This window comes from Amnibacterium flavum (genome assembly GCF_003097495.1).
Classification (GTDB): Bacteria; Actinomycetota; Actinomycetes; order Actinomycetales; family Microbacteriaceae; genus Naasia; species Naasia flava.
The window spans coordinates 848961-964303 of the sequence record NZ_QEOP01000001.1; the positions used below are offsets into that span (position 1 = coordinate 848961).

Genomic DNA, 115343 nt, shown 5'->3' on the forward strand with positions numbered 1-115343 from the left:
GCGCGGGAGCGTGGCACGACGTGGCAGGCCATCGGTGAGGCCCTCGGCGTGACCCGTCAGGCAGCGTTCCAGCGCTATGGCAAACCGATCGACCCGCGAACAGGAGCAATCATGAATACAACACCTCTCGCCGGTGCGGCCGAACTCGCCCGCTCGGTCATCGAAGATCTCGCAGCAGGTCGGTGGGAGCTCGTGACAGAACGCTTCGACCCGACGATGCGCGCCGGTCTGTCCGAGGACGCGTTGGCCGCAGCGTGGGCCCAGATCGTCGGTACCTCGGGTGCGTTCGAGGCGCAGGGCGAGGCGGATGTCGCGCGTGCCGGCGATATCACCGTGACGAACACCCCCCTCTCGATGGAGGCGGGCGATTACATGGCGCGCATCGCGTTCCGTGACGACCACACGATCGCCGGGCTGCACATCCTGCTCCCGCAGGCCTCATGAGCGCCTCCACGTCGTCGGTGCCGCAGGTGTCCGACCGAGCGCCTCGGATCGGTCGACGCGACCTCCTGTCGATCGCCGCCTTCGTCGGCATCTCCTTCGCTCTCGCTTGGCTGGTCGCCCTGCCCCTGTGGCTGGGTGACGGGCTCGCCAGTCCGGTGTTCCCGGTCGTCGCCGTCGCCATGATGGCTACGCCCGCGGCTGCGGCCCTCATCGTGGTGTTCTTCATCGACAAGCCGAGGCGCAAGGCGCGCGCACTCGGTCTGTGGCCGCTGAAGCCGGTGCGCCGATTCATCGAATTTTCCGCGCTCGGCATCTTCGTCCCCATTGTTCTCGTACTCATCGCTCTACCTGTCGGGGCGGTGCTGGGCGTGTATCCGGCTGACTTCGCAGGCTTCTCGGGATTCGAGCAGCTGGTCACCGAGCAGGTGCGGGCCGCGGGAGTCGGAGCCCTGCCTCTGACCGTGGGTGCTCTCGTGGCGATCCAGCTGGTCACGCTCCCCGCGGCCGCTTTCATCAACCTCATCCCGGCGCTCGGCGAGGAACTCGGATGGCGGGGGTGGCTCCTGCCGAAGCTCATGCCGCTCGGGGCGGTACCCGCGATCGTGATCTCGGGTGTCATCTGGGGCCTCTGGCACTCGCCGCTCATCCTCCTCGGCTACAACTATCCCGACGCACCGGGCTGGCTCGGCGTCGCGGCGATGGTCGGGGTCTGCATCACCTTCGGCGGGTTCTTCGGGTGGCTGCGGCTCCGATCCGACTCCGTGTGGCCTGCCGCTCTCGCTCACGCCTCTTTCAACGGCGCAGCCGGCGCATACCTGCTGTTCTCGATGGCCGGGGAGCGGATCGACACCACGCAGGCGACGGTGCTGGGCTGGAGCGGATGGATCGTGCCGCTCGTCCTGGTGATCGTGCTCGTCGCCACCGGCCGGTTCCGTCGGCCGATCGTCGCGAGCGACGTTCCGACGACCGCGACCAGCCGAGCTCGCGCGGATTCTCGAGCGCCTCGACCTGCCCCTCCGTCGCGGCGGCTGAGTCGTCGGTTCCGACCTTCACGTCATCGGAGCGCGACAGAGCGGTGCTCGCAACCCAGACGATCGTCAGCAGATTGAACGCGCAACCGACCTCGTCGACACGTGTCGTCGCTACACTCGCCACGACACGTGTCCTATCACCGTGGCGGCGGCAGCTCATCGAGCGGCCCCGATCACCAGGCGGGGGCGACCCAGACCGGGGCGCTTTCTCCAGCGTCCCGCCGACCTGCGGAGGACGCAGTATGACCGCCGATCTCACGAAAACAAGCAGCGCCAGCTCTATCGTCGACAAGTCGGCAGCCGGGGTCGACGCCCGGCAGTACCACATCGGCGTCGCGCCCGGCGAAGTGTCGAGTGTCGCGCTGCTGCCGGGCGACCCGTTCCGGGTGCCGATGATCGCCGAGTTCCTCACCGACGTCGTCGAGGTCGCACACCAGCGCGAGCACCTCACGATGACAGGCACCTACAAGGGTCGCCGCATCACCGCGACGTCCACCGGGATGGGCTGCCCCTCGACCGCCATTGCGGTCGAGGAACTCGCGCGCGTCGGCGTGACCTCGTTCATCCGCGTCGGCAGCTCGGCGGGACTGCAGCCGGGGATCAAACCGGGAGACCTGCTCGTCAGCGAGGGAACTCTGCGCAACGACGGCACGACCGCCGCCTACGCCCACCATGGATTCCCCGCGGTGCCCGACCTCGAGATCGCGCTCACCCTGCGCCGGATCGCCGAGGAACGGACCGCCGGAACCGGCACCTCCGTCTTCTCGGGCATCAACGCCAGCGACGACGCCTTCTACGCCGAGACCCCGGCCTGGATCGCCGAACTGAACGCGCTCGGCATCCTCAACGTCGAGATGGAGAGCTCGGCTCTCTACGTCGTCGCCCGGCTCCGCGGCCTGCGGGCGGGGATGATCTGCGCCACCTCGAGCAACCTCGTCGACGGCGCGAGCCTCTACGACGGGACGAAGGACGCGCTGAAGGACGGGTGGATGCGCAGCATCGAGGTCGCGCTCGACACCGCGGTGGCACTCGAGCTCTAAGAGCCTCCGCGCCTCAGCTCCGCGGCGACCGGCCCGGCGATGCCGCGTCGCCGAAGCTCGCCCTTTCCTCATCGACCGCGGCGGACCAGCCCTGCGCGGCGCCCTCGGTGTCGAATCCTCCCCGCGCGAGCCGGAACCCGACGTCCGGATGCTGCGATCGCGGAGCGCCGCCGCGTCGAGTCGACGCGCGCACGTTCCGGGCATCGTCGGCGAACCCGCCTCCACGGAACACCCGATGGCCGTCGTCGCGGGCGGCATCGAGAAGATCCCAGCACCACTCCGACACGTTGCCGAGGGTGTCGAACAGGCCGTTCAGGTTGGGCAGCTTGCCGCCGACGTTCTGCGGCGCCGTCACTCCGTCGAGGCTCGTCCACGCCACCTCGGCGATCGGGCCGTACTGCGGGGTCTTCGAGCCGGCGCGGCAGGCGAACTCCCACTCGGCCTCGGTGGGCAGACGGTAGCCGTCGGCGTCGACATGCCAGGTGACGTCCTCGCCGTCGAACGTGTAGGCCGGGTCGAGACCCTCCCACTCGCTCGCCGCATTGCAGAAGCGGATGGCCTGCAGCCAGCTCACGTCGGCGGCAGGGCGTCGGGGATGCATCCCGCCGTCGCCGAGCAGCTCGCCGACCTGCTCCTGGGTCACCGGGAAGACGCCGATCTCGAACGGTTCGAGGTCGACGCTCCACCGGACCTTGCGGCGGGCGTCGTGCAGCTCGACCGAGCCGCCCGCGATCCGGGCCATCTCGATGTCATCCACCTCGGCAGTGTGTCACAGAGCGCACCGGGGGAGCGCTCGCGTGCCCGTAACACCCGCGACACAACCCTGGTGTTCACTGGGTCGACCGGGAGAGGAGGCGACATGGATCTCGGCACCATCCAGAGCTATCGACGAGCGACGACGCGCGCCGACCTCGTGCTCGCGCCCGGAGAGAAATTCGTCGCGGGCGGCACCTGGCTCTACTCCGAACCACAGCCGCGGCTCACGGGTCTGGTCGACATCACCTCGCTCGACATCCCGACGCTCGAGGTGACGGGCGCCGGCGATCTCGTCATCGGCGTCCCGTGCACCATCGCCGAGCTGCTCGCGCTCCCGGCGCGGACGGAATGGCGGGCACAGCCGCTGTTCTTCGACTGCGCGAGCGCCCTGCTGGCCTCGTTCAAGATCTGGAACACCGCCACCGTGCTGGGCAACATCTGCCAGTCCTTCTCCGCGGCCGGCATGGTCTCGCTGTGCGCCGCGCTCGACGCGATGGCCCTGGTCTGGCGTCCCGACGGGACCGACTACTCGCTCCCGGTCGCGGACCTCATGACCGGAAACGGCACCAACGCACTGGCGGCCGGCGAGCTGCTCGCCCAGGTCACCATCCCCGCACGATCGCTTCGTGCCACGACCGCCTACCGGAAGATCGCACTCGCCGAGCTCGGCAGATCGGGTGCCGTGCTCACCGGCCGCGTCGACGAGGACGGCTCCGCGGTGTTCGCGATCACCGCCGCGACGCTCACCCCGACCGTCCTGCGGTACGACCGGCTGCCGCGCGAAGGCGCGCTCCGCTCCGACGTGCTCACCGCCACCGGCTACTACACCGATCCCCTCGGAACCGCGGACTGGCGTCGCGGAGTGAGCGCCGTCCTCCTCGAGGAGATCCGTCAGCAGCTCGAGGCGGCCGCATGAGATTCGAGGTCAACGGCGAGACGGTCGAGGCCGAGCCCCGTCCCGGCCAAGTCCTCCGCACCCTGCTGCGCGAGAGCGCGCATTTCGAGGTCAAGAAGGGCTGCGACGCCGGCGACTGCGGCGCCTGCAGCGTCATCGTCGACGGCGACCCCGTCCACTCCTGCATCTACCCCGCGCAGCGCATCGAGGGACGCGCGGTCACGACTGTTGCAGGCCTCGGTGACGCCGAGCACCTGCACCCGATGCAGGAGGCGTTCACCGAGAACTTCGGCTTCCAATGCGGCTTCTGCACGGCGGGCATGATCGTCACGGCGTCGACCCTCGACGAGGACGACCTCGACGACCTGCCGCGCAAGATGAAGGGCAACCTGTGCCGCTGCACGGGGTACCGATCGATTGAGCAGTCGATCCGAGCCGGTGTCGCTGCGAGGCAGGGGGCGACCAACCTCGGCTCGACAGGCCTCGACGACCGGCCTGCGTGCGGGCACGATCACGGTGACGCGCAGCGAACGGACACGGTCGGCCACTCCGCCCAGCCGCCCGCAGCCCGCAGGGTCGTGTCGGGAACCGAGCCGTTCACGTTCGACACCGACCTGACCGGCGCACTGCACCTGCGGGTGCTCGGCAGCCCCCACCCTCACGCACGCATCCTCTCCATCGACACAAGCGAGGCGGAGCGGGTCGAGGGAGTCGAGCTGATCCTCACCCACCGCGACGTGCCCGACGCCATCTACTCGACCGCACGGCACGAGCACCGCACCGACGATCCCGACGACACCCGCATGCTCGACACCGTCGTCCGCTTCCGCGGGCAGCGGGTGGCCGCCGTCGTCGCGGCGAGCGTCGACGCGGCCGAGCGGGCCTGCTCGCTGATCCGCGTCGAGTACGAGGTGCTCCCCGCCGTCTTCGATCCCGAAGAGGCGAGGACCCCAGGAGCGCCGCTCCTGCACCCGGATCGCACCCCCGAGGACCGTGTCGACCACGCCGATCGCAACGTCGTCGCGGCGCTGCATTCCGGATTCGGCGACGTCGACACCGCGCTCGCCACCGCTGACGTCACGGTGAGCGGCGAATGGCGCACCCAGCGCGTCGTGCACGCTCAGCTCGAGACCCACGGCTCGATCGCCTGGCTCGACGAGGCCGGACGCCTCGTCGTCCGCACGAGCTCGCAGGTCCCGTTCCTCGTCCGCGACGAGCTGTGCCGCATCTTCGGGCTCGACCGCGAGGCGGTCCGGGTGCTCACCGCACGCGTCGGAGGCGGCTTCGGCGGCAAGCAGGAGATGTTCACCGAGGACCTCGTCGCCCTCGCGGTGCTCCGGACCGGGCGCCGCGTCGCATGGGAGATGAGCCGCAACGACGAGTTCGTGCGCACCAGCGTGCGCCACCCGATGCGTATCGGCGTCACGCTCGGCGCTCGGTCCGACGGTGTTCTCACCGCGATGAGGATCGAAGGACTGAGCGACACCGGCGCCTACGGGAACCACTCCCGAGGTGTGATGTTCCACGGCATGGCCGAGTCGATCAGCCTCTACCGCTCGCCGGCCAAGCGCATCGACGCCGAGGTCGTCTACACGAACAACGTGCCCTCCGGCGCCTTCCGCGGCTACGGTCTCGGTCAGGTCATCTTCGCGGTCGAATCGGCGATGGACGAACTCGCGCTCAAGCTGGGGATCGACCCCTTCGACCTCCGCCGCATCAATGCGATCACCGAGGGCGAGCCCGTTCTCGCCGGCCACGGCGAAGCGGAGGCCGATCTGGTGTGGGGGAGCTACGGGCTCGACCAGTGCCTCGATCTCGCGCAGTCCGCGCTCGAACGCGGGCGCGGCGAGATTCCCGATCTCGGTCCGCGATGGCGGATCGGCGAGGGCATGGCGGCCGCGATGATCGCGACCATGGCTCCGCACGGCCACATCGCGCGGGTCACGGTCGCGCTGCGGCCGAGCGGCGACTACGAGCTGGGCGTCGGCACCACCGAGTTCGGCAACGGCACCACCACGGTCCACCAGCAGATCGCGACGACCGTTCTCGGAACCGATGCCGACCGCATCACGATCCGGCAGTCCGACACCGACGCCGCCGACTACGACACCGGCGCCTTCGCCTCAGCGGGGATCACCGTCGCGGGCAAGGCGCTCTACGGGGCCGCGATGGCGTTGCGCGCCGCGATGCTCGACATCGCCTCGACGCTCACCGGTTTCCCTGCCCGCGACGCCGTGCTCGAGCGCGACGGGGTCCGTCTCGGCGGACGCCTGATCGCCTTCCCCGAGCTCATCGCCGCGGCGCCCGCCGACCGTCGATCGGGCGACGGCCTGCTCGCACGGGGGAGCGAGTTCGGCGACGTCCGCTCCCTCGCGTTCAACGTCCAGGCCTTCCGCGTCGCCGTCGACGTCGAGACCGGTAAGGTCCGGATCCTGCAGTCGGTGCAGGCCGCCGACGCGGGCACGGTGATGAACCCCGAGCAGTGCCGCGGTCAGGTCGAGGGCGGCGTCGCGCAGGCGATCGGCGGTGCGCTCTACGAAGAGGTCATGCTCGAGGACGGGGTGATCCTCAACCCGGTGTTCCGCACCTACCGCGTGCCGCAGATGGCCGACATCCCGACAACCGAGGTCTACTTCGCCGCGACCAGCGACGATCTCGGACCGTTCGGCGCCAAGTCGATGAGCGAGTCGCCCTACAACCCGGTCGCCGGGGCGCTCGGCAACGCGATCCGACGTGCGATCGGCGAGCGGCCCTACGAGACCCCGTTCTCCCGCGACCGGATCTGGCGGATCGCCGCCTCCCGGTGATGACCGTCGACGCGCCGCGTGTCAGTCGATGCCGGCCGCGCGGCGGGCGTTCACGTCGCGGGTCTGCCTCTTGAGCGTGAAGAGGTCGTAGATCGACCCGATGCCGAAGAGACCCCAGGTGATCAGCCAGATCACCCCCCGCAGGGGACGCCCCAGGTAGAAGTGCTGCAGACCGGCGACGAGGACGAGAGTGAGTGCGAGGAGGACGTAGGCGATGCCGGAGTCCTTCGGGGGGAGCGGTCCTGAGGTGCGCATGGCCTTCCTTCCGGGCGATCGGGAGCGCCTCGACGGGAGCCGCTCGCGCCCTGAGCCTAACCAGCCGGAGGTCTGAGTTAACCTCAAGGCCATACGATGCGGGGGTGTCTACTGAATTCGATCCCGATGAGGTCGTGCGCCAGGTCGTGGAACGTCTGAGCGCCAAGTTCCCCGACGTCGAACCCGCCACCGTCCAGTCCATCGTGCGGTCCGAGGTCGATGTCCTCGCCGACCGCCCCGTCCACGACTACGTCTCCGTCCTCGCGGAGCGCGCGGCGAAGAGGCAGCTGAAGTCCCTCTGAGCCCGACCGGTCCGAGACGAGACCGGCCCCGCCCAGGTGCGGACGGGGCCGGATCGGCGTCAGGACGTCAGAGCTCCACTCCGTGGGCCGCAGCGTAGTCGCGCACCGATGAGACGTAGGCCTCGCGACGACCGGCGGGCAGCCAGGACGCCTCGAACGAGTTGATCGCCAGCTGTGCGAGATCGGCCGCCCCGAGCCCTGCCTGCTCGGCGAGGGCGACGTAGTTGTCGGCCACGTAGGCGCCGAAGTAGGCGGGGTCATCCGAGTTGATCATCACCCGGACGCCGCGGTGCATCAGGTCGACGATCTCATCCGATTTCATCTGCTCGGTCACGAACGAGTTCGACACCGGGCAGGTCGTGAGGCCGAGGCCCTTCGCCTTGACCAGCTCGACGAGGGCGTCGTTCTCGACGATGTTGGTGCCGTGGTCGATGCGATCGACGCCGATCTCCTCGATCACCTGACGGATGTTCTCGATCGAGCCGACCTGGTCGATGTCGCAGTGCATGGTGAGGAAGAAGCCTTCGGCCTTGGCACGAGCGAAAACGGCGGCGAACTTCGACGGCGGGTTGTCGCGCTCGTCGGAGTCGAGACCGACGCCGACGATCCACTGCTTGTAGGGGAGCGCCTCCATGAGCGTGGCCATCGCGTATTCGGCCGAGAAGTCGCGCAGGAAGCAGAGGATCAGCTCGGCCGAGATGCCGAGCTCGTCCTGGGCTCGCACCGCCGCCCGTCGGTAGCCCGAGATGAGGGTCTCGAACGGCACGCCGCGGCTCGTGTGCGCCTGCGGATCGAAGAACATCTCGACGTGCACGACGCCCTGCTCCGCCGCGCGCTGCAGATAGGCCCAGGCGAGATCGTGGAAGTCGTCGGCGGTGACGAGCACCCGCATGGCCGGGTAGTAGACCTGTAGGAAGCTCGTGAGGTCGGTGAAGTTGTAGGTCGCCTTGACCTCCTCGACCGTCTTCTCGGGAAGGTCGATGCCGTTGCGGGCGGCGAGCTCGAACTTGAGCTCGGGTTCGAGGGTGCCCTCGAGATGCAGGTGCAGTTCGGCCTTGGGCAGACCGAACGCGAAGGCGGTGAGATCGGGGGTGGTGTCAGTCATCCCCGCAGGATAGCGAGGGCAGATTTCGCCCTCGTTTCCCCGTCGCCGACGCGGTCGGCCCGGTCAGGATCCGCGGCCCGCCATGCCCATGCGGGCCAGCACGACCGCCTCGATGATCTGCACGAGCTGGTACAGCACGAGCGAGACCACGGTGACGACGACCACGGCCGCCCACAGGTCGGGGAACTTCGCCTGGGTCGCGTAGGTGACGGCCGCGCGACCGATGCCGTCGCCCGTTGAGAGGACCTCGGCGAGCAGCGCGCCCGTGATCGCACCCGGGACGGAGACGCGGATCGCCGCGAACAGCGACGGGAGCGCACCGGGCAGCGCCACCTTGCGGACCGCGGTCATGGTGCCGCCGCCGTACACGGCGACGACATCGAGCATCTGCGGCGACGCGTTCTTCAGGCCGAACGCGATCGTGACGAGCGCGGGGAAGAGAACGACGATCCCACCGATGACGGCGACCGATGCGTCGGAGCCGAAACCGAAGGCGAGGATGATGACGGGGGCGATCGCGACCAGCGGTACGGAGCGCAAGAGGGTCGCCACGGGCATCAGGGCCGACTCGATCGTCCGCGAGAGCCGGAACAGGATGGCTCCGATGATCGCCGCGATCAGGCCGGCGACGAAGCCGATGGCCGAATGACGGAGAGTGACCAGCAGGTTGGCCCAGAGCTCCGCGCGGTTCGCCGCGGCGTCCTCCTCGATGAAGAGGAAGTTGACGACGTCGAGCGGGCCTTTGGCGACGTAGGGCGAGATGCCGGTCAGGTAGACGACACCGAGCCAGATGAGCAGCACGATGACGAGGGTCGAGAGCCCGACGAGCGAGCTGCGACCGATCGCCCGACCGATCCCGCGGGCCGTGGAATTGGAGGGTCGGGTCTTGGCCAGCTGTTCGCCGACACCGGGGAGGGTCCCGGCGGGGAGTCCGCCGCTCATACGCCGGCCTTCGTTCCCGCGGACCAGGGCGCGATGACGCGGCCGATCAGACCGACGATCGCGAAGCCGATGATCGCGACGATCGCGCAGAGGAGGAACAGTCCCCACACGCGAGGCGAGTTGAGCGACACCTGTGCGGCCACCAGGATCGGACCGACCCCGCGCTCGATCTTGCCGAAGTACTCGCCGAGGATGGCGCCGAGGAATGCGGCGGGGACGGCGATCTGCAAGGCGTTGAGGATGCTGGGCAGCGCGGCGATCAGACGCACCTTGCGCAGCTGGGTCAGGCGGGAGCCGCCGTAGACGGCGACGACGTCGAGCGCGGCCTTGTCGGCCGCCTTGAGCCCGAGCAGGGCGCCGACGATGGTCGTGAACATCACCGACAGCGCAGCGAAGAAGACGGCCGTGGCCGACGGGTCGCCCGCGGTCTTGGCGCCGCCCAGGATCACGATCGCGAGCGGGCCGATCGCGACGATCGGCACGCAGTAGGTGATCACGGCGAACTGGTTGATGACCCCGTCGAGGAAGGGGAAGATCAGCACGAGCGCCGCGAGGATGAGGGCGATCAGGTTGCCCCAGAAGTAGCCGATGCCCGCTTCGGCGATCGTCACCGAGAAGTTCGGCCAGTAGAAGCCGATGCCGTCGGTGACGAGCGTCTCGAGGACCGCGGGCGGTGACGGCACGGGCGCATAGGTCCCCGTCGTCGGCACGATGATCGACGCGAGCCACCACACGGCGATGATCGCGACGGCGCCGATCAGGCTCGAGGCCCAGCCGGGCATCCGGAACGCTCTCATACGCTCTGCTCAGTCGACGCCGGAGCAGCCGGCGACACGATCCCGGTCGGAGCGGTCGACGGCGCGTCGGTCGCGGCGCCCCCGGTGCCGAAGAGCAGCTCGGAGGCGTGGTCGACGTAGGCGTGGAACTCGGGTGTGCGCATCATCTCGGGCGTGCGCGGGCGCGGCAGGTCGATCTCCATGACCTCTTTGATGCGCCCGGGACGCGGTGACATCACGGCGACCTGGTCGGAGAGGAAGATCGCCTCGGAGATGCCGTGCGTGACGAGGAGGGTCGTCGCCGGCTTCTCGGTCCAGATGCGCAGCAGCTCGAGGTTGAGTCGCTGACGGGTCATGTCGTCGAGCGCGCCGAACGGCTCGTCGAGCAGCAGCACCGATGGCTTCATCACCAGGGAGCGTGCGATGGAGACACGCTGTCGCATGCCGCCGGAAAGCTGTGCGGGCTTCGCCTTCTCGAATCCGCGGAGACCGACGAGGTCGATGAGCTCGTCGACGTACGCCTTGTCGACGGGCTTGCCCGCGATCTCGAAGGGCAGCCGGATGTTCGAGTAGACGGAACGCCACGGGAGGAGGGCGTGGTCCTGGAAGGCGATGCCGAGCTCGTTGTTCTTGCGGAGCTCTTTGGGGCTCTTTCCGTCGACACGGGTGGTGCCCGACGACGGATCCTCGAGGCCCGCGAGGATGCGGAGGATCGTGGACTTGCCGCACCCCGACGGACCGAGAAGGGCAAGGAAGCTGCCCTGGTCGGTGTGGAGGTTGGCGTCCTGGAGCGCGACGACGGACTTAGCGCCGACGCGGAACTCCTTGTGAAGGCCGCTGATGTGCAGGCCGGTGCCCGAGGCCTGCTGGCCTCGGGCACCGGTCACGGAAGTATCCGTCACTTGTGGATCAGTCCTCAGCCCGCGTAGTCGATCAGGTCGGGGTTCTCCTCGTAGACCTCGTCGAGCAGCGACAGGTCGAAGAGGTCCTCGGCCGAGACGTCGATGCCGGCGGCGGCGAGCGACTTGATCGTGCTCGCCTGCAGGTCGTCGCTGATCACGAAGAGGCCGTTCGCCTCGGTGTCGGCCGAGACCGCGAGCTTCGCCTGCGCCTCTGCGCCGGCCGTCGAGGTCTCGATGTTGAGGCCGAGGTCGGCGCCGTAGGTGTTGACGGCGAGGTCCGCTGCGGCGGCCGGGTCGGCGATCGCGTCGGTCCAGCCCTTGATCTCGGCGACGAGGAACGCCTTGAGCTTCTCGCGGTCCTCAGCGATCATCTGGTCGGTGACCGTGACGGTCTCGGCGACGAACGGCAGGCCGTTGTCGGCGAAGTTGAGGAGGGTCACCGGGTTGCCGCCGGCGGGGACCGTGATGGCCTCGTTGGTCTGGTACGCGACGAAGCCGTCGACGTCGCCGTTGACGAGCACCGACGGGTCGTACTCGACGGGGACGACGGTGAGCGACGAGGGGTCGATGTCGTTGACGGTGAGGAAGGCCTCGAACAGCGACGTGTTCGATGCCTGGACGCCGATCTTCTTGCCGACCATCTCCTCGGGGGTCGTGATGTTCGCGCCGTCCTTGAGGGACAGGATCGTGAACGGGTTCGCCTGGAAGGTGGCGCCGATGATCTTGAGCGGTGCGTCCTCGTTCGCGATGACCGTTCCGACCGAGACGGAGTCCGAGAGGGCGACGTCGGCGCTGCCCGAGAGCAGCTCGGCGGTGCCGGTCGACGGGCCGGGGGTCATGTTGACGGCGCTGAATCCGGCGTCGGTGTAGTAGCCCTTGGAGTCGGCGAAGAACTCGCCCGCGAACTCCTCGTTCTTGATCCAGGAGAGCTGCAGGTTCAGCTCGCCGAAGTCGGCGTCGGCTCCGTCGTCGCCCGAGCCGGAGCCCGAGTCGCTCGTGCCTCCGGAGCAGGCGGCCAGGGTCAGCGCCACGGCTGCGGCAGCGACCGCGAGTGCGGTCTTGCGCGCCGTCTTGGGGGTGAATCGTGCCATTGGTGTGATCGTCTCCACTCGTTGGGTGTGGGGCGGCGGAACGCTTCTTCCGATGGCGGGCCGTCGGTGCTGTGGGCGACGCCGCCGAGGTACAGCAGTCCGACATTAGGGTGACGAGATTTCGCGAAGGGTCACCCATGTTTCCCGGATGTAAAAACTCCTGTGAGGAATCGATGCATCGCGATACCGTTCCGAGACACCCCTCCGCCACGCTACCCAACGCGGCTCGGACGACCCACCCGAAAGGTTCCTCGTGGACCCCTGCATCCTTCCCTCGACGGGTTTCGACCCGTCCCTCCTCCTCGGTCTCACCGCGGTCGCCATCCTCGGCGGCGGCCTGAGCGTGTGGGCCGCCCGTCGCCGATCGAAGCGGAGCGGGGTCGCACTCGCCGTTCCCTTCCTCGTCCTCCTCCTGCTCGCGGGCAGTCAGGTCACGCCTCCCGCCGCGAGTGCCGCGGTGGCGTGCCCGCCCGCCCCGGCCGGAGCGCCGGCGACCGGGGGAGGGACGACTGCTCCCGTGACCTTCGAGCCCGGGTCCGCCGGAATCGGCGATCCGTACTATCCGCTCGACGGCAACGGCGGGTACGACGTGCAGAACTACGATCTCGACCTGGCGTACGACCCGGCGACCGATGTGCTCGCGGGCACGGCGACCATCGACCTCGTCGCCACGCAGAACCTGTCGGCCTTCAACCTCGACTTCGACACCCGCGATGCCGCGGGGGCCGACAGCATCGTGATCGGCGACGTCCGAGTCGACGGTGCGAGCACCGCCTTCTCCCTCGCCTCGACGCAGATCAGCCTCGTGACGGCTCAGCCCGTCGGCGACGGCAGCCCCGATGCCGTCGCCGAACCCCCGCGCACCGAGCTCACGGTCATGCCGGCCACCGGGATCCTCTCGGGCACCGAGCTCTCCGTCGAGGTCGACTACGCGGGCGTTCCGATCACCATCGACGACGCCTTCGGTCTGGGCGGGGTCCTGCACACACCCGACGGCATGGTCCCGGTCGGTCAGCCGCGTGCTGCGGCGGTCTGGTTCCCCTCGAACGACCACCCCGCCGACAAGGCCACCCTCACGATGTCGATGACGGTTCCGATCGGACTCGACGTGATCGGCAACGGAGTGCTGGCCTCAACGGTCGACAACGGCCCGACGTCCACCTGGACCTACGTGATGGACCGCCCGATGGCGACCTACCTGGCCACGGCCGTGGTCGGCGACTACGACGTGCAGACCACCACGGTCGACGGCGTGACCTATCGCGACGCGGTGGCGCAGAGCCTGTACAGCCAGGGGACCCTCGGCGCGGACGCGCGAACCGCGCTCGATCTGAACCCCGACGTGATCGCCTACCTCTCCTCGATCTACGGGCCCTACCCGTTCACCGAATCCGGTGGGATCGCGGTGGATCTGCCCGACCTGGGCTACGCCCTCGAGAACCAGACGCGTCCGATCTACGGCTTCATCGACGAGCCGACGGTCGTCCACGAGCTCGCCCACCAGTGGTACGGCGACGACGTGGCGATCGAACGGTGGTCGGACATCTGGCTCAACGAGGCGTTCGCCACCTACTCGGAGTGGCTCTGGTCCGAGGACCACGGCGGCGACACCGCGCAGCAGATCTTCGACGACACCTACTCGCTCGATGCGTCGGATCCGTTCTGGTCGGTCGAGGTCGCCGATCCGGGAGCGCCGCGGTTGTTCGACAATGCCACCTACTACCGAGGCGCGATGACGCTGCACGCTCTGCGCCTCGAGGTTGGCGACCCGGTCTTCTTCGGCATCCTGCGCGGCTGGGCCGCTGACAACGCGGGTGGGAACGTCTCGACCGCGCAGTTCGAGGCGTACGCCTCGGCAGCTGCGGGAACGGATCTGAGCGGGTTCTTCGACACCTGGATCCACTCGAGCGTCAAGCCGTGAGCCGAGGCGCTCCGCCCCGCGACGGGCGGAGCGCCTCAGCGGGCGGTCACAGCGTCAGTCGCCATTCGATGGCTTCCATCCAGGAGCCGGCCGGATACTCGATCTCGACGAGGCCGACCCGGCGGAAGCCGGACTTGCGACAGACCGCGTTCGACGCCGCGTTCTCCGAACCCGGGAACGCGAGAAGAGTCGAGTGGAGTCCGCTCGCCCTCACCACGGGGATGATCATGGCGACTGCCGCGGTGGCGATCCCGCGCCCCTGGTGGGATTCGAGCACGCTCCAGCCGGTTTCCCACACCTGCTCGCCGTGCCAGATCGCGGGCCAGAAGCCGACGCTGCCGACCGATCCGCCTTCCGCATCGACGATCGCGAACATCGAGCCGATGCCGGACTCGACGAGGGTCAGATAGCGCTCGAGCCGTTCGAGGACCTTGGCCCGGCTCTCGGGGCCGCCGAGGTGCTCGGTCATGGCGGGACTGTTGATCCGCTCGAGGAGCGGGAGATCCGAGCGCTGCCATGCCCGGAGGGTGATGTCGGGTCCGGCGGTCGAGGCCATGCGTGCAGGGTAGACGGCGTCGCCGACACCCGGCCGGGAGGGACGCGGTTGCCGAGGGGGCGAGGTATCGCGTACTGTGGGCGATGAAGCCGAAGACCGCCGGTTGTCGTCGTGCGCAGAAGTTCTCTTCTGAGCATGTCGCCTAAGGCTCGCGTGAGCGAGGACCTGCGCAGGTGTATGAAGTTCGTGAAGTGTCCCGATCAGTCGGGTTGCATCCTGAAGCTCCGTGCGTCTGCGCCGGAGCTTTCCTTGTTTCCGCGTGGCGAATCGCTCGCGGAGCCCTCCGTATGCGGGGGCGGTGGTCTTCTCCAACCAACAATCAAGGAGTCCCATGGCGACGAAGGAAGCATCGGTTGCCGAGCTCTCGGACAAGTTCCAGAACTCGAACGCCGCCCTGCTGACCGAGTACCGCGGGCTCACCGTTGCTCAGCTCAAGCAGCTGCGCACATCGATCGGTGAGCACGCGACGTACGCCGTGGTGAAGAACACGCTGACCAAGATCGCGGCGAACAACGCCGGCATCTCGTCGTTCGACGACGAGCTCGCCGGTCCGTCCGCGATCGCATTCGTGCACGGTGACACTGTCGCCGTCGCGAAGGCGCTGCGTGATTTCGCCAAGGCGAATCCTCTCCTGGTCGTGAAGAGCGGTTACTTCGACGGTGCGCCGATCTCGGCGTCCGACATCGGCAAGCTTGCCGACCTCGAACCCCGCGAGGTGCTGCTGGCCAAGGCCGCCGGCGCCATGAAGGCCACGCTCACGCGTGCCGTCTACACGATCAACGCGCCGCTGTCGAAGGCCGTTCGCACGGTCGACGCTCTGCGCGAGAAGCAGGAGTCCGCAGCCTGAGAGTCAGGCCCGCGGTGGATAAGTACCTACAACACAAGGAGATAAACGATGGCAAAGCTGTCGACTGACGAGCTGCTCGAGGCGTTCAAGGAGCTTTCCCTGATCGAGCTCAGCGAGTTCGTGAAGAAGTTCGAAGAGGCCTTCGACGTGACCGCTGCCGCGCCCGTCGCGGTTGCCGGTGCCGCTGGCCCCGCCGCCCCCGCTGAGGAGGTCGAGGAGAAGACCGAGTTCGACGTCATCCTCGAAGCTGCCGGCGACAAGAAGATCCAGGTCATCAAGGAGGTGCGCGCCCTCACCAGCCTCGGCCTCGGTGAGGCGAAGGCGGTCGTCGATGGTGCTCCCGGTGCCGTCCTCGAGGGCGTCAACAAGGAGACCGCTGACAAGGCGAAGGCTCAGCTCGAAGCAGCTGGCGCCACCGTCACCGTCAAGTAATTCCTCGTAGCCTCGCTACACGAGAGAGCGCCGTCCCACCTTCGGGTGGGGCGGCGCTTTCTTTTTTCGATGCCTCTCGGTTGCGCCACCCCGACCCCCGCGCCGGCATCGGGATGCGGCGGCTCTGTTCCAGGGGAGACCTCCTGATTCCGACCGTTGTCCTTATGCCAAAGCACCGAGTTTCGATACGGATGCATCAATTCGGTCTGCGCCCTTGTGCCCCCGGATGGGGTCGCATAGCTTTGTCCTCGCAAATGCGGACCGCTGCTGTCAATTGGGTGACAGACGGTGTCCCCCTCATGGGGGACTGTTCGTGATCTGCTCGCCCCCACATACTTCGAGACGGATCTCTCTCTGATCCGTTCGATTTACCCCTGCACCGCACCCCCCCCACCCCCACCCCCTCGTCGTGACTCTCCTCGTCACGCGATGTCGCACAAAGGCCACAATGCTGCCCAGCGTCCCCCCGCGCTCGCCCCTGCCCGCAACGAGCGAGAGCCGTCGACCCCGTTGGCACATGACCGTGCTGGCTGCGGCGACCGCCGCCGTCCTCGCCGTCGGTGCTCTCGCCGCGTCTCCCGTGATGGCGGCGACCGATACCTCAGCTCCCAGCACTCCGGGCAGCCTCTCCGCCTCGTACTACGGCGGCGTCGGCGCGGTCATCACCTGGGGCAAGGTCTCGGCATCCGACCTCGCCGAGTACCGCGTCTACCGGTCGACCTCGAAGACCGTCACCGCCTCCGCGGGTAACCTGGTCGCGAGCACGACCGCTCTGAAGGTCACCGATTCGACGGTGACGGGCGGGGCGACGGTGTACTACGCCGTGACCGCACGCGACAAGACCGGCAACGAGTCGAAGGTCTCGAGCGTCAAGACGATCACCGCCAAGGACACGACCAAGCCCGATTCGCCGTCCAGCGTCAAGGCGACGGCATCCGCGAACGGGATCGCGCTCGACTGGGCCGACAATGACGAGCCCGACCTCCGCGGCTACGTCGTGTCACGCTCCGCCTCGTCGAGCGGCACCTATACGCAGCTGACCGGTTCGCCGATCACGACCTCGGCCTTCACCGACACCCAGGCTCCGGCGGCGACCAAGTCGTACTACCGGATCACCGCCGTCGACCTCACCGGCAACACCTCGTCGGCCTCGTCGACCTCGGCCACCCGCCCAGCCGGCACGCCGACGACTCCGACCACCCCCACCGCCCCCGCGGCACCCGCGGGTCTCACCGCCACCATCGACAGCAACACCGCGGTCGTCCTCAAGTGGAGTGCGAGCACCGGCGCCACCAGCTACGTGGTCTCGCGCGGAACCTCGGCCGCCGGGCCCTTCACCCGCATCAACGGGTCGACCCTCACCGCGACCACCTACACCGACGCGACGGCACCCGTCGGCGCCACGTCCTACTACTCGGTCACCGCCGTCAACGCCGCGGGCACCTCGGCGGGCGCCACCGCTTCGGCTGCAGTCCCGGCCGACACGACGCCGCCCAAGGCGCCGACCAGCCCCAAGGCCACCGTGCTCGCCAGTGGCGGCATCACCGCCACCTGGAAGGCGAGCACCGAATCCGACGTCGCCGGGTACATCGTCTACAAGCGCAACTCCGATGAGGAGTACGTGCAGTTCCTGCCCACGGCCGGTGCCGCCACGTTCACGGCCACGACGTTCACCGACCTCGGCGTCACCGAGGGCAAGGTCGCGTACTACCGCATCCGTGCCATCGACCGCGCCGGCAACATCTCCAAGAACTACGTCGCGCTGACCGCCAACAACCCGAATGTGGCGCCCGCCGCCCCCACAGGGTTCACCGTCAAGCAGAACGCGACCGCCGGTCTCGACCTGGCCTGGTCGACCCCGAAGGACACCGACGTCGAGGGCTACACGATCTCGCGCAGCACCGCGAGCTCGGGCACCTACGTGCAGCTCACGAGCATCACCGCCACCGCAGCGGGAACACCGCCGCACTTCACCGACACCAGCGCCCCCAAGGGCGTGACCGTCTACTACCGCGTGACCGCCGTCGACCTCGTCGGCAACGTCTCCAAGACCTCGAGCACCGTCTCGGGCACCTCGCTCACCACGCCGGTTCCGATCGCGGTGGACGAGACCGTCATCACCGTCGGCGCCGACAAGCAGTTCGCCACGATCACCGCGGCTCTCGCCACGGTGCCGAAGAACTCGCTCAAGCGCTACCGCCTCGACATCGACCCCGGAACCTACAACGAGGCGTTCGAGATCGAGTCGTCCAACATCACCCTGAACGGCCTCGGCGGCGACTCCTCCAAGGTCGTCATCAACGCCGCGCAGGCCTCGGGCAGCTCCGACCCCGACGAGCCCGAGAGCACTCTCGGCACCGCCGGCAGCGCCGTCGTGTTCGTCACGGGCCAGGACGTCACCCTCCGTGGTCTCACCGTGGTCAACTCGTTCGACGAGAAGGCCAACCCGCAGATCACGAGCGCCCAGGCCGTCGCTCTCCGGGTCGAAGGCGACCGCTTCGTCGCCGACACCGTGCGGCTCCTCGGCAACCAGGACACGCTCCTCGCCGACACCCCGAAGCCCACGACGCGCATCCGCCAGTACTACGTCAACAGCTACATCGAGGGCGACGTCGACTACCTGTTCGGCGCCGGAACCGCCGTCTTCGATCGCGTGACCTTCAAGTCGCTCGACCGCGCCAAGAGCAACAACGGCTACCTCACCGCAGCCAGCACCGACAAGGGCAGCAAGTACGGCTTCCTCATCACCGACAGCAAGATCGTCAGCGATGCGGCAGCCGGCACGGTCAACCTCGGTCGTCCGTGGCACCCGAGCGCCGATCCCGACGCTCTCGGCTCGGTCGTGATCAAGAACACGTGGCTGCCGGCCGCCATCGACACGGCCGCTCCCTGGGATGACATGGCCTCGACCAACAGCTCGGGCGTCAAGGTCAACTTCAGCTGGACCACCGCTCGCTTCTCCGAGTTCGGCAACACCGGCCCCGGTGCCACCGTCAACGCCAACCGCCCCCAGCTGAGCGCGAAGGACGCCGCCAACGCGACGCCCGAGAAGTACCTCGCCGGCAAGGACGGCTGGAACCCCGTGGCCCCCACGGTCTCCGTCGCTCCCGCGGTTCCCTCCGGTGTGACCGCGACGGCCGACTCCCGCGTCGTCCACCTCACCTGGAACGACGACATCTCGGCGAGCACCACCGGCTGGACCGTCTACCGCTCCACCGCCGGCGGAGTCGCTCAGAAGATCGCCTCGGTGAGCTCGCCCACCTACAGCGACACCACCGTCGAGAACGGCGTGAGCTACAGCTACAGCATCACCGCCGACTCCCGCTCCGGCGTCTCGTCGGCTGCGAGCACCCCGGTCGACATCCTCGTCGCCGCGGCCCCGCTCGTCGTCGACATCACCGTCGATCCCGCGGCCACCGCCAACGGCACCTCGGTGTTCACCACGCTCGCCTCGGCGCTCGCCGCAGCTCCCGCAGGAACCGCCACCAACCCGACGGTCATCCAGCTCGCTGCCGGTCGCTACGCCGAGTACGACGTGGTCGACAAGCCGTACACGATCCTCGTCGGCGCCACCGGTGTCGCTCAGGACGTGGTGATCACGGGCAACCGCGCCGCAGGCACCCCGACCGGCACGACCACCGACGGTGTCGCCGACACCTACGGCACCTCGGGATCCGCGACCCTCGTGATCACGGGCAACAACGTGCAGCTCCGCGCACTGACCGTCGAGAACTCCTACGTCGAGGGCACCTACGCCAACGGCCAGGCAGTCGCTCTCCGCACGACCGGCGACAAGCTGGTCCTCGAGAACACGCGTCTCCTCGGCAACCAGGACACCTTCTACGCGAACACCCCGAACACGGCGACCGGCTCCCGCGTCTACGTGCACGGCAGCTACATCGAGGGTGACGTCGACTTCGTCTTCGGACGCGCGACCGTCGTCATCGACGACAGCACGCTGAAGGCGCTCGACCACGGCACCTCGCCCAACGGCGCACTCACCGCGGCGAGCACGGACAAGAGCCAGAAGTACGGCTTCCTCATCACGGGCAGCCGTGTGATCGGCACTGCGCCCGACAACTCGCAGAACCTCGGCCGCCCCTGGCAGCCCGGGCAGAAGCAGGACGACGGCACGTCGATCGCCGATGCGAACGCCATCGCCCAGGTCGTCGTCCGCGACAGCTGGCTCGGCCCGGTCGTCAGCACCTCGACGCCGTGGACCGACATGACCAACAGCGGCACCGTCACCAAGTGGCAGAGCGCCCGCTTCTTCGAGTACGGCAACACCGGACCCGGAGCAGCCACGGGAGACAACCACCCGCAGCTGACGGCGGCTCAGGCCGACGACTACACCGCTGAGGACTACCTCGCCGGTGCCGACGGCTGGAACCCGGTGGTCGAGCCGGCAGCCGACCTCGCCCCCGCGGCAGTCACGGGTCTCACCGCGACCGCCAACGAGAAGCAGGTCGGACTCAGCTGGAACGACGGCCCCGAGAGCGACACAGTCACCTACCGCGTGTATCGCTCCATCGGGTCCGACGCCGTCGTAGCCGATGCCGCTCATCTCGTCGCCGAGGTCGCCAAGCCGACCTACCTCGACAAGGGCCTCGTCAACGGCACGGTTCACCACTACCTCGTGGTGGCAGTCGACCGCGCCGGCAACGCCTCGGCGCCGTCGATCACCGTCGACGCGACGCCGAACGTCGCGCCGCTCGTCGCCGACCTCACCGTCGCGCAGGACGGCAGCGGCGACTACACCTCGGTGCAGGCAGCGCTCACGGCCATCCAGCCGGGAACCGCGGCCAAGCCCAAGGTGATCATGGTCGCCCCGGGCACCTACCACGAGGTCGTCATCTCCACGAAGGCCAACGTCATCCTCGCCGGCACCACGGGCAACGCCCGCGACGTCGTCATCGAGTTCGACAACGCCAACGGCACGACCAAGTCGGGCACCACCTGCCCGGCCGTCACCGCCGCCACCTGCGGAACCGCGGGCAGCGCCACCGTCACCCTCTCGGGCGGCGGAGTGCAGGTGCGCGATCTCACGATCGCCAACACCTTCGACAAGGCGGCTCACCCCGAGATCGGCAACTTCAACACCCAGGCCGTCGCGCTCCGCGCCACCGGCGACCGTCAGGTGTACACGAACGTCCGTCTGCTCGGAGTCCAGGACACCCTGAACGCCGACGCGAGCGGAAACATCTCCGCCAATGGTTCGGGCTACCCGCGCCAGTACTACGTGAACAGCTACATCGAGGGCAACGTCGACTTCGTCTTCGGACGAGCCACCGCCGTCTTCGACCGCGTCACGTTCTTCGCCAGCAACCACGCCGGAGGCACGATCTTCGCCCCCAGCACTGCCAGCAAGAGCAACGGCTACCTGGTCGTCGACAGCCGCATCGCGAGTGACAACGACCCGGGCACCTTCGCCCTGGGCCGTCCGTGGCGCTCGTGGAGTGACGGGGCGTACCCCGACAACTCGCGCGGCGAGACGATCATCCGCAACACCTGGATCGCCGAGGGTATCTCGACGGGCCAGCCGTGGACGGACTTCGCGCCCAACGTCTGGACCGACGGCCGCTTCTTCGAGTACGGCAACACCGGGCCCGGGGCCACGGTGAACGCCAACCGCCCGCAGCTCAGCGCTGCTGACGCGGCGAACCGCACCGCGGTGTCCTACCTCGCGGGCTCCGATGGCTGGAACCCCGTGCTGGATGCCTCCGCCGATGTCCGTCCCGCGGCCCCCGCCGCACTGGACGCGGCTGTCGGCTCGGGTCAGGCCGTACTGACCTGGGACGAGAACACCGAGGCCGACGTCACGAGCTACCGCGTCTACCGCGATGGCGCCCCGATCGGGACGACCAGCAAGGCCGGCTACACCGACACGGGTCTCACCAACGACGTGGCCTACAGCTACGCGGTGACGGCGATCGACGCTCAGGGCACCGAGAGCGCCCTGTCGGCGCAGGTCTCGGTCACCCCGCGGCTCAAGATCGACGCCACGGTCGGCGACGGCGGATACGCCAGCCTCCAGGCTGCGGTGAACGCAGCCACCGGAAGCGGCGAGTGGGTCATCAAGGTCCTGCCCGGCACCTACACCGGCAACACCACGATCACGCGCAACAACGTGACGATCATCGGTGGCGGCGCCGCGAACAGCGATGTCGTGCTCACGAGCGGAACCACGACCCCCACCCTGTCGATCACCGGATCGTCGGTGACCGTCCGCGGACTCTCGGTGGTCAACACCTCCACCGCGAGCAACAGCCCGGCCGTGTCGATGACCGGCGACAAGGTGCTGCTGCGCGGCGTCGCCCTCACCGGCACCGACCGCACGGTCTGGGCCGATGTGCCCACCGCCGGTGCGACATCACGCCAGATGATCGAAGCCTCGACCATCTCCGGCGCGAACAACGTCGTGCTCGGTCGAGCCACGCTGGTGATCCACGACACGGCCATCACGGCGACCCGCACCTCGGGCCTGCTGCTGGTGCCGAGCACCGTGGCGAACGGCGGCAAGGGCTTCCTCGTGACGAACTCGACCATCACACCCGCAGCGGGCGTCTCCGACGTGCGACTCGGCGGTCCGTACACGCAGGGGACCACCACCGCTGCCAACTCTCCGCAGGCGATCATCCGCGACACCGTGCTGGCCTCCGGCATCAAGTCCAACCCCTGGATGGACTTCAACGGCGCCAAGTGGACGGATGCCCGCTTCGGCGAGTACGCCAACACGGGTGCCGGTGCCGCGGTCAACGCGAACCGTCCGCAGCTGTCGCCCGCCGAATCGGTGGATGCGACGGTGTCGAGCTGGCTGGGTGCCGCGACCTGGTACCCCGCGGTCGTCGACCCGGCCACCCCGGCCGACGTCACGGCGCCTGCCGCCCCCGCCGGAATCACCGCGACAGCGGGCGACGCCTCGGCGACGCTCACCTGGACCGCCTCTGCTGATGCGGACCTCGCGGGCTACCGCGTGTACCGCTCGGTCGGCACCTCGGTGACGCCCGGAGTCGCGACTCTGGTCGCCACGCTCGGCGCGGTGAGCTCGTTCACCGACACGGGGCTCACGAACAACACCACGTACTCCTACGCGGTGAAGTCGTTCGACCAGGTCGGCAACGCCTCGGCTGCGGCCACCGCATCGGTCAAGCCCGCTGACACCGCGCCGCCCGCCACCCCGACCGGTCTCACGGCCACCGGCGGCGACAGCAAGGTGCTGCTGGCCTGGACCGCGAACACCGAGGGCGACCTCGCCGGCTACAACGTGTACCGCGACGGCAACAAGCTGAACAGCGCGCTGCTGACCACTCCGGCATACACGGAGTCGGGTCTCGACAACGGCACCGCGTACAGCTACTCGGTCAAGGCGGTGGACACCACCGGCCTGGAGTCGGCAGCGGCGACCGCGACGGCGACCCCCAAGGTCGGCGACGCGGCTCCTCCCGCAACCCCGACCGGAGTCGGCACGGTGCTCGGCAAGAACGCCGTGACGGTGAACTGGTCGGCAGTGGGAGACGGCGATCTGGCCGGCTACGACGTGGTCCGCGACGGAACCGTCGTCGGCTCGGTCGCAGCGGGAACCACCAGTTACACGGACACGGCCGTCGTGATCGGCACCGCGTACTCGTACACGGTGGTCGCGAAGGACACCGCATCGAACGCCTCGGCTGCCTCGGCGGCTGCCACCGCAATCCCGATCAAGGTGGACCTCGTGGTCGCCGCCGACGGAAGCGGCGACGCGACAACGGTGGCTGCCGGCATCGGGCTGCTCGCTGACAACGCCGACTACGTGGCTCAGGGCTACCGCACGATCCTGGTCAAGCCGGGCACCTACACGGGTCTCGTCTCGAGCGGCAACCGCTACGGAGTCAAGGTCGTCGGCGCCACGTCGAACCCGGCCGACACCGTGATCACCGGCCCCGCCGGTGCGGTCGCGACCGTGACCGTGTCGGGCAAGGAGTGGACGTTCAAGAACGTGACCATCGCCAGCACGGGAGCAGCAGCCGGTGGTCAGGCCACCGCCGTGCAGATCAAGGCCGGCGACAAGCAGGTGCTCGACAACGTGCGCCTGCTGGGTGACAAGCAGACTCTGCTCGTCTCCACCGCCAACGTGACCACGTTCAGCCGGGTCTACGTGACCGGCTCGTACATCGAGGGCGGCGCCGACCTGATCCTGGGCCGCGCGATCACGGTGATCGACCGCAGCACCATCCACGTGCTCAACCGGCCGGGTGCCGCTCTGACCGACTCGTCGATCGACGCGTCGTCGCAGTACGGCTTCCTCATCACCGACAGCTCGATCGTCACCGATGGCAACCCCGGATCGATCTTCCTCGGACGGCCGTATTCGACCCAGGGCAAGGCGCAGGTCGTCGTCCGCAACACCGACCTCGGAGCGGCGATCAACACGCCGCAGCCGTGGAAGGACTGGGACGCCGTCACCCTGTGGACCGCCGGACGCTTCAACGAGTACCAGAACACCGGTGCCGGAGCGGCGATCGTCGATCCCGCCAAGCGCCCTCAGCTGAGCGATGCTGACGCGGCGAACTACACCGCGGCGAAGTACCTCGCGGGCACCGACGGCTGGAACCCCACCGGCCGCTGATCTGCGGAGAACACGAGAGCGGGGCCCGATGGAAATGTCGGGCCCCGCTCTCGTCGCATCACCGACCGGCTCGCAGTTCTGAGCGCATCCGGGTCGCCCCGAGGCAGCCGTCAGCTCGAGGCGACGATGTGCACATCCGCGCGCATCGACGAGTCCACGCCCGTCTGGGTCTCGAGGAGGTCGAACACGCGCTGGTGACCCTCGTCGAGCCTGGGGTCGGAGTAGTGCCGATCGAACGACGCTTGGTCTCGGTAGAACTCGAACGCCCACATGACATCGGGATTCTCGGCGTCACGACTCAGTGACCAGTCCGTCGGACCGTCAGGGTCACCCGAGTAATGCATGTCGGTGACCAGGTCGAAGAGCTCCTCGCCCTTACCTGCCTTTGCCTGGAAGCGCAGTACGACGCCAGGTTGATTGCTATTCATGATGTCTCCTTCGAAGATTGGAATGCCGTTCCACTAGAAGTTTGGAACGCGATTCCAGTCGTGTCAAGATGAAGCCATGGAACCCAACGCATCGCAGCGCCGAGGACGTCGTCCGGACGCGCTCTCCGCGAGCACGATCGTGGGCGCGGCGATCGGAATTCTGGACGTCGGAGGAGAATCCGCGCTGACGTTCCGCTCGCTGTCCGAAGTGCTTCAGACCGGTCCGGGCGCGATCTATCACCACCTCGCGAACAAGGGCGAGATCCTCGCGGCCGCCGCTGCCGAGGTCATCACGCGAGCGGTGTCTGAAGCGCGCCGAGACCGTGCGGACGGCGGTATCCGGGCGGTCATGCTCGCGCTGTTCGACGCGATCGACACCCACCCGTGGATCGGCGCTCAACTCGCTCAGGCACCCTGGCAGCCGGCGGTGCTCGAGATGCTCGAGAGCATCGGCGAGCACCTGGACGGTCTCGGAGTGGAGGAACGGCACCAATTCGCAGCCGCGACGAGCTTGGTGAATTTCACGCTCGGCATGGCGAGCCAGTACGCCGCCGGAGCGCGCCTGTCCCGCGACTCGGACCGGGCATCGTTCCTGCAGAGGATCGCGAAAGAGTGGGCCAGTGAATCCAGCGCCATGACCCATCCCTTCGCCCGACGCATGGCCGGGCACCTCGCTGAGCACGACGACCGCCTCCAGTTCACCGCTGGGATCGAGTTCATCCTCGCCGGCATCACGTCGACTGCCATTCCGGAGAGCACTGGTCGCCGGTCCGCTGGCGAGCGCTGAGGCCGGATCGTCGCCCCGTGCGGAAGCGGGTATTCTCGCCCGAGGGATCGTCCTCTCGCGGCACCGGTAGGGGATTCTCGATCGGACCAGCGAGCCCGCTCGGTCGACGCGCCTTTCGGACCCACGGCCGAGACGGCCGGAGTGCTAACGGTCGCCGACGGGCGTGCTGAACAGGTTGACGACGTTCCCATCCGGGTCGCGGATGAGTGCCGATCGGTTGCCCCACGGCATCGTCGTCGGTGGGAGGACGACGTCCTCCTGCTCGACCTGGAGCCGGGCGAATTCACCGTCGACGTCACTGACTTCGAACTCGATCAAGACCGAACGGTTGGTCCCGGGGGTCACGGCGCCGCCGAGCATCGCAACCGTCGCTGTGCTCGCGATCGCCAGATTCGCACCTGGCCCGCTGAACTGCGCGAAGATCGGCGCGGGGCGCTCAGCCCGGTGTCCGATGACGCGTTCGTAGAAGGTGACGAGACCTTCGAGGTCGTCGGTGACGATGCGGATGGATGCGAATGGCATGGAAGGGCCTCCTGCGGTGATGACGACCTGGAGATCCCAGTCTCACCGGCTGCTGCGACACCGTGCTGTCGGTGTTTACGCAGTTCGTCTCGAATTGTTCAGTCCTCGTCGAGGACCGATCGCAGACGCCCGTACTGAATGGCGAGGCTCTCGGGACGGATCGAGCGCGGCTGAGGCCGCTCGTCCGTCAGCTCGACAGACCGCATGCGGTCGCCGCGGAACGCGCGGACTCCTTCCCGGAGCCGGCACCAGGCGATGAGGTACCACTGCCCGTCTTTGCCGATGGAGCCGAGCGGCTCGACGTCGCGCACGGATTCCGATCCGGACTTGTCCTGGTAGCGCAGGCGCACCACGCGGTCCGATCGGAGCGCGGCAGCGAACTCCGTCGGCACCGTCCTGTTCTCGGTGCTTTCGAGGAAGTGGACTCGGGACGCGACGGCGGCGGCTCGTGCGGCGTCGGCGTCCGGCATGACCGCGAGGGTCTTCCGCGCCGCCGTTCGGGCGGCGTGCCGGAACGGGCTGTGTCGAAGTCCGCCGAGCCCGATCAGTATCGCGAGGGCCTCGTCCAACGTGAATCCCGCCGGGCCGAGGGTTGCGGAGGCGTCGATCGCATACCCGCCGGTCCGACCCGGTTCCGCCCAGATCGGTAGCCCGGACTGCTGCAACGCGGCGACGTCGCGCTCGATGGTTCTCACGGACACCTCGAACCGCTCAGCAAGCCGTCGAGCGCTGCGCGGACGCGGGGACACGGCTCGAAGCTCCTCGACGAGGGCATAGAGACGGTCGGTTCGGTTCACCCCGCAATCATCTGCCATCCGCCGCGAGCTTGCCGTCGACGGCGGTACCATCCCTGAGCTCTCCGAAGAAGAGGACCGAAGCGCCCCCGCTGCACGGGCGCGCACGGCGGCATGTAGAGACAACGGGGGACGGTGCATGCAGAGACGACGGGGAAGGGGATTGAATTGCTAGTGAACCGGGCGGACAAAGCGTGTGATCCGTTGAGGAGGACCCGAAATGAGCACCCGACCCAAGGCGAGTGGCATCCTGAGCCACGCCCTCGGCATCCACCTCGAGCAGATTGCCTGAGGTCGGCACATGAGAAGTCTGGACGAAGCGAGAACGCACGCGGCCGCGCTTCTGGCGCAGGTGGTGGCGAGAAACGGCGTCGAGGTTGCCTTCTTCGCAGGGCAGTTCGGTGTGCCTGAACATGAGGACCACGGCGACGTCTGGGTGTTCAACTGGCAGAGCGTGGGGTACCTCCGCACCGGCGATGCCCGCGATCAGCTCCTGATCGGACCTATCGTCGTGCCGAAAGATGACCGACCCGCGGTTCATCTCGGCACCGCCGACACGACCGAGGATGAGGTCGAGCGCTGGAGGAAGCGCTCCGAGTGGGATGCCGACCCGCTGATCCGAGAGTGGGCGGAGCGACTCGGAATGTCGTTGCCCTCGTCGGGGCCGGACGTCGTGCGGGGTTTCGGCGACATGGAGGTCGACTTCGAATTGCAGCGCCGTGCCGGTCGCTTCGTCGTCGTCCGTGTCAGCCGAGGAGTTCCCCAGGTGCAGGGCAGCTTCGCAACCGAGCAAGATGGAGACCGCTTCCTGTTGATACAGCTGATCAATGTTTGGCGCTCCGAACAGAGACGACCCGCAATGTGGCGGGACGAGCTCGCGGCTGGCGTCGCTCTCGACGAGGGACCGACGAGCGTCGACCTCCGATGGGAGGCGGGAGAAGCCGAGTTCCCGGGCGGTCGTCTCGGGGTGGCCGGAGCAACCCAGTTCAGTCACGCGATCGGTCGCTCGCTCGAGCAGATCAGCCACGCGCTCAGTCGGTGAGCTCGCACCCCGAGCCTGTGTTGTTCGGGATTCGCTCTCTTTTCATGCGGGAGACGTCATCGTCTTGCGAGGTCGGGATGGTGTCGCCTCACGATTCACGGCTCCCGTGTCCGTCACGACGCCGTCCATCGGCGGTGTCTGCGATGCGCTCGAGAGCCACGGCGATACGCCTCAGCGCCGCGAGCAGGCTGATCGTCGCGAGGACGACCGCAGCGATGACCACGAGGATGAGCCAGTCCATGTATCGACGCTAACCGATGCGCCGCCGAGCGGCCGATCGGGGCGGTCGCGAAGGACGAGCGACGACGCAGCGGATCTGGTCAGTTGGCAGGATCGGCCTCGACGAGGTGGTGCTTGCGCTCGAGCGCGGCGCCCTCCACGTCGACATCGGGCACGATGCGGTCGAGCCATCTCGGCAGCCACCATGCGCCCTCTCCGACGAGGTGCATGAGCGCCGGCACGATGAGCATCCGCACGACGAACGCGTCGATGAGCACACCGACCGCGAGACCGAAGCCGAAACCGCGGACGATGGTCGCGTCGGCGAAGATGAACCCGCTGAACACCGAGATCATGATCAGCGCCGCAGCGGTGACCACGGAGCGTCCGGCCCTGAAGCCCTCCGCCACCGCGAGTCGAGCCGGGGATCCGTGGACGAAAGCCTCCCGCATGCCCGAAGCGAGGAACAGCTGGTAATCCATCGCGAGGCCGAACAGGATGCCGACGAGGATCACCGGGAGGAAGCTCAAGACCGGCCCGGTGTTCTGGATGCCGATGAATTCGGCACCCCAGCCCCATTGGAACACCGCGGTCAGTGCGCCGAACGTCGCGAAAAGGGACAGCATGAAGCCGCCGGTCGCGATGAGCGGCACGAGCAGCGAACGGAACACCACGATCATGATCAGGAGCGAGAGTCCGACGACGACCGTGAGATACAGCGGAAGGACGTCGGCCAGGTTCTCGGAGATGTCGATGTTGATCGCCGCCTGCCCGGCGACGCCCAGGGTGATGTCGCCGTCGATGGCCGGCATCGCTCGCAGAGCCCGCACCAGTTCGTCGGTCGACACGCTGTTCGGGCCCTCATCGGGGATCACCTGGAAAGCGGCGAGACGGTTGTCGTCGGAGACGGCGATGGGCGCGACAGCGCTCACGGAGTCCTCGTCCGAGATGGCCTCGGCCACGGCGAGCTGGGCTTCGGTGACCTGATCGTCATCGAGCCCGGCAGGCAGATCGGCGGTGACCAGCAGTGGACCGGTCGCTCCCTCGCCGAACGCGTCGGAGGTGATCATGTAGGCGTTGTAGGTCGTCGAACCCTGCGGTTCCGATGATCCGTCGGGCAGGCCGAGGCGCATCGACAGAGCGGGCGTCGCGATGGCGAGCAGAGCGGCGGCGCCAACGATGACGGTGAGCACGGCGCGGATGGTGGACATCGGGCGGACCGGCTTGCCCGCGGCGTGATTGTGTCCCGCTTCGACGCGTGCGCGGCGGCGACGCGAGAGCAGACGCCTTCCGACCAGTCCGAGAATGGCAGGCGTCAGTGTGACGGCGATCAGCACCGCGACGGCGACGCAGGCGGCGCCCACGGTTCCCATCAGTCCGAGGAACGGCACGCCGGTGACGTTGAGCGCGAGCAGCGCGACGACGACCGTGGCTCCCGCGAAGACGACCGCATTGCCGGCGGTGCCGTTCGCGAGCCCGATGGACTCTCGGACCTCCGCGCCCTGAAGCAGCTGTTTGCGGTGCCTGTTCACGATGAAGAGCGAGTAGTCGATGCCGACCGCGAGCCCCAGCATGACGCCGAGAACCGGGGTGACGGACGCCATCTGCACGACGCCCGAGAACGCGAGCGACCCGACGACCCCGATGGCGACTCCGACGATGGCGGTGACGATCGGCAGGCTGGCGGCGATGACCGAGCCGAGCATGACGAGCAGCACGATGGCGGCGAATGCGACACCCACGACCTCTCCCGGGCCGAGGATCTCGGGCACTCCCTGTGCGATGTCGGTCGAGATGGCGACCTCGACGCCGTCGATCGGCGTGGACTCGAAATGCTCGATGACGGCCTGCTTGCTCTCCTCGGACAGTTCGAGACGGGGTTCGGTGAACGCGATGTTGACGAGCGCGGCGGTCTCGTCCTCCGACACGGTGCGGATGCCGGCAGCGAGGTCGAGCAGGCGGGCGCCGGTCTCGAGCTTCGCGCTCTGCGTCTCGAGTTCGGCGCGCGACGTGTCGAGCTGGGTCTGGCCGTCGGTCAGCTGCTGGCGCTGCGCGTCGAGCCCGGCCTGCTGGGCCTCGATCGCCGCGAGTGCCTGGTCGGGGGCGGGGCTCAGCGACGCTTGCTCGCGCGCCGCGTCGAGCTGGGTCTGGGCGGCGTCGAGCTGCGCGATACCGGCATCGATCTGGTCCTGCGCCTGCTGGAGCTGGGCGGTGCCGTCGGTGATCTGGGTGCGCCCGTCGGCGATCGTCTGCGCCTGTTCGGCTCGCTGGGCTTCGGTGTCGAACGGGTCGACCACGTTGGCGACGTCGGGGAGATCGACGGCACCGGCCGCGAGGTCGCTGATCTCCGCGCGCTGCTCGTCGGTGAACGCCTCGCCGTTCTCCGTCTCGAACGCGATGGTGCCGGATGCTCCGCCGAAATCGGGCAGCTTGTCCTCGAGCTCCGCGATGACCTCGGAGGAGGCGGTCCCGGGGATGTCGAAGCTCGACGAGAGGCCCTTGAAGCCGATGAGGAACCCGCCGACGGCGATGGCGAGAACGACCAACCAGGCGCCGATCACGATCCAGGCGCGGCGGGCCGAGAGACGGCCGAGTCGATAGAGCAGTTCGGCCACAGTCAGTTCCTCATCCGTCGGGTGCGAGCTTCGCTCAATCTACAATACGAGACGTTGCGTCTTGCTGAAGATATGATGGGGATGTGAGCGAACAACGACGTGGCGCGGTCCGCAGTGAAGCGTCGCGTGTTGCAATCCTGAACGCCACCGCGGCGCTCTTCGCCGAAAAGGGCTACGAGCACCTCTCCATCGAAGCGATCGCCGCCGAGGCGGGCGTCGGCAAGCAGACGATCTACCGCTGGTGGCCCACCAAGAGCGCCCTGGTAGCCGAATGCATGATCGAGGGCTTCCTCATGCCGGGAGGGGCGATCCCGCTCAACTCGGGTGATATCCGCAGCGATCTCGAGGCGTGGGTGGTGGCCGTATTCCGCTTCACCGAGGACCCGGACAACGACGTGCTGATCCGCTCGCTCGTCGCGGCGGCGTCCGATAACGGTGACATCGGGCGCCGCCTCCACGATCGACTCGGCGCCTCGTCCGAGCTCACCGAGCGGCTAGCCGCCGCTGTTCGGGCCGGAGAGGTCCGCCCGGATCTGCCCATCGCCGATGTCGGTGAAGTGCTGGTCGGCGCGGTGGTGCTGCGCATCCTGACCCGAGAACCGACGGACGAGAAGCTTCCGACCCGCCTGGTCGACATCGTCCTCGGCGGTCCGCGCCCCGTCGCGTGATGTCACCCCTACTGGGGCAGGCGCGCGCCGCGCCCTCTTCCTACGCTTGAGCTAACCCGTCGAGTGCCGTTCTCTGAACGCGCTCAGCGCTTCACCCGAGCGCATACCCCCACCCCACCCGAGAGTCACCCACCCAATGATTCGTCCCTTCGCGCGCGCCATCGCGGCCGCTGTCATCGCCATGATCCTCGGTGCAGGCATCGCCGTCACCGCCACGGCTCTGCCCGCCTCCGCCGAGAACCTCGGCGTCTCGGCCAATTGCTCGACCCTCACCGTGAAGCCGAACGGCTTCGCGTCGAAGGGCGAGGTGCGCGTCCTCGTCGACGGCGAGGTCCAGACCGAGGGGACCGACGACGGGTGGCGCAGCTTCAAGGGCAGCTTCAGCGGCGTCTACACCTTCGAGCCCACGGTCGCCCACGACTACGAGGTCCAGATCAACTCCTTCGGCGCGGACAGCGACGGACGCGGCTTCGCGCCGGGAACGGGGTACGACGCGACCTACACCGGTCCGACCACGGCGTGCGCGCCGGTCGATATCGCCGCCGCCGCCTCGAACTGCGTGTCGCCGAGTCGGATCGACAAGCAGTCGATCAATCTGACCTTCTCCGAGCTGCGCCGCAGCGTCACCTACCTCGCGGAGGTTGTTCTGAACGGAGATGTCGTCACCCACTTCCAGTTCCGGACCGCCCCCGTCGTGCAGAAGACGTTCAGCGGCCTGACGGCCGGGGAGAAGTACGAGATCCGGTTGACGGACCAGTCCGACGACTCCCTCTCCGCCCGCGCCTTCGTGCCGATCGCCGGATGCGCCGACCGCTCGACGGTGACTCTGACCGCGGGGGAGTGCGCACCGCGTTCGGGCGGCAGCTCACTGTCCGCTGAACTCACCGGACTGGTCGATGGCCGCGAGTACACGCTCGCCGTCTCCCAGTCGGCCGGCGACCGCTCGTCCCGCGCTGTCGCGGGCGGCAAGGACACCGTCGTGACCTTCGCGGATGTCCCCGCCGGCGCCTACACCGTCACCCTCTCGGACGACGCCGCACCCCGGGTGACCACCTCCGAACCCGTCACGGTCGCCGAGTGCGCTGACGGCTCCGGCGCCGGAGGCGCGGCGGGTCCGGGATCCTCCAGTGGCACCGCGTCGAGCGGCAGCACCACCGGTTCGGTTGCCACCAGTCACGCGGGACGGCTCGGCGGTCGCTCCACGTCGGCGTCGCAGGCGGCAGGCAGCACCGAGACGAGCGCCTCCGCCGGGATCGTCGAGGACGGCACGCCCGCCGTCGACACCCCGGTCGGCTCCGCTCCTCAGACCGACGCCGCCGAGCAGCTTCCGACTCTCGCGGCGGACGCATCCAGCGATCAGACCGGTGTTCAGGCCGTCTGGACCATCGGCGCCCTGGCCGCCGTGCTGCTCATCGCCGGCCTCTTCCTCTTCTTCGGTCTCCGTCGCCGGCGCGCCTGAGGCGGCGGGTCGGAGGTCCGCTGACTCCTGAGCCCACCTCAAGGTGAGCGTGCCAGCGTCGGGATGGTGACCGACTCAGCTCGCGATGCCCCCGATACGACTCCGGCAGACGACGTATCCGGCCTCCGGCTGCGCTGGCCCGACGCGGTGACGCAGGACCCCGATCTGGACGCGTTGGTCATCGATGTCGTCAACACCGGATCAGAGGTCTGGAGACCCGCGAGCACTCGACTGCTGGTCGTGGGGGCGCTGTTAGCGCAGGCGTCCGACAGCGGAGGATTCTCCTTCGGCTACGTGGGCGGCGCGGGAGACCGCATCCCGCTCGGGCCGGGGGAGTACGCGCGGGTTCCGGTCCGGCTGGCGCCGTTCGACTGGAGTTCCGCGGTCCCAGGGCCCCACCTCGTGCGTGCCGCGCTGGTGGCGCCGGGCCTCGTCGTGGATCCGCCGCTCGTCGTCGAGCTGACGCAGGAGCGAATCGATCGGGTGCGGTCTGAGCAGGCGCCCGACCCTGCGGTGGAGGTGCGCCACAGAAGACGTCTGGACGAACAGCTCTCCGGGCTGCGGGCGATGCTCACGGCATCCGAGCGTCTCGGGGATGTGGCCGCAGCGGTCGCCTCCGCATCGGACGAGGAGGACGGTGTCGCCCGCATCGCCGCCGTGCTCGGGTGCGGTCCCGACGCTGCCCGGCAGGTGTTCGGCTCGCCCCTCCACCGTCTGAGGTCCTCGAGCTCGCTCGACGCTGAGGTCGCCCGAGTGCTGAGGCGGATGGAGGGGCTGCCGGATCCGGAGAACCCCTAGCCCGCCCTGAGGCGGGAGGGGTGGCGTGTCAGGCCGAGTACCAGGCCTGCTCGCGAGCCTGGACGAGGGCATCGCGGTATTCGCGGCGCGAGGCCGGGGAGAGGTGGACGCCGCCGTCGGCACCCGCCCGCTCGAGCTCGGTCTTCGCCTCGTCGATGTTGCCGATCTCGAGCTGCGCGAGTCCGGCTTCGAGCGAGCACTCGGCTTCGAGCAGCACGCGGCGCACGCCGGGGACGAGGGTCGAGTCGCTGCAGCGCATCCGCGCCGACAGGGCTGCGACGACCGCGTGATGCGGCCGTCCGCTGAGTCGCAAGGTGCGCGCGCGCTCGATCTCGCCCTCGATGGAGTCGGCGACGGAGGTCGCCGCGGAGACGGCATGCGAAACGTAATTAAGAGATGTCGGGTTCATCAGAAGATGCCTCTCGGGTAGGACCTCCATCGGGTGAACGGAGGTTGAGACATCCGCCACCCTACGAGTGACTCGAGGGCATGTAAAGGGGGCGTCCCTCTAACGGGGGGCGCTCGGCGACGGCTCAGCGCGAGGTGGACGAGGGCGCGGCCGTGCTCCCACGGTACGTGATCTCGAGAGGTGCGGCGATGAGCCCGGGTGCTGTCGGCGTGGCGCCCGCGAGGATCCCGAGCACCAGACGAGCCGCCGCGCGCCCCTGTTTCGACGGCGCCTGCGCGACGGTGGTCAGGTCGAACAGGGCTGAGAGGGGGTGGTCGTCGATGGCGATGACGGACAGGTCCTCCGGCACGGTCAGACCTCTGGTGCGGGCGGCGAGGATCGCGCCGACGGCCACCTCGTCGCTCGCTGCCGCGATCGCGGTGGGCAGGGTCTCGGCTCGCTCGAGGAACTCCAGGACGGCCGTGTAGGCCTCGGCCGTCGTCATCTCGCATGGCGCAACGTCCGCCCCCTCGCTGAGACCGGCGCTCGCCATCTCGAGCCGGAACCCCTCACGGCGCCTGCTGTGCACCGCGGTCGCCGTTCCGTCGATCGGCCCGCCGAGATGGAGGATCCTGCGGTGCCCCAGGTCGATGAGGTGCCTGGTGATCAAGCGCGACGCGGCGATGTCGTCGATGCCCACGGTCGTCGCGCCGGGGAGCTGACTGCCGACCCCGACCACGGGCTTGCGCAGCGAGAAGAGAGGTCCCACATCGTCGGAGGCGAAGTCCATGCCCACGGCGATGACGGCGTCGACCCGTTTCCGGACGAGGAAGTAGTCGAACACCCGGGCGCGCTGATCGGCATCCCCGCGCAGTCGGTACAGGGTCAGGTCGTAGCCGTCCTCGAGCAGGGCCTCCTCGACGCCATCGATGACCTCGGCGAAGAACCAGCGGTTGATGTAGGGGCTCACCACCCCGATGTTGCGGGTGCGTCCGGTGACGAGGCTGGCTGCATTCGTCGACGCGACGTAGCCGAGGTCGAGGGCCGCCTGGGTGACGAGGAGCCGGGTTCGCTCGGACACGTAGCCGGTGCCGCTGAGCGCGCGGGACGCCGTCGCCTTCGACACGCCGGCGAGGCGCGCGACGTCGGCCAGGGACTTCACGGGATCCTTCCTTGGATCGACCGGAGCCGCGTCACGCGTCGTTGTGCGATGTATGGAACCGGTCCCAGAGACGTACACCATAACGCCGTGCCCGCGGGCTGTCACGCCGGCCGCCGACCGAGGACCTGCTGTTTCCGAATCGTGATCTTGGGAATCCGGGCCGACTTGCATCGCTGAGAGCGCTCGCTTACGTTCCTTTATGGAACCGGTTTCGCACGCCGCCGCCACCGCGGAGCGGGCGAGCCGCCACCTGCACCAGGGCGTTCTGGTCACGATGGCCGGTCGCTGAATCTCAAAGAGGAGAGGAAACCATGAGCGCAACACTGCGTCGTCGCCTCATCATCCCCGCCGCCATCGCGACCGCTGCCGGTCTCGCGCTGAGCGGCTGTACCGGCGACATCGCCGAGCAGGATGCGGCTGACGTCGACTGCACGCCCTACGAGGACTACGGCACTTTCGACGGCGAAGAGGTCACCATCTCGGGCACCATCGTCGAGACCGAGGCGGACCGCCTCATCGCCTCGTGGGCCGACTTCGCCACGTGCACCGACATCAACATCGAGTACCAGGGCACCCGCGACTTCGAGTCGACCATCGCCCAGCTCGCCGAGGGCGGTAACGCCCCCGACATCGGAATCGTCCCCCAGCCCGGCCTCGTCGCACTGCTCGCGGGCAACGGCTACCTCGAGCCGGCCCCGGCCGAGGTCGAGGCCAACGTCGACGAGTTCTGGACGCCCGACTGGAAGAAGTACAGCACCATCGACGGCACCTTCTACGGCGCCCCGATGCTCGCCAGCGTCAAGGGCTACATCTGGTACTCCCCGGCCGAGTTCGAGGAGAAGGGCTATGAGATCCCGACCACTCTCGACGAGCTCATGACCCTGACCCAGACCATCGCGGACGAGGGCGACCACCTGCCCTGGTGCGCCGGCATGGAGTCCGGCGAGGCGACCGGCTGGCCCGGAACCGACTGGATCGAGGACTTCGTCCTCCGCCAGGCCGGCCCCGAGGTCTACGACCAGTGGGTCACCCACGAGATCCCCTTCAACGACCCGCAGATCGTCGCGGCGTTCGACGCGGCCGGTGAGTACCTGAAGAACCCCGACTACATCGACACGCAGTCGCTCATCAGCACCCCGTTCCAGGAAGGCGGACTCGCCATCCTCGACGGAACCTGCTCGCTGCACCACCAGGCGTCGTTCTACGAGGTCAACTGGGGTGACGGCGTGACCGTCGCTCCCGACGGCGACGTCTACGCGTTCCTCATGCCCCCGGTCGAGGCCGGTGGCGAGCTGCAGGTCACGGGTGGTGGCGAGACCGTCGTCGCGTTCCGCTCCAGCCCCGCGATCACCGCGGTCCTCACCCACATGTCGTCCGACACCTTCGCGCAGCTGCGCGTCGAACAGGGCGGCACCGTGAGCGCGAACAACGGCGTCGACGCCAGCACCGCGTCCAGCCCGCTGCTCCAGCAGACGATCGAGATCCTCCAGGACCCGAACACCACGTTCCGCTATGACGGTTCCGATCTCATGCCCGGCGCGGTCGGTTCGAACTCCTTCTGGAAGGGAATCGTGTCGTGGCTGACCGGCGGGAGCACGCAGGACACGGTCGATTCGATCGAGTCCAGCTGGCCCTCCTGATCGAGGTAGTCGGCTACTAGGGTGAGGGGCGGAGTCGCGATCATGCGGCTCCGCCCCTGCACCACCTAGCTGCACCCATTCATTCAGCGTCGAACGAAGGGATACGAGCAACGTGACCACAGCTGATCTGATCGGCAAGATAATCCAGATCGTCGGGGGCCTGGCGATATTCGCCGCCGTCGTCGGTCTCGTCCTGTTCCTCGTCGACAGGGCACCGAAGCGGGGCCGCGACTTCCTGCAGCTCGCGGCCTTCGTCGCACCGGCGATCATCCTCCTCGTCGTGGGACTGATCTATCCGGCGGTCCGCACCACGTCCCTCGCGTTCTTCAACGCGGGCGGCGACTTCACCGGCTTCGACAACTTCGTCTGGGCGTTCACCCAGCCCGATGCCCTGCGCACCCTGCTCAACACGGTCATCTGGGTCGTCCTGGTGCCGACCCTGTCGACGATCATCGGCCTCGCCTACGCGGTCTTCATCGACAAGAGCCGCGGCGAGAAGTTCTTCAAGGCCCTCGTCTTCATGCCCATGGCCATCTCGTTCGTCGGCGCCGGAATCATCTGGCGCTTCGTCTACGACTTCAAGTCGCAGGGACGCGACCAGATCGGTCTGCTCAACGCCATCGTCGTCGCGTTCGGCGGCGAGCCGGTGCAGTGGCTGCAAGCCTCGCCGCTCAACACCTTCCTCCTCATCGTCGTCATGGTCTGGATCCAGACCGGATTCGCGATGGTCGTCCTCTCCGCCGCGATCAAGGGCGTTCCGACCGAGCAGCTCGAAGCGGCTCAGCTCGACGGAACGAGCGCGTGGCAGCGGTTCATCAACGTGACGGTCCCCGGCATCCGCAGCTCGCTGGTGGTCGTCGTCACGACCATCTCGATCGCGACCCTGAAGGTCTTCGACATCGTCCGCACCATGACGGCAGGAAACTTCGAGACCAGCGTGGTCGCCAACGAGATGTACACGCAGGCGTTCCGCGCCAACGAGCCGGGCCGTGGATCCGCTCTCGCGGTGATCCTGTTCCTGCTCGTGCTCCCGATCGTCATCTACAACGTCCGAGTCCTCCGCCAGCAGAGGGAAGTCCGATGAGCGCAACACCCGTCGACCTGCCCATCCCCGGCAGCCGCACCACCAAGGGTGCGATCGAACTGGCCGAAGAGGGCCAGACGCAGACGATGCGCGTCAAGCGCCGCCTCACCTCGCGCGGGGCGACCATCGCGGCGCTCATCATCGCCGTGCTGTGGACCACCCCCACCTTCGGTCTGTTCATCTCGTCGTTCCGGCCCGCCGCCGACATCCAGAGCTCCGGCTGGTGGACCTGGTTCACGAACCCGTCGCTGACGCTCGAGAACTACCAGGAGGTGCTGCTGTCGACGTCACAGTCGTCACCTCAGCTGGGCGCCTACTTCGCGAACTCGCTGTTCATCGCGATCCCGGCGACGGTGTTCCCGCTCGTGCTCGCCTCCATGGCCGCGTACGCATTCGCATGGATCAAGTTCCGCGGCAGCGGTGCCCTGTTCATCCTGATCTTCGCCCTGCAGATCGTTCCCCTGCAGATGGCGCTGATCCCGCTGCTCCAGCTGTTCAGCGCGGTGCTGCGGCCCGGGCAGCAGTGGCTGCATGACGTCATCCCGTTCATCCCGACGCAGAACTACCTGCCGATCTGGATCGCGCACACGATCTTCGCGCTCCCGTTGGCGATCTTCCTGCTGCACAACTTCATCTCGGAGATCCCCGGCGAGGTCATCGAGGCCGCGAAGGTCGACGGGGCGAGCCACACGCAGGTGTTCTTCCGCATCGTTCTTCCCCTGGCGCTGCCGGCGATCGCGTCGTTCGCGATCTTCCAGTTCCTGTGGGTGTGGAACGACCTTCTAGTGGCCCTGATCTTTTCGGGCGGTACGCAGGACGCGGCACCGCTCACCCAACGATTGGCGGAGCTCACCGGTTCGAGAGGCCAGGAGTGGCAGCGATTGACAGCCGCGGCGTTCGTCTCCCTGGTCGTCCCGCTGATCGTCTTCTTCAGCCTCCAGCGCTACTTCGTGCGGGGCCTCCTCGCGGGCTCCACGAAGGGCTGACGCCGGCGCTTCGACGGGCTCAGCGAGCGGCCTCCGCCCGTTGAGCCCGTCGAAACGAGCGGTGTGGTGTCGCTGCCCGTTGAGCTCGTCGAAACGAGCGGTGTGATGTTGCTGCCCGTTGAGCTCGTCGAAACGAGCGGTGTGATGTTGCTGCCCGTTGAGCTCGTCGAAACGAGCGGTGTGATGTCACCACGGCGTGATCGTCGGCAGGTGATCCGTTCTGATATGCATCCTCGACGGCTTCACGCCTCGCGCCCAGAGGCCGGAGTCGTATCGCCCTTCGATCAGCGCCAGCTTCTTTGCGCGGCTCCAGCCCTGCACCTTCTTCTCGAACGCGAAGGCTTCGCTGATCCGGTCGAACCGGGCGCACCAGATCAGGCGGACGGGAAGACGACGGCGCGTGTAGGCGGCTCCCTCACCGCGCTGATGCTGCTCGAACCTTTGGGCGAGCGCGGAGGTGCTGCCGACGTAGAGCGTCGCGTCGGAGCATTCGAGGATGTAGACCCAGCCCATGAACCGAGTGAAGCGTGAGCGCGACGACGTTGAACCGTGCGAGCGTCGATCGGTGCACAAGCCGGCACCAGGTCGATCTGTGGAGGAACGACCGGCGGCGGTCCCCGTCGCTTCGACGGGCTCAGCGGGCGGGCTGGGTGTGAGGACGACGCCCGTTGAGCTTGTCGAAACGTGCGGAGGTGCTGTTTTCGGCCCTTCGCTTCGACGGGCTCAGCGGGCGGGCGGGGCCCGGCGGGTCAGGACGGGGGGAGGGCGTCGAGCATCGACTGCATCAGCGTGATCTCCGCTGCTTGGCTCTTGGAGATCGTGGTCGCCAGTGCCCGCACCGAGGGGTCGTCGGTGCGTTCGAGCGCTCCGTCGGCCATCTCGACGGCGCCCTTGTGGTGCGCGATCATCAGCGTCAGGAAGATGCGATCCGCCTCGACGCCGGTCGCGGCCGTCAGCTCGTCGATCGACTCCTCGCTCGCCATGCCCGGCATCACGCCGGACTCCCCGGGCGCACTCGAATGGCCGCCGTGCTCATCGCCCATCCAGCTCATGGCGGGAGCCGCCGAGAACTGGGGGAGACCCCACTGGGTCAGCCAGCCGTACATCTGACCCGACTGCTGAGCCTGCGTCGTCGCGATGTCGTACGACAGGGTCCGCACGTCGGGGTCGTCGGTGCGCAGATATTCGAGCATGGCCAGTTCGACGCCCTGGTTGTGGTGCACCTGCATGTCGCGGGCGAACCCGGCCGCCGCACTCGTCGTCGTCGGGGTGGGCGTGACCAGGGTGCTCGCGCGGCCGCCGGCGAAGCCGATGCCGCCCGCGACGATCGCCGCGATCGCGACGGCGATTAGCAGCGACCAGCGGAACCTGCGATCAAACCCGGCCTGGGCCATCGACTCCGCCTGTGCACGGCGCACCCGGCTCGGGTGCGTCCTCGCTCTGCCAGTACTCCTCGAAGAACGCCGAGATGGCGTCGGAGTCGACGCTGTCGAGCTTCAGCTGCGCGTCCCACGCGCTGACCGCGACCGCGGTGTCCATGTCGGGGAACGGGGAGAGGACCGCGTAGGTGGACGGCATGAGCGAGCGGAGCTCGGCGATGTCGTCGTCGCTCACCGCGTCGGGGTCGTAGGTCAGCCACACGGCACCGTGCTCGAGGGCGTGGACGGCGTTCTCGTTCGGAACCGGCTCGGAGTAGACGCCGCAGTTCAGCCACACCGGGTTGTGCGGGCCGCCCGCGGGAGGAGTCTGCGGATAGTCGACGGGCGTCGACACGTGGGTTGCCTCGTTCTCGAACGTCTCGACACCGGCGACCGTGCTGCCGGAGCTGCCGGCCTCGTACTTCGCCGAACCGGGGATGAGGACGATGGAGGTGACGATGAGGCCGACGACGACCACACCGCCGACGATCGCGGAGATGATGCCGATGCGCTTGTTGCGCGCCTTCCGCGCCTGCTCGGCTTTGAACTTCGCGGTCTTCTCGGCCCTCTGCGCCTCGCGCTGCTGCTTGACCGTCTGCTGCTTCACGGCGGGGGGTACGGCGTTGTCGCCGGCCTTCGGGTTCATGGAGCTCCTGCATGGTCGGCCCTGGGGGCGGTGGCGCCGCCGGCGCGTCCGGCAGCGGGTCGAGCCTAACCGAGGTGGTTGACCCGTCAACGGTCGGGCTCGCGGCGGCGACGTTCTTGTCCGCCGAAGGCGAAGGGTATGCGGGCTTGCTGTCAGTAGGGCCGACGTAGGCTCCTCGGGTGACTATGAGTGGTGGAGGGCGCCCCCGTCGGGGAGTGGCGTCGAGCGACACCGAGGCGCAGAAGGCCGCCAACGCGACAGCGCCCAAGGTCGACCACCTCCTGCGGCGCATCGGTCACCTGTTCGCACCCCACCGCGCGATGCTCACCCTGACGATCGCGCTCGTTCTCATCGACGCGGCCCTGACCGTCGCCCCGCCCCTCCTCACGCAGCAGGCCTTCGATCGCGGCCTGTTCCCCGAGGGCGGCCCGAACATCCCGGTGCTGGCCGAACTGGTCGGGCTGATGATCCTCATCTGGGTCGTCTCAGCCGGCCTCGGCATCTGGCAGACCTACCTGACGGCCACGATCGGCAACAACGTCATGGGCACCATGCGCGTCGATCTGTTCCGGCACCTCCAGGCGATGGAGCTGGGGTTCTTCACCCGAACCAAGACGGGTGTCATCCAGTCGCGCCTCGCGAACGACGTCGGCGGTGTCGCCGGCGTGCTGAGCAACACCGTGTCGAGCGTCATCGGGAACCTGGTGACGGTCATCGCGGCCCTCGTCGCGATGCTGCTCCTCAGCTGGCAGCTCACCCTGATCGCCGTGGTCCTCCTGCCGCTGCTGGCGCTCGCGCAGCGCAGGGTCGGCCGGGTCCGGGCGAGGATCGCGACCCAGACCCAGGAATCGCTGTCCGACATGACCGCGATCACCCAGGAGACCCTGAGCGTGTCCGGCATCCTCCTGGCCAAGAGCTTCGGGCGCCAGGAGAGCGAGACCGAGCGGTACGCGGGCGAGAACCGACGTCAGATCGGGCTCCAGGTGCGGCAGGCGATGAGCGGGCAGGGCTTCTTCGCGCTAGTTCAGATCTTCCTGTCCATCGTTCCCGCCGTCATCTACCTCGTCTCCGCCTACCTCATCGAGGGCGGCGCCGATCTGACCGCCGGCACGATCGTCGCCTTCACGACGGTGCAGGCGCGGCTGATGTGGCCACTGCTGGGCCTGATGAGGGTGGCACTCGACCTGCAGACCTCTGCCGCTCTCTTCGCGCGGATCTTCGAGTACTTCGATCTCAGGCCCACGATCGCGGATCCCGCCGTCCCCGAGAGCATCGGACTCGGCGATCCGGTGGGCAGGGTCGAGTTCCGCGACGTCGCGTTCTCCTACCCCGACCAGACCGGGTCGCACGCGCGCATCCTGAAGGACGTCTCGTTCGTCGCCGAGCCCGGGCAGCGCATCGCGTTCGTCGGAGCCTCGGGCGCGGGGAAGACCACGATCAGCTACCTGATCCCGCGCTTCTACGATGCGACAGGCGGTGCCGTCATGATGGGCGGCCACGACGTGCGCAACCTGCGGCAGCAGGAGGTGCTCGACCAGATCGGGATCGTCAGCCAGGAGACCTATCTGTTCCACGCGACCATCCGCGAGAACCTCCTCTACGCCAAACCCGACGCGACGGAGGGCGAGATGCGACGCGCGGCCGAGGCCGCATCGATCTCGGCGACGATCGAGGCGTTCCCCGACGGGTACGACACCGTCGTGGGGGAGCGCGGGTACCGGCTGTCCGGAGGGGAGAAGCAGCGCATCGCGATCGCCCGGGTGCTGCTGAAGGATCCTCCCGTCCTCCTCCTCGACGAGGCGACGAGCGCGCTCGACTCGGTGTCGGAGCGGGCGGTCCAGGAGGCCCTGGACGAGGCGTCCGCGGGTCGCACCACCATCGCGATCGCGCACCGGCTGTCGACCGTCGTCGACGCCGACATCATCCACGTCGTCGACCGCGGCCGGATCGTCGAGAGCGGAACCCACGACGACCTGCTCGCCCGGGGCGGCGCGTATGCCGCCCTCGCCGCGAGGCAGGGGCTCACGACGACGCCCCGGCAGGATGCGGCACTCGAGGCGTGACGCCGTCCGACGACCGAACAGGGGGTTGGCGTCCGCCGACTCCGTCCGGCTACGATGAGCGGGTGTTCGTGACCTGTTGCTGTCGGCGCCCGTAGGCGTTCTCCGACCCCACCTGTCACCGCCGTGAGCCCCAGGACTCCGTCCGCTCCGGCCATTCGAATCGAGAAGAATCGATGAAGTACGCGAACACCGTGCTCGACCTCATCGGCGGCACCCCGCTCGTCAAGCTCAACCACGTCACCGACGGAATCGCCGCGACGGTCCTCGTCAAGGTCGAATACCTCAACCCCGGCGGATCGTCGAAGGATCGCATCGCGGTCAACATCATCGACGCCGCGGAGCGCGACGGGCTCCTGAAGCCGGGTGGCACCATCGTCGAACCCACCTCGGGCAACACGGGAGTGGGTCTCGCTCTGGTCGCGCAGCAGCGGGGCTACCGCTGCGTCTTCGTCCTTCCCGACAAGGTGGGCGAGGACAAGCGCAACGTGCTGACCGCCTACGGTGCCGAGGTCGTCGTCACTCCGACGTCCGTCGCCCCCGATGACCCCGAGTCGTACTACAGCGTCTCCGACCGCCTCGCACGCGAGATCCCGGGCGCATTCAAGCCCGACCAGTACTCGAATCCCAACGGGCCTCGCTCCCACTACGAGTCGACCGGTCCCGAGATCTGGGCCGACACGGACGGGCGGATCACCCACTTCGTCGCGGGCGTCGGCACCGGCGGGACGATCAGCGGCACCGGGCGCTACCTCAAGGAGGCGTCGGCGGGAGCCGTGACCATCGTGGGAGCCGACCCCGAGGGTTCCGTCTACTCGGGAGGCACCGGGCGCCCCTATCTCGTCGAGGGAGTCGGCGAGGACTTCTGGCCGACCGCCTACGACCCGGGCGTCGTCGACGAGATCGTCGCCGTCAGCGACCAGGAGTCGTTCGACATGACGCTGCGGCTCGCCCGTGAAGAGGGACTCCTCGTCGGCGGGTCGAGCGGGCTGGCGGTGGCCGCGGCGCTGCGCATGGCCCGCGACCTGCCCGAGGACGCCGTCGTCGTGGCTCTTCTGCCCGACGGGGGCCGCGGCTACCTCGGCAAGATCTTCAGCGACAGGTGGATGCGCTCCTACGGCTTCGCCCAGCTGAGCGACGAGCGGTCCGTGGCCGATGTCGTCGGCGCGAAGACCGGCAAGCTCCCGGGACTCGTCTACGCGATGCCCGACTCGACGGTCCGCGACACGATCGCCACTCTGCAGCGCTACGACGTGTCGCAGCTCCTCGTACTCAACGTCGAACCGCCCGTCGTGATGGGCGAGGTCGTCGGCACAATCAGCGAGCGCGCACTCCTCGACCTCGTCTTCAGCGGTCGTGCGGCCCTGACGGATCCGATCGGCGGATTCGTCGAGGAGCGGCTGCCCCTCATCGGACTCCGCGAGCCCGTATCCGCCGCACGCGCGGCCCTCGGCACCGCGGATGCTCTGCTCGTCACCGACGGAGGCAAGCCCTCCGCCGTCCTCACCCGTTCGGACCTGCTCAGCTTCCTCTCCGAGTGACGCGAGCCCCCGACTCTTCCGACCAAGGAAACGCCTTCCCCATGACTGAATCGCAGCAGGCCTTCAACACCCGTGCCATCCACGCCGGCCAGGAGTTCGACCCCACCACCGGAGCGGTCGTCCCTCCGATCTACCAGACGTCGACGTTCGTCCAGGACGGCATCGGCGGGTTCCGGGGCGGCTACGAGTACGCGCGCAGCGGCAACCCCACGAGGTCGTCGCTCGAGACGCTCATCGCATCGCTGGAGTCCGGCACGCACGGCATCGCGTTCTCGTCCGGACTCGCGGCCGAGGACGCGATCCTGCGCTCGACCCTGGCGAGCGGCGACCACATCGTGCTGGGCAACGACGTGTACGGCGGCACCCACCGCCTGATCAACCGCCTGCACGTGCCCACCGGGGTCGAGCTGACGACGGTCGAGATGTCCGACTCCGACGCGGTCCGCGCGGCCCTGCGCCCGACGACCAAGGTGCTCTGGGTCGAGACGCCCAGCAACCCGCTGATGAAGATCACCGACATCGCCGAGCTCGTCGAGATCGGGCACGCGGCAGGCGTCACGGTCGTCGTCGACAACACCTTCGCCTCACCGGCGCTCCAGCAGCCGCTGCTCCTCGGCGCCGACGTCGTCGTGCACTCCACGACCAAGTACATCGGCGGGCACTCCGATGTGCTCGGCGGGGCCGTGGTGACCAGCGACGACGAACTCGCCGAGAAGGTCCGCTTCGTCCAGTTCGCCGCCGGCGCGGTGCTCGCCCCCTTCGAGGCGTGGCTCACCGTCCGCGGCATCAAGACCCTCGCGGTCCGCATGGAGCGCCACTCGAGCAACGCGCTCGCCGTCGCCCAGCACTTCGCCGAGCATCCCGCCATCGAGCGCGTCTACTACCCGGGGCTCGAGTCGCACCCCGGGCACAGGATCGCCGCGACCCAGATGTCGGGGTTCGGCGGCATGCTCTCGGTGTCCCTCCGCGATGGCGAGGGGGCGGCCCGTCGCCTCGCCGAGTCGACCAAGCTGTTCCAGCTGGCCGAGTCGCTCGGAGGCGTGGAGTCGCTCATCGGCTACCCGAGCGAGATGACCCACGCCTCGGTGCGCGGGACGCCGCTCGAAGTGGCGCCCAACATCGTCCGGATCTCGGTCGGCATCGAGGATGTCGCCGATCTGATCGCCGATCTGGAGAGCGCTCTTCCCCGAGTCTGATGCGGTTTTCCGCTTGTTTCCGCCCGCGAATGGGGGCGCTCTCATAACGATCCGGTCACAGCTCGGAGCCTCAGTGTGAGAGCGGTTCCAGGTTTTCCGCGGGAACATCGGGTTTCGGGTGAATAACGCTCCGGCGACGATTCGGATACGGGTGCTCCAAGCGTTCGCATAGACCTGATCGGTGGGCTAACGTCTTCCAGTCACAACTTGTCAGCCGTGCGAAAGCGCGGCGAATGAGGGGTTACGACGCAGTAATCACAGTTCCGGACCCACGAGGGTTCCAGAGGGGAATCGGCGCTCAGCACGATCCAGGCAGCCAGAGACGGACTGCCTTCTGACATGCCAGGCACTGGTGCCTCCACGGACTTCTCGTCCGGCATCACAGTTCCTCGAAAGGAAGACCATGTCACGAGCGAAGAGACTCCTGACCGTCCTGGTCGCCACCGGCGTTGTCGCCGGCCTGGCGGCATGTGCACCTCCCGCGGGCTCCAGCGGCGGCGGCGCCGAGGGTGACGGCGGCATCGACTGCAACGTCGGCATCTCGATGCCGACCCGCAGCCTCGAGCGTTGGATCAACGACGGCGAAGGCCTCAAGTCCAAGCTCGAAGACGACGGCTGCACCGTCGACCTGCAGTACGCAGACAACAAGACCGACCAGCAGATCAGCCAGATCCAGAACCAGGTCGCCGGTGGCGCCAAGATCCTCGTGGTCGCGGCTGTCGACGGTCTGACTCTCGGCCCGGCTCTCGAGGACGCCAAGTCGCAGGACGTCACCGTCATCGCCTACGACCGTCTGATCAACGGCACCGACGCGGTGGACTACTACGCCACGTTCGACAACTACAAGGTGGGCCAGCTCCAGGGTCAGTTCATCGAAAACCAGCTCGGCCTCGCCGACGGCGCGGGCCCGTTCAACTTCGAGCCCTTCGCCGGCAGCCCCGACGACAACAACGCCGGCTTCTTCTTCCAGGGTGCATGGGACGTCCTGCTCCCCTACGTGGAGAGCGGCCAGCTCGTGATCCCGTCCGGCAAGCTCTCGGCGACCAACGACGACTGGAAGTCGATCGGAATCCTCGGTTGGGGTTCGGACGACGCTCAGGCTGAGATGGACAACCGTCTGCAGTCGTTCTACACCGGCGGCCAGAAGGTCCAGGTCGTCCTCTCCCCGAACGACAGCCTCGCGCTCGGTATCGAGCAGTCGCTTTCGTCGGCCGGCTACACGCCCGGTTCGGACTGGCCCATCATCACGGGTCAGGACGCCGACAAGGCGAACGTCGAGGCGATCCTCGCCGACCGTCAGTCGATGACGGTCTGGAAGGACACCCGCGAGCTGGGCAACCAGGTCCAGAAGATGATCCAGGCGATCGTCGCCGGTGACGAGGTCGAGGTCAACGACACCGAGACCTACGACAACGGCAACAAGGTCGTCCCGTCCTTCCTGCTCGACCCCCAGGTGGTCGTGAAGGATGACGTGCAGTCGCTTCTGATCGACTCGGGCTTCCTCAAGGCAGCTGACGTCGGACTCTGATTCCGAAACCAAGTCGGCGGCGGCTCTCACGGGCCGCCGCCGACTTACCCTTGTGACACACCCCTGGTGCAGACGCCAGGTGACTTCGGAGAGAGCATGAGCAACAACCCGATCCTGACGATGACCGACATCGTCAAGGACTTCAACGGCGTCAAGGCGCTGAACGGCGTGAGCATCACCGTCGCCCGCGGCGAGGTGCACGCGATCTGCGGCGAGAACGGCGCAGGCAAGTCGACGCTCATGAAGGTGCTGAGCGGCGTCTACCCCCACGGCAGCTTCGACGGAACGATCAAGTTCGAAGACAAAGAGGTCTCGTACCGTTCCATCAACGACAGCGAGCACGACGGCATCGTCATCATCCACCAGGAGCTCGCGCTCAGCCCCTACCTCTCGATCGCCGAGAACATCTTCCTCGGTAACGAGATCCAGAAGGGCGGGGTGATCGACTGGAACAAGACCAACTCCGAGGCGGTCAAGCTGCTCGCCCGCGTGGGTCTCGATGAGAATCCCGCGACGAAGATCCTCGAGCTGGGCGTCGGCAAGCAGCAGCTCGTCGAGATCGCCAAGGCGCTGTCGAAGCGGGTCAAGCTGCTCATCCTCGACGAGCCGACCGCCGCGCTGAACGACGACGACTCGGCCCACCTGCTCGACCTGATCAACCACCTGCGCGAGCAGGGCATCACCTCGATCATCATCAGCCACAAGTTGAAGGAGATCCGGGCCATCGCCGACACGGTGACCGTGATCCGCGACGGCTCCACGATCGAGGCGTTCCCCGTCGAGGACAGCGACTCGATCGAGACCCGCATCATCCGCGACATGGTGGGACGCTCGCTCGACAACCAGTTCCCGCCGCGCGATCCGCACATCGGCGGCGAGAAGTTCCGGGTCGAGCACTGGAACGCCTACCACCCGGTCGACGTCAACCGGAAGGTCGTCGACGACGCCTCCTTCCACGTGAACGCGGGCGAGATCGTCGGCTTCGCGGGCCTCATGGGTGCCGGCCGCACCGAGCTCGCCATGAGCATCTTCGGCCGCTCCTACGGCAACTCGATCACCGGCAAGGTGTTCAAGGACGGCGTCGAGATCTCCACCAAGACCGTCGACGAGGCGATCAAGAACGGCCTCGCCTACGCCACAGAGGACCGCAAGCGCTACGGCCTCAACCTGATCGGCAGCATCACGGTCAACGTGTCCGCGGCCGCGCTGGGCAAGCTCGCCAAGCTCGGGGTCATCGACCGCAACCGCGAGTACGCGGTGGCCGAGGACTACCGCAAGAAGATGAACATCAAGACCTCCTCGGTCTCGGCGCTCACCGGGAGGCTCTCGGGCGGCAACCAGCAGAAGGTCGTCCTGAGCAAGTGGATCTACTCCGGTCCCGACGTGCTCATCCTCGACGAGCCGACGCGAGGCATCGACGTCGGAGCCAAGTACGAGATCTACGGCATCATCAACGAGCTGGCGGCCCAGGGCAAAGCCGTGATCGTCATCTCGTCCGAACTGCCCGAACTGATCGGCCTCGCCGATCGCATCTACACCATCTCCGAAGGTCGCATCACCGGTGAGTTGTCCCGCGAGGACGCGACCCAGGAGAACCTCATGCGCTACATGACCGCAGGACGCACCGAAGGAGCCAGCAAGTGACCACGACAGCCCCCGAGCAGGCGGGCCCCGCCGCTTCGCCGTCCGAGCCCGGCAAGCCGCGCCGCCGCGTCCGGCTCGACCTGCGCCAGTACGGCATCCTCGCCGCACTCGCGGTCATCATCCTGCTGTTCCAGGTGCTCACCGGTGGCCGTCTGCTCTACCCGGGCAACGTCAGCAACCTGATCCAGCAGAACGCCTACGTCCTGATCCTCGCGATCGGCATGGTCATCGTCATCATCGCCGGCCACATCGACCTGTCGGTCGGTTCGGTCGTCGCGACGGTCGGCGCCATCGCGGCCCTCTCGATGCAGTCGTGGGGTCTGCCGTGGTACATCGCGGTCATCCTGTCGCTCGTCGTCGGCGCGGTGATCGGCGCCTGGCAGGGGTTCTGGGTCGCGTTCGTCGGCATACCGGCGTTCATCGTGACCCTGGCGGGCATGCTCGTCTTCCGTGGGCTCGCCCTCGTGCTGCTCACCGGCGGAACGATCAGCGGTCTGCCGCAGGAGTTCAACGCGATCGGCTCGGGCACGCTCCCCACAGCCGGCAGCCCCGACCTGGTGACCTTCGCCATCGGCATCATCGCCTCGCTCGCCGTGGTGTTCAGCCAGCTGCGCACCCGCGCCACGCTTCGCAAGCTCGAGCTGCCCCGTGAGCGTGCGGTGTCCTTCTGGGTGAAGATCGCGATCGCGGTCCTCGCGATCATGTACGTGAGCTACCTGCTCGCCTACAACCGCGGCACCCCGATCATCCTGCTGATCCTCGCCGCGCTGGTGCTGATCTACTCGTTCGTCCTCAACCGCACGGTGTTCGGCCGTCACGTCTACGCGATGGGTGGAAACCTGTTCGCCGCGCAGATGTCGGGCGTGAAGACGAAGTGGGTCAACTTCTTCATCTTCGTCAACATGGGTCTGCTCGCCGGCCTCGCCGGTGTCGTCAGCACCGCTCGCGCCGGTAGCGCCGTCGCCTCGGCCGGTCAGAGCTTCGAGCTCGACGCCATCGCCGCGGTCTTCATCGGCGGTGCGGCGGTCCAGGGTGGAGTCGGTACCGTCATCGGCGCCGTCATCGGTGGTCTGGTCATGGGTGTCCTCAACCAGGGTCTGTCGATCCTCTCGGTCGACGCCGCATGGCAGCAGGTCATCAAGGGCCTCGTGCTCCTCCTCGCCGTCGCGTTCGACGTGATCAGCAAGCGCCGCTCCGGCCGCTGATCGATCGCAGTTCGATGGGTCGGAACCTCCGGGTTCCGACCCATCGGTCGTTTCCGCGACACCGGGAGAGCGCCAAGTGACTGTCACATCCGGCGGAAGCGCCCGATGTGACAAGGTCGGCTGTCACATATCCCGCGGTGCATAATGGTCGCGCCGCCGCATACTGCGGAAGCAGTGAGGGTCAGCGTTGTCCACCGAGAGCACCGACGGGTCGGCGGGACGCGGCGCTGACCGTGCCGCGAGCATCCGCGACGTCGCTCGCCTGGCCGATGTGTCGCACCAGACGGTCTCCCGGGTGCTCAACAACCACCCGAGCATCCGCGACACCACCCGCGACCGTGTGCTCGCCGCGATGGAGCAGCTGCAATACCGACCGAATCGGGCCGCCCGCGCGCTCGTGACCAGCCGGTCGCGGACCATTGGCATCCTGACCTCGACCCGAGCGCACTACGGGCCCTCCACGAGCATCCAGTCGGTCGAGGCGGCCGCGCGCGAGGCGGACTACACCGTCGTCACCGCGAACGCTCCGCATCCCGACGAGGCCACGATCGTGGACGCCTTCGACCACCTCATCGATCAGGCCGTCGAGGGGATCGTGATCATCGCGCCCCAGGTGCGGGTGTTCTCCGCCATCGAGAGGATGAATCTCCGCGTTCCCTACGTGACGCTGCAATCGACGCACGAGCTGGGGGCGAACGCGGTGCACGTCGACCAGATGGCGGGGGCCCGCGCCGCGACCCGGCACCTCATCGAACTCGGACACCGCAGCATCTACCACCTGGCCGGTCCCCAGGACTGGATCGAGGCGGAGGCGAGGATGCGCGGCTTCCTCGCCGAGATGTCCGACAACGACGTGCCGACGACCGCACCGATCCTCGGGGACTGGACGGCCGACTTCGGGTACCGCGCCGGCACGGAGCTCCTGCGCTTCCGCGACTTCACAGCGGTCTTCTCCTCGAACGACCAGATGGCCCTCGGTCTGCTGCACGCGATCCGCGACGCCGGTCTCGACTGCCCGCGCGACATCAGCGTGGTCGGGTTCGACGACATCCCCGAGGCGTCGCACTTCTGGCCGCCCCTCACGACCGTGAGTCAGGACTTCGCCGAGATCGGCCGCCGCTGCGTCGAACTGCTGCTCGGCAGGATCGCCGGCGAGGCTCCTCAGGGGCCGCCGATCACCCCCGCACTCATCGTCAGGAACTCGACCTCCCATCCCGCATTCTGATCTCGCACGGGCCCGTCGGGGCGTTACCGAAGCGAGACCGAACCCGGGATTGACAGCCTGAGGCGCGCTGGGCTTAGTATTGCCCCGGTCAATGTGACCGTTCACATCGAAGACGACGTGACCAGGACGATGAGGTGCTGACGTGGGTTTCTCTCCCGAGATCGAAGTCGCCATCGTCCGTGCCCGCGCCGAGTTGAGCCGCTCCCACCACGACCTCGTCCGTCGCGATCTGGTCACCTCCGACGAGGCGCAGATCTCCGTCCGCGTCCCCGGGGCCGACCTCCTGGTCATCACCTCCGTCGACGTCCACTACGACGACGTCGCACCGGAGAACCTGGTCGTCTGCGATCTGCGTGGAGTGGTCGCCAGCGACAGCCTGGGCAGCGAGCTCTCGCCCGCGCTCGAGGCGGCGGCTCATGGATACCTGTACCGCACGATGCCCGAGGTCGGCGCGGTCGTGCACACGCACTCGCCCTATGCGGTCGCCTGGGCCGCCATCTCCGAGCCCATCCCGAGCGTCCTCACGACCGTTGCGGCCCGCTTCGGCGGCGACATCCCGGTGGGTCCGCTCGTGACCTCGAGCGACGAATCCCTCGGACACGCGATCGCCGACGTCCTGGCCGGGGCGCGCTCGCGGGCCGTGCTCATGCGCGGACACGGACCGTTCACCGTCGGTGCCGATGCACGGGCCGCCGTCGATCGGGCCCTCCAGGTCGAGGAGGTGGCGCGAGCCGTCTATCTCGCCCGCGGAGTCGGCGATCCGCAGGCGCTCGCGCAGACCGATGTCGATGCGCTCTTCGCGGCGCGCGACGCACCCGGCTCGCGATTGGCGGCTCCCGCATGACGGGCGGGCCGACTCCGACCCATCGGACGCCACCGGCGCCGATCACCAGACCTCGGACCGCGTGTCCGGGACATCCCAGGAAGCCTCTCGACAACGGCGTCCGAAGCGAAAAACGAAAGGAAACACAGTGAAGAAGAAGGCACTGGTCGCATTCGCGGCCGCTGGCGCACTCCTCGCCTCGCTGGCTGCGTGCAGCAGCGGCGGCGACTCAGGCGGGGGTGACGCAGGAGCGGGCGGCGGCGAGCTCGTCGGCGTCGCGATGCCCACGCAGTCGTCCGAGCGCTGGATCGCGGACGGCAACAACGTCAAGGAGCAGCTCGAGGACGAAGGGTTCACCGTCGACCTCCAGTACGCCGAGGACGACATCCCGACCCAGATCAGCCAGATCGAGAACATGATCACCAAGGGTGCGGTCGCCCTCATCGTGGCCGCGAAGGACGGATCGGCTCTGACCACCGTCCTCGAAGAGGCAGCCAGCCAGGACATCGCCGTCATCGCGTACGACCGACTCCTCGTCGACACCGACGCGGTGAGCTACTACGCGACGTTCGACAACTACCTCGTCGGCCAGCAGCAGGCCTACTCGGTGCTCAACGGGCTCGGTCTGACCGACCTCGACGGCAAGGCTCTCCCGGACGCCCCCGCAGGGCCGTTCAACATCGAACTGTTCGCCGGCTCGCCCGACGACAACAACGCCACGTTCTTCTTCAACGGGTCGATGGACGTCCTGCAGCCTTACATCGATGACAAGACCCTCGTCGTGAAGTCGGGTCAGACCGACTTCCAGGTCGTCGCCACGCAGGACTGGAAGCTCGAGAACGCCCAGTCGCGCATGGAGGACCTGCTCACGTCCACCTACTCGGACGGCACCCAGGTCGACGCGGTCCTGTCGCCCTACGACGGACTGAGCCGTGGAATCATCTCCGCACTCACCGACGCCGGCTACGCGGTCGGACCGGACTGGCCCATCATCTCGGGTCAGGACGCCGAGCTCGACTCGGTCAAGGCCATCGTCGACGGCGAGCAGTACGCGACGATCTTCAAGGACACTCGCGAACTCGCTGCCGAAGCGGTCAAGATGACCATTGCCGTCCTGAACGGCGAGGAGCCCGAGGTCAACAACACGACCGACTACGACAACGGAGTGAAGGTCGTCCCGTCCTACCTCCTGAGCCCGGTCATCGTCACCAAGGAGAACGTCACGTCCGCCCTGGTCGACACCGGTTACTGGACGCAGGACGAGATCGACGGCTGATAGTCGACCTCTGAGTCCGGTGGCGGCCGTTCCGACGGCCGCCACCGGGCTCCTGCAGGATCAGCCCCGCCCGGAAGATCAGCCCCCACCAGAAAGAGTCGGATCCGGAAAATGACTACGAACATCTTGGAGATGCGCAGCATCACCAAAGAGTTCCCCGGCGTCAAGGCGCTGCAGAACGTCTCCCTGAACGTCGCCCGCGGCGAGGTGCACGCCATCTGCGGTGAGAACGGCGCGGGGAAGTCGACGCTCATGAAGGTGCTCTCCGGGGTCTACCCGTTCGGCACCTACACCGGCGACATCGTCTTCGAGAACGAGACGCTCGAACTCGGCAACATCCGCGACAGCGAAGCCAAGGGCATCGTCATCATCCATCAGGAGCTGGCGCTCAGCCCTTATCTGTCGATCGCCGAGAACATCTTCCTCAACAACGAGATCAGGGTCGCTTCGGCCTCATCGACTGGCAGAAGACCAACGCGGAGGCGCAGACGCTGCTGACCCGCGTCGGCCTGCGCGAGAAGTCGACGACCAAGATCATGGACATCGGCGTCGGCAAGCAGCAGCTCGTCGAGATCGCCAAGGCGCTGTCCAAGCGCGTGAAGCTGCTGATCCTCGACGAGCCGACGGCCGCCCTCAACGACGAGGACTCCGATCACCTGCTCGATCTGATCCTGCAGCTCAAGGAGCAGGGCATCACGAGCATCATCATCAGCCACAAGCTGAACGAGATCAAACGCATCGCCGACTCCGTCACGGTCATCCGCGACGGCAAGAGCATCGAGACGATGACCAAGGACGAGGTGAGCGAGGACCGCATCATCAAGGACATGGTCGGCCGGGACCTCGAGCACCGCTATCCCGACCACACGCCGTCGATCGGAGACGAGATCCTCCGGGTCGAGAACTGGACGGCCCACCACCCCCAGGACACGAGCCGGGTCGTCGTCGACAACGTCAACCTCTCGGTGCGTCGGGGCGAGATCGTCGGCATCGCCGGCCTCATGGGTGCCGGTCGGACCGAGTTCGCGATGAGCCTGTTCGGCCGTTCGTACGGCGCGAAGATCAGCGGCAAGGTGTTCAAGAACGGCCAGGAGATCAAGACCCGGACGGTCACCGAGGCGATCGAGAACGGGCTCGCCTACGTGACCGAGGATCGCAAGCTCTACGGTCTCAATCTGATCGAGGACATCAAGCGCAACATCTCGCTCGCCTCGCTCAAGAAGCTCGAACGGCTCGGACTCATCGACGACGGCAAGGAGTTCGACGTCGCGAACGAGTACCGCAGGAGCATGAACATCAAGTCGCCGACCGTGCTGGCGAAGACGGGCAAGCTGTCCGGCGGCAACCAGCAGAAGGTGGTGCTATCGAAGTGGATCTACTCCGACCCCGACGTGCTGATCCTCGATGAGCCGACCCGAGGGATCGACGTCGGAGCCAAGTACGAGATCTACACGATCATCAACAGGCTCGCGGCCGAGGGCAAGGGCATCATCGTGATCTCGTCGGAGCTGCCCGAGCTGCTCGGCATCTGCGATCGCATCTACGCGATCTCGGAGGGCAGGATCACGGGCGAACTGCCCATCGAAGGAGCAACCCCCGAGGTGCTCATCAAGTACATGACCATGGAAGCACCCCGATGAGGGTCTCGACGAGGAGCCGGAACTGACATGACCAACACTGAAATCCGTCCGGGAGGCGGCCCGGTGGGCACCGAGGAGATCGGTCCGCCCCAGAACCGGTTCACCGCGGCGATCGCCCACATCCTCGCCGACCTCGGCAAGAACGGCATCTTCATCGCGCTGATCGTGGTGATCGCCCTCTTCGGAGTGCTCACGAACGGCATCCTGCTCCGCCCGCAGAACATCTCCAACCTGATCGTGCAGAACGGCTACATCCTGATCCTCGCGATCGGGATGGTGCTCGTCATCGTCGCCGGCCACATCGACCTGTCCGTCGGTTCGGTCGCGGCGTTCGTCGGCGCGATCTCGGGCGTGTTCGCGGTGCGGATGGGCCTCGACTGGTGGCTCGCGATCCTGCTCTCGCTGCTCGTCGGCGCCATCGTCGGCGCGTGGCAGGGGTTCTGGATCGCCTACGTCGGGATACCCGCGTTCATCGTCACCCTCGCGGGCATGCTCATCTTCCGCGGGGCTGCGCTGATCGTGCTGGGCAGCTCGAACATCGGCTCGTTCCCCGCGGAGTACCGCTCCCTCGGGAACGGCTTCATCGAGCTGGCCCCCATCGACCTGGGGCCGAGGTCGTCGCTCGACCTCGTCACCCTGTCGGTCGGTGCGATCGCGATCATCGGGCTCATCGTGCAGCAGCTGCGCACGCGCGTGGGGCGTCAGAAGTACGGGCAGGACACCGAGCCGCTCGCCTTCTTCATCGCCAAGCTGGTGCTGGTGTCGGCGGGTATCGGGTTCTTCTTCTACTCGCTCGCCGCGGCCAAGGGCATCCCCGTCACGCTGATCATCCTGGGCGTTCTGGTGCTGATCTACACGACCGTCGCGAACAGGACCGTGTTCGGCCGGCACATCTTCGCCATCGGCGGAAACAGGCACGCGGCCGAACTGTCGGGCATCAAGACGCGGTCCGTCGACTTCTGGCTGTTCGTCAACATGGGCGTGCTGGCCGCGATCGCGGGCGTCATCTTCACCGCACGCCTCAACATCGCCGGTCCCCAGGCCGGTGACGGCTTCGAGCTGGAGGCCATCTCGGCGGCCTTCATCGGAGGCGCGGCGGTGCAGGGCGGTGTCGGCACGATCAGCGGCGCCATCATCGGTGGATTCATCATCGGCGTGCTCAACAACGGCATGTCCATCCTGAGCATCGGAAGCGACTGGCAGCAGGCGGTGAAGGGCCTCGTGCTCCTGCTGGCTGTGGCCTTCGACGTCTTCAACAAGCGCCGCTCGGGCGGACGCTGAGTCCTCGGGGTGCTGCGGCGGTCTCGCCGCGGCACCCCGAAGCGCCTTCGGCGGGCTTCGGCGTCAGCTGGAGGAGTCTGCGGGCTCGGCGGAATCTGCGCGCTTCGCACCCGGCCGGTCGAAGAACGGAGTCACGTCGCGGCCGCCGAGCCAGCACACGAGCTCGCCCGCGGTGCCCCGGATCGCGGGTCCCGCTCCGATCAGCCAATCGGCGTCGGCCGCGACGAGCGAGCGACCCACCAGTACGCCGCGGAGCGGGGTGGGGGCGGCGGCCGCCAGGCCGAGAGCGACAGCACCGGATGCGCGAGGCTCGACCGGGTCGGCGACCTCCAGCGGCACAGTGACGTCGTAGGCGTGCTGGACGACGGCGGTCAGTGCGCCGAGACCGCGCCGACCGGAACCGGCGGCGAACTCCTCGCCCCGGTGACGCAGCGCGGCCGTCATCTCCGTCGGTTCGACGGCCGACGCTGAGCCGCGCCTCAGCAGTGCGCGCGGCTCCAACGCGCGGACGAGATCCGCGATCGTCTCCGCGACGCTCGGTCGGCCGTGCCCGCGTCTCGGGGTGAGCGCATCCGACGCCCACTGCTCGTCGGTCAGCGAATCGAGCGCCGAGGCGAGCGCCATCAGAGTGCGCCCGGTGTACGGGCGCCAGTCGCTGCTGACCGACGACTCGTCCTCGCCGGCGCGGCGCTGACTGAACGGCAGCTGCTGCCAGACATCGGACATGTCCGTCAGCGTACGCCGACGCGGACCGCCGGCGCATTCACGGCAGCCGTGCGGGGACGTCCTGCTCGGACGCCCCCGGTGGGCGTCAGTAGATGGCGCGGGCGGCCGCGTAGGCCTCGCGGATCTCTGGGCGGGTGTCGGATGCAGGACGGGCGATGATGCTGACCGACCACTCCGGGCGGACGCCGGTGAGCGCCCACGCGGCCTGAACCGCCGCACCGGAGGCGACGTACTCACCGGGCTCGGGGATCTCGACCTGGGCATCGAAGACCTGCGCGGCGATCGCCTGCACGGCGTCGTTCTGCGCCGCACCGCCGATCAGCAGGACGCGCTTCTCGCGGAGGCCGACGGCGCGGACGGCGTCGAGCCCATCGGCGAGGGCGCACAGCATGCCCTCGATCGCGGCGCGAGCCAGGTTCGGGCGCGTCGTGGACGCGAGGGACATCCCGGAGAGTGTCGCCTTCGCATCGGGCAGGTTGGGGGTGCGCTCGCCCTCGAAGTAGGGCACGAGCACGAGACCGTCGGCTCCGGGAGCGGCCTCGAGCGCCAGGTCGCCGAGCGCCGTGTGGTCGACTCCGAGAAGCGCGGTCGTCACGTCGAGGATGCGCGCGGCGTTCAGGGTGGCGACGAGCGGCAGGAACAGCCCGGACGCGTCGGCGAATCCGGCGACCGTGCCCGTCGGGTCGGCGGAGGCGACCTGTGTGACGGCGAAGACGGTTCCGCTCGTGCCGATGGACACGACGACATCGCCCTCTTCGGCACCGAGACCGAGTGCGGCCCCCGCGTTGTCACCGGCACCGGGCCCGACGACGATGCCCTCCGGCACGCCGGCGTCGGCCTGGGCGACTGTGGTGCCCGCGAGCTCGGACGGACCGAGGACCCGGGGGAGGACGGCGTCGTGGCCGAGGGCGGCGACGAGCAGATCGCGGTCGTACTCGCCAGCGCCGGGGTTCCAGTACGAGGTTCCGCTCGCATCCGACCGGTCGGTGACGAGAGCGGACAGGTCGGGACCGAGCGGGCTCTCGCCCTGGGGGCCGTAGCCCAGCAGGCGCCACGTCAGCCAGTCGTGGGGGAGTGCGACCGCGGCGACCTTGGCCGCGTTCTCGGGCTCCGCGTCGCGAAGCCAGCGGAGCTTCGTGGCGGTGAACGACGCGACGGGCGTCGAGCCGGTGCGCTTGATCAGATCCTCGGCGCCGAACTCCTCGATGAGCGCCTTCGCAGCGGCGGAGGAGCGGGTGTCGTTCCAGAGGAGCGCGTCGCGGATGACGGCGCCCGACTCGTCGAGCACGACCATGCCGTGCTGCTGACCGGCGACCGAGATGGCGGCGACGTCATCGAGACCGCCCGCGTCGGCGATCGCCGTCTGCAGGGCCGCCCACCAGGCGGCGGGATCGACCTCGGTGCCGACCGGGTGCGTCGCACGACCCGAGCGGATCATCTGACCCGACTCGAGGTCCCTGACTACGATCTTGCAGCTCTGGGTCGAGGAATCGACACCGGCGACGAGCGTCATTGCTTCTCTTCTCTGAAGGCGGGTGAATCCCGGGAGTTGGTTCAAGCGCCGGCGGGCGGCGCAGAAAGGCCCGGCTCCGACCCTACGGCAGAAGCCGCAGACGCCGGAGCCGGGTCCGATTCGTGCGAAGGGTCAGCGCGCGCCGAGCAGGTGCTCGGTGGCGAGCTGCTGCAGGCGGACGAAGCCGAAGCCCTTGCCGTTGAAGTACGCCGAGGCGTCGAAGTCCTCGTACGCCGAACGGTCGGCGAGGATGTCGTCGTAGCTCTCGCCCTCGTTCAGGGTCGGGACCGACAGCTCGGTGACCTTCGAGGCCTCGAGTGCCTCCTGGACCTCGGGGTCGGCGCGGAATGCGGCAGCGCGCTCCTTGAGGAGGAGGTAGTTGCGCATGTTCGCGGCGGCCGAGTCCCAGACTCCGGTCTCGTCCTCGGTGCGGCTCGGCTTGTAGTCGAAGTGGCGGGGACCGTCGTAGGCCTTGCCGCCCGCGGGGCCGCCGTTCTCGAGGAGGTCGACGAGGGCGAACGCGTTGTACAGGTCGCCGTGACCGAAGACGAGGTCCTGGTCGTACTTGATGCCGCGCTGGCCGTTGAGGTCGATGTGGTAGAGCTTCTCGTGGTACAGCGCCTGCGCGATTCCGGCGGCGAAGTTGAGTCCCGCCATCTGCTCGTGGCCGACCTCGGGGTTGACGCCGACCAGCTCGGGGCGCTCGAGGCTGTTGATGAAGGCGAGTGCGTGGCCGAGCGTCGGGAGCAGGATGTCGCCGCGGGGCTCGTTGGGCTTGGGCTCGATCGCGAAGCGGATGTCGTAACCCTTGTCGGTCACGTAGTCGCCCAGCAGGTTGACGGCCTCGCGGTAGCGCTCGAGCGCCTGGCGGATGTCCTTCGCGGAGTCGTACTCGGCGCCTTCGCGGCCACCCCACATGACGAACGTCTTCGCGCCGAGCTCGGCGGCGAGGTCGATGTTGCGGAGGACCTTGCGGAGCGCGAAGCGACGGATGGCGCGGTCGTTCGAGGTGAAGCCGCCGTCCTTGAAGACCGGAGCGCTGAAGAGGTTGGTGGTCACCATCGGCACGATGAGGCCGGTGTCGGCGAGAGCCTGCTTGAGGCGGTCGATCTGGTTCTGACGCTCGGCGTCGGTCGAGCCGAAGGCGAAGAGGTCGTCATCGTGGAACGTGAGGCCGTACGCACCCAGTTCGTTGAGCTTCTCGACGACGTGGACGACGTCGAGGTTGCTGCGGGTCGGGCCGCCGAACGGGTCGGCTCCCGTGTAGTCGACGGTCCAGAGACCGAAGGAGAACTTATCGGCGCGGGTAGGTGCGTCAGCCATGGTGGGTCCTGTCTGTTTCAACATCATCGGTGAGAATGTTCTAGGCGCCAACTTATTCGCCCTGCGGGCAGGTGTCAAACGATAAGGTCAAGCCGTGGAGACCGCTCGCAACAACGATGAACTGCGCAGGGCGAACCTGTCGCGCGTTCTGTCGATGCTGCACCAGAGCGGGCCGCAGGCGCGCACGGAACTGACCCGCCGGACCGGGCTCAACCGGTCGACGATCGGCGGGATCATCGCCGATCTGGCCGCCGTCGGACTGGTCGAGGAATCGTGGACGACCGGCTCAGAACCTCGGGGCGTCGGCAGGCCGAGCCCCACGGCGGCGACGACCGGTCGAGCCGTCGCCATCGCGCTGAACCCCGAGCTCGACGCGGTCTCCGCGGCTGCCGTGACGCTCGGCGGTGTGGTGCTGCAGCGCACCCGCCGAGAGCTGGCCTCTCCCGTCACGGTCGACGAGGCGCTCGAGATCTCCGCCGAACTGGTCGCGGACCTCATCGCAGGGATGAGTGCTGACGCGGTCCTGGTCGGCATCGGGGTCGCTGTCCCCGGTCTCGTGAGCGGGGTCGACGGCATCGTCCGGAACGCCCCGCACCTCGGCTGGTCCGAGTCGACCTTCGCGGCCGACCTCGCCGAGCTGACCGGCATTCCGACCTCCATCGCGAACGATGCCGCCGTCGGTGCGCGCGCCGAGCGCATCTTCGGAGCGGGTCGCGGCGTCGACGACCTCGTCTACCTCAACGGCGGTGCCAGCGGCATCGGCGGCGGAGTCCTGTCGGAGGGCCGCGCGGTGCGCGGGGTCGACGGCTACGCGGGGGAGTTCGGTCACATGCTGGTGCCGACCGTCGACGGGGCCGCTCGCCTCGAGGACGTGGTCGAGCGCTCGGCCCTGCTGAGTGCGCTCGATCTGACCAGCGCAGACGAGCGCACGCTGCATCGACGCCTCGTCGAGGATGCGACCGACGAGGTGCGCGCCGAGGTCGAGCGGCAGGCGAGAGTGCTCGCGGTGGCGATCGCGAACGTCATCACCACCCTCAACCCTCGTCTCGTCGTGCTCGGAGGGTTCCTCGCCTCGCTCCTCGCCACCGCGCCCGAGACCGTGCGAGCCCAGGTGGCCGCGAGCGCACTGCGCGAGCCGATGGCCACGGCCGAGGTCGTTCCCGCCGAGCTGGGACCCGACCTGCTGTTCATCGGGGCCGCCGAGCTCGCCTTCGAGGCGGTGCTCTCCGATCCGCTGGCCACGATGGAACGCGACTCCTCCTCATCCTCGCGGCCGTCGGGGCGGCCGTGAGCGCGGCGCCCCCCAGCTGGCCCGACCTCCCCGCATCGCACCGCCGGGTCCTGCTCGAACTGCTGATCCACGGCGAGGAGTCGCGGGTGCGTCTCGCCGAGCGGATCGACATGTCGCGTGCGAGCCTCACTCGGATCGTGCGCGAACTCGTCGAGCTCGGCTTCGTCATCGAGGGGCAGTCCCGGCCGAGTGTCACGAGGGGACGGCCGCAGGAGATGCTGCACCTGCGGGCCGATGCTGCACGGTTCGTCGGCATCAAGCTCACGGGGGACGCGCTCTACGCGGTGCTGCTCGATCTCGAGGCGAGTGTCATCGACCGGCGCGAAGAGGCTCTCGCCTCCCGCGACCCCGACTCGGTCGTCGACCTGATCCGCCAGGTGACCGATGAACTCCTCGGCGACCACGCCGTGCCCGCGGTCATCGGCATCGGCCTCGCGGGCGACGTGCTCCGGCAGGGCGAGGTCGAGGTGGTCGAACGGTCCAACTTCCTCGGTTGGGACCCGCCGGTCCCGCTGCGCTCGCTCGTCGAGCGGGCCACCTGCATCCGCACCGTCGTCACCAACGACGTGCACGCCCTCGCGGGTGCCCACCACTGGTTCGGCAGCGGCGACGAGGACGAGTCGATCGTGGTCTACGGCCTCGGTGCCGGCATCGGCAGCGGTGTGGTCATCGACGGCGATCTGATGGAGGGCGTGCACGGGCGGAGCGGCCGGGTGGGCCACGCTCGGATCGGCGGCGCGGGGCGGGTCTGCGACAACGGCCACACCGACTGCGTGCACAGCTTCATCACCATGCCCGCGATCGAGCACAACGCCGGCGTCGCGCCCGGCGAGTACGCGCTCGCGGTGAGTCGCGCCCACCAGGGCGATCCCGTCGCGCTCGACTCGTTCCGCCGAGCGGCCTTCGCCCTGGGAGCCGTGATCGCCGAGTCGGTCAACGCGTTCGACCCCGGCGCCGTGAGCGTGATGGGGGAGGGGCTCGACATGCTCGACCTCGCGCCCGAGGAGGTCCCTCGCGCGCTCGCCGAGTATCTCGAGCAGCTCTCGCCCGACGACGTGAGGATCGAGCGGCCCCGGTTCGACTTCGGTCTCTACGCTCGCGGGGCGGCGGTATCGGCGATGCGCACGGTTCTCTCCTCGTAATTGTTTTGTCGCTTGACAAAATCAAATCCCGTGCCTGAAGCTGTACCCGGGAGCGCTCCCAGAGAGGGCGCTCGGCACACAGCACCCAAGCAAAGGAGCTTCTCTATGCGTTCACGGCGATCTCGGTGGATTGCATCCGCCGCCGCTCTCACGGTCAGCGCCCTGGCGCTCGCCGGCTGCTCGGCCTCCGGGTCCGGCGAAGACGACAACACTCTGAAGCTGTGGCACTTCGAAGCCCAGAACAGCGCGATGGGCATCGCCTGGGATGAGGCGATCAAGGTCTTCGAAGAGGAGACCGGCGCCAAGGTCGAGTACGAGGAGAAGGCCTTCGAGCAGATCCGCTCGACCGCCAGCCAGGTCCTCAACTCCGACCAGGCCCCCGACATCCTCGAGTACAACAAGGGCAACGCGACGGCCGGCCTCCTCGCCAGCCAGGGCCTGCTGACCCCGATCACCGACGCCGTCGACGAGTACGGATGGGCGGACAAGCTCGCCCCCGCGCTCCAGACCACCGCTCGCTACAGCGAAGACGGAGTCATGGGCTCCGGCGACTGGTACGGAATCCCCAACTACGGCGAGTACGTGACCATGTACTACAACAAGGACGCCTTCGCCGCGAAGGGCATCGAGGTCCCGACCACGCTCGCCGAGCTCGAGACCGCTATGGACGCGTTCGTCGCCGACGGCACCACCCCTCTCGCGGAGGCGGCACTCGAGTACCCGCTGGGGCAGCTCTGGTACCAGCTCGCGCTGAGCAAGTCGGACCGCCAGTGGGTCAACGACTACCAGCTCTACGAGAACCCGGTCGACTGGACCGGCGAGCCGCTCACCTACGCGACCGACACCCTCACCGACTGGACGGACGCCGGCTACATCTCGACCGACGCGACCGGCCTGAAGGCTGAGGACGCCGGAGTTTCGTTCATCAACGGCGAGAGCCCGCTGTTCTTCTCCGGCAGCTGGTGGTACGGCCGCTTCGTCGACGAGATCGACTCGTTCGACTGGGGCATCTTCCAGTTCCCCGAGTCCGAGCTGAGCCTCGGTTCCGCCGGCAACATGTGGGTCGTCCCCGCGAACGCGAAGAACCCCGACCTGGCCTACAAGTTCATCGACATCACGATGCGCCCCGAGATCCAGGCCCTGATCGGCAACAACGGCGGTCTGCCCGTCGCGGCCGACGTCGCCGACATCACGGACCCGAAGAGCCAGGAGCTGATCGAGGGCTTCAACGCGGTCAACGAGGAGGACGGTCTGGCCTTCTACCCCGACTGGCCCACGCCGACGTTCTACGACGACATCGTCGCCAACCTGCAGGAGCTCTTGAACGGCACGAAGGACACCGACGGCGTGCTCACGACGCTCGGTGACGGCTACGACTCGTACGTCGAGGACTTCCGCAAGTAGTCGGTCCGCGGTCCCGTCGGCCTCGCGGCCGACGGGACCGCCAACCAGGCCGCGCGCAGCGTTCGCGCGGTCGGTCAGAGGTGGGAAGCATGGCAACACAGGTTCCGTTCGTGCGCGCACAGCGCCCGAAGAAGCAGCGCGAGGTGAGCGCGTTCCCCGACCGGGGTGGACGCGCCGCGGGATGGTGGCTCTACCTCATCCCGGGTCTCGCCCTCCTCACGTTCGTCGTGCTGATCCCGCTCGTCTGGAACGTGTACCTCTCCTTCACGGAGTACCGGGGCATCCGTCCTCCCGAGTGGATCGGGCTCGAGAACTGGGTCAAGCTCATCGGCGACGAGGAGTTCTGGGCCTCGTTCCGGAACACGATCGCGATGATCGTCGCGATGGTCATCGTGCCGACGGTGCTCGGCCTGCTGATCGCGGCCGTGCTCTTCGACATCGTCGGACGCAAGTTCGGCGGCCGGACCGCCAGCTTCCTCCGCGCCACGTACTACCTGCCGCAGATCCTCCCCGTCGCCGTCGCCGGCATCGTGATCGGCTGGATCCTCCGGCCGCAGAACGGTGCGCTCAACGAGATCCTCGGCTACGTGGGGCTCGGGGACCTCGCCCACAACTGGCTGGGGAGCCCCGACACCGCGCTCCTCAGCATCATGGTCGTGCTCATCTGGGTGCAGCTCGGCTACCCCGTCGTCATCTTCATGGCGGCGCTGCAGCGAGTCGACCCCGAGCTCTACGAGGCGGCGGAACTCGACGGCGCCGGCTGGTGGCAGCGCTTCCGCGCGATCACCGTCGGCATGATCCGCCCCGAGATCTTCGTCGTCACCCTCACCTGCACGATCGCGGCGCTGAAGGTGTTCGGCCCCATCTACGTGCTGACCCGCGGCGGGCCCGGAACGAGCACGCTTGTGCCGAGCTACTACGCGTACAGCGAGTTCTTCCAATCGCAGCAGGTGGGCTACGGAGCCACCATCGCGACCGCTCTCACCATCCTCATCGGCATCGTCGCCGTCTTCTTCCTCCGCGCGCAGAGCGCAGCGGAGCGCGCAGACCGGGAGGGCCTGTGACCACCTCGACCCCCGCGCTGACCGTCCCGGCGGCGACCGAGGGCACGGCGAACCGGCCGGCCCCGCGTCAGAACAAGCGCAACAAGCCCACCGGTGTCGACATCCTCGTTCTGGTGCTGACGATCGTCGGCGCCATCGCGATCGCCTTCCCGTTCCTCTTGATCCTCATCAACTCGTTCAAGTCGCCGGCCGACTACAACAGCACGGGCCCTCTCTCGTTCCCGGGCTCGCTGTACCTCGACGGCATCGTGAACTTCTGGGAGCGGGTCAACTTCCCCGAGAAGCTGTGGAACTCGATCTGGATCTCGGGAACCGTCGCGGTCTTCGCGGTCGTCATCTCGGTGCTCAACGCCTTCGCGATCGGCATCGGGCGCATCCGAGGCAACACCTGGGTGGTGCTCGCGTTCCTGCTCGCGAACCTGCTGCCCCAGGAGGCACTGCTCTACCCGCTCTACAACATGTTCAAGGCCGTCGGGCTGTACAACAACCCGTGGTCGGTGGTGATCATCTTCACCGTCATCCAGAGCGCGTTCGGCACCTACCTGCTGGCCTCCGTGTTCGGGACCTTCCCGAAGGAGGTCCTCGAGGCGGCGGCGCTCGACGGCGCATCGCGTTGGACGACGCTGTGGCGGGTCATCGTGCCGATCAGCAGGCCGACGCTCAGCGTTCTGCTCATCTTCTTCTTCATCTGGACGTGGAACGAGTTCCTGATCCCGCTCACCTTCCTGGTCGACAACTCGACCCAGACGGTGCCGGTCGCGATCAGCGTGCTCCAGGGCGACCGACTCATGGATGTCACGACGACGAGCGCCTCCGCGCTCCTCGGCGTCATCCCGACGCTCATCTTCTTCCTCATCTTCCAGCGCACCCTGACCCGCGGTATCACCGCGGGCGCGGTCAAGTAGCACCCGCTCCACCATCACCGGCTCCGGCCGGACCCGAAAGGTCACCATGAAGTTCACCGACGGTTTCTGGCAGCTTCGCCCAGGAGTCGACGCGCTCTACGCCCGCGAGATCTACGACGTTGACGTCGCGGGGCGCGAGATCGTCCTGACCGCACCGACGGTCCCGATCACCTCGCGCGGCGCGACGCTCAACCGTCCGACCTTCACGGTCACGCTGTGGTCGCCGTCGGTCGGCGTGATCGGCGTTCGGGCCGAGCACTTCCAGGGGCGCCCGCGCCCGATGGGCTTCGACCTCGTCGGCGCGGCTCCGGACGGCGTCGGCACGGTCGAGACGCTCGAGGACGGCACCACCCGTCTCGTCTCAGGCGACCTCGTCGCCACGGTCCGCGAGAAGGGCCCGTGGGGCATCGAGTTCACCTCGAACGGCCGCGTCCTCACCGCGAGCGGTCTGAAATCACTCGGCTACATGACGCTGGCGCCCGACGCACAGGTCGACGGCGGGCCGGTCGGGAACGCCCGTGCCGCCACGAGTGCGCCGAGCTCGCGCACCTACATCCACGAGCAGCTCGACCTGAGCGTCGGCGAGACCATCTACGGCCTCGGCGAACGCTTCGGCCCGGTCGTCAAGAACGGCCAGACCGTCGACATCTGGAACGCCGACGGCGGAACCTCCAGCGAGCAGGCCTACAAGAACGTCCCCTTCCACCTGTCGAGCCGCGGCTACGGCGTGCTCGTGAACGACGCGGGCGCCGTCAGCTACGAGGTCGGCTCCGAGGCCGTCGAGCGCGTCCAGTTCTCCGTCCCCGGCGAGAGCATCGAGTACTTCATCGTCGACGGGCCGACCCCGAAGGACGTGCTCACCCGCTACACCGAGCTCACCGGTCGGCCCGCCGAGGTGCCCGCCTGGTCGTTCGGGCTGTGGCTCACGACGAGCTTCACGACCGACTACGACGAGGCGACCGTCAACGAGTTCATCGACGGGATGATGGAGCGCGACCTGCCGCTCGGCGTCTTCCACTTCGACTGCTTCTGGATGCGCGAGTTCAACTGGTGCGACTTCGAGTGGGATCCCCGCGTCTTCCCGGATCCCGACGGCATGCTCGCGCGTCTGCACGAGCGCGACCTGCGGGTCTGCGTCTGGATCAATCCGTACATCGCCCAGCGCTCGCCGCTGTTCCGCGAGGGCGCGGACGCCGGCTACCTGGTGAAGCGTCCCGACGGCTCGGTCTGGCAGTGGGACCTCTGGCAGGCGGGCATGGCTCTCGTCGACTTCACCAACCCCGAGGCGACGGCCTGGTACCAGGGCAAACTGCGGGCGCTGCTCGATCAGGGCGTCGACTGCTTCAAGACCGACTTCGGCGAGCGAATCCCGCTCGAGGTCGACTACTTCGACGGCTCCGCCCCCGACCGCATGCACAACATGTACACGCAGCTGTACAACAAGGCCGTGTTCGACGTGCTCGAGGAGCAGCGCGGCAAGGGCGATGCCGTCCTGTTCGCGCGCTCGGCGACCGCCGGTGGGCAGCAGCTCCCTGTGCACTGGGGCGGCGACTCGACCTCGACCTACTCGTCGATGGCCGAGACGCTGCGCGGCGGACTCTCGCTCTCGCTCAGCGGCTTCGGGTTCTGGAGCCACGACATCGGCGGTTTTGAGGGGACGCCCGACGCGGGAGTGTTCAAGAGGTGGGTGGCGTTCGGTCTGCTCGGCAGCCACTCGCGTCTGCACGGCTCGAACTCCTACCGGGTGCCGTGGGTGTTCGACGACGGCAGTGAGGCCGAGGGGCAGAGCGCGGTGGAGGTCACCCGCAAGTTCCTGAAGCTCAAGCTCCAGCTGATGCCGTACCTCTACGCCGCGGGCCGCGAGGCGAGCGCGACCGGCATCCCCGTGATGCGGCCGATGCTGCTCGAGTTCCCCGAGGACCAGACCGCGCGCCAGCTCGACCGCCAGTACATGCTCGGCGCCGACGTGCTCGTCGCGCCCGTCTTCGACGCCGCGGGTGAGGTGGAGTTCTACCTGCCCGCAGGCATCTGGACCAACCACTGGACCGGTGAGCGCGTCGAGGGCGGCCGCTGGCTGCGCGAGACGCACGGGTTCGACTCCCTGCCCCTCTACATCCGCGGCGGGGCCGTACTGCCGTGGGGTGCGCGCACCGACAAGGCCGACTACGACTATCTCGACGGACTCGTGCTCGAACTGCACCCCGACGGGCGCGACGGATCTCGTACCCTCGAGGTGACGACGCCCGACGGACGTGTCGCGACGTTCGAGGTCGAGACGAGCGCATCCGGCGCCGTCGTCAGCTCGGATTCGCCGGCCGCATTCTCGGTCCGGCTCCCCGGCGGCGACCCGGTTGCCGCCTCATCTGGAAAGGCCGGCCTCGAATGGTGACGTCAGGTTCCCCCGACTACCGCGACGGCGGACTCGAGTTCGCCCCCGACTTCGTCATCGGCTCGGCGACCGCGTCGTACCAGATCGAGGGCGCCGCCTTCGAGGACGGGCGCGGGCCGTCGATCTGGGACACGTACTCCCACACTCCCGGCAACATCTGGAACGACGACAACGGCGACGTGGCCGACGACCACTACCACCGTGTCGATTCCGACCTCGACCTGATGGCCGACCTGGGTCTCGACTCGTACCGTTTCTCGATCGCGTGGCCGCGCATCCAGGCCACCGGTTCGGGTCCGGCGAACGAGAGGGGACTCTCGTTCTACTCGCGTCTCGTCGACGGGCTCCTCGAGCGGGGGATCCGACCCATCGCCACCCTGTACCACTGGGACCTCCCGCAGGCTCTCGAGGATCAGGGCGGCTGGACCGCTCGCGCCACCGCGGAGCGCTTCGCCGAGTACGCCGAGATCGCGGCTCGGGCGCTCGGGGACCGCGTGCACACCTGGACGACTCTCAACGAGCCGTGGTGCTCGGCCTATCTCGGCTACGGCTCCGGCGCTCACGCCCCCGGCCGGACCGACGGAGCCGCGGCTCTCTCGGCGGTCCACCACCTCAACCTCGCGCACGGTCTCGCGGTGAGCGCCATCCGCTCCGCCGCCACGAACGACCCCGACCTGTCGGTCACGCTCAACTTCCACGTGATCCGCGGCGACGACGAGACGACCCCCGAGGCGCGCCGTCGCATCGACGCGCTGGCGAACCGGGCGTTCACCGGCCCGATGCTGAAAGGCGAGTACCCGGCAGACCTGATCGAGGACACCGCGTCGGTCACCGACTGGTCGTTCCTCCGCGACGGCGACACGGAGCTCATCCACCAGCCGATCGACGTTCTCGGCGTCAACTACTACTCGACCGTGACAGTCAAGATGTGGGACGGCGTCTCGCCGCGGCAGAACGCCGACGGGCACAAGGACGTGGGCGGATCGCCGTGGCCGGGCAGCCGCGATGTCGAGTTCCTGACCCAGCCGGGGCCGTACACGGAGATGGGCTGGAACATCGCCCCCGACGGACTCGAGGAGCTGCTGCTCGATCTGCACGAGCAGTTCCCCGATCAGCCGCTCATGATCACCGAGAACGGGGCCGCCTTCGCGGACGAGGTCGTCGACGGCGAGGTGCACGACGCCGACCGCGTCGACTACCTCAACCGGCACTTCACCGCGGCGCACCGGGCGATCGAGAAGGGCGTCGACCTGCGCGGGTACACCGTCTGGTCGCTGCTCGACAACTTCGAGTGGGGCTACGGCTACTCGAAGCGGTTCGGCATCGTCCGCGTCGACTACGACACGCAGCTGCGCACCGTGAAGGACAGCGGCAAGTGGGTCGCCCGGACGATCCGGGATCGGCGCACTCCGTCGGTGTGAGTTCCGGTCGATCCGGGGGAGGCGTCGTCGTCCCGCGGGCCGACGACGGAGGTTCCCCGCTGGTCACCTTTCGCACGTCGGTCATATGCTCGGGGTATCACCAAATCCGATCAGAAGGACTCTCGATGACGCGACCTATCACTCTGTTCACCGGCCAGTGGGCCGATCTGCCCTTCGAAGAGGTGGCCCGACTCGCCGGCGAGTGGGGATTCGACGGGCTGGAGATCGCCTGCTGGGGCGATCATCTCGACCCCAACCGCGGCGCAACCGACGATGATTACATCGCGGATCGTCTCGAGATCCTCAAGCGCAACAACCTCGAGGTGTTCACGATCGCGAACCACCTCAAAGGACAGGCGGTGTGCGACGACCCGATCGACGCCCGCCACCGCGACATCCTCCCCGACTCCGTGTGGGGCGACGGCGACCCCGACGGGGTCCGCGCCCGCGCTGCGGAGGAGATGAAGAACACCGCCCGCACGGCGGCCCGACTCGGGGCGAAGACCGTGACCGGATTCACCGGATCATCGATCTGGAAGTACGTCGCGATGTTCCCGCCGGTCGCCGCCGAGCTCGTCGAGGCCGGCTACCGCGACTTCGCCGACCGCTGGAACCCCATCCTCGACGTGTTCGATGAGGTGGGCGTCCGCTTCGCGAGCGAGACGCACCCGAGCGAGATCCACTACGACTACTGGACGACCAAGGCGGCGCTCGACGCCATCGAGCACCGCGAGGCGTTCGGCATCAACTGGGACCCCAGTCACTTCGTCTGGCAGGACCTCGACTCGGTCGGGTACCTCTGGGACTTCCAGGACCGCATCTACCACGTGCACGCCAAGGACACGAAGAAGCGCCTGAACGGCCGCAACGGGCGTCTCGGCTCGCACCTGGCCTGGGCGGATCCCCGCCGCGGCTGGGACTTCATCTCGGTCGGCCACGGCGACGTGCCGTGGGAGGACGCGTTCCGCATGCTGAACGCCATCGGCTACGAGGGTCCTCTCTCGGTCGAATGGGAGGACGCCGGCATGGATCGTCTCATCGGAGCCCCCGAGGCACGCGCCTTCGTGGAGAAGTTCAGCTTCGACGCACCAGGGAGCGCCTTCGACGCCGCGTTCAGCACGCGCTGATCGCACCTGTTCGGGACCTCCCCACTCCCTGAGGGCTGGCGGGGAGGTCTCGAACCTGTGCAGGCCGAGTGATCGGGCCATGAGTTACTGAAGTACCGCGGGCGCCGAGGTTGCCGCTTTCGCATCCATCGTCGATCCAGAAAGCAGCCCCGTGTCCGTCAGCCATCCCGGCGACAGTCTGACCCGTCCGAAGCGCATCCTCTACATCGTCGTCCTCGGGGCCCTGGTCGGTCTCGGGCCGTTCACGATCGACCTGTACCTGCCGGCCTTCCCCGCCCTCACCGAGGACTTCGGGGTAGGCGACGCGGTCATCCAGCTGACACTGACGGGAACGACCATCGGGTTCGGGCTCGGGCAACTGTTCGTGGGCCCGTGGAGCGACCGGGTCGGGCGCCGCATCCCCCTCCTCGTCGCCACGGGGCTGCACATCGTGGCATCCCTCGGTGCCGCGCTCTCGCCCGATGTCGTCGTGCTCGGCGGCTTCCGAGTGCTGCAGGGCATCGGCGCAGCGGGGGGCGGAGTGGTCGCGATGGCCATGGTGCGGGACATGTTCGGCGGTCGCCCGCTGGTCCGCATGCTCTCGCGCCTCGCTCTGGTCACCTCGCTCGCGCCGATCCTCGCCCCCGTCATCGGCAGCCAGCTCCTGCGCATCACCGACTGGCGCGGCATCTTCTACGTGCTCGCCGCCTACGGACTTTTCGTCCTCCTCGCCGCGGGGCTCTCGATCGGGGAGACGATGCCCGCGCGCGGCCCGGATGCGGAAGCGCGTCGAACAGTCGGCGAGCGGTACCGCGCGCTCTTCACCGATCGGATCTTCGTCGGAATCGCGCTGCTCGGTGGCATGATGTTCTCCGGGCTGTTCTCCTACCTCTCCGCGTCGCCGTTCCTCTTCCAGGAGGTCTTCGACCTGTCGCCCCAGGAGTTCGGGCTGCTCTTCGGCATCAACTCGGTCGGGATCCTGGTCGGCAATCAGACGGCGTCGAGGCTCACGAAGGTCGTCGGTCCGCAGTGGATACTCGCCTGTACGACGGCGGTCCAGGTGCTCTCATCGGCCGCGATCGTCATCGGCGTCCTGCTCGGTTTCGGGTTCGTCGGCATCGTGATCCCGTTGTTCCTCTTCATCCTCTGCTGCGGCTTCGCATTCCCGTGCATCCAGGTGATCGCCCTCGCGCATCACGGCAAGGAGGCGGGGACCGCGGCATCGATCCTCGGCGCGGCGAACTTCGGCCTCGCCGGCCTCATCTCGCCCGTCGTCGGCGCGCTCGGGATCTCGTCCGCTCTGCCGATGGGCTCGGTGATGCTGGCGACCGCCCTGATCGGCACCGCGTCGCTCTGGTTCATCGTGCGCCCGCGCACCGTGCCGGCGCTCGAAGACTGACGAACTGCCCACTTCGGGCACTTTCCGGGCGCGAACACTGCCCGAAGCGGGCAGGTCAGCCGGCGGCGGCCTGCGCCGCCCTGCGTGCATCGCCGCGTCGGCGCACCGCCGCCTTGAACCGCTCGGTGTCGGGGATGCGGGCGAGCATGGGGCCGGCGATCACGGTGATGAGCACATAGGCGGTGGCGAGCGGGGCGAGCTGCGGTTCGACGCCCGCGCTGACGGCGAGACCCGCGATGACGATCGAGAACTCGCCTCGGGCGGTGAGGGCGAAGCCGGCGCGCCAGCGACCGGGAACCCCGATGCCCGCCCGCTTCGCGGCCAGATAGCCGGTCACGACCTTCGTCGAGATCGTGATGGCGGCGAGCACGAGGGCCGGGATCAGGACGGGAACGATCGCCACCGGATCGGTCGAGAGCCCGAAGAACACGAAGAACACCGTGGCGAAGAGGTCGCGCAGGGGAGTGAGAACGCGTTCGGCGGAATGCGCGACCTGGCCCGAGAGGGCGATGCCGACGAGGAACGCGCCGACCGCGGCGGAGACGTTGGCCTGCTGGGCGAGACCGGCGACGAGAAGGGTGAGGCCGAGCACACCGAGCAGCAGCGACTCGGGCTGGTTCTCGGCGAACAGCTTGGAGATGAGGCGTCCGTGGCGGAGGGCCAGGTAGAGGATGACGAGCACGACGACGACGGCGACGATCAGCGTTGTCGCACCCGCCAGTAAGCCGGCGCCGATGAGCAGGGTCGACAGCAGGGGCAGGTAGAAGGCCATGGCCAGGTCTTCGATGACGAGCACCGACAGGATGGTCGGCGTCTCGCGGTTGCCGAGTCGGCCGAGATCGCCGAGCACCTTCGCGACCACACCGGACGACGAGACCCAGGTCACCCCGGCCAGAGCGACGGCGGCGATCGGACCCCAGCCGAGGATGAGCGCGAACGCGGCACCGGGCAGTGCATTGAGCGCGGCATCGATGAGTCCGGCGATTCGGGAGCGCTTCAGCGAGACCAGCAGCTCAGAGGCGGTGTACTCGAGCCCCAGCATCGCAAGAAGGAGGATGACGCCGATCTCGCTGCCGACCTCGAGGAAGTCCTCGCTCGCGGCGAGGGGCAGCCAGCCGCCGTGCCCGAAGGCGAGTCCCGCGAGCAGGTAGAGCGGGATCGGGGAGATCCCGAAGCGACCGCCGAGTCGGCCGAGGAGGCTGAGCCCGAGCAGGAGGGCGCCCACCTCGACGAGTAGAAGGGTGGTGTCGCTCACTCGCGGATCAGCCGGCGCCGTGCGTGAGCAGCTCGGCCAGGGCGTCGAGGCCCTCGCGAGTGCCGACGGCGACGACGGTGTCACCGGAATGCAGGGGCGCCGTCGGCGAGGGCGACGGCTCGATCTGGCCGTCGCGCGCGATCGCGACGATGGAGGTGCCGGTGCGGGTGCGCGCCTTGGTGTCGCCGAGGACACCGCCGACGTAGGGCGAGTCGGCGGGGAGCACGAGCTGCTCGGTGAAGAGACCGGTCGCCTGCTCGCCGATGCCGGTGAGCTGGCTCATCATGACCGAAGCGCCGAGCACATCGGCGAGAGCGGCGGCCTCGTCGTCGGTGAGCTTGATCGACTCGCGGCAGGCGTCGGGATCGTCGATGTCGTAGAGCGCGAGGTTGCGCTGACCGTCCCGGAGGGCGATGACGCCCACACGTCGACCGGCTTCGGTCAGCACGTCGTGGCGCGTGCCGATACCCGGCAGGTCGACCTTCTCGATACGGACAGTCACCCAGGAACGGTAGCACCTAGTGAGGACCGTCCCGCCGCCGTTCGCCGCAGGCCGAGCGGTGGGGCGTCGCCGATCCTCGCGGCGGACTCAGGCCGGCGCCGCGGCCTCGAACAGGTCGCGGTGTCCCCGGGTCATCGCGAAAGCGGAGTGCGTGTCCGCCTCGAGCCAGTCGTGGCCGCCCCACTCGCTGCAGACGAAGCCCGAGTAGCCGGTGGCCTCCAGCGCGGATCGGATCTCGCGTGTCGGTCCGCTGACCCGATCATCGTCGTCGACGAGGTCCCAGTACTTGAGATGAACGGACGTCGTATCGGCGAGGAAGTCCTCCCATTCCGCCACCTGGGAGCAGCCGAACCTCCGGAACGGCATCTCGAGTCGGCGGAGAGCGGGCGGGGCGAGTCGCAGTGGTTCGGCGAGGGCCTGCAGTCGGGTCCAAGCATCGGGGCGGCGGCCCCGCCAGAGGTCGTCGGCGGCGGACAGAAGCTCCTCGGTGGCGCCCGACGCGATCAGGCTGTCGCGCCAGGTGACCGGGAAGGCGGCCATCACCAGACTCGAGTCGAAGACGAACCCGATGGACTCGGTGTCGTATCGCGCGCGCAACTCGCGGTGGCGGTCGATCGCGGGGGAGTCGGGCCGGGCGCCGCCCTGCACCTCCTCCAGGAGCTTCACGTCGAGACGCTCGAGGTCGGGGATGAGCGAGGAGATAAAGTCGGCGGACAGCGCCCCCAGCCCGACGCGGGCACCGAAGAAACCGACCGTCGCCGCCGCCTCGAGCTGACGGAGGACGAACATCCGGAGCTCCTCCTGATCGCGCCGGCCGCGGCTGTCGATCCGGATGTCGGCGTAGATCCCGAGCATGGTGGGAGTCGCACCCACGCGCTGGATCGCGTCTCGCGTGCGTGCTGCCTCGTCCTCATCGATAGCGGGGAAGCTCGCGAAATGCTGGGCGGCATCCACTTCGATCGCGGTCGCGAGCCCGCTCGAGACGATCTCCTGGATCAGCTCATCGGGCGATGCCGCGCCCTCCATCAGTTCGTTCGTGAACGAGTAGAGGGTCGTCGCCCAGGTGGTATCGGTGGTGTCGGTCGTCGTCATCGTCGTCCTTCTCGCTCGTTGTCGTGGTCATTGACTTCATTCCGTCGGGTGCATAGGTTCGCCGCATGAGTACACAGACGTACGTCCTCCGGCCGGACAGCCTTCGCCGTCGCGAAGGCGGGGCCACCCTCCTGGTGGGTCTTCCCTGGTACCGGGCCCTGCCGTGGGCCGGAGTCGCAGCCGTGCAGGTGACTTTCGACGGCCGTCCCGTCGACGTCCTGTCGATCGACGGAGGGCCCGTCGCCGCGACGCAGCGCCAGGACTACTGGTCCCTCCAGCACCGGGCCGAGCTTCACCTGGGGGAGGAAGCCCCGAGCGGTCGGACGACCGTGGCTCTCCATGTTGACCTCCGAATCCCGGGACCGACGAAGCCCGACGGATCCCCGATGGACTACCGCTTCGAGACCCAGCGCGAACTCGTCGCGGATATTTGAAGTTCTGACACTTTCGGAACCCGGGCGACTGCGTCTATTGTGGCACTCGAGAGTACCTACCGCAGTAACTCCCACTCAATCACAGAAGGTCAATGATGCCCATTCAGTCGAAACAACGCCGTCGGCTCCTGCTCGCCGTCGGTGTCACCGCAGTCGCCGGGCTCGCGCTCGGCGCGTGCTCGTCTCCCGCTCCTGAGGCCTCGAGCGATCCCGACGCACCCGTCTCACTCCGCCTCTCCGTCGAAGCGGGCGCCGTCGACGCGCCCGTGGCCGTCCTCGCCGCCAAGTACTCCGAGGAGCATCCGAACATCACCTTCGAGGTCGAGGCGGTTCCGAACGAGCAGTACGGCGAGGTTCTCCGCACTCAGCTCCAGGGCGGCAACGCGCCCGACGTGTTCTACGTCACGGGCGGAAACGGCAACGCGCACTCGGCTCTCCCGCTCGCCGAGGCGGGCTACCTGGTCGACCTCTCCGGCACCGTCGCCGAGGAACTCTTCACCGACTCGACGCGGTCGCTGAGTGAGTACGACGGCAAGATCTGGACGCAGCCCTACGACTTCGTGCCGATCGTGAACAACTACAACGTCACGGTGGCCGAGGAGCTCGGCATCGAGCTTCCGTTCACCTCCGTCGACGATGTCCTCGACGCCTGCGCTGTCGCCACCGACGCCGGCAAGACCCTCCTCCGGCTCGCCGGTGCGGCGGTGCCGAACGCGGGCCTCACCACGCTGCAGATGGCGGCGACGCGCGTCTACGCCGACGACCCGGAGTGGAACCAGAAGCGCCTCGACGGCGACGTGACCTTCGCCGACACCAAGGGCTGGACCGAGTCCCTCGAGCTCATCCTCGAGCTGCGCGACGCGGGCTGCTTCCAGGAGGGCGTCGAGGCCGGCGTCATCGCCGACAACGTGCCGGCCATCGCCGCAGGAACCTCGCTCGGTGGATTCGCGCCCGGCGGCCAGGTCGGCGACCTCCGTCGGGTGAACCCCGACAACGAGTACCTCTCGACCGCCTTCCCGGGCGACAAGGGCGAGAAGTGGATGTTCGCATCGCCGACCAACATGCTCGCCCTCAACGCATCGTCGGATGAGGCGAAGCAGAAGGCCGGCATGGACTTCCTGGCCTGGCTCGCCGAACCGGAGAACGCGGATGAGCTCGCCGCAACCAGCGGAAACCTCTCCATCCGTGCCGGTTCGGGTGCGGCTCTGCCGGACCAGTACCAGTACATCTCCGACTACTTCACCGACGAGAGCTACCAGCCCCTCGCCAACCTGCAGTGGCCGAGCCCCGAGGTGTACAACACGCTCGGGACCGGAGTCCAGGGGCTGCTGACCGGTCAGACGACCGTCGACGCCGTCCTCAAGGCCATGGACGCCGCTTGGGATTCAGCCGCAGGCTGATCCCGCCCACCGGCGCCGGCGGGGGTCACCCCGCCGGCGCCGTTCCACTCCAACTGAGGAAGATACGCAACGTGGCAATCTCTCCGGCCCCCCAAGTGACCGCTCGACGCAGAGGCAGAGCCTCTGGTCCCGACTACGGCAGCAGACTCTTCGCCTCGTGGTGGTGGGCGATCCCCGCACTCGTGGCCTCGCTGCTGATCCACTACGTGGCCGTGGCAGCGGGTGGAACCTTCGCTTTCACCAACTGGAAGGGCATCGGCTCATTCGAGTGGGTCGGCCTCGACAACTTCGTGAAGATCTTCTCGGGTGATCTCGGCCGGACGGCCATCGTCAACACGCTCATCCTGGCCTTCGGCTTCGTCGTGGGCACCAACCTGCTGGGGGTCCTCCTGGCGCTGGGGCTCAACCGCGGGGTCAAGACGCGTTACTTCCTCCGCGTCGTGATCTTCATGCCCACGGTCCTCAGCCCGCTCGCCGTGTCCTACATCTGGCGGTTCATCTACCAGCCGGAGGGGCCGCTCAACTCGTTCCTCGGCAGCGTCGGTCTCGAGTCGTGGCAGAGGACCTGGCTCGCCGATCCGACCACCTCGCTCTGGACGATCCTCATCGTCATGGTCTGGCAGAGCACCGGCCTCGTCATGGTCATCTACCTCGCCGGCCTGGCGGGCGTGCCGCAGGAACTCGAGGAGGCCGCAGCCATCGACGGGGCCAGTGTCTTCCAGCGCTTCCGGCTCGTCGTCTTCCCACTGATCCGACCCTCGTTCGTCATCGCGTCGACGCTCATGCTCATCCAGGGCCTTCGGGTCTTCGACCAGGTCATGGCGCTCACCGGAGGAGGCCCGTTCAACGCCACCGAGACCCTCGCCACGCAGGTCTACAAGCAGACCTTCGCCTACGGCCAGTTCGGCTACGGCGCGGCCCTGTCGCTTGTCCTGACCGTCCTCATCATCGTCATCTCGCTGGCGCAGATGGCACTCACGAGCAGCCGAGAGGGGAAGAGCTGATGTTCAACAGATATACGCCGGCCACGTTCATCCGCGAGGTCCTCCTCATCCTCGCGACCATCGTGGTGCTGTTCCCCTTCTACCTGCTCGTCGTCATGGCGCTGAAGGGCACCAAGGAGGCCACGGTCTCGTCTCCGGTCGCACTGCCGACCGCGCCGACCCTCGAGAATTTCGCCACCGTGCTGTCGGGCGAGGGCAGCCGCAACGTGCTCATGGGCCTGCTGAACAGCACGATCATCACGGTCGGCAGCGTGGTGATGCTCATCATCCTCGGCTCGGTGGCCGCTTATGCGATCGCCCGGCGGCCCGGTCGGCTCGGCGGCGCCGCGTATGTCAGCTTCGTGGTCGGCATCATCCTGCCCTTCCAGCTCGCGATCATCCCGACCTACGTCGCACTCCGGGTCCTCGGCCTGCTCGGCACCCACGTCGGCATGATCCTGCTCTACACGGGCCTGCTCATGCCGCTGACCGTGTTCCTCTACACCGGGTTCGCCCGGGCGCTGCCGAGGGACTACGAGGAAGCCGCCGCCATCGACGGCGCGAGCAAGATCCGCATCTTCGTGAAGATCGTGTTCCCGCTGCTGGCGCCCGCCACCGGAACCGTCGCCATCCTGACCGGTCTCATCGTCTGGAACGACTTCTTCAACGCGCTCATCTTCCTGAGCGGATCGAGGTCGACGACCCTGCCGGTCATGGTCTACAGCTTCGTCGGAGAGAACGTCACGGCGTGGAACCTCGTGTTCACCGTCGTCATCATCTCGATGATCCCCATCCTCGCGTTCTACCTGTTCGCGCAGAAGAAGTTCATCCAAGGATTCGCTGGAGGTATGAAGGGTTGACCCACAACATCAAGAGAGGCGTGAGCCTCTACAGCTACCAGGAAGAGGTCTTCCTCGGGAAGCTCGATCTCGAGTCGGCCATCGCCGCGTCCGCTGCATTCGGGGCGAACGGCATCGAGATCATCCCCGAGCAGTCCTTCGACAACTTCCCGAACCTGACCGACGAGCAGGTGGCGAACTGGTTCGCTCTGCATGAGAAGTACGGGACCGTTCCCACGGCCTACGACATGTTCATCGACCTCAAGCGTCGCGCCGACCGGCTGATGACGCTGGAGGAGGGGCTCGAGTCCATCCGTCGCGACATCGACCTCGCCGACCGACTGGGTACCAAGGTCATCCGCGTCATCATCAACACGCCCCCCGAGGTCTACGAGCACGCTGCGCCCTACGCGGAGGAGAAGGGGATCAAGCTCGCGCTCGAGATCCACGCTCCCATGAGGTACGACCACCGCTGGGTCCAGCAGTTCCTCGAGATCATCCACCGCGTCGACAGCCCCTCGCTCGGACTGCTGCCCGACATGGGCACGTTCGTGCGGATCTTCCCGCGCGTCGTGTCCGAGCGGGCGCTCCGCGACGGCGGCACGCCGAAGCTGGTCGACCACATCGTCAAGGTCTACAACGACCACCCCACCGACCTGCAGACCCTGAGCCGCGAGATCGCGTGGCGCGGAGGCAATGCCGTCGACATGGGCCTCGCCGCCGCGGCGACGGGCTACAACTGGGTCGAGCCGTCGACGCTCATCCCGCACATGCCCTACCTGTTCCACATCCAGGCCAAGTTCTACGAGATGGTCGACGACACCCACGAGTACTCGATCCCGTACGACGAGATCATCCCCCTGCTGATTGACCACGGCTACAACGGCTACCTCTCGAGCGAGTACGAGGGCAACCGTCACATCCAGGACGTCGAGCCGGTCGACAGCGTCGAGCAGGTGCGCCGCCAGCACGCCATGTTCGTGAAGCTGCTCGGCGAAGCCGACTGACCCCGACCACGAGGAGATCACCATGTTCGACCGTTACATCATCGTGGAAGACACGCTCCGCAACGTCGAGGGCGACGACGCCGTCACCGGTTACGCCGTCGACACCCGCATCGGCTACTACCGCGGCCTCGGCCTGTCGATGGTCGACTTCGACCTCGAGGTCGACGGCCAGCCGATCCCGAAGGATCGGATCACCTTCCGCGTCCACGACACCGACTACCCGGCGACCTCCCTCGGAGACGTCTACGACGACAGGTGGGGCTTCGGAGAAGCAGCGACGCTGATCGTCGACCAGCCGGGCGGGCTCGCCTCGGGGGAGCACGAGGTGCACTACCACCAGCGGCTCCGCATCTCGTACCTGCCCGTGCCCAGTCAGAACGACGACACCAAGGTCATGTCGGTCGCTGGGTGACGAACCACGCTGAGACGGATCCGGCCGGCAGCTCTCCGCCGGATCCGTCATGAGCACGGCGCTCGCGGCCGACAGCGAGCGCGGCACCTTCCGGGCGCTGCGCCACCGGGACTTCCGGCTCTGGATCATCGGTCTGCTGCTCTCGAGCATCGGTACCTGGATGCAGATCACCGCGCAGGACTGGACCGTTCTCACGATCCTCACCGACGAGGACGCGAGCTCCCTCGCCCTGGTGATCGCCCTGCAGACCGTGCCGCAGCTCCTGCTCCTTCCCGTCGCGGGCTATGTCACCGACCGGTTCTCGCGCCGCCGGGTGCTCGCCGTCACCCAGGTCTGGATGGCCTGCGCGGCGGTCGCGCTCGGGGTGCTCGTACTCACCGGCGTCGCCCAGTACTGGCACGTCTGCCTGATGGCCGCCACCCTCGGAATCGCCCAGGCGTTCGATGCGCCGGCACGCCAGACCTTCGTGGTCGACCTCCTCCCGCCGAGCGGACTCAGCAACGGGATCGCGCTGGGCGGCGCCACCTTCAACCTGGCCCGCCTCATCGGCCCCGCCATCGCCGGCGTGCTGATCGGCCAGGTCGGTCCCGGCTGGATCTTCCTCGCCAACGGCGTCTCGTTCTCGGCGATGCTGATCGCCTTGTCGCTGATGCGGCTCGAATCGGCCCAGCCCCGGCCGAGACCCGAATCGGGCCTGAAGTCGATGCTCAGCGGGATCTCTTACGTCGTGCATCACCAGGACATCCGAATCCTCGTACTCCTGGTATTCCTCGTCCTCGGCTGCGTCGGGGCGGCGATGAACCTCCTCGTGATCTCGACGGCGACCATGGTCTTCGATGTGGGCGCCGAGGCGTTCGGTCTGCTCACGTCGTTCATGGCCGTTGGCTCCGTCATCGGGGCTCTCTTCGTCGCCGGGCGACGCGAGCCGAAACTGAAGTTCCTGCTCGGGAGCATCTCCCTGATCGGCGTCTCGCTATGGGTGGCGTCCGCGATGCCGACGTTCGTCGCCTTCGCCTGCGTCATGCCCGTGCTGGGGTTCGGGCTCATCGCCTCTCTCGCCACCTGCAACGCCGCCGTCCAGGTTCGAACCGATCCCGCGATCCGCGGACGGGTGATGGGCGTCTACATCGCCGCATGGATGGCCGGATCACCGGTCGGCGCACTGGTCTTCGGCGCGATCGTCGACGGCGCGGGTGCGCGGGCGGCGCTCGCCGCAGCCGGGGGAGTCACGCTGGCTGCCGCGGCGGGAGCTGCGGTGCTCTTCGGGCTTCGGCGCACCGGTCGCCCCGGGGCGGACGCGTCGACGGATCCGTCCACGTCGGCTCTCGATCCCCGGGAGGAACGAGCGTGATGCGACGGTCAGCCGCGGCGGGCCCTCGCGATGGCGTCCCGAGCCTCCGGCGAACGGAACAGGGCGAGCGACTTCGCGACCAGCGCCGCGGCGTCGCGATCGAGCGCGGTGATGGCTTCGACGTTGAGAATGGCCTTCGATTCGCGGAGGCCCTGAGGGTCGGCCCGCAGCAGGGAGTCGGCGATCGCCTGCACGACGGAGTCGAGCTCCGCCCGCGGGGCCGTATGCGTGACCAGGCCGAGTCTCGCCGCCTCGTCCGCGGTGATGGACTCGCCGGTCAGGAACAGGCGCGCGGCATCTCGCGAAGCGAGTCGGCGGAGGACGGTCGCCGACACGACCACCGGGGCGAGGCCCAGCCGCGCCTCGGTGAAGGCGAAGTCCACCTCGTCGGCGGCGACCACGAAGTCGGCAGCGCCCAGGATGCCCAGGCCACCGGCGCGGGCCGCCCCGTGAACCCGTGCGATCACGGGCACCGGCGAGTCGAGGATGTCGCGCAGCAGTCCGACCAGAAGCTCCAGCGCGAGCCGCAGGCGCTCGGGGTCCTGCTCCTTCAGGTCGAGCCCCGCGCAGAACGCCGGCCCCTCTGCGGCGATCACGACGACCCGGGCATTTCGACGCGCCTCGGCCAGGCCCTCCCTGATCCCCTCGACCAGCTCGGGGGTCAGCGCGTTCCTGTTGTGCGGACTGGTCAGTGTGATCGTCAGGATTTCCTGCGATTGGACCTGCGCGACGGAGGCCGTATATTCCATAGTAACCACCTTAGTAGTTAGTATTGGGGCGATGAGAAAACTAGATCTGCACTGCTACCCGGGCACACCAGAGTGGGTGCGCTCGCAGGGGCCGTTCGCGGCGGCGCTCGCCGAGTACTGGAACAAGCCGTGGGACGGCCGACCCGAGCAGGATGTCGTCGATGACATCCGCGCCGCGGGCATGCAGGCCCTCCTCGTGGCCTTCGACATCGAGAGCATCCACGAGAACTCGCCCGCCTTCCAGAACCAGGAGGTGGCCGCCATGCGCGACCGCCATCCCGATGTCTTCGTCGGGGCCTGGGGAGCCGTCGATCCGTTCAAGGGCGAAGCGGCCCTCGTCGAGATCGAGCGCACCGCGCGCGAGGACGGCGTGCTCGGATTGCACTTCCACCCGATCATGGGCCGCTACCGGGTCGACTCGCCCGAGCTGCGCCCCATCTTCGAGTTGATGCGGGATCTCGGGCTCGTCGCCATGGTCGACGTCGGCACCACCGGCATGGGCGCCGGCTTGCCGGGCGGCCTCGGCTCGCGGATCGACAACGCGCACCCGATCGCGATCGACCATCTCGCGGCCGACCTGCCCGAGCTCACCATCATCGCGTCGCACCCGGGGTGGCCCTGGGTCGAGGAGATGACCGCGGTCGCCCTGCACAAGGGCAACGTGTTCTGGGAGCTGTCGGGCTGGGCGCCGAAGTACTTCTCGCCGCAGCTGAAGGTCGACATCCGCTCGCGTCTGCAGGACAAGATCATGTTCGGAACCGATCACCCCAGCATCCCCTTCGACCGGTTGTTCAGAGAATGGGATGAGCTCGGTTACTCGGACGACGTCATGGCGAAGGTGTTCCACGGCAACGCGGAACGCGTCCTCGGCGTCTGAACGCGACGAAACAGAAACGGAAGACAGCTGCATGAGCACATCACGACCTCGAGCCCTCGTCACCGGATCCGCGAGCGGGATCGGACGGGCGTCGGCCCTCCGGTTCGCCGAGGCCGGATACGACGTGACCATCAACTACGGCAAGTCGCGGGAGCGCGGCGAGGCGACCCTCGCAGAACTCGAAGCGTTCGGCGGGCAGCACGCCGCTGTGCAGGCCGACGTCAGTGACGACGCGGCCGTCGCAGAGCTCGTCCGCGTCGCCGCCGGCCCCGAGGGGCGGCTCGACATCCTCGTCAACAATGCGGGAACGACGATGGAGACGAAGCCCGAGGACCTCGACGGCATCGACCTCGACGAGTGGGACCGCGTCTTCGCCGTCAACGTCCGGGGACTCGTCCAGGTCACCCGCGCCGCGGCGCCCTTCCTCCGCGCCTCGGGAGGGTCGGTGGTCAACATCGCCAGCATCGTCGGTCTGCGCCCCGGACCGCAGCCGCTCGCCTACGCGGCGAGCAAGGCGGCGGTCGTGAGCCTGACCAAGACGCTCAGCCGGGTGCTCGCCCCCGAGGTCCGTGTCAACGCCGTCGCGCCCGGCTGGATCGCCGGCGAGTGGATGGAGCGCACGCTCGGAGACGGCTACGACAAGCTCATGGAGCGTCGTGCCAAGCTCACCCCCATGCGTCGCAATGTCGAGCTCGATGACGTGGCCGCCTCGGTGTTCACGCTCGCCACTTCGCACCCGTTCGTCACCGGCGAGATCCTCGTGATCGACGGCGGCTACACGGCGACGAGCTGAGCGCCGTGGCTCTCGACGGTGTCGTCCGCTTCCCCGCTGAATTCGCCGAGAAGTACCGCGCGGCGGGGTACTGGGACGACCGGCTGCTCATCGAACACTACGAGGACGCGTTCCGCGACTACGCGGACCGGGTGGCGATCGTCGACGACGACGAGAGCATCACCTACGCCGAGCTGGCGGAGCGCTCCATGGTCGTCGCCCGCAACCTGCACGATCTGGGCATCAGGCCGCTCGACCGCGTCGTCGTCCAGTTGCGCAACACCGCCCTGTTCGCATCGTTCTACCTCGGGCTGCAGCACCTCGGCGCGATCCCCATCATGGCTCTGCCCGTGCACCGCTACCGCGAGGTCGAGCAGTTCGTGCGTCTCGCCGGCGCCGTCGCCCTCGCCTCGCCGGCCGCGGCGAAGGACATCTCCTACCTCGAGCTGTTCGACCGGGTCTCGGCAGAGCATCCGACGCTGAAGCTGCACTTCGTCGAGGGCCCGGTGGAGCCGGGGGAGGGGCGGGTGTCGATCGACGACCTCCACGTCCGTGCGCCCCGTGCCACCGAGCAGGAGATCCGCGATCAGCGGGCCGGGCTCGACCCCGAGGATCCCGCCGTATTCCAGCTGTCGGGCGGGACAACGGGGATTCCGAAGCTCATCCCCCGGAGTCACAACGACTACGCCTACAACTCCAAACTGGCGGCGTCGGTGTGCGACATCCGCGAGGGCGATGTGCTGCTCGACGTCCTCCCCGTGTCGCACAACCTCCCGCTCGCCTGCCCGGGCATGCAGGGGTTCCTGTTCTCGGGGGCGACCGTCAGCCTCGTCGCCGTCCCACGGGCCGACGCCATCCTCAGCCGGATCGACCGCGACAGCGCGACGCACATCCACCTGGTGCCCGCCCTGCTGATCAAGATCCTCGAGGCGCAGCAGAGCGTCGGCGCGGACCTCGGCACGATGCGGGTCATCCAGAGCGGCGGTCAGCGTCTGCAGCCCGAGACCCGGCTCCGCGCCACCGAGGTGTTCCCCGTGGCGCAGGTCCAGGAGAACTTCGGCATGGCCGAGGGTCTGCTGATGTTCGTCCGGCTCGACGACCCCGACGACGTGCGTCTCGAGACGGTCGGGCGGCCGATCTGCCCCGACGACGAGGTCCGCCTGATCGACGAGGACGGCGTCGACGTCGCCGACGGCGAAGTCGGCGAGCTCGCGGCTCGTGGTCCGTACACGCTGCGCGGCTACTTCCGCGCCCCGGAGCACAACCTCACGGCGTTCACGCCCGACGGGTTCTACCTGAGCGGCGACCTCATGGTGCGCACCGCGTCGGGGAACTACGTCGTCGCAGGGCGGCGCAAGGACCTCATCAACCGCGGAGGCGAGAAGATCTCGGCCGAGGAGATCGAGAATCTCATGCTCTCCCACCCGTCGATCGTGATCGCCGCCGTCGTCCCCATGCCCGACCCGGTGCTGGGGGAGCGCATGTGCGCGTGCGTGGTGCTCCGCGAGGGGACGACCCTCGAGCTCCCGGAGCTCGTCGAGTTCCTCGCCGGGTTCGACCTCGCGCGGTTCAAGCTGCCCGAGGCGCTCCGCGTCTACGACGAACTGCCGCTGTCGCCCATCGGCAAGGTGTCGAAGAAGGACCTCGTGGCCGAGATCGCGCTCGAGAGCGCCTCGTCCTGACGGCCTGCTGATCTCGATACGACGAAGGGGCGGAGCCGATCGGCTCCGCCCCTTTCATTGCGCCTGAGGCGAGAGCGGTCAGCTGTCCTCGAGGACGGCACCCGCGGTGCGCACCGCGAGGGCGACGGTGGTGACGGTGGGGTTCGAGGCGGTCGGTGTCGGGATCACTCCGTTGCCGGCGACATAGAGGCCGGGAACGTCCCAGACACGACCCCACGGGTCGGAGACGCTCTCACCGTCGTTGTCCTCGCCCATCCGAACCGTTCCCTGGTAGTGGATCGAGCTGCCGGCGGGCACGAGTCGAGGGTGTCCGCCGGGCACGGGCACGCCCATCTTCTCGACGAGACCGCTGACGATGCCGAGCGCCCGGTTGATGGTGGCGCGATCGACGTCGGTCAGTTCGTAGTGGATCTTCGGCGCGGGCATGCCGAAGAAGTCCACCTCGGACTCGCTGAACTCGATGTGGTCCTCGAACCGGATGTCCTTCGTCGTGAAGCAGCCCAGACCGACGATCGGGCGGCGGTCGTCGCTCTCGACATCACCCACGATCATGGGAGCCGCATCGCGCTGCATGATCTGTCCGTGGAAGGGGTAGTCGGGTGCGTTGAAGGGGATCCAGCTGACCCCTGTCATCGCCTCGCGCTCCGAGTCGGCCGCCTGCTCGATCTGGTCGGGCGGCGCGATGCTCGGGTCGAGGTAGACCGAGCACATCACCTGCGGCTGGTCGTTGAGATAGTGGCCGAGTGCGCGGGGCCGGATCCCCGATGCCCACAGCAGCTGGGGCGACCCGAACGCGTCGGCGGCGACCACCACCTGCGGAGCTTCGACCTCTGACCGTTCGCCCGTAACCCGGTCCTCGATCTCGAGACCCCGGACGGCTCCCGAATCATCGAGGAGCACGCGGCGGGCGAGGGTGGAGGCGCGGAGCTCGAACGATTCGGGCCTCGTCGCCTCGTCGGCCAGCTCGCCGAGCACCGTGTCGGCTCCCGACCACCGCGGTCGGCCGCTCGGTGTCGGTGTGGCAGCGAGCGGCATGGCCTGGACGCGGCGATCGGCGGGCCGGCCCTCGTTGAAGAACTCTCCGAGCGCACGTTCGACGGCGGCGCGGACGCCGGACTCCGGATAGGCGTCCTGGGTCACGTGCAGCAGCTCGCCGGCTCGGTCGAGCAGGGCGTCGAGCTCATCGCCGGGGATGAAGGGGACGCGCTCGGTGTTGCCGGGCAGTGGGCAGGCGCAGGTCCAGTGCTGCCCCATGCCTCCGACCCCGGCGCTCGCAAGAGCCCCCGGCATGTTCGTCTGCGGGTCGTCCCCGATCATCTCGCCGATGAGGAAGGTCCCCGGGCGCGCGACGGGCCGACCCTGCCGCGAGTCGGAAACGGTAGTCCGACCGTCGGCGTTCGGGCCCTGGGCGAGACGTTCGGCGTTCGCACGCAGCTCGCCGCTCAGGTTGCGCACCGATTCGCCGGCCAGCGGCGTCGTCTGCGGTCCGCGTTCGACCATCAGGATGCGGGCGTCGGGGCGGGCCGCGGAGACCTCGCGGGCGACGGCACTGCCCGCGGGACCGCTGCCCACGATGATGAGGTCGTATCCGGACTGTTCGCTCACGTGCTCAGTGCTCCTCGAGGATCGAATCCGCCGCGCGCAGCGCGAGTGCCACGCTCATAAGGGTCGGATTGACGACGGTGTTGGTGGGGATCACGCCGTTGCCGGCGAGGTACAGGTTGTCGAACTGCCAGACCCTGCTCCAGGCGTCGCATACGGAGGCGCCGTCGTCGACGGCTCCCATCCGCATGGTCCCCTTGTAGTGCAGGCTCGCGCCGTTCGGCATGACGGCGGGCTCGCCACCGGGGATGAAGCTGCCGATGGCCCCCGCTACGCGCGCCTGGCTCTCGCGAGCGCCCGCGAGCTCGGCCTGCTCGCGCTCCGTCAGCTCGTAGTGCACGGTCATGTTCGGCATGCCCGCCCAGTCGAGTTCGTCGTCGTCGTAGGTGACGCAGTCCTCGTAGCGGGCGAACTTGCGGACTCCGAAGCCCACGTTGGCGTAGCCCCACGGGTTGCCGTGCAGCGGGTGGTCCTCGGGGATAGGGAGCGGCGACTCGTACATGTACAGGACCTGCGACGAGTACGGGTGGTCAGGCTCGGAGTAGGGGACGCGCAGCACCGCGGCGACGGGGTCGCTGGTCCCGGCGGCGGCCATCCGCGCACGCTCGTGCTCGATCTGATCGAGGGTGAGGCGACCGGCCAGCTTCTCCCCGTCGATGGCGACGACGCTGAAGACCCCGGGGTGATCGCTCAGGTAGTGGCCGAGCGCCGGGGGGCGGATGCCCGACGCCCACAGCAGCTGCGGGGTCCGAAGGGCGTCGGCGGCAGCCACAACGAGGTCGGCGGCGACGAACCGCTCGTCTCCGCCGCGCGGCTTCACCATCACCCCTGTCACGTGCCCACCGTCGTCGACGATCCGGGTGACGGGTGTCTCGGGAATCAGTTCGAAGCGGGAGGACAGCTCGGAGTCGGGATCGATGAGGGGTCCGAGCACCGTGTCGGTGCCCGTCCAGCGCATCGACCCGTCGGACTGGAGGTCGCCGGCGACGGGCAGCGGGCTCACGCCGTATCCCTCGGGGAGGAGCGCGTCGACGGCGTCCGAGATCGCGCTCTGCAGGCCGGCAGCGATCGCGGAACCGTCGAACGCGCGGTGCGTCGTGTGCAGCACCGCTTCGGCGCGCACGACCAGGTCGTCCCATTCGTCGGCGGGGATGAAGGGGATGCGTTCGCTGAACTGCGGGCGGGGTGTCGCGCAGGTCCAGTGCGCACCCTGCCCACCCACGCAGGTTGCGACGGCGGCGGCCGGGAACTCGGAGGAATGCCCCGAGCCCTCGCCCCCGAAGTCGATGAGGTGCGTGCCGGCCCTGGCCGTGTAGGTGCCCTCGATGACGGTCGTGATGGGGATGCCGAGGCCGACCGACTCGCCCTCGCCCGACTTGGGCCCCTGGGATGCCCGCCGGGCGTGGAGCTTCTCGTCGGGGTCGACGATGTTGCGCACGTTCATGCCCGCCGGATCCGAGACGACGGGTCCGCGCTCGAACATCGTCACCTCGATCTCGGGGGAGCCTTCGAGGAGCCGCCGGGCGAAGGCGGAGCCGACGGGTCCGCTTCCGACGACGACGACCTTCATGACGCCGCCGTGATCGGCTGCAGCACGTGCTGCAGGTACCACCCGTTGAGCATGGCGCTCGTCGGCGGGTGCGGCGAGAGATCGGATTCGACGGTCACCCAGCCGTCGTAGCCGTGGGAGACGAGGGCGCGGACGACGGCCTCCGCATCGACGATGCCGGCAGCCACGCCCAGCTCGAGGAACCAGCGCGGAACCGGCTTCTCCCCACCGCCCTTCTTCACGTGATGCTCGGCGTTCCGGCGCAGGTACTCGTCGTCATCGTCGACGGCTGCCGCGTTCTTGAGCTGCACGTGCGCGACCCGATCGGGGTGCGCCTCGATGAATGCCACCGGATCGAGCCCCGCCGCGGCGAACTCGCCCGTGTCGACGGAGAATCCGACGAGGGCGGGGTCCGTGGCGGCCAGGAGCCTCTCGAGCCCATCGTGGGAGCGCAATGCCGAGAGGAAGTCGAAGTGGAGGGCGAGCCGGATCCCGAGCGGGGCGATCGCGCGTCCCACATCGTTCCAGCAGGCGGCGATCGTGTCGATCACCGCGTCGTCGAGCTCGGGTCGCTGCCACGCCGATGCCGTGGGACGCACGACCAGCACCTCTCCCCCCAGCTCCGCGAGCGCTTCGGCGAACCAGGTCGCATGCGAGACCACCGAGTCGTGCGCGGCCGGATCGGCCGGGTCGGCGGGACCGGACAGGTCCTCGCGGAACCCGAGCAGCGGGTCGAAGAACCAGCTGCTCACCGCCTCGAGAGCAGCGTCATGGACGAAGTCGGCGAAGCCCGCCGCCGATCCGAAGTTCGCGGCGAGCTGATCGGGGTTGCCGAGCGGCTCCCAGCGACCCGTGCCGGTCGTCAGCTCGACACCGGTGAAGCCGCTGATCGAGATGACGCGCAGGGCGCGCTCGTGATCGCGACGGCGGGTGAAGTCGTCGAACGACGGCTTCCACTGGTTGATGGCGTACGACCACCTGATCACTTCGCGGCCTCCTCTCGTGCGACCTTCTCGAGCACGTTCTTGGCGTACCAGCGAGCGATGGCGGTGCTCTCGGCGTGGTCGCCGCCGAGCTTGTTGGCCTTGTCGTGCTCGACGCTCAGCCAGCCGTCGTAGCCGTTGCGCACAACCGCGCGCATGAATGCCTCGAAGTCGACGAGACCTCCCTCGTCGCCCATCTCGTGGAACCACCTCGGTGTGGTGGTCCCCATCAGTTCGGCGTCGGGGCGGCGGCGGTAGTCGCCGACGAGATCCTGGTGGCGCGTGTCCTTGAAGTGGAAACCCGTGACCCGATCGGCGTACTTCTCGTAGAACTCGACCGGGTCGACGCTCGCGATGCAGTGCTGCGCGGTGTCGACGAACAGGTTGACCAGGGCGGGGTCGGTGTAGGCGTAGAAGGTGTCGAGCTCCTCCTTCGACTGGATCCCGCAGAAGAACTCGTGGTGGCAGGTCAGCTTGACGCCCGCGTCGAGCGTGATCGCGCCGACCTTGTTCCACAGCTCGGCGGTGGTCTTGATCTTGTCCTCGGTGACCGGCTCCATGTCGTAGTAGAGCGTCGCCGGCATGACGATGATGTTGTCGAGCTGGATGCCCGACCAGCGGTCCATCGTGACCCGGAAGTCCTCGAGGATGTTGTCGTGCGTCGAGGCGATGTGGGGCGCGTAGTTGCGCTGGTCGTACGCCGCGGCGTGAAACGTGTTGACGATTCGCTCGAGACCGCGCTCCTGCACGAACTCCTGGTAGTTCGCAACCGAACCGTACTGGTCGATGATCGTGAAGTAGCGGTGGTCGAAGGTGTCGATGGCGTCGTAGCCGACCGCCGCGACCTGCTTCAGGAAGCGGTCCATCGAGTCGTAGGTCTGCCACTGATCGATCGGGCCGTTCGGCGACGGGCTCCGCCAGTGGTCCATGTAGCTCCACTTCATCGTGCGGGCTCCTCGGTTCGGGCCGCGGCGCGGAAACCGGCCGCGGCGATGTGGGTGAGATACCAGGCGTTCAGCATTGCGCTCGTGGCCGGTTCGGGCGACTGGTCGCTCTCGAGCACTACCCACCCGGAGTAGTCGGATTCGCCGAGCACGCCGAGCACAGCTGCGGCGTCGACGAGACCCGCCTCGCTCCCGAACTCGAAGAACCAGCGTTCGATCCGGCGCCCCGCGTTGCCCTGGAGCATGTCGACCTCTGCCCCCGGCAGAAGGTAGGCGTTCTCCGAGTCGACGAAATGGCTGTCCTTGAGGTGCACGTGCCCGATGCGGTCGACGTGTCTGCGGGCGATCGCGACCGGGTCCTCGCCCGCCACGACGAGGTCGGCGGTGCTGAGGGAGAGGTCGACGAGGTCGGGGTCGGTGGAGTCGAGCAGGCTCGCGATGCCCGCCGCATCCCGCAGGGGAGACAGGCAGTCGATGTCGGCGGCGAGCCGGACACCACGGTCCTTCGCAGCCGAGCCGATCCGCTCGAGCACCGAGGCGACCGCTCCGACGTCGAGGTCGGCTCCGATGCGGCCGGCGGGCTCGGTGGCCCGGACGACGATCCGATCGCAGCCCAGCTCGGTCAGGAGGTCGAGATACGGGTCGACCGCGGCGAGGATCCGGGCGTGATCGGCGGGGCGGGAGGTCGAGCGGAGGTCGAATCCCTCCTCGGCTGCCGGAGCCGACGGATCCCAGGTGAGGCTCGAGACGGCGTCGATTCCGCATTCGGCGAGCCGGCCGACGAATCCGGCCGACGACCCGTAGTTCAGTCGGAGATGCTCGGGGCGGCCGAGGTTGCTCCACCGGCCCGTGCCCGCCCAGAGCTCGACGGCCCGGAACCCCGAGACGGACAGCGTCTTGAAGGCGCGCTCGTGATCTTCGAGACGAACGAACGAGGTCGGGCTCTGGCGCCACTGGTTGAGGGCGTAGGAGTAGCGGAATCCGCTCATGCGGCACCCCCTCGGACCGAGTCCAGCACGTTGTCGATGTACCACTTCGCCACGGCGGTCGCCTCGGCGAAGTTGCCGCCGCCCAGGTCGGCCTTGTCGTGCTCTACCGTCAGCCAGCCGTCGAATCCACTGTCGAGGATCTCGCGCATCAGCGCCGGGAAGTCGACGAGGCCCTCTGGCGTGCCCATCTCGTAGAACCAGCGGGGCACTCCGGTCGCCATCAGCTCGGCATCAGGTGCCGTCCGGTACGCGTCGAAGTCGTCCACTCGCTGGGTGTCCTTGAAGTGGAATCCGCGGCAGCGATCGCGATAGCGGCGGAACAGCGCGAGCGGGTCGACCCCCGCGATCGTGTGCTGGGCGGTGTCGCAGAAGAAGCCGACCAGCTCGGGGTCGGTGTGCTCGAAGAAGAGCGCCAGCTCGTCCTCGGTCCTGATGGCCCCCCAGAACTCGAAGTGGCAGGTCAGGTTGAGGCCTCGCGGTGCGAGCATCGCGCCGACCCGGTTCCAGAGCTCGGCGGTGATCTTGATGGTCTCGTCGGTCACGGGCTCGACCTGGAAGTACGTGTTGGTCGGCATCACGATGACGTTCTCGACCGCGAGACCGTCCACGGCGGCAGCCGTGCGCTCGAAGTCGGCGAAGATCCGGTCGTGGGTCTCGCGGCGGTGAGGAGCCGCGAAATCCGTCGCATACGGGTAGGCGGCGAAGACGCCGGTGAGTCCGACGAAACCGTGATCCTGAAGGGCCCGCTCGAACGCCGGGACCGAACCGTACAACGACGCGTAGATCGGAAGGGTGAAGCCGAAGGTGTCGAAGCCGGTGAAACCGAGCGTCTCGAGCTGCCGAAGATAGCGCTCGGTGTGATTCCTGTTGAACGTCGGCTGCCGCGGTCCCTGGGGGGTTCCGGTTATCCAGTGATCCATATAGGACCAGCGTTTCCACGTCATCGTGCTCCTTTGCTCGCGATAACACTACCTACCTTGGTAGGTAGTTGCACCATTCGATCGCGAAGCTATGTCCCCCGGGGCGCGATCAGGCCGGGCGGCCGCCGGCCCGACGACGCACGCGGACGGGCGCTGCGGGCTCCGCGGTCTCGGGCTCGACAGCCTCCATGACGGGCGCGCGGTAGGTCTCGAGCGCCTGCAGGCCGGGGCCGTACGCCTCCACGAGCGTCGGCCCGAAGTCGGCGTAGACCTGCTGCAGATCGATGTCGTGGCGGATCATGCCCTTGACGGCGGCGATGATGGCCGTGTTGCCGGACTGCACGCCCTCCCAGGTCTCGCCGTCGACGGCGACCGCGGTCACCGCCTCCAACGAGTCGACCACGAGCGCGAGATGCCGTGCCTGATGGTGACGGTAGATGGCCCGGTCGGTGCTCGCGTGGCGGAAGATGCGCATGCCGTGCTCCTGGCGGCCCGCTGCGCCGAAGTCGAGCAGGATGACGTCGACACCGCGATCCACCGCCGCCCGGAGGGATGGGATGAGCGCGTCGAGCTCGGCCGGCGAGGTCGAGAGGTAGACGCGCCGCTCGGCGCCCTCGATGAGGCTACGCGCGGCGGCCATGACGCGATCGCCGGTGCGGAAACCACGCACCTGCACGGCGGGGGAGGTGTGGTCGTCGTGATGGATCGTCTTCGCGGCTTGAGCGGCGGACTCGTGACTGCGGCGGAACTCGCGCTCGAGGTCCTCGAGGACCTGATCGGGCGCGGTGGCGGCGAAGACCGCCGGGTCGTCGGCGATCTGCTGAGCGACTCCGCGTCGCACCAGGCGCCGCAGCGTCTCGTAGACCTTCGGCTGCGGCACGCCGGTCGCCTTGGCGACGCCGTAGCCGGTCAGGCCGTCGGACCCGATCAGTCCGACGTAGCACTTCGCCTCGTACTGGCTGAAGCCGAGCTGCAGCAGTGCATCGAACAGCTGCTGCCGCGACCCGGTAAGTGCCGTCTCATCAGTCATCACGACCTCCTGCGGAGAAGTATAGGACGGTAGTGGTTACCGGTGTAGTACGTGTCGCTCGGCGTGGGCTGTGCGTCTCAGCGGCGCTCGACGATCATGGCCATGCCCTGGCCGCCCCCGACGCAGAGCGTGACCATGCCGATGGTGCCGTCGATCTCCTCGAGAGTGGTCATGAGAGTGGTCAGCAGGCGGATCCCGCTCATGCCGAAGGGATGCCCGAGGGCGATCGATCCGCCGCGCAGGTTGACCTGCGAGTCGATGTCCATACCGGTGTCGCGCGCCGTGGCCAGGACCTGCGCGGCGAAGGCCTCGTTGAACTCGATCGCGTCGATGTCGCCGATGGTCATTCCGGCTCGCTCGAGCACTCTTCCGACGGCCTCGATGGGTCCGATGCCCATGAGTTCGGGCGCGATGCCCGACACCGACGTTGCGACGATACGTGCCCGCACGGGCAGCTCCTGCTCGGCGGCCAATCGGTCGCTCACGACGACGGCGGCGGCAGCGCCGTCGTTCAGGGGGCAGGAGTTGCCCGCCGTCACTCGGCCGTTCTCGCGGAATGCGGGTCGCAGCCCCGCGAGGGTCTCGAGGCTCGTGTCCCGTCGCGGACCGTCGTCGGTGTCGAACGAAGTCCCGTCCGGCAGTGCGACCGGCGTGATCTCCTTCGCGGTCGACCCGCTGTCGCGGGCGGCGATGGCGAGACGATGGGAGCGGAGTGCGAACTCGTCCATCTCGGTCCGCGTGATGCCGTAGCGGTCGGCGACGTTCTCCGCCGTCTCGCCCATGGCGATGTACATGTCGGCGAGGCCTCCCGGCAGCAGGAGCGGATGCTTGTCCTCGTCCCGGGTGCCGCGGCCGGTCGTGCTCGTCGACTCGACGCCCGACGCGAGGATCGCGTCCGACTCGCCAGACCAGATCGCGTGCGCCGACATGCGCATCGCCTGCAGGCTCGAGGCGCAGAAGCGGTTGACCGTCGCGCCGGGAACGGTGATCGGGAGGCCGGCGAGCGGGACCGCCCGGCGGCCGAGATTGCCGCCTGCCTTGCCCTCGGGGTAGGCGGTGCCGAGAAGCGAATCCTCGAGCGTGTGCGGGTCGATTCCGGAGTGCTGCACCGCGGCCCGCATCGCGGTGGCGACGAGATCGTCGGGGCGGACCTCCCGCAGTGATCCCTTCACGGCGCGGCCGATAGGAGTGCGGGTGAGTGAGGCGATCAAAGCTTCGGGCATGTGAATATTTCCTCCTACCTACTATGGTAGTTCATAGAGGCCCGAACGATGGAGTGACGATGCCCGAGACCGAGACGAAACCGCCTGCGCGGCTCGAGCGACGCGGGGGCACCGCGCTGATCACCCTCTCGGGGCCCGCGTTCTGCTCCGGAGCTGTGCTCTCCACCCTCGTCGCCTCCGCGGACGGGCGCTTCGACGATGTCATCGCCGTCTACGAAGGATTCCTTCGAGTGCGACGCTCCCCGCTTCCCACTATCGCCGCCGTGAACGGGCCCGCCGTGGGGGCCGGGCTCAACCTCGCCCTCGCCTGCGATGTGCGCACCGCCTCGACGTCGGCACGATTCGAGAGCCGCTTCCCCGCGCTTCGACTGCATCCCGGCGGAGGGCACACCTGGCTTCTCGAACGGGCCGTCGGCCGGCAGCGGGCGACGATGATGAACGTCTTCGGCGAGGCCCTCGACGCCGCCGCCGCCCTCCAGGCCGGTCTCATCGCCTCCGTGCATTCGCCCGACGCCCTCGTCGAGGAGACGGTCGAGCTCGCCTCACGCGCCACCGAGCTCGACCGCGAATACGTCGAAGCGGTCACGGCCACCCTGCGCACCGCCGAGGAGACTCCCGAGCACGCCGGCATCCTCGACCTCGAGACCCGGCGTCAGCGCTGGTCGACCGGTCGACCCGACTTCATCGCCGCGACTCGGGCGCTGCAGGAACGCATCACCGGACGGGAGAGGGGCAGCCGATGAGCCGCGTCGCCATCGATATCGGAGGGACCTTCACCGACGTCGTCGCCATGGACGAACGAGGGGCTATCTCGGTGGGCAAATCGCTCAGCACCCCGAGCCACCTCCTCGAGGGCATCCTGACCGGGCTGCGATACTCGGGCACCGAGGTCGAGGACGTCGACTTCCTGCTCCACGGCAGCACCGTCGTCATCAACTCCCTGATCGAGCGCCGCGGGGCCGACACCGCCCTCATCACCACGGAGGGGTTCCGCGACGTCTACGAGATCGGCCGCGTCAATCGGCCCGACGCGTTCAACCTCGCCTTCCGCCGCCCTCGTCCCCTGATCCCGCGCCGGCGGGTCTTCGAAGCGCCCGAACGGATGCGCGCCGACGGATCGGTGCACCGCTCCCTCGACGAGGCCGCGGTGCGGGAGATCGCGCGCCGTCTGCGGGTCGACGGGGTCGAATCCGTGGCCGTCGCTCTGCTGCACGCCTACCGCAACCCCGACCACGAGATCCGCATTGGCGAGATCCTCGCCGAGGAGCTCCCCGGCGTCTTCGTGTCGCTCTCGCACGAGCTCAGCCGCGAGTACCGCGAGTACGAGCGCACCTCGACCGTCGCAGCGAATGCGTTCGTCGGACCGGTCGTCGCCGACTACCTCGCCGAGCTCGACCGCGCCTTTGAGGGCAGCGGCGGTGCGATCGCGATCATGCAGTCCAACGGCGGTCTCGCCGGCATCGAACGCATCCGGCGGCAGAGCGTGCAGATGCTCGAGTCCGGTCCGGCGGGCGGGGTGGTGGGCACGATCGAGACCTGCCGGCGCCTGGGCTACGAGCACGCCATCGCGTTCGACATGGGCGGCACCACCGCGAAGGCGTCGATCGTCCGGGATCTCGCCTTCCCGATCGCCGCCGAGTACTTCGTCGGGGGATACGCGGAGGGGCTCCCCATCCGCGTTCCCTGCCTCGACATCGTCGAGGTCGGCACCGGCGGGGGGAGCATCGCGAGCGTCGACGTCGGCGGCGGGATCCGGGTGGGCCCGCGCAGCGCGGGTTCCGAACCGGGACCGGCCTGCTACGGCAGGGGAGGCACCGACGCGACGGTGACGGACGCGAGCCTGGTGCTCGGGATCATCGACTCGAACCAGAAGCTGTCCGGCGGCCTCGAGCTGCACGCCGACGCGGCCCGAGACGCGGTGTCCGCCGTCGCCGACCAGTTGGGGCTCAGCACCCCGGCCGCCGCGGGTGGGATCCTGCAGATCGCCGCCGCGTCGATGGCGACAGCGGTCCGCGCAGTGACGACCGAACGGGGTCTCGATCCGCGCGACTTCGCCATGTTCGCCTATGGGGGCAACGGCCCGGTGCACGCGTCGCTCATCGCTCGCGAACTGGGCATCACCCGTGTCGTCATCCCCGTGCTGCCCTCGGTCTTCTCGGCCATCGGGATGCTGCTCGCAGATCTCCGCCACGATGTCGTCCAGACGAGGATCCAACCCCTCGCGGGCCTCGACGCCGGTTTCCAGGAGCGGATCGACGCGCTCAAGGCCGAATGCCTGGTCGCCCTGCAGGAGGGCGGCATGCCCGACGGTCCGACCCGGCACCTCATCGCGCTCGACATGAGGTACGTCGGCCAGGAGCACGTGCTGACCCTCCCGATCGACGATGCCCCGATCGATCCGGTCGGGTTGGCCGGTGCGTTCGACGAGGGGCACCGAGTGCGGTTCGGGCACGCTGCGCCCGGCCAGCCGGTCGAGATCGTGAGCCTGCGGGTCTCCGCGATCCGTTCGATCGCCCGCACCGAGCCCGAGGTCCTGCCGGCCGGGTCGGGTTCGCCGAGCCCCGAGTCGCGCCGCCCCGATCGCCTGGTGCTCTTCGACATCGGAGCGGAGCCGCTCCGGTGCGCCGTCTACGAACGGGCGGCGCTGCTCGCCGGCGACGAGATCGAGGGCCCGGCCGCGATCGAGGAGGAGACGACCACAACCCTGCTGCGGCCGGGGGACCGTGCCGTCGTCGACGCAACGGGCGCTCTGCTGCTCGAGATCGGAGCAGCACGATGACCGACCGCCTCGACCCGATCACCGCGGAGATCATCCGCGGCAACCTCATCGGCATCACCAATGAGATGAAGACCAATCTCATGCGGACCGCCTACAACCAGATCATCTACGAGGCCCAGGACTTCACGGTCGGCCTCTTCGACTCGGACGGGGAGACCGTGTCCATCGGGCTCGGGCTGCCGATGTTCGTCGGCGGGCTGTCGCATGCGGTCAAGGCGATGATCGAGCACTTCGGACGCGACGGGATCGATCCGGGCGACGTCCTCCTCACCAACGACGGCTTCCTCAGCGGCAGCCATCTGAACCACATCATCGTCGTGCTCCCGGTCTTCGCCGACGGGCGCATCGTCGCGTTCTCCGCATCGATGGCGCACTGGGCCGATGTCGGCGGAGTCCTCGGCGGCACCACCCACGACATCTACTCCGAGGGCTTCCAGTTCCCGATGGTCAAGATCGTCAAAGCGGGGGTCGAGGATCGCGAACTGCTCGCCATCATCGAGCTCAACGTCCGGTTCTCCAACCTCGCCCTCGGCGATCTCCGCGCGCAGCTGGCAGCGGTCCGCACGGGTGAGGCCCGCATCGTCGAACTCGCCGCGCGGTACGGAGCCGACGTCCTCGACGCCGCCTTCCAGGCGATGTTCGACGCCAGCGAGAAGCGCGCCAGGGCAGCGGTCCTCGCCATCCCCGACGGGGAGTACCGTGCGAGCGCCGAGATGGATGACGACGGCGTACGCGTCGGTCAACGCGTCCCCATCGACGTCACGGTGCGCATCGAGGGCGACCGCTTCATCGTCGACCTGTCGCGGATGAGTCCTCAGGTGCCGGGCTACTACAACTCCGGCGAGGCGGCCGGACTCTCCGCCGTCCACGTCGCCTTCAAGGCTCTGACTTCGCCGACCGAGGGGCCCGTCAACGCGGGAAGCTTCCGTCCGGCCGAGGTGATCCTCCCGCCGGGCACCGTTGTGAGTGCTCAGCGGCCCGCGGCGATGCGCTGGTGGATGACCTATCCGATGACGCTGGTCGACTGCATCTTCCGTGCCCTCGCCCCCGCGGTTCCGAACCTCGCGATCGCCGGTCATCACGCCGACATCGGGGTGGCGACCGCCTTCGGCGAGGATTCCGAGACGGGTCGGCTCTTCGTCTTCGTCCATGCCGCCCAGGGCGGAGGATGGGGCGCCCGCCGCGACGCCGATGGCGAGAGCGCGACGATCTGCATCAATGACGGCGACACCCACAACACCCCGATCGAGGCCAACGAGGTCAAGCGCTCGGGGCTCCTCGCCACCCGGTACGAACTGCGGCCCGACTCCGGAGGGGCCGGCAGACGACGCGGCGGCCTCGGAACGACATTCGAGTGGCAGGTCGAGGCCGGGATGCGCTTCAACAGCTCGGTCGAGCGGACGGTCATGGCGCCCTGGGGACTCGAGGGCGGAACCGCCGCGTTCCCGAACGCGGTCCGGCGGCGGGAACCCGAGGGGGGAATCGTCACACTGCCGAGCGGCAAGGCCGACTCCCTGCCGTTGGCGCCCGGCGAATCCTTCATCGTCGAGACCGGCGGCGGGGGAGGTTTCGGCGATCCGGCCGAGCGACCCGCGACCGAGGTCCTGGCGGACGTCACGGCCGGCTACGTCAGCGTCGATGCCGCGCGCGAGCTCTATCGCGTCGCGATCGACGGGGATCAGGACGGCTGGCGCATCGACGAGCCGGCGACGGCGGAACTGAGGAGGACACGATGAGCATCACCCGCTTCCACCGGATGCGGTTGGCCGACACCGAGCGGATCGTTGCCGAACGGGACGGGCGGTATCACGATGCGGCCCGCCTCCTCGGGCGTCCGGTCGACATCGCCGACGTGCTCCAGGACACCGGGCTCGTCGACGAGATCGAGGCGGCGATCGGCGACGGGCGCGTCGCCGAGACCAGCATCGAAGGCTGGACGCACCGTCCGCCGACGGTCGACCGGCCGGCCGTCTTCTGCGCCGGCGCCAACTTCGCCGACCATGTCGCCGAGATGGGCGAGACGGCGATCGTGCGCCCCTACCACTTCATCTCCCCGCCCACGGTGCTCGCCGGCGACGGCGACCAGGTCCGACGCCCGACGGGAGGCGACCTGCTCGACTGGGAGGTCGAACTCGTCGCCGTGATCGGACGCCGCTCTTTCGAGGTCGCAGAGGAGTCAGCTCTCGACGTGCTCGCGGGATACACGGTCGGCAACGACGTCTCCGTCCGCGGACCGCACCTCGTGCACCCGATCTTCGGAATCGACTGGGGAGTCGCGAAGAACGCGGACGGTCTCACACCGATCGGGCCCGCCCTCGTGCCGGCGCGCTTCGTGCCGGATCCCCAGGCCCTCGCCATGACCCTCACGGTCGACGGCATCGTCCGGCAGCAGTCGTCGACCGCGCAGATGCTCGTCAGCGTCGCGGCGCAGATCGCCGCGATCACCCGCTACACGACGCTGAACCCCGGTGATCTGATCCTCACGGGGACTCCCGCCGGAACCGCACGCGCGCACGACGGCGCCTACCTCGAGGACGGTGCCGTCATGGTCGCCGAGATCGACGGCGTCGGCAGCCTCAGCAACCAGATCGTCGCTACCCGGCGCGACGCGAACGACAGGGAGAACCGATGACCCATTCCATCAAACGGGGCGTCAGCCTCTACTCGTTCCAAGAGGAGTTCTTCCTCCGCGAGCTGAGCCTCGAGGACTGCATCAGGATCTCCGTGGGGTTCGGTGCATTCGGCATCGAGACCATCGCCGAGCAGATGATGCCCGGCTTTCCCAACCTGACCGAGGACTTCTACCGCCGGTGGGACGGCTGGCGCGAGCAGTACGGCTTCCAGCCGACGGCGCACGACATGTTCGCCGAGCTCAAGCTCTACCCCGACCGCGAGCGGCCGACCGACGAACTGGTCGCTGACTTGAAGAAGGACATCGACCACACCGCGCGACTCGGAGCGACCGTCATCCGGATCCTCGCGGCGACGCCCGCAGAGGTCGTCGAGCTCGCGGCGCCCTACGCGCGCGACAAGGGGATCAAGCTGGCCACCGAGATCCACTCCCCGCGCCGGTTCGGGAGCGAGTGGTTCGAGAGCCACCTCGAGGTCGCCCAGCGGGTCGGATCCGACGTGGTGGGGATCTGCCCCGACCTCGGGATCTTCGTCAAGCGCCTGCCCCGCGTCCTCTGGGAGCGTTCACTGCGCGACGGAGCCGACCCCGACTTCGTCAAGCGCGTCGTCGACGTCTACGACAGCGGCGAGGACACCTCGATCCTTCCCGTGGAGGCCGAGAGGCTGAACCTCGGGCCGATCGAGCAGGACCTGGCGGTCCAGGCCACCCGGTTCATCTGGGAGGAGCCGCGACGGCTGCTCGACTACATGCCGTTCATCCACCACGTGCACGCCAAGTTCTACGACATCGACGAGAGCGGCGAGGAGTACAGCATCCCCTACGGCGAGATCATCTCGGTCCTCAAGGAGGGCGGGTACGACGGCTACCTGTCCAGCGAGTACGAGGGCAACCGGCACATCCAGGACGCGTTCGAGGTAGACAGTGTCGAACAGGTGCGTCGCCACCAGGAGATGATGGCCCGCCTGCTCGACGACGAGAAGCAAGGAGACTGACCCATGTTCGACCGGTACATCATCGTCGAGAACAGCCTGCGCAACGTCGAGGACGGCGCCGACATCGTCGGCTTCGCCTTCGAGGCGCGCTGCGGGTACTACCGCAGACTCATCCTGTCCATGGTCGAGGAGCTTGCCGTCTCCGTCGACGGTGAGGCGATCCCTCGTGAGGATGTGGCCCTCACCGTCGACGGCACCAGCTACTCGCTCGAGGACATGCGCACCGAGTACACCGTCGCCTGGGAGTTCGGCGATCCGGCCACGATCACCGTCCGCAGACCCGGAGGGCTGACGGCGGGGCCGCACGAGCTGGGTCTCGCCGAACAGCTGCGCATCTCCTACATCCCCGTCCCGCACACCCCCTCCACGACGCAGACCCAGACGGTGGCGGCGTGACCCGGCCCGAACTGCTCCTCGGCCCCGACGCCGCCGTCGCCGGCCCGGGCGGTCTCGAGGTGCGGATCCGCCAGCCGTGGTACCGCAGCCTGCCCCTGACCAGCGTGCTCGGGGTCACGGTCGCGATCGACGGCGAGGACGTCCCGGCCGACGCCATACGGCTCCGAGTGAACGGGAGATCGCGCACCTTCGACGAGCTCGCCGAGGTGTGGGACGAGGTGTGGTTCATCCAGGACGAGGGGGCCGTCGAGATCGCCGGTGTCGAGAGAGCCGCCGGCGACGACGTCGACGTCTCGGTCGAGATCGAACTCCGCTTCCCCTACATCATCATCGACGGCGTCGGTCCGCTCACCCGTCGCACCGACGCGCGCCGCACCCTGAGCGTTCAGGAGAACCGCCCATGACCACCGCTCCTCTTCTCGGCACGACTCTCTACTCGTTCACCAACGAGTGGGTCACCGCCCGCTACACGCTCACCGAACTGCTCGAGCATGTCGCCGAGACCGGCATCGGGCCGGGGGTGGAACTCGTCGGCTTCCAGAGCATCCGCGACTTCCCCCGTCTCGAGACGTCGTTCATCGACGAGTTCCGGGAGACCACCTCGAGACTGGGCCTCGTCCCCACCTCCCTCGCCGCGAACATCGACATCGCCATCCGTCGCGACAGGGACCTGACGACCGAGGAACGCGTCGAGTACACGATTCCCCAGATCGAGGCCGCGAGGCTCCTCGGCTTCCCGGTCGTCCGCATCCAGATCGGCGCGGACCCGGCGACGCTCGAGCGGCTCGTCCCGTACGCCGAGAAGGCCGGCGTCCGTCTCGGCATGGAGATCCACGCGCCGGAAGGCCCCCTGACGCCCAAGGTGCGGGCGGTCAGCGAGGTCTACGACCGCATCGACTCCGACCTGCTCGGCTTCATCCCCGATTTCAGCTCGACGATGCACAGCATCTCGGCCGGGCTAGCTCAGACCTACGTCGAGGCCGGGCTCCCCGCGGAGCTCCTGCCCGAGCTGCAGCGCATCTGGGCGGGCGGCGGTGGGCAGGGCGAGCGTCTGAAGGAGTTCATCGCGCTCGCCGAGAGCCGAGGGGTGCCCGCATCCACGGCGTCCGTCGTCGCGAGCGCCTTCACGATGAACGGCCATGAGCGTCCCGAGGACTGGGCCGAACTCATGCCGCGCATCTTCCACATCCACGCCAAGTTCTACGACATCGACGACAACGGCGACGAGCCCGCCATCGACTACTTCCGCAACCTCGGCCCGATCCTCCGGGCGGGGTTCTCCGGGTCGATCTCGAGCGAATGGGAGGCCCACTCCTGGACTCCCAACGCCGAACTGCGGACCGCCGAGCTGATCCGCCGTCAGCACGATCTGATGCGCAGGGTCATCTCCGAGGTGAACGCGTGACGGGAACCACCCGCTGGGCCATCGTCGGCACCGGAGGCATCGCACGGCGGGTGCTCGCCGACCTGCGCCTCACCGAGAACGTCGAGGTCGTCGCCGCCGGGTCGAGGAGCCAGGAGACGGCCGACCGCTTCTGCGCCGAGACGGGCGTGCCGCGCGGGTACGGCGACTACGAGGCGCTGCTGCAGGACGAGGGGATCGACCTCGTCTACATCTGCACACCGCACCCGATGCACTTCGACTACGCACGGCGCGCGATCCTCGCCGGCAAGCACGTCCTCGTCGAGAAGCCCATGGTCATGGCGCTCGGGCACGCCACCCAGCTGCGCGACCTCGCGGCGGCGCGCGGCGTCTTCCTCATGGAGGCGCTGTGGACCAAGTTCAACCCCAACGTGCGACGTGCCCTCGCCGTCGTCGCGGAGGGCAGGATCGGCGTGCCCCGATTCGCGCAGACCGGGATGGGGTTCCCCGTCGCGGCGACCGGCCCGAAGAGGTTCTGGGATCCGGAGCTCGGCGGGGGAGCCCTCTGGGATCTGGGGGTCTACACGCTGTCCATCGTGCACGCCTTCCTGGGGGCGCCGCGCGCCGTCCGCGCCCTCGGCGAGCTGCAGGACGACGGGGTGGACCGCTGGGAGGCGGCGACCCTCGACTACGACGGCGGGGGCGTGGCGCTCGCCGCATCGTCGATCGTCTTCGCCGTTCCGCCATCGGCGTCGATCGGCGGCACGAAGGGCACCCTCGTGTTCTCGGGGCCGTTCTTCTCACCGACGGCGTTCACCGTCACACTCGGCCGCCCTCCCGGCGACTCCTCGATCGAGGAGTTCAGCGAGCCGCTCGAGGGTGTCGGCTACGTGCCGATGTTCCGCGCCGTCAGCGAGACCGTGCTGGCAGGCGACCTCGAGCATCCCTTCCACCCCGTGTCGGACACGATCGAGGTCCTCCAGATCATGGAGGCCGTCCGCGATCAGCTCGGCCCCGCGCACGCCCACGGTCCCGTCGCCCACGTTCCCGCCAACAACTGAGCCCCGGCGCCCCGTCGGTCAGCAACGAATGGAGTCACGCATGTTCACCCTCGCACCCAACATCGACCTGCTCTACACGGAAGCGGGTGACGATCTCGCGGATCGTGTCCGGGCGGCTGCGGCCGACGGCTTCGACACCGTCGAGATGTGGGGCACCGTCGGCCGTGATGTGCCGGCCCTCGCTGCCGCCCTCCAGGAGACCGGAGTCGCGGTGAGCTCGGTGCTGAGCCTTCCCCGCACGAACTTCGCCTGGCCGAACGCCGACCTCGAAGCGTTCTACGCCGGTGTCGCGTCCACCATGGCCGACGCCCGCGCACTGGGCTGCCCCCGCGTGGTCGTCGGCTCGGGGGCGGGGTTCAGCGCGATGAAGCGACCCGCCCAGCACGCGCGTCTCGCCGAGATCCTGACCGAGGTCCTGGAGCGCACCGCGGATTCGGGGGTCGACATCGTCCTCGAGCCGGTCAACAGCCGAGTCGATCACCCGGGTGCCTTCCTCGATCACACCGAGTACGCCATCGAGGTGGCGCGCGCCGTCGGATCGCCGCGGCTGACCCTCCTGTACGACCTCTACCACTCGCTCACACAGCGCGAGAGCGTCGAGGGGACTCTCGCCGCGGCGTCGGGACTGATCGGCTACGCGCAGCTCGCCGATGTGCCGGGACGCGGAGAGCCGGGTTCCGGCACCGTGGACTGGAGCGAGCAGCTCCGCCTGCTCCAGGCGGCCGGATACACGGGCGTCATCGGCTTGGAGTTCGTGCCGACGCAGGCGACCTCGAGCGCTGTCGCGGAGATCGTGCGCATCAACTCCGAGCTCTGATCGGCCCGCCCGCTGGGCGCGTCGAGGCGGGGGTGCTTGCGCATCGCTGCGCTCGGCGGGCGGTGCGCCTCGCTCTGCCGTCAGCGGAGTCGGCGGCCGCTGCCCTCTGCGCGCCGTAGCGTCGAGTCGACGGGCGAGGCCCCGTGCGAGAGGGGAACGTCCGATGGAACTGATCTTCGTCCACGGCGCTCTCGTGCGCGACGGCGCCTGGTGGTGGCGGCGGACCGCCGACCTCCTCCTCGAGCGCACCGGTATCCGCAGCAGGTCGCTGGCGCTCCCCTCCTGCGGCGAGACCGCGCCCGAGGAGATGCAGGGCGGCCTGACCGCCGACGCCGCAGCCCTCCGCGGCGTACTCGACGACGTCGACACCGCCGTCGTCGTCGGCCACTCCTACGGGGGCACGGTCATCGCGGAGGCGGGAGCGCACCCGAGCGTCGCCCACCTCCTCTACATCTCCTCCTACCTGCCCGACATCGGACAGGCCCAGGCCATGATCATGAGCGGCGAGGCCGACCCCGTCTCCATCCCCGACAACGGCGATGGAACGCTCAGCGTCGCCGGCTACGACCAGGCCTCGTTCGGCGCCCGGTTCCTGCAGGACGCCGAGCCGACCGCCCAGCAGGAGGCGTGGGAGCGGGTGACGGCCCAGGCCGTCGGCGCCTTCGTGACTCCGACGAGCGAAGCCGGGTGGCGCGACGTCGAGTCGACCTACCTCGTGTGCGGCGAGGACCGAAGCACCTCGGTCGCGCTCCAGCGCTTCCACGCCGAGCGGGCCACCCGGGCAGTCGAGCTGCCGACGGGGCATCACCCGTTCATCTCCCGTCCCGAGCTGGTCGTCGATCAGGTGGAGAGGCTGCTCCAGCGGACCTGATCCCGGCTCTGCTGTGAGCGGAAAGCACTCCGTTCCGGGCGTGCTGACCGGTTGACTGAGCCGCATGAGCGAAGCACGACGCGACGGCCGCGCGGCCCGTCGAACCGAGACCCCGCAGCCGGAACGCACCGAGCGGCTCTGGCGTGACGTCGTCGGAGAGCAGCTGCGGGAGACCCGCCGCGCTCGCGGCGAGACTCTGCAGACCGTTGCGAAGCGGGCGAGCGTCTCGATGCAGTACCTGTCCGAGGTCGAACGCGGCAGCAAGGAGCCATCGAGCGAGATCCTCGCCGCGATCGGAGCCTCCCTCGAGCTGACACTGCTCGATCTCACGGTCGGTGCGGCCGGCCGGCTCCAGGCGCCGCCCTCCGACCGGCGCGACAACGTCGTCCTCGCGGCCTGACCCCGGAGCCCCCTCGAGTCCTGCGGCGGTGGAGCAGCAGGGTCAGACCGTCGTGACGGAGACCTCGCAGTGGAGCTCGCGGGTGTGGTCCACGTGGCGGAGCGGGCCCGTGAGCTCGGTCACCGCGGTGTGCCGGATGTCCTCGCTGGACGCGCCGAGCTGGAGTTCGATCTCGCCGGGCTCGACGACTCTGACCAGATCGCGACCGATGAACGACGTCGTGTCGGCGGGCACATCGAACCGCACCTCGACCGATCGACCGGCCGGGACCTCGACGCGCGCGTAGGCGATGAGGCGACGGACCGGGCGGGTGACCTGGGCGACCGGATCGTGCAGGTAGAGCTGCACGATCTCGGCGCCGTCGCGGTCACCGGTGTTGCGGACCGTCACGCCGATGCGCGCCGTCCCGTCGGTCGCGACCCGGGCCGGCGCCGCGACATCGAGCGCCGACCACTCGAAGCTCGAGTAGCCGAGTCCGAAACCGAACGGGTAGGCGGGGGTGGTGTCGATGTTCGACACCTCGCTCCGCTTCGCGAGCTTGGGAAGGAGGTAGGTCGACGGCTGGCCGCCGGTCCGGGACGGAACCCCGACAGGCAGTCGACCCGACGGGTTCACCGCACCCGAGAGCACAGATGCGATCGCCGTGCCGCCCTCCTCTCCCGGGAAGAAGGTCTGGACGATGGCCGCCGCACGCTCCGGCGCGGTCCCCAGCACGTAGGGGCGTCCGGAGACGAGCACGACGACGACAGGCGTGCCCGTGTCGAGTACGGCTTCGAGCAGCTCCCCCTGGAGGCCCGGCAGGTCGAGGGTGTCGGCGTCGCAGCCCTCGCCGGAGGTGCCGCGACCGAAGAGGCCGGCGCGGTCGCCCAGCGACACGACGACGACATCCGCAGCGCGTGCCGCCTCGACAGCGGCCGCGATTCCGTCACGGTCGGGCCCATCGATGGAGCAGCCCTGCTCGTACGAGACCGCGCGGCCGGGGAACGCCTCGGTGATCCCCTCGAGAACCGTGGAGATCGAGATCCCCACGGGCAGCTCGGGGTGGTGCACACCCACGTGACTCGGGAACGAGTAGCAGCCGAGCATGGTCATGGCGTCGGCGGCGGTCGGGCCGACGACGGCGATGCTGCCGGTCGTGGGGAGGGGCAGGATGCCGTCGTTGCGCAGGAGCACGACCGAACGCTCCGCGATCCGTCGCGCGAGCGCACGATCCTCGGCGCCGTCGAACACCACTCGCCCGGTCCGATCAGCGGGGGAGGCGAGGTCGTCCTCGGTCCACCCCTCGGGAAGAGGCGACCAGTCCGCGTCGAGGAGGCCGAGCTCGGCCTTCTGACGCAGCACGCGCTCGAGTGCGCGGTCGACGAACGATTCGGCCAGTGCGCCTGACTCGATCTCTCCGATGAGGGGGTCGGCATACGTCTTCATGCCGGGCAGTTCGACGTCGACGCCCGCCGTGAGGGCGAGCGCGGCTGCCTCGCCCCAGGTACCCGCAACGCCGTGCAGCAGCTTGAGGAAGCTGATCCCGAAGTAGTCGGCGACGACGGTGCCGTCGAATCCCCACTGGTCGCGCAGGAGCTCGGTGAGGAGCCGTTCGTCGGCAGCGGCCGGGACGCCGTCGATCTCGGAGTAGGAGTGCATCACCGAACGCACCCCGCCCTCGCGCACGGCCATCTCGAACGGAGGCAGGATCACATCGCCCAGCTCGCGCGGACCCATGGGAACCGGGGCGAGATTGCGACCGCCGCGCGAGGCCGAGTAGCCGGCGAAGTGCTTCAGCGTCGAGACGATGCCGGTCTTCTCCAGCCCGCGCACGTATGCGGTCGCCACCGTGCCGACGAGGTAGGGATCCTCACCGATCGTCTCCTCGGTCCGCCCCCACCGCGGGTCCCGGGTGACGTCGAGTACGGGTGCGAGACCCTGGTGCACCCCGACCGAGCGCATGCTCGTGCCGATCCGCTCTGCCATCTCCTCCACGATCGCCGGGTCGAAGGTCGCGCCCCAGGCCAACGGGACCGGGTAGGCGGTGGCCTTCCAGGTGGTGAATCCGGCGAGGCACTCCTCGTGCACGAGAGCGGGGATGCCGAAACGGCCGGCGGCGGCGATGTGCCTCTGCACCTTCGCGAGACTCGCGGCCCCCTCGGCGGGCTCCAGGGGCGTGGTGCCGAACGCGCGGGTCAGCTGACCGAGACCGTGGGTGAGGAGCTCATCGAGATCGAGGTCCTCGCCGAGGTCGTTCTGGTGCGGTGCGACACCCTCGCCGTCGGTGGAGGCGCCGACCCACATGCCGTAGAGCTGAGCCACCTTCTCCCGCAGCGTCATGGCCGCGATCAGGCTCGAGACCCGCTCGTCGACGCTGCGCGCGGAATCGGCCCAGGGGCGGACGGAGACCTCGGTCTCAGAGTCCAGTGACATCTTTGCTCACTTCTGCGGCAAACCCCGCTTAAAAAACTTTCGCGCTTCATTGGGAAAGTTATGGTGCCCGCGAAGTCTATGTGTCGGGAATCCGGCGGGTCAAGAACGTGGAAAACGATGTCGAAAACTGTCGTGACCCCTACCATTGCTCCATGTCGATCCAGGAAATCGGGCGCGGGCCGAGCCGAGCGACCCTCTCGCGTGTCGCGGAAGAGGCGTCGGTGTCGATCTCGACGGTCTCGAAAGTTCTCAATGGGCGCTCCGGAGTTTCCGACGCGACTCGGGCACGAGTCGAGGAGCTTCTGAAAGACCACCGCTACAACCGGCGCAACTCCGGTCAGACCGTGGCCCCGCTCGTCGAACTCGTGTTCCAGCAGATCGACGGCGCCTGGGCGGTCGAGATCATCCAGGGGGTCGAGAGAGTCGCTCGCGAGAACGGCATGAGCGTCATCCTCACCGAGAGCGGGGATCGGCATTCGCCGGCCGCCACGTGGATCGACGGTGTCCTCCAGCGTCGCCCGGCGGGCGTGATCCTGATCCTGTCCGACCTCTCGCCGTCGCAGAAGCATCAGCTCCGCACCCGGAAGATCCCGTTCGTGCTCGTCGACCCGACCGGCGATCCGGCTCCCGACGTTCCCTCGATCGGCTCCGCCAACTGGAATGGCGGGTATCTCGCCACCCGTCACCTCGTCGAGCTCGGACACCGGCAGATCGCCATGATCACGGGCCCTGAGGACATCATGTGCTCGACCGCGCGGCTCAGCGGCTACCGCGCTGCGCTCGAGGGTGCGGGCATCCCGTTCCGCGCCGACTATGTGACGACCGGCAACTTCGACTACGAGTCCGGCGTCGCCCGTGCGCGCGAGCTGCTCGAACTCGAGGATGCTCCGACGGCGATCTTCGCGGGCAGCGACCTGCAGGCACTCGGCGTCTACGAGGCCGCCAGGTCGGCCGGCATCAGCATTCCCGACGAGCTGTCGGTGGTCGGGTACGACGACCTGAAGCTCGCGTCCTGGGCGGGGCCGCCTCTGACGACCGTGCGCCAGCCGCTCACGGAGATGGCCGAGGAGGCGACGCGTCTCGTCCTGCGTCTGCGCACCGAGGAGCAGGTCGACAACCTGCGCCTCGACCTCGCGACCCGTCTCATCGTGCGGGGGAGCACGCGTCCCCTGTCCTGACAGAGGCGCGCTCGCACGGGTCTGCGGGCCCCGTCGAATCACGGCCGATAACGAAACATTTCTCGTTTCCGCCTGAAACTTGACCTCTCTGCGGACCGCTTGTAACTTGGCCCCTGTCGCGATGGAGGTCAACTCCACTCGCGGTAGTGGTTGGAGACAAAGGTGTTGATCGCGAGATAGAGCCGACGGCCCGAGGAAATCCACCGTCGCGCAGTCGCGACGATAGTTTCCTCCCCTCCTGAAGCGAGTCCACGCGACCGCCACCTTCCTCTCCCTCCCTTTCGGACGAAGCCGTCCCGCGATCGCTGGTCGGCTCCACAGGCCCGGCACAAGGCAGTGCCGGTGAGAACAAGGAGAGACGATGTACACAGCACATCGATCACGGCGCAAGCTCCGTGCAGCGGCCATCATCGCCGCGGGCGTGACTTCCGCGTTGATCCTGTCCGCATGCGCGGGCGGCGGCGGTGGCGGCGGAGCCGAGGGCGAAGCCGATTCCGGAACCCTCAACTGGTGGGGTTGGACCCCTGACATCAGCGTCGGGCAGGCGTACATCGACGCCTTCAACGAGGAATACCCCGACATCACCATCAACTACAAGCAGGTCCCGATCGAGGACTGGGAGGCCGCGCTCCGCCCGGCTCTCGCCTCGCCCAGCGGCCCCGACATCTTCGCGATGCAGCCCGGCGCCCGCGTCGAGGCGTTCAAGTCCTTCGCCGAGGATCTGACACCGCTCGCCGAGGATACCCTCGGTGAGGACTGGGAGGACAAGGTCTCCGCGATCGGCGTCGAAGGCCTCTCGGCCGACGGCAAGCTGACCGCCATGTCGATCGGCGCCACGTACGCCGGCTCGGTCTGGATCAACCAGGACCTCTTCGACAAGTACAACCTGACTCCGCCGACGACGCTCGACGAGTGGGTCGACGTCTGCGCCGAGTTCAAGGCCAACGGCGTCGGCTGCTTCGTGCAGGGCGCGTCGCAGGAGGGCTTCGACCAGGACACGCTCCAGGCGATCTCCGACAGCATCGAGCCCGGTGTCTGGACGAGTGCGTCGAAGGGTGACACCCCCTGGACCGACCCGACGATCGTCAAGACGCTCGAGACCTGGAAGTCGCTGTTCGAGAACGGGATCATGCAGGACGGCGCCATCGGCTACGCCCAGTACCCCGACGCGAACAACGACTTCATGAGCCAGAAGTACGCGATGGTCCAGATGGGCACGTGGTACATGCAGTACGCCACGACCGCCGGTCAGACCGCCGCCATCGAGGCCGCCGGGGTCGCAGACCCCAAGCCGTTCCCGATCGTCCCCATCCCCTTCCCGGACGTGACCGGCTCGGGCAACCCGGCCGCTTACTACGGTGACTCGGACTACGGCCTGGCGCTCAACACCAAGTCGAAGAACAAGGCAGCCGCCCGCACCTTCATCTCGTGGCTCACCGCCACCGAGGCGGGGCAGCAGGTCGTCGCGGACAAGCTCAACGACATCCCCGCCCTGCTGGGTGTCGAGCCCAACTGGGACAGCATCGAGCAGCCCTTCCCCGACGTGCAGCGCGAGCCGGTGCAGAAGCTGATCGCCGACGCGTCGGCGTCCTCCGAGTCCCGCTTCCTCTACCTCAACCAGGATGTGCAGGACGCGATCCTCGCGGCGTGCACCTCGGTTGCGGATGGATCGGCGACACCCGAGGAAGCCGCAGCGACGCTCGACGCCGCAGCGGTCGCATCTCGCAGCTGAGCACCGCCGGCTGACGCCGGTCCCGTAAAAAGCAGTCAAATCCGGTCGGCTGGTCGCGCATCGCGCGGCCAGCCGACCGACCAACGCAAAGGAGCGGACGTGGTGGCCACGACGCTGCAGACACCCCCAACTCGGCAAGTCCCATCCGACGAGCCCGCGCTGAAGCGCCGGCCGCACCGCCTGAGCCCTCCGGGTCTTCCCTGGATCCTCCCGGCCCTCGTGCTCTCGGTGGGGCTGATCTACTACTGCATCGGGTACACCGGGGTCATCTCGACCTGGGACTGGGACGGCATCAGCCCCAACCCCGAGCAGGTCGGACTCGAGAACTACCTGAAGATGGTGAACAGCCCCGTCTTCTGGGGAGCCATCTGGCACACGATCGTCTTCTTCGTCGTGACCTTCACGGCCCAGACCGTGCTCGGCCTCCTCTTCGCGGTGCTCCTGCACTCGCAGGTGAAGCTGGCCGTCGTCTACAAGGTCATCGTCTTCGTCCCCGTCGTGCTCGCACCCGCCATCATGGCCCCGGTGTTCCGCCAGTTCTACGGAGCCGACGGCCAGTTCAACTGGATCCTCGAGCACATCGGACTGGGCGCCATCACCCAGCCCTGGCTCGGGCAGTCGAGCACGGCGCTCTGGGTGCTCATGGCCGTGGCGGTGTGGCAGTGGACGGGACTCACCTTCGTCCTCTACTTCGCAGCCATGGGCCAGATCGACCAGTCGGTCCTCGAGGCCGCACGCATCGACGGTGCCGGCAACATCCGCACCATCGTGAGCATCATCTGGCCCGGCGTGCGCGGAACCACCGTCGCCCTCGCCATGCTCGGTGCTATCGGGGCTCTGAAGACGTTCGACCTCCCGTGGCTGATCACGGTCGGAGGTCCGAACGGTGCGACCGAGTTCCTCGGCACGATCATCTACCGCCAGACCATCCCCAACTATCACGTCGGCTACGGCGCAGCGGTCTCGATCGTCCTGCTCGTCCTCGCCCTCGCGATGGCCATCCTCCTGCAAGTGCGCGGTCGCGAGAAAGTGACGGTCGACTGATGTTCGAAGCTCGAAGCATCCAGGCCAAGATCGGCCTCCAACTCCTCGTCACGCTCCTCGCCATCCCGTACCTGCTGCCCCTCGTGGCGATGGTGCAGGGATCCCTCGCCGGCAAGGGATGGGGCAACTTCGAGGCCGTGCTCGCGGTGCCCGGCCTGTGGCAGTTCTTCCTCAGCTCGGTCATCATCTCGGCGAGCGTCATCGCGATCGTCTACGTGGTCACGATGCTCGCGTCGTTCGGTTTCGCCAAGCTGCACATCCGCAACAAGGAGGTGTACTTCTGGCTGCTGCTCGCCTGTCTGACGCTTCCCGAGGTGGTCCTCCTCGCGCCGCTGTTCGCGACCGCGATCTCGCTCGGCGTCTACGACACCTACTGGTCAGTCATCCTGCCGCTGGCTGCACTGCAGGTCCCGTTCGCGGTTCTGCTCGCTCGCAACTTCATCGACGGCATCCCGAACGAACTGTTCGAGGCCGCACGCGTCGACGGGGCGAACTCGTTCCGCGGCTTCATCTACCTGGTGATCCCGCTGACACGTCCGATCGCCGCCGCGATCCTGATCTTCACGCTCATCGGCGCCTGGAACAACTACCTGCTCCCGCTGGTGTTCCTCCAGGATCCTGCCAAGCAGACGATCACTCTGCTGCCGTCGTACTTCATCGGCCAATTCAGCAACGATCAGACGAAGGTCCTCGCCTCCGCGGTGCTCACCGCGATCCCCGAGGTCCTCGCCTACCTGTTCCTGCAGCGGCTGTTCGAGCGCGGCCTAGCCGCGGGCGCGATCAAGTGAGCGGCGTGCCGCCCGTCCGGACCCTCGTCCTCACGGGCGGCACCGACCCGTTCGTCGACCCGTGGCATCCGTTCGCGGAGACGAGCAGGCGCATCGCGGACATCGCGAGGTCGCGCGGGCACGAGGTCGAGGTGTCAGGTGACATCGCGCAGCGCCTCGCCGATCTCGGCGACGTCGATCTGCTCATCGTCAACGCGCCCGCTCCTGCGGACGCCATCGATCCCGACCTGCTCGAGGCGGGGGAGAGGTTCCTGGCCGCGCACCTCGCGGCCGGCCGGCCCGTCGCGGGCTTCCACTCCGGCATGACCGGCTTGCTCGGCCTCGGACTCTGGAACCGGGTCATCGGCGCCCGCTGGATCGCCGACGTGTCCGGTCATCCGCCGCTCGGAGACGCCACGATCGACGTCCGAGACAGTCCGATCAGCGAGGGGCCCTCGTCGATCGATCTGTTCGACGAGAAGTACAGCTTCCTCGAGATCGACGGTCCGCTGACCGTGGTCGCGTCGCACGAGTACGAGGGCGCCGTGCATCCGGTCGTCTGGTTGCGCGAGTGGGACGGGTCGCGCGTCTTCGCCGATGCGCTTGCGCACGACGCGCGGTCGTTCGACTCGCCCGAGCACGTGCGCATCGTCGAGCGCGCCCTGGACTGGCTGGTCGAGGGGTAGCGTTCCGCCCCTCGGTCGGCCCGCCCGCTGAGCTCGTCGAAGCGTGTGCCATCATTTCGCTGCGCTCAATGGGCGGGGCCGCGCCCGCTGAGCTCGTCGAAGCGAGTGCCATCATTTCGCTGCGCTCAATGGGCGGGGCCACGCCCGCTGAGCTCGTCGAAGCGTGTGCCTTCATTTCGACGGGCTCAATGGGCGGGGGCCACGCCCGCTGAGCCTGTCGAAGCGAGTGCCTTCATTTCGCTGCGCTCAATGGGCGGGGCTCTGCCCGCTGAGCTCGTCGAAGCGTGTGCCTTCATTTCGACGGGCTCAATGGACGGTGGCTCTGTTCGCTGAGCTCGTCGAAGCGTGTGGCGGGGGTTCTGCCCGCCCGCTGAGCGCAGCGAAGCGAAGGGCGACTGGTGCCTACAGGTAGAGCTCGTTGATGCGGCGCATCTGCTCGTCGTTAAGCTCGAAGCCGAACACGTCGAAGTTCTGCGCCTGCCGTGCGGCGTCCTTCGAGCGGGGGATCGGCACCGTGCCCAGCTGAATGCTCCAGCGGAGCGCCACCTGGTTCCAGCTCACGCCGAACTCGTCGGCGATCCGCTGCAGGGTCCCATCGGCCTCGATGGCGGCGCGCCCCTTGAGCGGACTGTAGCTCTCGGTGACGATGCCCTTCGACTCGTGGAACGAGCGCAGGTCGTCCTGCGGGAGCCCGATGTGCAGCTCGATCTGGTTCAGTGCGGGGAGCACTCCCGTCTCCGCCTCGAGACGCAGGATCTGCTCCGCGGAGAAGTTCGAAACCCCGATGGTGCGAACGGAGCCCGACTTCTGCAGCTCGATCATGGCGCGCCACGAGTCGACGAAGAGGTCCTTCTCGGGCTCCGGCCAGTGGATCAGGTACACGTCGACGGTATCCAGCCCGAGGTTCGCGCGCGACGTCTCGAACGAGCGCAGCGTGGCCTCGTAACCGTGGTCGTCGCCAGGGAGTTTCGTGGTGAGGACGATCTCATCACGGGGGATGCCGGACTCGCGGATCCCGGCTCCGACGGCATCCTCGTTGCCGTAGCCGAGGGCGGTGTCGATGAGGCGGTAGCCCGTGCGAAGAGCGGCGGCGACCGCCGCGGCGCCGTCCTCGCCGTCGAGGCTGTACGTGCCGAGACCGATGGTGGGGATC

At 68.2% G+C, this 115343-nt stretch carries 100 protein-coding genes and 1 pseudogene (2 of these 101 cut by a window edge); 66 read left to right on the plus strand and 35 right to left on the minus strand.

Going from position 1 to position 115343, the window contains the following annotated elements:
• The 3 genes from DDQ50_RS04065 to DDQ50_RS04075 all read left to right on the plus strand — a co-directional run.
• Positions 1-444, plus strand: partial view of a DUF3887 domain-containing protein gene (locus DDQ50_RS04065; protein WP_116755402.1) — the 3' portion only. 168 nt of this gene lie to the left of the window's left edge; only the last 444 of its 612 coding nucleotides appear in the window; its start codon lies beyond the left edge, outside the window; it ends in the stop codon at positions 442-444.
• Positions 441-1553, plus strand: a complete 1113-nt coding sequence (locus DDQ50_RS04070; RefSeq protein ID WP_205663564.1) for a CPBP family intramembrane glutamic endopeptidase — start codon at positions 441-443, stop codon at positions 1551-1553. The genes DDQ50_RS04065 and DDQ50_RS04070 overlap by 4 nt, the downstream gene beginning before the upstream one ends.
• Before the next feature lie 164 nt (positions 1554-1717).
• Positions 1718-2515 carry a nucleoside phosphorylase gene (locus DDQ50_RS04075; protein WP_165829682.1) on the plus strand — a complete coding sequence of 266 codons (798 nt, stop codon included), beginning with the start codon at positions 1718-1720 and terminating at the stop codon, positions 2513-2515.
• Between the two features lie 13 nt (positions 2516-2528).
• Here DDQ50_RS04075 and DDQ50_RS04080 read toward each other — a convergent pair whose 3' ends face one another.
• Entirely contained in the window at positions 2529-3272 is a 744-nt protein-coding gene (locus tag DDQ50_RS04080; RefSeq protein WP_205663565.1) for a formylglycine-generating enzyme family protein, read from the minus strand.
• A 102-nt stretch (positions 3273-3374) separates the two neighbouring features.
• Here DDQ50_RS04080 and DDQ50_RS04085 point away from each other — a divergent pair, with 102 nt between their 5' ends.
• Both DDQ50_RS04085 and DDQ50_RS04090 read left to right on the plus strand, forming a co-directional pair.
• Positions 3375-4187, plus strand: a complete 813-nt coding sequence (locus tag DDQ50_RS04085; protein ID WP_116756085.1) for an FAD binding domain-containing protein — start codon at positions 3375-3377, stop codon at positions 4185-4187.
• Positions 4184-6973, plus strand: a complete 2790-nt coding sequence (locus tag DDQ50_RS04090; protein ID WP_116755405.1) for a molybdopterin-dependent oxidoreductase — start codon at positions 4184-4186, stop codon at positions 6971-6973. The genes DDQ50_RS04085 and DDQ50_RS04090 overlap by 4 nt, the downstream gene beginning before the upstream one ends.
• A 21-nt stretch (positions 6974-6994) precedes the next feature.
• Here DDQ50_RS04090 and DDQ50_RS04095 read toward each other — a convergent pair whose 3' ends face one another.
• Entirely contained in the window at positions 6995-7228 is a 234-nt protein-coding gene (locus tag DDQ50_RS04095; RefSeq protein WP_116755406.1) for a TM2 domain-containing protein, read from the minus strand.
• A 104-nt stretch (positions 7229-7332) separates the two neighbouring features.
• Here DDQ50_RS04095 and DDQ50_RS04100 point away from each other — a divergent pair, with 104 nt between their 5' ends.
• Positions 7333-7530: a three-helix bundle dimerization domain-containing protein gene (locus DDQ50_RS04100; protein WP_116755407.1), complete on the plus strand. Its 198-nt coding sequence runs from the start codon at positions 7333-7335 to the stop codon at positions 7528-7530.
• A gap of 67 nt (positions 7531-7597) precedes the next feature.
• Here the strand turns inward: DDQ50_RS04100 and add are convergent, their stop codons facing one another.
• The 5 genes from add to DDQ50_RS04125 all read right to left on the minus strand — a co-directional run bounded on the left by add (position 7598) and on the right by DDQ50_RS04125 (position 12346).
• A complete protein-coding gene (add, locus tag DDQ50_RS04105; protein ID WP_116755408.1) occupies positions 7598-8635 on the minus strand; it encodes an adenosine deaminase in 1038 nt (345 codons plus the stop codon).
• A gap of 63 nt (positions 8636-8698) precedes the next feature.
• Positions 8699-9577, minus strand: coding sequence for an ABC transporter permease (locus tag DDQ50_RS04110; RefSeq protein ID WP_116755409.1), 879 nt, complete (start codon positions 9575-9577; stop codon positions 8699-8701).
• Complete coding sequence (locus DDQ50_RS04115) at positions 9574-10374, minus strand: ABC transporter permease (protein WP_116755410.1); 801 nt, start codon at positions 10372-10374, stop codon at positions 9574-9576. The genes DDQ50_RS04110 and DDQ50_RS04115 overlap by 4 nt, the downstream gene beginning before the upstream one ends.
• Positions 10371-11240 carry an ABC transporter ATP-binding protein gene (locus DDQ50_RS04120; protein ID WP_116755411.1) on the minus strand — a complete coding sequence of 290 codons (870 nt, stop codon included), beginning with the start codon at positions 11238-11240 and terminating at the stop codon, positions 10371-10373. The genes DDQ50_RS04115 and DDQ50_RS04120 overlap by 4 nt, the downstream gene beginning before the upstream one ends.
• A 29-nt stretch (positions 11241-11269) precedes the next feature.
• Positions 11270-12346, minus strand: a complete 1077-nt coding sequence (locus DDQ50_RS04125) for an ABC transporter substrate-binding protein (protein WP_116755412.1) — start codon at positions 12344-12346, stop codon at positions 11270-11272.
• Positions 12347-12599: 253 nt separating this feature from the next.
• Between DDQ50_RS04125 and DDQ50_RS04130 the strand changes: the two genes are divergently transcribed.
• A complete protein-coding gene (locus DDQ50_RS04130; protein WP_116755413.1) occupies positions 12600-14267 on the plus strand; it encodes a M1 family metallopeptidase in 1668 nt (555 codons plus the stop codon).
• Between the two features lie 46 nt (positions 14268-14313).
• Here DDQ50_RS04130 and DDQ50_RS04135 read toward each other — a convergent pair whose 3' ends face one another.
• On the minus strand, positions 14314-14823 hold the full coding sequence (locus tag DDQ50_RS04135) for a GNAT family N-acetyltransferase (protein WP_116755414.1): 510 nt from the start codon (positions 14821-14823) through the stop codon (positions 14314-14316).
• 331 nt (positions 14824-15154) lie between these two features.
• Between DDQ50_RS04135 and rplJ the strand changes: the two genes are divergently transcribed.
• From rplJ to DDQ50_RS04150, 3 genes are all read left to right on the plus strand, one after another.
• On the plus strand, positions 15155-15670 hold the full coding sequence (gene rplJ, locus DDQ50_RS04140; RefSeq protein WP_116755415.1) for a 50S ribosomal protein L10: 516 nt from the start codon (positions 15155-15157) through the stop codon (positions 15668-15670).
• A gap of 48 nt (positions 15671-15718) precedes the next feature.
• Positions 15719-16102, plus strand: a complete 384-nt coding sequence (rplL, locus tag DDQ50_RS04145) for a 50S ribosomal protein L7/L12 (protein ID WP_116755416.1) — start codon at positions 15719-15721, stop codon at positions 16100-16102.
• 517 nt (positions 16103-16619) lie between these two features.
• Positions 16620-24707 (plus strand): pectinesterase family protein, encoded by an 8088-nt coding sequence (locus tag DDQ50_RS04150; RefSeq protein WP_116755417.1) that lies wholly within the window; start codon positions 16620-16622, stop codon positions 24705-24707.
• A 110-nt stretch (positions 24708-24817) separates the two neighbouring features.
• Here the strand turns inward: DDQ50_RS04150 and DDQ50_RS04155 are convergent, their stop codons facing one another.
• Complete coding sequence (locus tag DDQ50_RS04155) at positions 24818-25135, minus strand: putative quinol monooxygenase (protein WP_116755418.1); 318 nt, start codon at positions 25133-25135, stop codon at positions 24818-24820.
• Between the two features lie 76 nt (positions 25136-25211).
• Between DDQ50_RS04155 and DDQ50_RS04160 the strand changes: the two genes are divergently transcribed.
• Positions 25212-25922 carry a TetR/AcrR family transcriptional regulator gene (locus DDQ50_RS04160; RefSeq protein ID WP_116755419.1) on the plus strand — a complete coding sequence of 237 codons (711 nt, stop codon included), beginning with the start codon at positions 25212-25214 and terminating at the stop codon, positions 25920-25922.
• A gap of 144 nt (positions 25923-26066) precedes the next feature.
• Here the strand turns inward: DDQ50_RS04160 and DDQ50_RS04165 are convergent, their stop codons facing one another.
• Positions 26067-26444 (minus strand): VOC family protein, encoded by a 378-nt coding sequence (locus DDQ50_RS04165; RefSeq protein WP_116755420.1) that lies wholly within the window; start codon positions 26442-26444, stop codon positions 26067-26069.
• 98 nt (positions 26445-26542) lie between these two features.
• The gene (locus tag DDQ50_RS04170) at positions 26543-27292 is read right to left on the minus strand and encodes a helix-turn-helix transcriptional regulator (protein WP_338065113.1); all 750 of its coding nucleotides are present in this window, start codon (positions 27290-27292) and stop codon (positions 26543-26545) included.
• 247 nt (positions 27293-27539) lie between these two features.
• Between DDQ50_RS04170 and DDQ50_RS04175 the strand changes: the two genes are divergently transcribed.
• Positions 27540-28280 carry a YrhB domain-containing protein gene (locus tag DDQ50_RS04175; protein ID WP_116755422.1) on the plus strand — a complete coding sequence of 247 codons (741 nt, stop codon included), beginning with the start codon at positions 27540-27542 and terminating at the stop codon, positions 28278-28280.
• A gap of 88 nt (positions 28281-28368) precedes the next feature.
• Here the strand turns inward: DDQ50_RS04175 and DDQ50_RS17185 are convergent, their stop codons facing one another.
• Both DDQ50_RS17185 and DDQ50_RS04180 read right to left on the minus strand, forming a co-directional pair.
• Positions 28369-28521, minus strand: a complete 153-nt coding sequence (locus DDQ50_RS17185; protein WP_165829683.1) for a hypothetical protein — start codon at positions 28519-28521, stop codon at positions 28369-28371.
• A 79-nt stretch (positions 28522-28600) separates the two neighbouring features.
• Positions 28601-31114: an MMPL family transporter gene (locus tag DDQ50_RS04180; RefSeq protein WP_116755423.1), complete on the minus strand. Its 2514-nt coding sequence runs from the start codon at positions 31112-31114 to the stop codon at positions 28601-28603.
• Between the two features lie 83 nt (positions 31115-31197).
• Between DDQ50_RS04180 and DDQ50_RS04185 the strand changes: the two genes are divergently transcribed.
• From DDQ50_RS04185 to DDQ50_RS04195, 3 genes are all read left to right on the plus strand, one after another.
• Entirely contained in the window at positions 31198-31782 is a 585-nt protein-coding gene (locus tag DDQ50_RS04185; RefSeq protein ID WP_116755424.1) for a TetR/AcrR family transcriptional regulator, read from the plus strand.
• Between the two features lie 136 nt (positions 31783-31918).
• Positions 31919-33241: a hypothetical protein gene (locus tag DDQ50_RS04190; protein ID WP_116755425.1), complete on the plus strand. Its 1323-nt coding sequence runs from the start codon at positions 31919-31921 to the stop codon at positions 33239-33241.
• 66 nt (positions 33242-33307) lie between these two features.
• A complete protein-coding gene (locus DDQ50_RS04195; protein WP_133245896.1) occupies positions 33308-34039 on the plus strand; it encodes a hypothetical protein in 732 nt (243 codons plus the stop codon).
• 28 nt (positions 34040-34067) lie between these two features.
• Here the strand turns inward: DDQ50_RS04195 and DDQ50_RS04200 are convergent, their stop codons facing one another.
• Positions 34068-34448: a hypothetical protein gene (locus DDQ50_RS04200; RefSeq protein ID WP_116755427.1), complete on the minus strand. Its 381-nt coding sequence runs from the start codon at positions 34446-34448 to the stop codon at positions 34068-34070.
• Positions 34449-34572: 124 nt separating this feature from the next.
• On the minus strand, positions 34573-35589 hold the full coding sequence (locus tag DDQ50_RS04205; RefSeq protein ID WP_116755428.1) for a LacI family DNA-binding transcriptional regulator: 1017 nt from the start codon (positions 35587-35589) through the stop codon (positions 34573-34575).
• A gap of 311 nt (positions 35590-35900) precedes the next feature.
• Between DDQ50_RS04205 and DDQ50_RS04210 the strand changes: the two genes are divergently transcribed.
• The 3 genes from DDQ50_RS04210 to DDQ50_RS04220 all read left to right on the plus strand — a co-directional run bounded on the left by DDQ50_RS04210 (position 35901) and on the right by DDQ50_RS04220 (position 39299).
• On the plus strand, positions 35901-37229 hold the full coding sequence (locus DDQ50_RS04210) for an ABC transporter substrate-binding protein (protein ID WP_116755429.1): 1329 nt from the start codon (positions 35901-35903) through the stop codon (positions 37227-37229).
• A 112-nt stretch (positions 37230-37341) separates the two neighbouring features.
• Positions 37342-38313 (plus strand): carbohydrate ABC transporter permease, encoded by a 972-nt coding sequence (locus DDQ50_RS04215; RefSeq protein ID WP_116755430.1) that lies wholly within the window; start codon positions 37342-37344, stop codon positions 38311-38313.
• A complete protein-coding gene (locus DDQ50_RS04220; RefSeq protein WP_116755431.1) occupies positions 38310-39299 on the plus strand; it encodes a carbohydrate ABC transporter permease in 990 nt (329 codons plus the stop codon). The genes DDQ50_RS04215 and DDQ50_RS04220 overlap by 4 nt, the downstream gene beginning before the upstream one ends.
• A 186-nt stretch (positions 39300-39485) precedes the next feature.
• On the opposite strand, the gene DDQ50_RS04225 is transcribed toward DDQ50_RS04220, so the two are convergent.
• From DDQ50_RS04225 to DDQ50_RS04235, 3 genes are all read right to left on the minus strand, one after another.
• Positions 39486-39812 carry a GIY-YIG nuclease family protein gene (locus tag DDQ50_RS04225; protein WP_116755432.1) on the minus strand — a complete coding sequence of 109 codons (327 nt, stop codon included), beginning with the start codon at positions 39810-39812 and terminating at the stop codon, positions 39486-39488.
• A 236-nt stretch (positions 39813-40048) separates the two neighbouring features.
• Positions 40049-40693 (minus strand): DUF305 domain-containing protein, encoded by a 645-nt coding sequence (locus tag DDQ50_RS04230; RefSeq protein WP_116755433.1) that lies wholly within the window; start codon positions 40691-40693, stop codon positions 40049-40051.
• Positions 40674-41363, minus strand: coding sequence for a DUF3105 domain-containing protein (locus tag DDQ50_RS04235; RefSeq protein WP_116755434.1), 690 nt, complete (start codon positions 41361-41363; stop codon positions 40674-40676). Before DDQ50_RS04235 ends, DDQ50_RS04230 begins: the two co-directional genes overlap by 20 nt.
• 185 nt (positions 41364-41548) lie before the next feature.
• Here DDQ50_RS04235 and DDQ50_RS04240 point away from each other — a divergent pair, with 185 nt between their 5' ends.
• From DDQ50_RS04240 to mmsB (DDQ50_RS04290), 12 genes and pseudogenes are all read left to right on the plus strand, one after another.
• Entirely contained in the window at positions 41549-43426 is a 1878-nt protein-coding gene (locus DDQ50_RS04240) for an ABC transporter ATP-binding protein (protein WP_116755435.1), read from the plus strand.
• A gap of 173 nt (positions 43427-43599) precedes the next feature.
• The gene (locus DDQ50_RS04245) at positions 43600-44964 is read left to right on the plus strand and encodes a cystathionine beta-synthase (protein ID WP_116755436.1); all 1365 of its coding nucleotides are present in this window, start codon (positions 43600-43602) and stop codon (positions 44962-44964) included.
• A gap of 41 nt (positions 44965-45005) precedes the next feature.
• Positions 45006-46160, plus strand: coding sequence for a cystathionine gamma-synthase (locus DDQ50_RS04250; protein WP_116755437.1), 1155 nt, complete (start codon positions 45006-45008; stop codon positions 46158-46160).
• Positions 46161-46563: 403 nt separating this feature from the next.
• Positions 46564-47688, plus strand: a complete 1125-nt coding sequence (gene chvE, locus DDQ50_RS04255; protein ID WP_116755438.1) for a multiple monosaccharide ABC transporter substrate-binding protein — start codon at positions 46564-46566, stop codon at positions 47686-47688.
• Between the two features lie 96 nt (positions 47689-47784).
• Entirely contained in the window at positions 47785-49332 is a 1548-nt protein-coding gene (gene mmsA / locus DDQ50_RS04260; RefSeq protein ID WP_116755439.1) for a multiple monosaccharide ABC transporter ATP-binding protein, read from the plus strand.
• Positions 49329-50537 carry a multiple monosaccharide ABC transporter permease gene (gene mmsB, locus DDQ50_RS04265; RefSeq protein ID WP_116755440.1) on the plus strand — a complete coding sequence of 403 codons (1209 nt, stop codon included), beginning with the start codon at positions 49329-49331 and terminating at the stop codon, positions 50535-50537. The genes mmsA and mmsB (DDQ50_RS04265) overlap by 4 nt, the downstream gene beginning before the upstream one ends.
• 187 nt (positions 50538-50724) lie before the next feature.
• Positions 50725-51762, plus strand: coding sequence for a LacI family DNA-binding transcriptional regulator (locus DDQ50_RS04270; RefSeq protein WP_116755441.1), 1038 nt, complete (start codon positions 50725-50727; stop codon positions 51760-51762).
• Positions 51763-51904: 142 nt separating this feature from the next.
• Positions 51905-52606 (plus strand): class II aldolase/adducin family protein, encoded by a 702-nt coding sequence (locus DDQ50_RS04275; RefSeq protein WP_116755442.1) that lies wholly within the window; start codon positions 51905-51907, stop codon positions 52604-52606.
• 127 nt (positions 52607-52733) lie between these two features.
• Complete coding sequence (gene chvE, locus DDQ50_RS04280) at positions 52734-53861, plus strand: multiple monosaccharide ABC transporter substrate-binding protein (protein ID WP_240614228.1); 1128 nt, start codon at positions 52734-52736, stop codon at positions 53859-53861.
• Between the two features lie 132 nt (positions 53862-53993).
• Positions 53994-54430 (plus strand): annotated as a pseudogene (locus DDQ50_RS17650) (ATP-binding cassette domain-containing protein); the annotation flags it as partial.
• Between the two features lie 432 nt (positions 54431-54862).
• Entirely contained in the window at positions 54863-55501 is a 639-nt protein-coding gene (locus DDQ50_RS17655; protein ID WP_240614287.1) for an ATP-binding cassette domain-containing protein, read from the plus strand.
• 27 nt (positions 55502-55528) lie between these two features.
• A complete protein-coding gene (gene mmsB, locus DDQ50_RS04290; protein ID WP_116755444.1) occupies positions 55529-56782 on the plus strand; it encodes a multiple monosaccharide ABC transporter permease in 1254 nt (417 codons plus the stop codon).
• 63 nt (positions 56783-56845) lie between these two features.
• Here the strand turns inward: mmsB (DDQ50_RS04290) and DDQ50_RS04295 are convergent, their stop codons facing one another.
• From DDQ50_RS04295 to xylA, 3 genes are all read right to left on the minus strand, one after another.
• The gene (locus tag DDQ50_RS04295) at positions 56846-57508 is read right to left on the minus strand and encodes a hypothetical protein (protein WP_116755445.1); all 663 of its coding nucleotides are present in this window, start codon (positions 57506-57508) and stop codon (positions 56846-56848) included.
• A gap of 85 nt (positions 57509-57593) precedes the next feature.
• Positions 57594-59021 carry a xylulokinase gene (xylB, locus tag DDQ50_RS04300; RefSeq protein ID WP_116755446.1) on the minus strand — a complete coding sequence of 476 codons (1428 nt, stop codon included), beginning with the start codon at positions 59019-59021 and terminating at the stop codon, positions 57594-57596.
• 132 nt (positions 59022-59153) lie between these two features.
• Positions 59154-60344: a xylose isomerase gene (gene xylA, locus DDQ50_RS04305; protein ID WP_116755447.1), complete on the minus strand. Its 1191-nt coding sequence runs from the start codon at positions 60342-60344 to the stop codon at positions 59154-59156.
• 94 nt (positions 60345-60438) lie between these two features.
• On the opposite strand from xylA, the gene DDQ50_RS04310 reads away from it, so the two are divergent.
• From DDQ50_RS04310 to DDQ50_RS04350, 9 genes are all read left to right on the plus strand, one after another.
• Positions 60439-61635, plus strand: a complete 1197-nt coding sequence (locus DDQ50_RS04310) for an ROK family transcriptional regulator (protein ID WP_240614229.1) — start codon at positions 60439-60441, stop codon at positions 61633-61635.
• Positions 61632-62777 carry an ROK family transcriptional regulator gene (locus tag DDQ50_RS04315; protein ID WP_116755448.1) on the plus strand — a complete coding sequence of 382 codons (1146 nt, stop codon included), beginning with the start codon at positions 61632-61634 and terminating at the stop codon, positions 62775-62777. Before DDQ50_RS04310 ends, DDQ50_RS04315 begins: the two co-directional genes overlap by 4 nt.
• Positions 62778-62882: 105 nt before the next feature.
• Complete coding sequence (locus DDQ50_RS04320) at positions 62883-64181, plus strand: ABC transporter substrate-binding protein (protein ID WP_116755449.1); 1299 nt, start codon at positions 62883-62885, stop codon at positions 64179-64181.
• A gap of 89 nt (positions 64182-64270) precedes the next feature.
• On the plus strand, positions 64271-65245 hold the full coding sequence (locus DDQ50_RS04325) for a carbohydrate ABC transporter permease (RefSeq protein WP_116755450.1): 975 nt from the start codon (positions 64271-64273) through the stop codon (positions 65243-65245).
• Positions 65246-65262: 17 nt separating this feature from the next.
• Positions 65263-66150, plus strand: coding sequence for a carbohydrate ABC transporter permease (locus DDQ50_RS04330; protein ID WP_116756087.1), 888 nt, complete (start codon positions 65263-65265; stop codon positions 66148-66150).
• A 46-nt stretch (positions 66151-66196) separates the two neighbouring features.
• Positions 66197-68539: an alpha-xylosidase gene (yicI, locus tag DDQ50_RS04335; RefSeq protein ID WP_116755451.1), complete on the plus strand. Its 2343-nt coding sequence runs from the start codon at positions 66197-66199 to the stop codon at positions 68537-68539.
• Positions 68533-69960 carry a GH1 family beta-glucosidase gene (locus tag DDQ50_RS04340; RefSeq protein WP_116755452.1) on the plus strand — a complete coding sequence of 476 codons (1428 nt, stop codon included), beginning with the start codon at positions 68533-68535 and terminating at the stop codon, positions 69958-69960. The genes yicI and DDQ50_RS04340 overlap by 7 nt, the downstream gene beginning before the upstream one ends.
• Before the next feature lie 125 nt (positions 69961-70085).
• Entirely contained in the window at positions 70086-71087 is a 1002-nt protein-coding gene (locus tag DDQ50_RS04345) for a sugar phosphate isomerase/epimerase family protein (protein ID WP_116755453.1), read from the plus strand.
• Positions 71088-71238: 151 nt separating this feature from the next.
• A complete protein-coding gene (locus tag DDQ50_RS04350) occupies positions 71239-72465 on the plus strand; it encodes a multidrug effflux MFS transporter (protein WP_116755454.1) in 1227 nt (408 codons plus the stop codon).
• A gap of 55 nt (positions 72466-72520) precedes the next feature.
• Here DDQ50_RS04350 and DDQ50_RS04355 read toward each other — a convergent pair whose 3' ends face one another.
• From DDQ50_RS04355 to DDQ50_RS04365, 3 genes are all read right to left on the minus strand, one after another.
• Positions 72521-73720 carry a cation:proton antiporter gene (locus DDQ50_RS04355; protein ID WP_116755455.1) on the minus strand — a complete coding sequence of 400 codons (1200 nt, stop codon included), beginning with the start codon at positions 73718-73720 and terminating at the stop codon, positions 72521-72523.
• A gap of 7 nt (positions 73721-73727) precedes the next feature.
• Positions 73728-74222, minus strand: a complete 495-nt coding sequence (locus DDQ50_RS04360) for a cation:proton antiporter regulatory subunit (RefSeq protein ID WP_116755456.1) — start codon at positions 74220-74222, stop codon at positions 73728-73730.
• An 87-nt stretch (positions 74223-74309) separates the two neighbouring features.
• Positions 74310-75314, minus strand: coding sequence for a hypothetical protein (locus DDQ50_RS04365; protein ID WP_116755457.1), 1005 nt, complete (start codon positions 75312-75314; stop codon positions 74310-74312).
• A gap of 65 nt (positions 75315-75379) precedes the next feature.
• Here DDQ50_RS04365 and DDQ50_RS04370 point away from each other — a divergent pair, with 65 nt between their 5' ends.
• From DDQ50_RS04370 to DDQ50_RS04400, 7 genes are all read left to right on the plus strand, one after another.
• Complete coding sequence (locus DDQ50_RS04370) at positions 75380-75748, plus strand: hypothetical protein (protein WP_133245897.1); 369 nt, start codon at positions 75380-75382, stop codon at positions 75746-75748.
• 95 nt (positions 75749-75843) lie between these two features.
• A complete protein-coding gene (locus DDQ50_RS04375) occupies positions 75844-77148 on the plus strand; it encodes an ABC transporter substrate-binding protein (protein ID WP_165829684.1) in 1305 nt (434 codons plus the stop codon).
• Positions 77149-77219: 71 nt separating this feature from the next.
• Positions 77220-78152 carry a carbohydrate ABC transporter permease gene (locus DDQ50_RS04380; protein ID WP_240614230.1) on the plus strand — a complete coding sequence of 311 codons (933 nt, stop codon included), beginning with the start codon at positions 77220-77222 and terminating at the stop codon, positions 78150-78152.
• On the plus strand, positions 78152-78991 hold the full coding sequence (locus DDQ50_RS04385; RefSeq protein WP_116755460.1) for a carbohydrate ABC transporter permease: 840 nt from the start codon (positions 78152-78154) through the stop codon (positions 78989-78991). The genes DDQ50_RS04380 and DDQ50_RS04385 overlap by 1 nt, the downstream gene beginning before the upstream one ends.
• Complete coding sequence (locus tag DDQ50_RS04390; RefSeq protein ID WP_116755461.1) at positions 78988-79977, plus strand: sugar phosphate isomerase/epimerase family protein; 990 nt, start codon at positions 78988-78990, stop codon at positions 79975-79977. The genes DDQ50_RS04385 and DDQ50_RS04390 overlap by 4 nt, the downstream gene beginning before the upstream one ends.
• A gap of 22 nt (positions 79978-79999) precedes the next feature.
• On the plus strand, positions 80000-80389 hold the full coding sequence (locus tag DDQ50_RS04395) for a C-glycoside deglycosidase beta subunit domain-containing protein (protein WP_116755462.1): 390 nt from the start codon (positions 80000-80002) through the stop codon (positions 80387-80389).
• A 49-nt stretch (positions 80390-80438) separates the two neighbouring features.
• Positions 80439-81740: an MFS transporter gene (locus DDQ50_RS04400; protein WP_116755463.1), complete on the plus strand. Its 1302-nt coding sequence runs from the start codon at positions 80439-80441 to the stop codon at positions 81738-81740.
• 8 nt (positions 81741-81748) lie between these two features.
• On the opposite strand, the gene DDQ50_RS04405 is transcribed toward DDQ50_RS04400, so the two are convergent.
• Positions 81749-82489 (minus strand): enoyl-CoA hydratase-related protein, encoded by a 741-nt coding sequence (locus DDQ50_RS04405; RefSeq protein ID WP_116755464.1) that lies wholly within the window; start codon positions 82487-82489, stop codon positions 81749-81751.
• A gap of 31 nt (positions 82490-82520) precedes the next feature.
• Between DDQ50_RS04405 and DDQ50_RS04410 the strand changes: the two genes are divergently transcribed.
• The 3 genes from DDQ50_RS04410 to DDQ50_RS04420 are packed head-to-tail and all read left to right on the plus strand — an operon-like array spanning position 82521 to position 85820.
• Positions 82521-83366 (plus strand): amidohydrolase family protein, encoded by an 846-nt coding sequence (locus DDQ50_RS04410; RefSeq protein ID WP_116755465.1) that lies wholly within the window; start codon positions 82521-82523, stop codon positions 83364-83366.
• A 31-nt stretch (positions 83367-83397) separates the two neighbouring features.
• Positions 83398-84159 (plus strand): SDR family NAD(P)-dependent oxidoreductase, encoded by a 762-nt coding sequence (locus DDQ50_RS04415; protein WP_116755466.1) that lies wholly within the window; start codon positions 83398-83400, stop codon positions 84157-84159.
• A 5-nt stretch (positions 84160-84164) separates the two neighbouring features.
• The gene (locus tag DDQ50_RS04420; protein WP_205663566.1) at positions 84165-85820 is read left to right on the plus strand and encodes a (2,3-dihydroxybenzoyl)adenylate synthase; all 1656 of its coding nucleotides are present in this window, start codon (positions 84165-84167) and stop codon (positions 85818-85820) included.
• 78 nt (positions 85821-85898) lie between these two features.
• Here the strand turns inward: DDQ50_RS04420 and DDQ50_RS04425 are convergent, their stop codons facing one another.
• From DDQ50_RS04425 to DDQ50_RS04460, 8 genes are all read right to left on the minus strand, one after another.
• The gene (locus DDQ50_RS04425; RefSeq protein ID WP_116755468.1) at positions 85899-87425 is read right to left on the minus strand and encodes a GMC oxidoreductase; all 1527 of its coding nucleotides are present in this window, start codon (positions 87423-87425) and stop codon (positions 85899-85901) included.
• 4 nt (positions 87426-87429) lie between these two features.
• A complete protein-coding gene (locus DDQ50_RS04430; RefSeq protein ID WP_116755469.1) occupies positions 87430-88992 on the minus strand; it encodes a GMC oxidoreductase in 1563 nt (520 codons plus the stop codon).
• The gene (locus tag DDQ50_RS04435; RefSeq protein ID WP_116755470.1) at positions 88989-89957 is read right to left on the minus strand and encodes a sugar phosphate isomerase/epimerase family protein; all 969 of its coding nucleotides are present in this window, start codon (positions 89955-89957) and stop codon (positions 88989-88991) included. The genes DDQ50_RS04430 and DDQ50_RS04435 overlap by 4 nt, the downstream gene beginning before the upstream one ends.
• On the minus strand, positions 89954-90898 hold the full coding sequence (locus DDQ50_RS04440; protein WP_205663567.1) for a sugar phosphate isomerase/epimerase family protein: 945 nt from the start codon (positions 90896-90898) through the stop codon (positions 89954-89956). The genes DDQ50_RS04435 and DDQ50_RS04440 overlap by 4 nt, the downstream gene beginning before the upstream one ends.
• The gene (locus DDQ50_RS04445; RefSeq protein WP_116755471.1) at positions 90895-91887 is read right to left on the minus strand and encodes a sugar phosphate isomerase/epimerase family protein; all 993 of its coding nucleotides are present in this window, start codon (positions 91885-91887) and stop codon (positions 90895-90897) included. The genes DDQ50_RS04440 and DDQ50_RS04445 overlap by 4 nt, the downstream gene beginning before the upstream one ends.
• A complete protein-coding gene (locus DDQ50_RS04450; RefSeq protein ID WP_116755472.1) occupies positions 91884-92831 on the minus strand; it encodes a sugar phosphate isomerase/epimerase family protein in 948 nt (315 codons plus the stop codon). Before DDQ50_RS04450 ends, DDQ50_RS04445 begins: the two co-directional genes overlap by 4 nt.
• Before the next feature lie 85 nt (positions 92832-92916).
• Complete coding sequence (locus DDQ50_RS04455; protein WP_116755473.1) at positions 92917-93837, minus strand: TrmB family transcriptional regulator; 921 nt, start codon at positions 93835-93837, stop codon at positions 92917-92919.
• Between the two features lie 77 nt (positions 93838-93914).
• Positions 93915-95060, minus strand: coding sequence for an acetyl-CoA C-acyltransferase (locus DDQ50_RS04460; RefSeq protein WP_116755474.1), 1146 nt, complete (start codon positions 95058-95060; stop codon positions 93915-93917).
• Between the two features lie 59 nt (positions 95061-95119).
• On the opposite strand from DDQ50_RS04460, the gene DDQ50_RS04465 reads away from it, so the two are divergent.
• The 12 genes from DDQ50_RS04465 (at position 95120) to DDQ50_RS04525 (ending at position 106371) form a co-directional block, all read left to right on the plus strand.
• The gene (locus DDQ50_RS04465) at positions 95120-95803 is read left to right on the plus strand and encodes an enoyl-CoA hydratase-related protein (protein WP_205663568.1); all 684 of its coding nucleotides are present in this window, start codon (positions 95120-95122) and stop codon (positions 95801-95803) included.
• Positions 95800-97839, plus strand: a complete 2040-nt coding sequence (locus tag DDQ50_RS04470; RefSeq protein WP_116755476.1) for a hydantoinase/oxoprolinase family protein — start codon at positions 95800-95802, stop codon at positions 97837-97839. The genes DDQ50_RS04465 and DDQ50_RS04470 overlap by 4 nt, the downstream gene beginning before the upstream one ends.
• Positions 97836-99575, plus strand: a complete 1740-nt coding sequence (locus tag DDQ50_RS04475; protein ID WP_116755477.1) for a hydantoinase B/oxoprolinase family protein — start codon at positions 97836-97838, stop codon at positions 99573-99575. The genes DDQ50_RS04470 and DDQ50_RS04475 overlap by 4 nt, the downstream gene beginning before the upstream one ends.
• Positions 99572-100471 carry a fumarylacetoacetate hydrolase family protein gene (locus DDQ50_RS04480; RefSeq protein ID WP_116755478.1) on the plus strand — a complete coding sequence of 300 codons (900 nt, stop codon included), beginning with the start codon at positions 99572-99574 and terminating at the stop codon, positions 100469-100471. The genes DDQ50_RS04475 and DDQ50_RS04480 overlap by 4 nt, the downstream gene beginning before the upstream one ends.
• Positions 100468-101463 (plus strand): sugar phosphate isomerase/epimerase family protein, encoded by a 996-nt coding sequence (locus DDQ50_RS04485; RefSeq protein ID WP_116755479.1) that lies wholly within the window; start codon positions 100468-100470, stop codon positions 101461-101463. The genes DDQ50_RS04480 and DDQ50_RS04485 overlap by 4 nt, the downstream gene beginning before the upstream one ends.
• A 3-nt stretch (positions 101464-101466) precedes the next feature.
• Positions 101467-101859: a C-glycoside deglycosidase beta subunit domain-containing protein gene (locus tag DDQ50_RS04490; RefSeq protein WP_116755480.1), complete on the plus strand. Its 393-nt coding sequence runs from the start codon at positions 101467-101469 to the stop codon at positions 101857-101859.
• Entirely contained in the window at positions 101856-102263 is a 408-nt protein-coding gene (locus DDQ50_RS04495; RefSeq protein ID WP_116755481.1) for a C-glycoside deglycosidase beta subunit domain-containing protein, read from the plus strand. The genes DDQ50_RS04490 and DDQ50_RS04495 overlap by 4 nt, the downstream gene beginning before the upstream one ends.
• Positions 102260-103264 carry a sugar phosphate isomerase/epimerase family protein gene (locus DDQ50_RS04500; RefSeq protein WP_116755482.1) on the plus strand — a complete coding sequence of 335 codons (1005 nt, stop codon included), beginning with the start codon at positions 102260-102262 and terminating at the stop codon, positions 103262-103264. Before DDQ50_RS04495 ends, DDQ50_RS04500 begins: the two co-directional genes overlap by 4 nt.
• A complete protein-coding gene (locus DDQ50_RS16995; RefSeq protein ID WP_165829685.1) occupies positions 103261-104283 on the plus strand; it encodes a Gfo/Idh/MocA family protein in 1023 nt (340 codons plus the stop codon). Before DDQ50_RS04500 ends, DDQ50_RS16995 begins: the two co-directional genes overlap by 4 nt.
• 40 nt (positions 104284-104323) lie before the next feature.
• Positions 104324-105100 carry a TIM barrel protein gene (locus DDQ50_RS04515; protein ID WP_116755484.1) on the plus strand — a complete coding sequence of 259 codons (777 nt, stop codon included), beginning with the start codon at positions 104324-104326 and terminating at the stop codon, positions 105098-105100.
• 163 nt (positions 105101-105263) lie between these two features.
• Positions 105264-105971 (plus strand): alpha/beta hydrolase, encoded by a 708-nt coding sequence (locus DDQ50_RS04520; RefSeq protein WP_116755485.1) that lies wholly within the window; start codon positions 105264-105266, stop codon positions 105969-105971.
• Between the two features lie 64 nt (positions 105972-106035).
• Positions 106036-106371 carry a helix-turn-helix domain-containing protein gene (locus tag DDQ50_RS04525; protein ID WP_116755486.1) on the plus strand — a complete coding sequence of 112 codons (336 nt, stop codon included), beginning with the start codon at positions 106036-106038 and terminating at the stop codon, positions 106369-106371.
• 42 nt (positions 106372-106413) lie between these two features.
• Here DDQ50_RS04525 and DDQ50_RS04530 read toward each other — a convergent pair whose 3' ends face one another.
• Positions 106414-108783, minus strand: a complete 2370-nt coding sequence (locus DDQ50_RS04530) for a beta-xylosidase/alpha-l-arabinosidase (protein WP_116755487.1) — start codon at positions 108781-108783, stop codon at positions 106414-106416.
• A gap of 152 nt (positions 108784-108935) precedes the next feature.
• Here DDQ50_RS04530 and DDQ50_RS04535 point away from each other — a divergent pair, with 152 nt between their 5' ends.
• The 5 genes from DDQ50_RS04535 to DDQ50_RS04555 all read left to right on the plus strand — a co-directional run bounded on the left by DDQ50_RS04535 (position 108936) and on the right by DDQ50_RS04555 (position 114190).
• On the plus strand, positions 108936-109961 hold the full coding sequence (locus DDQ50_RS04535; protein ID WP_116755488.1) for a LacI family DNA-binding transcriptional regulator: 1026 nt from the start codon (positions 108936-108938) through the stop codon (positions 109959-109961).
• 361 nt (positions 109962-110322) lie between these two features.
• Positions 110323-111693 carry an ABC transporter substrate-binding protein gene (locus DDQ50_RS04540; RefSeq protein ID WP_116755489.1) on the plus strand — a complete coding sequence of 457 codons (1371 nt, stop codon included), beginning with the start codon at positions 110323-110325 and terminating at the stop codon, positions 111691-111693.
• A 99-nt stretch (positions 111694-111792) separates the two neighbouring features.
• The gene (locus DDQ50_RS04545) at positions 111793-112737 is read left to right on the plus strand and encodes a carbohydrate ABC transporter permease (protein ID WP_205663569.1); all 945 of its coding nucleotides are present in this window, start codon (positions 111793-111795) and stop codon (positions 112735-112737) included.
• Positions 112737-113525, plus strand: a complete 789-nt coding sequence (locus DDQ50_RS04550; protein ID WP_116755490.1) for a carbohydrate ABC transporter permease — start codon at positions 112737-112739, stop codon at positions 113523-113525. The genes DDQ50_RS04545 and DDQ50_RS04550 overlap by 1 nt, the downstream gene beginning before the upstream one ends.
• A gap of 5 nt (positions 113526-113530) precedes the next feature.
• Positions 113531-114190 (plus strand): ThuA domain-containing protein, encoded by a 660-nt coding sequence (locus DDQ50_RS04555; RefSeq protein WP_165829686.1) that lies wholly within the window; start codon positions 113531-113533, stop codon positions 114188-114190.
• 402 nt (positions 114191-114592) lie between these two features.
• On the opposite strand, the gene DDQ50_RS04560 is transcribed toward DDQ50_RS04555, so the two are convergent.
• On the minus strand, positions 114593-115343 hold the 3' portion of the coding sequence (locus DDQ50_RS04560; RefSeq protein WP_116755491.1) for an aldo/keto reductase. 38 nt of this gene lie beyond the right edge of the window; 751 of the gene's 789 nt are visible here — the last part of the coding sequence; the start codon falls outside the window, past its right edge; it ends in the stop codon at positions 114593-114595.

What these genes read in the sequence shown, in the direction of transcription:
- DDQ50_RS04070 (WP_205663564.1), top strand. Translation starts at nt 441, where the DNA reads ATGAGCGCCTCCACGTCGTCGGTGCCGCAGGTGTCCGACCGAGCGCCT.
- DDQ50_RS04075 (WP_165829682.1), top strand. Translation starts at nt 1,718, where the DNA reads ATGACCGCCGATCTCACGAAAACAAGCAGCGCCAGCTCTATCGTCGAC.
- DDQ50_RS04085 (WP_116756085.1), top strand. Translation starts at nt 3,375, where the DNA reads ATGGATCTCGGCACCATCCAGAGCTATCGACGAGCGACGACGCGCGCC.
- DDQ50_RS04090 (WP_116755405.1), top strand. Translation starts at nt 4,184, where the DNA reads ATGAGATTCGAGGTCAACGGCGAGACGGTCGAGGCCGAGCCCCGTCCC.
- DDQ50_RS04095 (WP_116755406.1), bottom strand. Translation starts at nt 7,228, where the DNA reads ATGCGCACCTCAGGACCGCTCCCCCCGAAGGACTCCGGCATCGCCTAC.
- add (WP_116755408.1), bottom strand. Translation starts at nt 8,635, where the DNA reads ATGACTGACACCACCCCCGATCTCACCGCCTTCGCGTTCGGTCTGCCC.
- DDQ50_RS04110 (WP_116755409.1), bottom strand. Translation starts at nt 9,577, where the DNA reads ATGAGCGGCGGACTCCCCGCCGGGACCCTCCCCGGTGTCGGCGAACAG.
- DDQ50_RS04115 (WP_116755410.1), bottom strand. Translation starts at nt 10,374, where the DNA reads ATGAGAGCGTTCCGGATGCCCGGCTGGGCCTCGAGCCTGATCGGCGCC.
- DDQ50_RS04125 (WP_116755412.1), bottom strand. Translation starts at nt 12,346, where the DNA reads ATGGCACGATTCACCCCCAAGACGGCGCGCAAGACCGCACTCGCGGTC.
- DDQ50_RS04135 (WP_116755414.1), bottom strand. Translation starts at nt 14,823, where the DNA reads ATGGCCTCGACCGCCGGACCCGACATCACCCTCCGGGCATGGCAGCGC.
- rplJ (WP_116755415.1), top strand. Translation starts at nt 15,155, where the DNA reads ATGGCGACGAAGGAAGCATCGGTTGCCGAGCTCTCGGACAAGTTCCAG.
- rplL (WP_116755416.1), top strand. Translation starts at nt 15,719, where the DNA reads ATGGCAAAGCTGTCGACTGACGAGCTGCTCGAGGCGTTCAAGGAGCTT.
- DDQ50_RS04150 (WP_116755417.1), top strand. Translation starts at nt 16,620, where the DNA reads ATGACCGTGCTGGCTGCGGCGACCGCCGCCGTCCTCGCCGTCGGTGCT.
- DDQ50_RS04155 (WP_116755418.1), bottom strand. Translation starts at nt 25,135, where the DNA reads ATGAATAGCAATCAACCTGGCGTCGTACTGCGCTTCCAGGCAAAGGCA.
- DDQ50_RS04160 (WP_116755419.1), top strand. Translation starts at nt 25,212, where the DNA reads ATGGAACCCAACGCATCGCAGCGCCGAGGACGTCGTCCGGACGCGCTC.
- DDQ50_RS04165 (WP_116755420.1), bottom strand. Translation starts at nt 26,444, where the DNA reads ATGCCATTCGCATCCATCCGCATCGTCACCGACGACCTCGAAGGTCTC.
- DDQ50_RS04170 (WP_338065113.1), bottom strand. Translation starts at nt 27,292, where the DNA reads ATGGTACCGCCGTCGACGGCAAGCTCGCGGCGGATGGCAGATGATTGC.
- DDQ50_RS04175 (WP_116755422.1), top strand. Translation starts at nt 27,540, where the DNA reads ATGAGAAGTCTGGACGAAGCGAGAACGCACGCGGCCGCGCTTCTGGCG.
- DDQ50_RS17185 (WP_165829683.1), bottom strand. Translation starts at nt 28,521, where the DNA reads ATGGACTGGCTCATCCTCGTGGTCATCGCTGCGGTCGTCCTCGCGACG.
- DDQ50_RS04190 (WP_116755425.1), top strand. Translation starts at nt 31,919, where the DNA reads ATGATTCGTCCCTTCGCGCGCGCCATCGCGGCCGCTGTCATCGCCATG.
- DDQ50_RS04200 (WP_116755427.1), bottom strand. Translation starts at nt 34,448, where the DNA reads ATGAACCCGACATCTCTTAATTACGTTTCGCATGCCGTCTCCGCGGCG.
- DDQ50_RS04210 (WP_116755429.1), top strand. Translation starts at nt 35,901, where the DNA reads ATGAGCGCAACACTGCGTCGTCGCCTCATCATCCCCGCCGCCATCGCG.
- DDQ50_RS04220 (WP_116755431.1), top strand. Translation starts at nt 38,310, where the DNA reads ATGAGCGCAACACCCGTCGACCTGCCCATCCCCGGCAGCCGCACCACC.
- DDQ50_RS04225 (WP_116755432.1), bottom strand. Translation starts at nt 39,812, where the DNA reads ATGGGCTGGGTCTACATCCTCGAATGCTCCGACGCGACGCTCTACGTC.
- DDQ50_RS04230 (WP_116755433.1), bottom strand. Translation starts at nt 40,693, where the DNA reads ATGGCCCAGGCCGGGTTTGATCGCAGGTTCCGCTGGTCGCTGCTAATC.
- DDQ50_RS04235 (WP_116755434.1), bottom strand. Translation starts at nt 41,363, where the DNA reads ATGAACCCGAAGGCCGGCGACAACGCCGTACCCCCCGCCGTGAAGCAG.
- DDQ50_RS04240 (WP_116755435.1), top strand. Translation starts at nt 41,549, where the DNA reads ATGAGTGGTGGAGGGCGCCCCCGTCGGGGAGTGGCGTCGAGCGACACC.
- DDQ50_RS04245 (WP_116755436.1), top strand. Translation starts at nt 43,600, where the DNA reads ATGAAGTACGCGAACACCGTGCTCGACCTCATCGGCGGCACCCCGCTC.
- DDQ50_RS04250 (WP_116755437.1), top strand. Translation starts at nt 45,006, where the DNA reads ATGACTGAATCGCAGCAGGCCTTCAACACCCGTGCCATCCACGCCGGC.
- chvE (WP_116755438.1), top strand. Translation starts at nt 46,564, where the DNA reads ATGTCACGAGCGAAGAGACTCCTGACCGTCCTGGTCGCCACCGGCGTT.
- mmsA (WP_116755439.1), top strand. Translation starts at nt 47,785, where the DNA reads ATGAGCAACAACCCGATCCTGACGATGACCGACATCGTCAAGGACTTC.
- DDQ50_RS17655 (WP_240614287.1), top strand. Translation starts at nt 54,863, where the DNA reads ATGGGTGCCGGTCGGACCGAGTTCGCGATGAGCCTGTTCGGCCGTTCG.
- mmsB (WP_116755444.1), top strand. Translation starts at nt 55,529, where the DNA reads ATGACCAACACTGAAATCCGTCCGGGAGGCGGCCCGGTGGGCACCGAG.
- DDQ50_RS04295 (WP_116755445.1), bottom strand. Translation starts at nt 57,508, where the DNA reads ATGTCCGATGTCTGGCAGCAGCTGCCGTTCAGTCAGCGCCGCGCCGGC.
- xylB (WP_116755446.1), bottom strand. Translation starts at nt 59,021, where the DNA reads ATGACGCTCGTCGCCGGTGTCGATTCCTCGACCCAGAGCTGCAAGATC.
- xylA (WP_116755447.1), bottom strand. Translation starts at nt 60,344, where the DNA reads ATGGCTGACGCACCTACCCGCGCCGATAAGTTCTCCTTCGGTCTCTGG.
- DDQ50_RS04320 (WP_116755449.1), top strand. Translation starts at nt 62,883, where the DNA reads ATGCGTTCACGGCGATCTCGGTGGATTGCATCCGCCGCCGCTCTCACG.
- DDQ50_RS04325 (WP_116755450.1), top strand. Translation starts at nt 64,271, where the DNA reads ATGGCAACACAGGTTCCGTTCGTGCGCGCACAGCGCCCGAAGAAGCAG.
- yicI (WP_116755451.1), top strand. Translation starts at nt 66,197, where the DNA reads ATGAAGTTCACCGACGGTTTCTGGCAGCTTCGCCCAGGAGTCGACGCG.
- DDQ50_RS04340 (WP_116755452.1), top strand. Translation starts at nt 68,533, where the DNA reads ATGGTGACGTCAGGTTCCCCCGACTACCGCGACGGCGGACTCGAGTTC.
- DDQ50_RS04345 (WP_116755453.1), top strand. Translation starts at nt 70,086, where the DNA reads ATGACGCGACCTATCACTCTGTTCACCGGCCAGTGGGCCGATCTGCCC.
- DDQ50_RS04365 (WP_116755457.1), bottom strand. Translation starts at nt 75,314, where the DNA reads ATGACGACGACCGACACCACCGATACCACCTGGGCGACGACCCTCTAC.
- DDQ50_RS04370 (WP_133245897.1), top strand. Translation starts at nt 75,380, where the DNA reads ATGAGTACACAGACGTACGTCCTCCGGCCGGACAGCCTTCGCCGTCGC.
- DDQ50_RS04375 (WP_165829684.1), top strand. Translation starts at nt 75,844, where the DNA reads ATGCCCATTCAGTCGAAACAACGCCGTCGGCTCCTGCTCGCCGTCGGT.
- DDQ50_RS04385 (WP_116755460.1), top strand. Translation starts at nt 78,152, where the DNA reads ATGTTCAACAGATATACGCCGGCCACGTTCATCCGCGAGGTCCTCCTC.
- DDQ50_RS04395 (WP_116755462.1), top strand. Translation starts at nt 80,000, where the DNA reads ATGTTCGACCGTTACATCATCGTGGAAGACACGCTCCGCAACGTCGAG.
- DDQ50_RS04400 (WP_116755463.1), top strand. Translation starts at nt 80,439, where the DNA reads ATGAGCACGGCGCTCGCGGCCGACAGCGAGCGCGGCACCTTCCGGGCG.
- DDQ50_RS04405 (WP_116755464.1), bottom strand. Translation starts at nt 82,489, where the DNA reads ATGGAATATACGGCCTCCGTCGCGCAGGTCCAATCGCAGGAAATCCTG.
- DDQ50_RS04410 (WP_116755465.1), top strand. Translation starts at nt 82,521, where the DNA reads ATGAGAAAACTAGATCTGCACTGCTACCCGGGCACACCAGAGTGGGTG.
- DDQ50_RS04415 (WP_116755466.1), top strand. Translation starts at nt 83,398, where the DNA reads ATGAGCACATCACGACCTCGAGCCCTCGTCACCGGATCCGCGAGCGGG.
- DDQ50_RS04430 (WP_116755469.1), bottom strand. Translation starts at nt 88,992, where the DNA reads ATGAAGGTCGTCGTCGTCGGAAGCGGACCCGTCGGCTCCGCCTTCGCC.
- DDQ50_RS04440 (WP_205663567.1), bottom strand. Translation starts at nt 90,898, where the DNA reads ATGAAGTGGAGCTACATGGACCACTGGCGGAGCCCGTCGCCGAACGGC.
- DDQ50_RS04445 (WP_116755471.1), bottom strand. Translation starts at nt 91,887, where the DNA reads ATGAGCGGATTCCGCTACTCCTACGCCCTCAACCAGTGGCGCCAGAGC.
- DDQ50_RS04450 (WP_116755472.1), bottom strand. Translation starts at nt 92,831, where the DNA reads ATGACGTGGAAACGCTGGTCCTATATGGATCACTGGATAACCGGAACC.
- DDQ50_RS04455 (WP_116755473.1), bottom strand. Translation starts at nt 93,837, where the DNA reads ATGACTGATGAGACGGCACTTACCGGGTCGCGGCAGCAGCTGTTCGAT.
- DDQ50_RS04460 (WP_116755474.1), bottom strand. Translation starts at nt 95,060, where the DNA reads ATGCCCGAAGCTTTGATCGCCTCACTCACCCGCACTCCTATCGGCCGC.
- DDQ50_RS04465 (WP_205663568.1), top strand. Translation starts at nt 95,120, where the DNA reads ATGCCCGAGACCGAGACGAAACCGCCTGCGCGGCTCGAGCGACGCGGG.
- DDQ50_RS04470 (WP_116755476.1), top strand. Translation starts at nt 95,800, where the DNA reads ATGAGCCGCGTCGCCATCGATATCGGAGGGACCTTCACCGACGTCGTC.
- DDQ50_RS04475 (WP_116755477.1), top strand. Translation starts at nt 97,836, where the DNA reads ATGACCGACCGCCTCGACCCGATCACCGCGGAGATCATCCGCGGCAAC.
- DDQ50_RS04480 (WP_116755478.1), top strand. Translation starts at nt 99,572, where the DNA reads ATGAGCATCACCCGCTTCCACCGGATGCGGTTGGCCGACACCGAGCGG.
- DDQ50_RS04485 (WP_116755479.1), top strand. Translation starts at nt 100,468, where the DNA reads ATGACCCATTCCATCAAACGGGGCGTCAGCCTCTACTCGTTCCAAGAG.
- DDQ50_RS04490 (WP_116755480.1), top strand. Translation starts at nt 101,467, where the DNA reads ATGTTCGACCGGTACATCATCGTCGAGAACAGCCTGCGCAACGTCGAG.
- DDQ50_RS04500 (WP_116755482.1), top strand. Translation starts at nt 102,260, where the DNA reads ATGACCACCGCTCCTCTTCTCGGCACGACTCTCTACTCGTTCACCAAC.
- DDQ50_RS04515 (WP_116755484.1), top strand. Translation starts at nt 104,324, where the DNA reads ATGTTCACCCTCGCACCCAACATCGACCTGCTCTACACGGAAGCGGGT.
- DDQ50_RS04520 (WP_116755485.1), top strand. Translation starts at nt 105,264, where the DNA reads ATGGAACTGATCTTCGTCCACGGCGCTCTCGTGCGCGACGGCGCCTGG.
- DDQ50_RS04525 (WP_116755486.1), top strand. Translation starts at nt 106,036, where the DNA reads ATGAGCGAAGCACGACGCGACGGCCGCGCGGCCCGTCGAACCGAGACC.
- DDQ50_RS04530 (WP_116755487.1), bottom strand. Translation starts at nt 108,783, where the DNA reads ATGTCACTGGACTCTGAGACCGAGGTCTCCGTCCGCCCCTGGGCCGAT.
- DDQ50_RS04535 (WP_116755488.1), top strand. Translation starts at nt 108,936, where the DNA reads ATGTCGATCCAGGAAATCGGGCGCGGGCCGAGCCGAGCGACCCTCTCG.
- DDQ50_RS04540 (WP_116755489.1), top strand. Translation starts at nt 110,323, where the DNA reads ATGTACACAGCACATCGATCACGGCGCAAGCTCCGTGCAGCGGCCATC.
- DDQ50_RS04550 (WP_116755490.1), top strand. Translation starts at nt 112,737, where the DNA reads ATGTTCGAAGCTCGAAGCATCCAGGCCAAGATCGGCCTCCAACTCCTC.